This is a genomic window from Sphingorhabdus contaminans, from assembly GCF_007280415.1.
In the GTDB taxonomy this organism is placed as follows: Bacteria; Pseudomonadota; Alphaproteobacteria; order Sphingomonadales; family Sphingomonadaceae; genus Sphingorhabdus_B; species Sphingorhabdus_B contaminans.
Genome location: NZ_VKKU01000001.1, coordinates 738,554 through 853,896 on the forward strand (window position 1 = coordinate 738,554; position 115,343 = coordinate 853,896).

The 115,343-nt window shown below is 56.8% G+C and carries 109 protein-coding genes, 3 tRNA genes and 1 other RNA gene (1 of these 113 cut by a window edge); 69 read left to right on the plus strand and 44 right to left on the minus strand.

Annotated elements, in window-relative coordinates; translation table 11 throughout:
* The first annotated feature begins 14 nt into the window (after positions 1–14).
* Positions 15–1,433 carry a helix-turn-helix domain-containing protein gene (locus FOM92_RS03700; protein ID WP_143775423.1) on the plus strand — a complete coding sequence of 473 codons (1,419 nt, stop codon included), beginning with the start codon at positions 15–17 and terminating at the stop codon, positions 1,431–1,433.
* Here the strand turns inward: FOM92_RS03700 and FOM92_RS03705 are convergent.
* A complete protein-coding gene (locus FOM92_RS03705) occupies positions 1,430–2,803 on the minus strand; it encodes a bifunctional AfsR/SARP family transcriptional regulator/alpha/beta hydrolase (protein WP_211347346.1) in 1,374 nt (457 codons plus the stop codon). The genes FOM92_RS03700 and FOM92_RS03705 overlap by 4 nt on opposite strands.
* Before the next feature lie 116 nt (positions 2,804–2,919).
* Between FOM92_RS03705 and FOM92_RS03710 the strand changes: the two genes are divergently transcribed.
* Positions 2,920–3,411 carry a class I SAM-dependent methyltransferase gene (locus FOM92_RS03710; protein ID WP_143775424.1) on the plus strand — a complete coding sequence of 164 codons (492 nt, stop codon included), beginning with the start codon at positions 2,920–2,922 and terminating at the stop codon, positions 3,409–3,411.
* A 38-nt stretch (positions 3,412–3,449) separates the two neighbouring features.
* Here the strand turns inward: FOM92_RS03710 and FOM92_RS03715 are convergent, their stop codons facing one another.
* Complete coding sequence (locus FOM92_RS03715) at positions 3,450–4,277, minus strand: LytTR family DNA-binding domain-containing protein (RefSeq protein WP_143775425.1); 828 nt, start codon at positions 4,275–4,277, stop codon at positions 3,450–3,452.
* A 104-nt stretch (positions 4,278–4,381) separates the two neighbouring features.
* On the opposite strand from FOM92_RS03715, the gene FOM92_RS03720 reads away from it, so the two are divergent.
* Both FOM92_RS03720 and FOM92_RS03725 read left to right on the plus strand, forming a co-directional pair.
* Complete coding sequence (locus tag FOM92_RS03720) at positions 4,382–4,825, plus strand: DUF2141 domain-containing protein (RefSeq protein WP_211347347.1); 444 nt, start codon at positions 4,382–4,384, stop codon at positions 4,823–4,825.
* Between the two features lie 18 nt (positions 4,826–4,843).
* Positions 4,844–6,295 carry a carotenoid oxygenase family protein gene (locus tag FOM92_RS03725; protein ID WP_143775426.1) on the plus strand — a complete coding sequence of 484 codons (1,452 nt, stop codon included), beginning with the start codon at positions 4,844–4,846 and terminating at the stop codon, positions 6,293–6,295.
* Positions 6,296–6,308: 13 nt separating this feature from the next.
* On the opposite strand, the gene FOM92_RS03730 is transcribed toward FOM92_RS03725, so the two are convergent.
* Complete coding sequence (locus FOM92_RS03730) at positions 6,309–7,346, minus strand: mannose-1-phosphate guanylyltransferase/mannose-6-phosphate isomerase (protein WP_143775427.1); 1,038 nt, start codon at positions 7,344–7,346, stop codon at positions 6,309–6,311.
* Between the two features lie 169 nt (positions 7,347–7,515).
* On the opposite strand from FOM92_RS03730, the gene FOM92_RS03735 reads away from it, so the two are divergent.
* From FOM92_RS03735 to FOM92_RS03750, 4 genes are read left to right on the plus strand one after another with little or no spacing between them, the layout of a single operon-like run.
* The gene (locus FOM92_RS03735; RefSeq protein WP_143775428.1) at positions 7,516–8,904 is read left to right on the plus strand and encodes a TIGR03013 family XrtA/PEP-CTERM system glycosyltransferase; all 1,389 of its coding nucleotides are present in this window, start codon (positions 7,516–7,518) and stop codon (positions 8,902–8,904) included.
* A complete protein-coding gene (prsK, locus tag FOM92_RS03740) occupies positions 8,904–10,997 on the plus strand; it encodes an XrtA/PEP-CTERM system histidine kinase PrsK (protein ID WP_246087137.1) in 2,094 nt (697 codons plus the stop codon). The genes FOM92_RS03735 and prsK overlap by 1 nt, the downstream gene beginning before the upstream one ends.
* A 2-nt stretch (positions 10,998–10,999) precedes the next feature.
* Positions 11,000–12,361 (plus strand): PEP-CTERM-box response regulator transcription factor, encoded by a 1,362-nt coding sequence (gene prsR / locus FOM92_RS03745; protein WP_143775429.1) that lies wholly within the window; start codon positions 11,000–11,002, stop codon positions 12,359–12,361.
* A gap of 13 nt (positions 12,362–12,374) precedes the next feature.
* Positions 12,375–14,339, plus strand: coding sequence for a tetratricopeptide repeat protein (locus tag FOM92_RS03750; RefSeq protein ID WP_143775430.1), 1,965 nt, complete (start codon positions 12,375–12,377; stop codon positions 14,337–14,339).
* Here FOM92_RS03750 and FOM92_RS03755 read toward each other — a convergent pair.
* Complete coding sequence (locus tag FOM92_RS03755; protein ID WP_143775431.1) at positions 14,322–14,663, minus strand: GntR family transcriptional regulator; 342 nt, start codon at positions 14,661–14,663, stop codon at positions 14,322–14,324. The two genes, FOM92_RS03750 and FOM92_RS03755, sit on opposite strands and share 18 nt — an antisense overlap.
* Positions 14,664–14,709: 46 nt before the next feature.
* On the minus strand, positions 14,710–15,279 hold the full coding sequence (locus tag FOM92_RS03760; RefSeq protein WP_143775432.1) for a nitroreductase family protein: 570 nt from the start codon (positions 15,277–15,279) through the stop codon (positions 14,710–14,712).
* Positions 15,280–15,415: 136 nt separating this feature from the next.
* On the opposite strand from FOM92_RS03760, the gene FOM92_RS03765 reads away from it, so the two are divergent.
* From FOM92_RS03765 to FOM92_RS03780, 4 genes are read left to right on the plus strand one after another with little or no spacing between them, the layout of a single operon-like run.
* Positions 15,416–17,035: a peptide MFS transporter gene (locus FOM92_RS03765; RefSeq protein WP_143776306.1), complete on the plus strand. Its 1,620-nt coding sequence runs from the start codon at positions 15,416–15,418 to the stop codon at positions 17,033–17,035.
* 6 nt (positions 17,036–17,041) lie between these two features.
* Positions 17,042–18,433: an amidohydrolase gene (locus FOM92_RS03770; protein WP_143775433.1), complete on the plus strand. Its 1,392-nt coding sequence runs from the start codon at positions 17,042–17,044 to the stop codon at positions 18,431–18,433.
* Positions 18,430–19,722 carry an amidohydrolase family protein gene (locus tag FOM92_RS03775; RefSeq protein WP_143775434.1) on the plus strand — a complete coding sequence of 431 codons (1,293 nt, stop codon included), beginning with the start codon at positions 18,430–18,432 and terminating at the stop codon, positions 19,720–19,722. The genes FOM92_RS03770 and FOM92_RS03775 overlap by 4 nt, the downstream gene beginning before the upstream one ends.
* Before the next feature lie 49 nt (positions 19,723–19,771).
* On the plus strand, positions 19,772–20,449 hold the full coding sequence (locus FOM92_RS03780; RefSeq protein WP_143775435.1) for an NnrU family protein: 678 nt from the start codon (positions 19,772–19,774) through the stop codon (positions 20,447–20,449).
* A gap of 93 nt (positions 20,450–20,542) precedes the next feature.
* Here the strand turns inward: FOM92_RS03780 and FOM92_RS03785 are convergent, their stop codons facing one another.
* Complete coding sequence (locus tag FOM92_RS03785) at positions 20,543–21,538, minus strand: aldo/keto reductase (RefSeq protein WP_143775436.1); 996 nt, start codon at positions 21,536–21,538, stop codon at positions 20,543–20,545.
* Positions 21,516–22,769 (minus strand): dicarboxylate/amino acid:cation symporter, encoded by a 1,254-nt coding sequence (locus FOM92_RS03790; RefSeq protein ID WP_143775437.1) that lies wholly within the window; start codon positions 22,767–22,769, stop codon positions 21,516–21,518. The genes FOM92_RS03785 and FOM92_RS03790 overlap by 23 nt, the downstream gene beginning before the upstream one ends.
* Positions 22,770–22,866: 97 nt before the next feature.
* Here FOM92_RS03790 and glmM point away from each other — a divergent pair, with 97 nt between their 5' ends.
* The 6 genes from glmM to FOM92_RS03820 all read left to right on the plus strand — a co-directional run bounded on the left by glmM (position 22,867) and on the right by FOM92_RS03820 (position 28,838).
* Complete coding sequence (gene glmM / locus FOM92_RS03795; RefSeq protein WP_143775438.1) at positions 22,867–24,207, plus strand: phosphoglucosamine mutase; 1,341 nt, start codon at positions 22,867–22,869, stop codon at positions 24,205–24,207.
* Positions 24,204–25,349, plus strand: a complete 1,146-nt coding sequence (gene thiD / locus FOM92_RS03800; RefSeq protein ID WP_246087138.1) for a bifunctional hydroxymethylpyrimidine kinase/phosphomethylpyrimidine kinase — start codon at positions 24,204–24,206, stop codon at positions 25,347–25,349. The genes glmM and thiD overlap by 4 nt, the downstream gene beginning before the upstream one ends.
* Positions 25,346–25,900, plus strand: coding sequence for a ribonuclease HII (locus FOM92_RS03805; RefSeq protein ID WP_143775440.1), 555 nt, complete (start codon positions 25,346–25,348; stop codon positions 25,898–25,900). Before thiD ends, FOM92_RS03805 begins: the two co-directional genes overlap by 4 nt.
* A gap of 220 nt (positions 25,901–26,120) precedes the next feature.
* Entirely contained in the window at positions 26,121–27,251 is a 1,131-nt protein-coding gene (locus FOM92_RS03810; protein WP_143775441.1) for a site-specific DNA-methyltransferase, read from the plus strand.
* A complete protein-coding gene (gene folP, locus FOM92_RS03815; protein ID WP_342778158.1) occupies positions 27,248–28,339 on the plus strand; it encodes a dihydropteroate synthase in 1,092 nt (363 codons plus the stop codon). Before FOM92_RS03810 ends, folP begins: the two co-directional genes overlap by 4 nt.
* Before the next feature lie 82 nt (positions 28,340–28,421).
* Positions 28,422–28,838 (plus strand): DUF2177 family protein, encoded by a 417-nt coding sequence (locus tag FOM92_RS03820; protein WP_143775442.1) that lies wholly within the window; start codon positions 28,422–28,424, stop codon positions 28,836–28,838.
* 53 nt (positions 28,839–28,891) lie between these two features.
* On the opposite strand, the gene FOM92_RS03825 is transcribed toward FOM92_RS03820, so the two are convergent.
* Complete coding sequence (locus FOM92_RS03825) at positions 28,892–30,319, minus strand: sigma-54-dependent transcriptional regulator (RefSeq protein ID WP_143775443.1); 1,428 nt, start codon at positions 30,317–30,319, stop codon at positions 28,892–28,894.
* A 158-nt stretch (positions 30,320–30,477) separates the two neighbouring features.
* On the opposite strand from FOM92_RS03825, the gene FOM92_RS03830 reads away from it, so the two are divergent.
* The 7 genes from FOM92_RS03830 (at position 30,478) to FOM92_RS03860 (ending at position 36,516) form a co-directional block, all read left to right on the plus strand.
* Entirely contained in the window at positions 30,478–30,612 is a 135-nt protein-coding gene (locus FOM92_RS03830) for an aa3-type cytochrome c oxidase subunit IV (protein ID WP_143775444.1), read from the plus strand.
* A gap of 1 nt (position 30,613) precedes the next feature.
* Positions 30,614–31,744, plus strand: a complete 1,131-nt coding sequence (locus tag FOM92_RS03835; protein WP_143775445.1) for a Re/Si-specific NAD(P)(+) transhydrogenase subunit alpha — start codon at positions 30,614–30,616, stop codon at positions 31,742–31,744.
* 11 nt (positions 31,745–31,755) lie between these two features.
* Positions 31,756–32,037 (plus strand): NAD(P) transhydrogenase subunit alpha part 2, encoded by a 282-nt coding sequence (locus FOM92_RS03840; RefSeq protein WP_143775446.1) that lies wholly within the window; start codon positions 31,756–31,758, stop codon positions 32,035–32,037.
* A 3-nt stretch (positions 32,038–32,040) separates the two neighbouring features.
* Positions 32,041–33,453 carry an NAD(P)(+) transhydrogenase (Re/Si-specific) subunit beta gene (locus FOM92_RS03845; protein WP_143775447.1) on the plus strand — a complete coding sequence of 471 codons (1,413 nt, stop codon included), beginning with the start codon at positions 32,041–32,043 and terminating at the stop codon, positions 33,451–33,453.
* Between the two features lie 82 nt (positions 33,454–33,535).
* Entirely contained in the window at positions 33,536–34,234 is a 699-nt protein-coding gene (locus tag FOM92_RS03850; protein ID WP_143775448.1) for an aspartate/glutamate racemase family protein, read from the plus strand.
* 66 nt (positions 34,235–34,300) lie between these two features.
* Entirely contained in the window at positions 34,301–35,500 is a 1,200-nt protein-coding gene (locus tag FOM92_RS03855; protein WP_143775449.1) for a parallel beta-helix domain-containing protein, read from the plus strand.
* A complete protein-coding gene (locus FOM92_RS03860; RefSeq protein WP_143775450.1) occupies positions 35,500–36,516 on the plus strand; it encodes an SO2930 family diheme c-type cytochrome in 1,017 nt (338 codons plus the stop codon). The genes FOM92_RS03855 and FOM92_RS03860 overlap by 1 nt, the downstream gene beginning before the upstream one ends.
* On the opposite strand, the gene hspQ is transcribed toward FOM92_RS03860, so the two are convergent.
* The gene (hspQ, locus tag FOM92_RS03865) at positions 36,510–36,860 is read right to left on the minus strand and encodes a heat shock protein HspQ (protein ID WP_143775451.1); all 351 of its coding nucleotides are present in this window, start codon (positions 36,858–36,860) and stop codon (positions 36,510–36,512) included. The genes FOM92_RS03860 and hspQ overlap by 7 nt on opposite strands.
* A 132-nt stretch (positions 36,861–36,992) precedes the next feature.
* Between hspQ and FOM92_RS03870 the strand changes: the two genes are divergently transcribed.
* A tRNA-Ser gene (locus FOM92_RS03870) sits at positions 36,993–37,082 on the plus strand.
* A 305-nt stretch (positions 37,083–37,387) separates the two neighbouring features.
* On the opposite strand, the gene FOM92_RS03875 is transcribed toward FOM92_RS03870, so the two are convergent.
* On the minus strand, positions 37,388–37,645 hold the full coding sequence (locus FOM92_RS03875) for a hypothetical protein (protein WP_143775452.1): 258 nt from the start codon (positions 37,643–37,645) through the stop codon (positions 37,388–37,390).
* A 205-nt stretch (positions 37,646–37,850) separates the two neighbouring features.
* Between FOM92_RS03875 and FOM92_RS03880 the strand changes: the two genes are divergently transcribed.
* The gene (locus FOM92_RS03880; RefSeq protein ID WP_143775453.1) at positions 37,851–38,657 is read left to right on the plus strand and encodes a DUF4145 domain-containing protein; all 807 of its coding nucleotides are present in this window, start codon (positions 37,851–37,853) and stop codon (positions 38,655–38,657) included.
* Between the two features lie 30 nt (positions 38,658–38,687).
* On the opposite strand, the gene FOM92_RS16225 is transcribed toward FOM92_RS03880, so the two are convergent.
* A complete protein-coding gene (locus tag FOM92_RS16225) occupies positions 38,688–39,008 on the minus strand; it encodes an HGGxSTG domain-containing protein (RefSeq protein ID WP_143775454.1) in 321 nt (106 codons plus the stop codon).
* Between the two features lie 223 nt (positions 39,009–39,231).
* Between FOM92_RS16225 and FOM92_RS03890 the strand changes: the two genes are divergently transcribed.
* The 3 genes from FOM92_RS03890 (at position 39,232) to FOM92_RS03900 (ending at position 41,365) form a co-directional block, all read left to right on the plus strand.
* On the plus strand, positions 39,232–39,726 hold the full coding sequence (locus FOM92_RS03890; protein WP_143775455.1) for a hypothetical protein: 495 nt from the start codon (positions 39,232–39,234) through the stop codon (positions 39,724–39,726).
* A 486-nt stretch (positions 39,727–40,212) separates the two neighbouring features.
* Positions 40,213–40,683 carry a zinc ribbon domain-containing protein gene (locus tag FOM92_RS03895; RefSeq protein ID WP_143775456.1) on the plus strand — a complete coding sequence of 157 codons (471 nt, stop codon included), beginning with the start codon at positions 40,213–40,215 and terminating at the stop codon, positions 40,681–40,683.
* A gap of 325 nt (positions 40,684–41,008) precedes the next feature.
* Entirely contained in the window at positions 41,009–41,365 is a 357-nt protein-coding gene (locus FOM92_RS03900) for a Rap1a family protein (RefSeq protein ID WP_143775457.1), read from the plus strand.
* 10 nt (positions 41,366–41,375) lie between these two features.
* Here FOM92_RS03900 and FOM92_RS03905 read toward each other — a convergent pair whose 3' ends face one another.
* The 11 genes from FOM92_RS03905 to FOM92_RS03955 all read right to left on the minus strand — a co-directional run bounded on the left by FOM92_RS03905 (position 41,376) and on the right by FOM92_RS03955 (position 51,601).
* On the minus strand, positions 41,376–41,618 hold the full coding sequence (locus tag FOM92_RS03905) for a hypothetical protein (RefSeq protein ID WP_143775458.1): 243 nt from the start codon (positions 41,616–41,618) through the stop codon (positions 41,376–41,378).
* 2 nt (positions 41,619–41,620) lie between these two features.
* A complete protein-coding gene (locus tag FOM92_RS03910) occupies positions 41,621–43,930 on the minus strand; it encodes a phage tail tape measure protein (protein WP_143775459.1) in 2,310 nt (769 codons plus the stop codon).
* 293 nt (positions 43,931–44,223) lie between these two features.
* Positions 44,224–45,099, minus strand: a complete 876-nt coding sequence (locus FOM92_RS03915; RefSeq protein WP_143775460.1) for a hypothetical protein — start codon at positions 45,097–45,099, stop codon at positions 44,224–44,226.
* A 62-nt stretch (positions 45,100–45,161) separates the two neighbouring features.
* A complete protein-coding gene (locus FOM92_RS03920; RefSeq protein WP_143775461.1) occupies positions 45,162–45,881 on the minus strand; it encodes a DUF2213 domain-containing protein in 720 nt (239 codons plus the stop codon).
* A 544-nt stretch (positions 45,882–46,425) separates the two neighbouring features.
* Complete coding sequence (locus FOM92_RS03925) at positions 46,426–47,895, minus strand: YfjI family protein (RefSeq protein ID WP_143775462.1); 1,470 nt, start codon at positions 47,893–47,895, stop codon at positions 46,426–46,428.
* Positions 47,895–48,872: a DUF7146 domain-containing protein gene (locus FOM92_RS03930; RefSeq protein WP_246087139.1), complete on the minus strand. Its 978-nt coding sequence runs from the start codon at positions 48,870–48,872 to the stop codon at positions 47,895–47,897. The genes FOM92_RS03925 and FOM92_RS03930 overlap by 1 nt, the downstream gene beginning before the upstream one ends.
* Positions 48,869–49,186, minus strand: a complete 318-nt coding sequence (locus FOM92_RS15915) for a hypothetical protein (protein ID WP_170226783.1) — start codon at positions 49,184–49,186, stop codon at positions 48,869–48,871. The genes FOM92_RS03930 and FOM92_RS15915 overlap by 4 nt, the downstream gene beginning before the upstream one ends.
* Positions 49,183–49,365, minus strand: coding sequence for a helix-turn-helix domain-containing protein (locus FOM92_RS03940; protein ID WP_143775464.1), 183 nt, complete (start codon positions 49,363–49,365; stop codon positions 49,183–49,185). Before FOM92_RS03940 ends, FOM92_RS15915 begins: the two co-directional genes overlap by 4 nt.
* Positions 49,366–49,444: 79 nt before the next feature.
* On the minus strand, positions 49,445–50,041 hold the full coding sequence (locus FOM92_RS03945) for a hypothetical protein (RefSeq protein ID WP_143775465.1): 597 nt from the start codon (positions 50,039–50,041) through the stop codon (positions 49,445–49,447).
* Between the two features lie 95 nt (positions 50,042–50,136).
* A complete protein-coding gene (locus FOM92_RS03950) occupies positions 50,137–50,331 on the minus strand; it encodes a hypothetical protein (protein ID WP_143775466.1) in 195 nt (64 codons plus the stop codon).
* A gap of 25 nt (positions 50,332–50,356) precedes the next feature.
* A complete protein-coding gene (locus FOM92_RS03955) occupies positions 50,357–51,601 on the minus strand; it encodes a tyrosine-type recombinase/integrase (protein WP_143775467.1) in 1,245 nt (414 codons plus the stop codon).
* A 274-nt stretch (positions 51,602–51,875) separates the two neighbouring features.
* Between FOM92_RS03955 and FOM92_RS03960 the strand changes: the two genes are divergently transcribed.
* Together FOM92_RS03960 and FOM92_RS03965 are read left to right on the plus strand one after the other, a co-directional pair.
* Positions 51,876–52,598 (plus strand): polysaccharide biosynthesis/export family protein, encoded by a 723-nt coding sequence (locus FOM92_RS03960; protein WP_143775468.1) that lies wholly within the window; start codon positions 51,876–51,878, stop codon positions 52,596–52,598.
* A gap of 164 nt (positions 52,599–52,762) precedes the next feature.
* Positions 52,763–53,701 carry a crotonase/enoyl-CoA hydratase family protein gene (locus tag FOM92_RS03965; protein WP_143775469.1) on the plus strand — a complete coding sequence of 313 codons (939 nt, stop codon included), beginning with the start codon at positions 52,763–52,765 and terminating at the stop codon, positions 53,699–53,701.
* On the opposite strand, the gene FOM92_RS03970 is transcribed toward FOM92_RS03965, so the two are convergent.
* The 3 genes from FOM92_RS03970 to FOM92_RS03980 all read right to left on the minus strand — a co-directional run bounded on the left by FOM92_RS03970 (position 53,694) and on the right by FOM92_RS03980 (position 58,505).
* Positions 53,694–56,198, minus strand: coding sequence for an ATP-binding protein (locus FOM92_RS03970; RefSeq protein ID WP_143775470.1), 2,505 nt, complete (start codon positions 56,196–56,198; stop codon positions 53,694–53,696). The two genes, FOM92_RS03965 and FOM92_RS03970, sit on opposite strands and share 8 nt — an antisense overlap.
* Positions 56,195–58,342 (minus strand): EAL domain-containing response regulator, encoded by a 2,148-nt coding sequence (locus FOM92_RS03975; RefSeq protein ID WP_143775471.1) that lies wholly within the window; start codon positions 58,340–58,342, stop codon positions 56,195–56,197. Before FOM92_RS03975 ends, FOM92_RS03970 begins: the two co-directional genes overlap by 4 nt.
* Positions 58,343–58,428: 86 nt before the next feature.
* Positions 58,429–58,505: transfer RNA gene (locus FOM92_RS03980), tRNA-Pro, on the minus strand.
* A 133-nt stretch (positions 58,506–58,638) separates the two neighbouring features.
* Between FOM92_RS03980 and thyA the strand changes: the two genes are divergently transcribed.
* From thyA to FOM92_RS04000, 4 genes are all read left to right on the plus strand, one after another.
* A complete protein-coding gene (gene thyA / locus FOM92_RS03985; RefSeq protein WP_143775472.1) occupies positions 58,639–59,571 on the plus strand; it encodes a thymidylate synthase in 933 nt (310 codons plus the stop codon).
* Positions 59,572–59,682: 111 nt separating this feature from the next.
* A complete protein-coding gene (locus FOM92_RS03990; RefSeq protein WP_143775473.1) occupies positions 59,683–60,969 on the plus strand; it encodes a 3-methyl-2-oxobutanoate dehydrogenase (2-methylpropanoyl-transferring) subunit alpha in 1,287 nt (428 codons plus the stop codon).
* Positions 60,969–61,997, plus strand: coding sequence for an alpha-ketoacid dehydrogenase subunit beta (locus tag FOM92_RS03995; RefSeq protein WP_143775474.1), 1,029 nt, complete (start codon positions 60,969–60,971; stop codon positions 61,995–61,997). Before FOM92_RS03990 ends, FOM92_RS03995 begins: the two co-directional genes overlap by 1 nt.
* Before the next feature lie 4 nt (positions 61,998–62,001).
* Positions 62,002–63,264 carry a dihydrolipoamide acetyltransferase family protein gene (locus FOM92_RS04000; RefSeq protein WP_143775475.1) on the plus strand — a complete coding sequence of 421 codons (1,263 nt, stop codon included), beginning with the start codon at positions 62,002–62,004 and terminating at the stop codon, positions 63,262–63,264.
* Here FOM92_RS04000 and FOM92_RS04005 read toward each other — a convergent pair.
* The 4 genes from FOM92_RS04005 to FOM92_RS04020 form a co-directional block, all read right to left on the minus strand.
* Positions 63,261–68,378, minus strand: coding sequence for a hypothetical protein (locus FOM92_RS04005; protein ID WP_246087140.1), 5,118 nt, complete (start codon positions 68,376–68,378; stop codon positions 63,261–63,263). The two genes, FOM92_RS04000 and FOM92_RS04005, sit on opposite strands and share 4 nt — an antisense overlap.
* A gap of 18 nt (positions 68,379–68,396) precedes the next feature.
* Entirely contained in the window at positions 68,397–69,497 is a 1,101-nt protein-coding gene (locus tag FOM92_RS04010) for a hypothetical protein (protein WP_143775476.1), read from the minus strand.
* Positions 69,498–69,563: 66 nt separating this feature from the next.
* Positions 69,564–70,040, minus strand: coding sequence for a DUF11 domain-containing protein (locus FOM92_RS04015; RefSeq protein WP_143775477.1), 477 nt, complete (start codon positions 70,038–70,040; stop codon positions 69,564–69,566).
* Positions 70,037–71,056, minus strand: a complete 1,020-nt coding sequence (locus tag FOM92_RS04020; protein WP_246087141.1) for a hypothetical protein — start codon at positions 71,054–71,056, stop codon at positions 70,037–70,039. The genes FOM92_RS04015 and FOM92_RS04020 overlap by 4 nt, the downstream gene beginning before the upstream one ends.
* A gap of 371 nt (positions 71,057–71,427) precedes the next feature.
* Here FOM92_RS04020 and FOM92_RS04025 point away from each other — a divergent pair.
* Positions 71,428–71,504 (plus strand) — tRNA-Asp (locus FOM92_RS04025).
* A 13-nt stretch (positions 71,505–71,517) separates the two neighbouring features.
* Here the strand turns inward: FOM92_RS04025 and FOM92_RS04030 are convergent.
* From FOM92_RS04030 to FOM92_RS04045, 5 genes are all read right to left on the minus strand, one after another.
* Positions 71,518–71,754: a DUF2842 domain-containing protein gene (locus FOM92_RS04030; RefSeq protein ID WP_143775478.1), complete on the minus strand. Its 237-nt coding sequence runs from the start codon at positions 71,752–71,754 to the stop codon at positions 71,518–71,520.
* Positions 71,751–72,314, minus strand: a complete 564-nt coding sequence (locus FOM92_RS04035) for a 5-formyltetrahydrofolate cyclo-ligase (RefSeq protein ID WP_143775479.1) — start codon at positions 72,312–72,314, stop codon at positions 71,751–71,753. The genes FOM92_RS04030 and FOM92_RS04035 overlap by 4 nt, the downstream gene beginning before the upstream one ends.
* Positions 72,315–72,346: 32 nt before the next feature.
* A non-coding RNA gene (gene ssrS / locus FOM92_RS16230) (6S RNA) lies at positions 72,347–72,503 on the minus strand.
* A 25-nt stretch (positions 72,504–72,528) separates the two neighbouring features.
* Entirely contained in the window at positions 72,529–72,855 is a 327-nt protein-coding gene (locus FOM92_RS04040) for a cell division protein ZapA (protein ID WP_143775480.1), read from the minus strand.
* Positions 72,855–73,046: a hypothetical protein gene (locus FOM92_RS04045; RefSeq protein WP_143775481.1), complete on the minus strand. Its 192-nt coding sequence runs from the start codon at positions 73,044–73,046 to the stop codon at positions 72,855–72,857. Before FOM92_RS04045 ends, FOM92_RS04040 begins: the two co-directional genes overlap by 1 nt.
* Positions 73,047–73,272: 226 nt before the next feature.
* On the opposite strand from FOM92_RS04045, the gene tkt reads away from it, so the two are divergent.
* The 27 genes from tkt to FOM92_RS04175 all read left to right on the plus strand — a co-directional run bounded on the left by tkt (position 73,273) and on the right by FOM92_RS04175 (position 98,904).
* Positions 73,273–75,240, plus strand: a complete 1,968-nt coding sequence (tkt, locus tag FOM92_RS04050; RefSeq protein WP_143775482.1) for a transketolase — start codon at positions 73,273–73,275, stop codon at positions 75,238–75,240.
* 11 nt (positions 75,241–75,251) lie between these two features.
* A complete protein-coding gene (gene gap / locus FOM92_RS04055; protein ID WP_143775483.1) occupies positions 75,252–76,259 on the plus strand; it encodes a type I glyceraldehyde-3-phosphate dehydrogenase in 1,008 nt (335 codons plus the stop codon).
* Between the two features lie 12 nt (positions 76,260–76,271).
* The gene (locus FOM92_RS04060; RefSeq protein ID WP_143775484.1) at positions 76,272–77,468 is read left to right on the plus strand and encodes a phosphoglycerate kinase; all 1,197 of its coding nucleotides are present in this window, start codon (positions 76,272–76,274) and stop codon (positions 77,466–77,468) included.
* 78 nt (positions 77,469–77,546) lie between these two features.
* Entirely contained in the window at positions 77,547–78,434 is an 888-nt protein-coding gene (locus FOM92_RS04065) for a fructose bisphosphate aldolase (RefSeq protein WP_143775485.1), read from the plus strand.
* 70 nt (positions 78,435–78,504) lie between these two features.
* On the plus strand, positions 78,505–79,128 hold the full coding sequence (gene thiE / locus FOM92_RS04070) for a thiamine phosphate synthase (RefSeq protein ID WP_143775486.1): 624 nt from the start codon (positions 78,505–78,507) through the stop codon (positions 79,126–79,128).
* Positions 79,129–79,208: 80 nt separating this feature from the next.
* A complete protein-coding gene (efp, locus tag FOM92_RS04075) occupies positions 79,209–79,772 on the plus strand; it encodes an elongation factor P (RefSeq protein ID WP_143775487.1) in 564 nt (187 codons plus the stop codon).
* Positions 79,772–80,590: an inositol monophosphatase family protein gene (locus FOM92_RS04080; protein WP_143775488.1), complete on the plus strand. Its 819-nt coding sequence runs from the start codon at positions 79,772–79,774 to the stop codon at positions 80,588–80,590. Before efp ends, FOM92_RS04080 begins: the two co-directional genes overlap by 1 nt.
* Before the next feature lie 98 nt (positions 80,591–80,688).
* Complete coding sequence (gene ndhC / locus FOM92_RS04085; protein ID WP_143775489.1) at positions 80,689–81,063, plus strand: NADH-quinone oxidoreductase subunit A; 375 nt, start codon at positions 80,689–80,691, stop codon at positions 81,061–81,063.
* On the plus strand, positions 81,054–81,590 hold the full coding sequence (locus tag FOM92_RS04090; RefSeq protein WP_143775490.1) for a NuoB/complex I 20 kDa subunit family protein: 537 nt from the start codon (positions 81,054–81,056) through the stop codon (positions 81,588–81,590). Before ndhC ends, FOM92_RS04090 begins: the two co-directional genes overlap by 10 nt.
* Positions 81,587–82,342: an NADH-quinone oxidoreductase subunit C gene (locus tag FOM92_RS04095; RefSeq protein ID WP_143775491.1), complete on the plus strand. Its 756-nt coding sequence runs from the start codon at positions 81,587–81,589 to the stop codon at positions 82,340–82,342. Before FOM92_RS04090 ends, FOM92_RS04095 begins: the two co-directional genes overlap by 4 nt.
* Positions 82,339–83,550, plus strand: coding sequence for an NADH-quinone oxidoreductase subunit D (locus tag FOM92_RS04100; protein WP_143775492.1), 1,212 nt, complete (start codon positions 82,339–82,341; stop codon positions 83,548–83,550). Before FOM92_RS04095 ends, FOM92_RS04100 begins: the two co-directional genes overlap by 4 nt.
* Positions 83,547–83,729 (plus strand): hypothetical protein, encoded by a 183-nt coding sequence (locus tag FOM92_RS04105; protein ID WP_143775493.1) that lies wholly within the window; start codon positions 83,547–83,549, stop codon positions 83,727–83,729. The genes FOM92_RS04100 and FOM92_RS04105 overlap by 4 nt, the downstream gene beginning before the upstream one ends.
* Positions 83,722–84,390 carry a complex I 24 kDa subunit family protein gene (locus tag FOM92_RS04110; RefSeq protein ID WP_143775494.1) on the plus strand — a complete coding sequence of 223 codons (669 nt, stop codon included), beginning with the start codon at positions 83,722–83,724 and terminating at the stop codon, positions 84,388–84,390. Before FOM92_RS04105 ends, FOM92_RS04110 begins: the two co-directional genes overlap by 8 nt.
* Entirely contained in the window at positions 84,390–84,527 is a 138-nt protein-coding gene (locus FOM92_RS15920) for a hypothetical protein (RefSeq protein ID WP_170226784.1), read from the plus strand. Before FOM92_RS04110 ends, FOM92_RS15920 begins: the two co-directional genes overlap by 1 nt.
* Positions 84,527–85,822: an NADH-quinone oxidoreductase subunit NuoF gene (gene nuoF, locus FOM92_RS04115; protein ID WP_143775495.1), complete on the plus strand. Its 1,296-nt coding sequence runs from the start codon at positions 84,527–84,529 to the stop codon at positions 85,820–85,822. Before FOM92_RS15920 ends, nuoF begins: the two co-directional genes overlap by 1 nt.
* 2 nt (positions 85,823–85,824) lie before the next feature.
* Positions 85,825–87,825, plus strand: a complete 2,001-nt coding sequence (gene nuoG, locus FOM92_RS04120) for an NADH-quinone oxidoreductase subunit NuoG (RefSeq protein WP_143775496.1) — start codon at positions 85,825–85,827, stop codon at positions 87,823–87,825.
* Positions 87,822–89,003, plus strand: coding sequence for an NADH-quinone oxidoreductase subunit NuoH (gene nuoH / locus FOM92_RS04125; RefSeq protein ID WP_143775497.1), 1,182 nt, complete (start codon positions 87,822–87,824; stop codon positions 89,001–89,003). Before nuoG ends, nuoH begins: the two co-directional genes overlap by 4 nt.
* Complete coding sequence (gene nuoI, locus FOM92_RS04130) at positions 89,000–89,488, plus strand: NADH-quinone oxidoreductase subunit NuoI (protein ID WP_143775498.1); 489 nt, start codon at positions 89,000–89,002, stop codon at positions 89,486–89,488. Before nuoH ends, nuoI begins: the two co-directional genes overlap by 4 nt.
* A 12-nt stretch (positions 89,489–89,500) precedes the next feature.
* Entirely contained in the window at positions 89,501–90,121 is a 621-nt protein-coding gene (locus FOM92_RS04135; protein WP_143775499.1) for an NADH-quinone oxidoreductase subunit J, read from the plus strand.
* Positions 90,118–90,423, plus strand: a complete 306-nt coding sequence (nuoK, locus tag FOM92_RS04140) for an NADH-quinone oxidoreductase subunit NuoK (protein ID WP_143775500.1) — start codon at positions 90,118–90,120, stop codon at positions 90,421–90,423. The genes FOM92_RS04135 and nuoK overlap by 4 nt, the downstream gene beginning before the upstream one ends.
* 6 nt (positions 90,424–90,429) lie before the next feature.
* Positions 90,430–92,469: an NADH-quinone oxidoreductase subunit L gene (gene nuoL, locus FOM92_RS04145; RefSeq protein ID WP_143775501.1), complete on the plus strand. Its 2,040-nt coding sequence runs from the start codon at positions 90,430–90,432 to the stop codon at positions 92,467–92,469.
* Positions 92,469–94,034: an NADH-quinone oxidoreductase subunit M gene (locus tag FOM92_RS04150; protein ID WP_143775502.1), complete on the plus strand. Its 1,566-nt coding sequence runs from the start codon at positions 92,469–92,471 to the stop codon at positions 94,032–94,034. Before nuoL ends, FOM92_RS04150 begins: the two co-directional genes overlap by 1 nt.
* A complete protein-coding gene (nuoN, locus tag FOM92_RS04155) occupies positions 94,034–95,476 on the plus strand; it encodes an NADH-quinone oxidoreductase subunit NuoN (protein WP_143775503.1) in 1,443 nt (480 codons plus the stop codon). The genes FOM92_RS04150 and nuoN overlap by 1 nt, the downstream gene beginning before the upstream one ends.
* Complete coding sequence (locus tag FOM92_RS04160; RefSeq protein WP_143775504.1) at positions 95,473–96,189, plus strand: biotin--[acetyl-CoA-carboxylase] ligase; 717 nt, start codon at positions 95,473–95,475, stop codon at positions 96,187–96,189. The genes nuoN and FOM92_RS04160 overlap by 4 nt, the downstream gene beginning before the upstream one ends.
* A gap of 14 nt (positions 96,190–96,203) precedes the next feature.
* Entirely contained in the window at positions 96,204–96,983 is a 780-nt protein-coding gene (locus FOM92_RS04165; protein WP_143775505.1) for a type III pantothenate kinase, read from the plus strand.
* Positions 96,984–96,985: 2 nt separating this feature from the next.
* Positions 96,986–98,629, plus strand: a complete 1,644-nt coding sequence (locus FOM92_RS04170; protein ID WP_143775506.1) for a ribonuclease J — start codon at positions 96,986–96,988, stop codon at positions 98,627–98,629.
* The gene (locus FOM92_RS04175; RefSeq protein ID WP_143775507.1) at positions 98,626–98,904 is read left to right on the plus strand and encodes a DUF1467 family protein; all 279 of its coding nucleotides are present in this window, start codon (positions 98,626–98,628) and stop codon (positions 98,902–98,904) included. Before FOM92_RS04170 ends, FOM92_RS04175 begins: the two co-directional genes overlap by 4 nt.
* Here the strand turns inward: FOM92_RS04175 and FOM92_RS04180 are convergent.
* The gene (locus FOM92_RS04180; RefSeq protein ID WP_143775508.1) at positions 98,901–101,213 is read right to left on the minus strand and encodes a coiled-coil domain-containing protein; all 2,313 of its coding nucleotides are present in this window, start codon (positions 101,211–101,213) and stop codon (positions 98,901–98,903) included. The two genes, FOM92_RS04175 and FOM92_RS04180, sit on opposite strands and share 4 nt — an antisense overlap.
* A gap of 71 nt (positions 101,214–101,284) precedes the next feature.
* Here FOM92_RS04180 and FOM92_RS04185 point away from each other — a divergent pair, with 71 nt between their 5' ends.
* From FOM92_RS04185 to FOM92_RS04200, 4 genes are all read left to right on the plus strand, one after another.
* The gene (locus FOM92_RS04185) at positions 101,285–101,596 is read left to right on the plus strand and encodes an Hpt domain-containing protein (protein WP_143775509.1); all 312 of its coding nucleotides are present in this window, start codon (positions 101,285–101,287) and stop codon (positions 101,594–101,596) included.
* 59 nt (positions 101,597–101,655) lie between these two features.
* On the plus strand, positions 101,656–102,876 hold the full coding sequence (locus FOM92_RS04190; RefSeq protein WP_143775510.1) for a hypothetical protein: 1,221 nt from the start codon (positions 101,656–101,658) through the stop codon (positions 102,874–102,876).
* A 62-nt stretch (positions 102,877–102,938) separates the two neighbouring features.
* Positions 102,939–103,898, plus strand: coding sequence for a hypothetical protein (locus tag FOM92_RS04195; RefSeq protein ID WP_143775511.1), 960 nt, complete (start codon positions 102,939–102,941; stop codon positions 103,896–103,898).
* On the plus strand, positions 103,895–105,226 hold the full coding sequence (locus FOM92_RS04200) for a sensor histidine kinase (RefSeq protein ID WP_143775512.1): 1,332 nt from the start codon (positions 103,895–103,897) through the stop codon (positions 105,224–105,226). Before FOM92_RS04195 ends, FOM92_RS04200 begins: the two co-directional genes overlap by 4 nt.
* Before the next feature lie 11 nt (positions 105,227–105,237).
* Here the strand turns inward: FOM92_RS04200 and FOM92_RS04205 are convergent, their stop codons facing one another.
* Entirely contained in the window at positions 105,238–106,524 is a 1,287-nt protein-coding gene (locus FOM92_RS04205; protein ID WP_143775513.1) for a citrate synthase, read from the minus strand.
* A 346-nt stretch (positions 106,525–106,870) separates the two neighbouring features.
* On the opposite strand from FOM92_RS04205, the gene FOM92_RS04210 reads away from it, so the two are divergent.
* Positions 106,871–108,943, plus strand: coding sequence for a ComEC/Rec2 family competence protein (locus FOM92_RS04210; RefSeq protein WP_170226785.1), 2,073 nt, complete (start codon positions 106,871–106,873; stop codon positions 108,941–108,943).
* On the opposite strand, the gene lexA is transcribed toward FOM92_RS04210, so the two are convergent.
* The 8 genes from lexA to trpE all read right to left on the minus strand — a co-directional run.
* Positions 108,937–109,623: a transcriptional repressor LexA gene (lexA, locus tag FOM92_RS04215; RefSeq protein ID WP_143775515.1), complete on the minus strand. Its 687-nt coding sequence runs from the start codon at positions 109,621–109,623 to the stop codon at positions 108,937–108,939. The genes FOM92_RS04210 and lexA overlap by 7 nt on opposite strands.
* An 89-nt stretch (positions 109,624–109,712) precedes the next feature.
* The gene (locus tag FOM92_RS04220; protein ID WP_143775516.1) at positions 109,713–110,891 is read right to left on the minus strand and encodes a molybdopterin molybdotransferase MoeA; all 1,179 of its coding nucleotides are present in this window, start codon (positions 110,889–110,891) and stop codon (positions 109,713–109,715) included.
* A complete protein-coding gene (gene moaC, locus FOM92_RS04225; protein ID WP_143775517.1) occupies positions 110,885–111,361 on the minus strand; it encodes a cyclic pyranopterin monophosphate synthase MoaC in 477 nt (158 codons plus the stop codon). Before moaC ends, FOM92_RS04220 begins: the two co-directional genes overlap by 7 nt.
* Positions 111,358–112,137, minus strand: a complete 780-nt coding sequence (trpC, locus tag FOM92_RS04230) for an indole-3-glycerol phosphate synthase TrpC (RefSeq protein ID WP_143775518.1) — start codon at positions 112,135–112,137, stop codon at positions 111,358–111,360. The genes moaC and trpC overlap by 4 nt, the downstream gene beginning before the upstream one ends.
* On the minus strand, positions 112,137–113,114 hold the full coding sequence (gene trpD / locus FOM92_RS04235) for an anthranilate phosphoribosyltransferase (RefSeq protein WP_143775519.1): 978 nt from the start codon (positions 113,112–113,114) through the stop codon (positions 112,137–112,139). Before trpD ends, trpC begins: the two co-directional genes overlap by 1 nt.
* On the minus strand, positions 113,111–113,695 hold the full coding sequence (locus FOM92_RS04240; RefSeq protein ID WP_143775520.1) for an anthranilate synthase component II: 585 nt from the start codon (positions 113,693–113,695) through the stop codon (positions 113,111–113,113). Before FOM92_RS04240 ends, trpD begins: the two co-directional genes overlap by 4 nt.
* A 42-nt stretch (positions 113,696–113,737) precedes the next feature.
* A complete protein-coding gene (locus FOM92_RS04245; RefSeq protein ID WP_143775521.1) occupies positions 113,738–114,802 on the minus strand; it encodes an alpha/beta fold hydrolase in 1,065 nt (354 codons plus the stop codon).
* A gap of 35 nt (positions 114,803–114,837) precedes the next feature.
* Positions 114,838–115,343 carry the 3' portion of an anthranilate synthase component I gene (gene trpE / locus FOM92_RS04250; RefSeq protein WP_143775522.1) on the minus strand. It continues 970 nt past the right edge of the window, so the window shows 506 of its 1,476 coding nt (coding positions 971–1,476); the start codon falls outside the window, past its right edge; the stop codon is at positions 114,838–114,840.

Consider the following 115,343-nt stretch of genomic DNA (forward strand, 5'->3'; position numbering starts at 1 on the left):
GACAATATCCGCCCATGTCCGAGCAAAAGCTTTTCGCGGGCCATGCTGTCCGCCGTATCCGCAGGGCCAATGGCCTTACGCAGGCGTTGATGGCCGAGGCGCTGGAGGTTTCGCCTTCCTATCTGAACCTGATTGAGCGCAACCAGCGCCCGCTGACCGCGACATTGCTGCTGAAACTTGCGGAACGTTATGATTTCGACCCGCGCACCCTGACCGGATCGACACCCGGCGGCGGCGTGGAGGCGATCCGTCGCCGCCTGTCGGACCCCATGTTTGCCGACCTGTCGATCGAACGTGTTCAGATCGAGGACTGGATCGCCGCCAGCCCCGACGCAGCCGAGGCCTTCGCCCGCGCGTTCGACCGCGTCTCGGGCGGATCGCATGGCAGCAGCGGCGTGGGCGAGGGCGGCCGTCCGGCGACCATCGAGCCTGAATCCATCGCCTCTGCCCGGCGCGAAATCGAACGGTGGCGCAACCATTTTGCCGATCTGGATGCGCAGGCCGAGATCTTGGCCGATGAACTCCGGCTCGCCAATCCCGACCTTTATGGTGCGATGATCGAACGGTTGCGGGTGAAACATCAATTGTCGATCCGCATCCTGCCCTTTGATGTCATGCCCGACAGGCTGCGTCGTCTGGACCTCCATGCCCGCCAGTTGCAGCTTTCCGAATTGCTCGATCCCGCCAGCCGGACATTTGCCGCGGCGTTCCAGCTTGCCATGCTGGAGGCCAAGGCGGAAATTGACGCGCTGGTCGCAGGGGCCAGCTTTACCGAACGGGCAGGGGAGCGGCTGTACCGCCGCCATTTGACCAGCTATTTTGCCGCCGCCGTGATGATGCCCTATGCCCGTTTCCTGCGGGCGTGCGAGACCACGGGCTATGACATATTGCTGCTGCAACGCCGCTTTGGCGCCGGTTTTGAACAGATTGCCCACCGCCTGACGACCTTGCAGCGCGTGGGCCAGCGGGGCTTACCTTTCTTCATGCTGCGGATCGACCGCGCAGGGCAGAGCAGCAAACGCTATGCCGGTGCCAGCGCATCGCCTCTGGTCGAAACCGACCGCCGTTGCCCCTTGTGGCATGTGCATAATGTCTTTGCGCGTCCCGGGACGTTGCTGCCGCAACTGGTGGAGTTGGAGGATGGCAGCCGCTGGTTCACGCTTTCCCGGGCCGTCCATCCGCAAACGGCGGTCAGCGGTGCCATCGAGGCGGAATTTGCCATATGTCTGGGGCTGGATGCGAAACTGGCCGCACCACTTGCCGCCGCGCGCGGGATCGATCTCGAAACCGGTGCGGCGACGGCCATCGGACTTGGTTGTCCTGCATGCACGCGGCCCGACTGCCCCCAACGCAGCGCACCGCCCGCAGGCCGTGTCCTGGTGTTCAACGAACGCGAACGGGGCATGTCGCCCTTCGCATTTGACCGGGATTAGCGCACAAAATCGCGGATACGGTCCAGCACCACTTCCATCGCCGGTTCGCGGGCACGCAAGATGTGGTTGTCGGTGTCGAGGGTGACGAGGGATGCGCCCTTGATATTGGACGCGAGCTCGATTGCCTGTTCCATGCCCACGCGCTTGTCGCCGCGGGCGTGGAAAATCAGCGTGGGGACATTGAGTTCGGACAGCCGGTGACGAACATCGATGCGGCTGAATATTTCCAGAAACGCGACGGCATTGGCGGGCGATACGGTCTGGCGCTGGAAATTATTGAACCATTCCAGCTCCTCAGACGTCGCCGAAGGAGTGAAGGATTCGGAAAATATCTGCCGGTAAAGCGGGGTGTCCTTGCCCCAGCCATTTTTGACGAGCGTGATGACCGCCTCACGCTCCGATGCCTCTTCCGCATCTGCCCAATGCCGCCAGCCACTGCTATAGCCGCCCAGCAGGATAAGATGGGACACACGGTGCGGATGGCGAGCGGCATATTCAATGCTGACGGCGGCACCCTGCGACAGGCCGAACAGCGGAAAGCGTTCCAGACCCAGAGTGTCCACCACCGCTTCCAGATCCGTGACCATGGCCTCGAACGACAGGTCTTTTACGTCCCAGTCCGAAAGGCCATTGGCGCGTTCGTCATAGCGGACAAGGCGGAATTCCTCCGACAGCCCGCCGACCATCCGGCCCCATAAGGGACTGCCCCAGTCCAGTTCCAGATGGTTCAGCCAGTTGGCTGTCTTGACCAGAGGGGGTCCTGCGCCCGTCACCGCATAGGCAATGCGCGCGCCGTCGGGTGCGAAGCAATAATGTATGGCCTGGTCTATGGCGGGGGTGGGCCGGACATCAGCGTCCTCGGCCAGATCCAGTGCCATGGCGGCAAAGCGACGGCGATCGGCCTCCGGATAGGCCTTGTTGCGGGATGCTTCGTCAAGATAGCGGGCGCGCTTGCGGTCTATCGCGGCACGTTCGGACGCGAGCCAGAGGGAATATTCGTCCAGCGCCGGAAGATCGATGCCCGGCAGGGGCAGTTCGAGCGCAAGGAGTGCGTCCAGATGATCAATGTCGAACTGGAATCCCGAAGAATCCAGCGACACCCGTTCGCGGTCGGCGGAAAGCAAGGCCGCTTCCTCCCCCAGCATGACGCGAATCTTGGACAGTGACCAGCGCAGCGCCGCGCGCGGATCGTCGGGAATGTCGAAAAACAATTCGCATAACCGTTCCCGCCGGACCGGCTTGGAGCTGAGCAACAGGAATATGAACAGCGCCCTTGTCTTGCGCGAGGCCGGAAGCTCGATTGCCTGACCCTGCCGGTCAAGCGCAATTTCACCCAGTAATTTGACTTGGATCGGCGCGTGGGGTCGCAAAACAGTCTCCAAACATCACGTTTCCACGCACGACAGGAAAATTCCAACGCTCGTTCAAACGCACAGGCAAACGCAACGCTGCTTACAGCGCAACTTGAATTATAGAGAGCAAAACTATGATTAACAAGCGTAACGAACCCGGACTCGAAACTGTCACCACCGATCCCGTATCCAAAAAGGCGAGCCAGTTCGCCCAAGGCATTGTTTCGGGTGATTTTTCAGGACGAGGCGATCCGTGCGAATTTGCGGCCTTTGAAGAGCATGTTCTGAAAAGCGAGGTTGGCCTTCTGGCGCGACTCGAGTCCGGAATTGACGTTGCCGATATTGGCTGTGGTGCGGGGCAAGCCGTCAATCATCTGGCGAAGCTCTATCCGAACAGCCGCTTTACCGGTTTTGATGAATCGGTACTCGACATTGAAAAGGCAAAGCACATGGCGGCCGAAATGGGTTTGACCAATGTCGATTTCTACGCCGTTGATGTGGGAATGCTCGATTCAAATGTCGTCTTTGACCTGATCCTGCCCTCAACCCGCTACATTACCGGAAGCTATCGCAGGAAATGCGCACAGATGGAAATCTGTCCGGAGAAAACGGTAATCTGCCGATAAGGTCAGTCCACCCAAACTGTCAGGCAATATAGAGACTGTCAGCCAAGCCAGCCCTGATCATTCAGCCGCTTGTAAAAGCTCCGGCTGACGGGGGCAGAGACGCCGGTCGACAATGTGAGTGTGGCACGTCCATCGCCTTTTGCTATCTGGTTTACCGCTCTTTTCGCAACCCACCAGCTACGATGTGTTTGCGCACCGTGCGCAGCGGGCAATTCGGCAATTGCATCGGATAGCCGCATGAGAATGAGCGTCGAGGCGCCATCATCAAAATGCACCCGCAAATAATGGTCTTCTGCCTCCAGCGCGATAATTTCCAGTTGCTGATATTGCAGCGGTAACCGCGCCGCCAATTTGGGCGGGGCGGCGTTGCCAGCCTCAACGTGTGCAGGCGGCGCAACCGTTTCGGGTATCACCTTGCCCGGCCAATGGATGAAATAGTTGAGAGCGGTCATGATCAGGCTGATCGTGAAGGTGATCACAAACATGGTGGCAAACGCGTCAAATGTGGGTTGCCGTGTGTTGAAGAAGATGGAACTCGTGCCGACGACGATCAAAGTGAGGGGCAGGGCTATCAGGGTTGCGATCAGGGGCATTTCCGCCCACTGGCGCGACCGTAGCCGGCCCCATTTTTCGACCATCTCCGATACGCCCAGGCCGATGAGGGCGCCGGACAGCATCAGTATTTCCCAATAGGCCAGCCGGGGCAGAAATCCGATTTGCGATGTTTCGAGCGCGCCCACCATGGTGAGCAGAAAGCCGACGATGGCGGCAATCATGAATCCCCGCCGGTGACGGATGCCGAAGCTGGCTTCTTTTGGCGAATGGGCCATCGCCACTGGCGAAGCGTGAATGGCATTTTCGGTCATGTCGCGCAGAATTCCCGGTCTTTCACGTAAACGGCGTTGAACGATATCCACGGCCCGTCATGTCTTGGCCATCCCTAGCAAACATAACATTCGGAGCAAGCGACATGAACAATCTTCAATCCATTTCTACTGTCATCGCCATGTGCATCGCGTCGATTTCGTCGTCGTCCATCGCCCAAAGTTCCAGCGCCGCGCTAAACGTCAGCTTCACCGGCATAGAGGAAAAAGAAGGCGCGATCCTGGGTGCCGTCTTCAACAGCGAAGATGCCTATAATGGCAAGGGCGCGCCGGTGCGGCAGATCATGATCAGCGCGGACAAGTCCGAGGTGGCCACTGCACTGGAGGGGCTTGAGCCGGGTGTCTACGCGATCAAGGCCTTCCACGATATTGACGGCGATATGAAGATGTCGACCAACCCCTACGGGATGCCGATCGAACCCTTTGCCTTTTCCAACAATGCGGTTGGCAATATGGGGCCGGCAAAATGGGCCGATGCCAAATTCGAAGTGAAGCCGGGTGCGAATGCGCACGCGATAGTCATCAAATAATCAAAAAGGCTATCGACCATGACCCAGCTTGACCGTCGCCATTTCCTTGGAAGCGGACTGTTTGCCGCCGCTGCTGCCACGATCATCACGCCTGAAATGGCTCTGGCGGGGGCAAGCCCTGCCGGATGGAGCCTTGCCGTCGCCGATGTCGATGCGGATGTGCCCGAAGAGATATTGCGTCTGGTGGACGGGAAAGTGCCCGCCGATTGCAATGTCACCCTCTACCGGAACGGTCCGGCAAAATTCCGCCGGGGGACGGGCGCATCGGGGCACTGGTTTGACGGTGACGGACTGGTCCGCAAGTTCCGGATCGGCAATGGCAGGGCCAGCCTGTCGGCACGCTTTGTCGATACGCCCAAGCGCCGTCTAGAAACAAAGCTGGATGCCATTGTGCAGCCAGGCTTCGGATCGTCGCGCCGCGACGGGGCGATCGTGAATGGCCCCGATGATACCAATGCGGCGAACACCAGCGTGCTGATGTCCGGCGGCGAGCTGCTGGCCCTATGGGAAGCGGGGTCGCCAGCAGTGCTTGATCCCGAAACGCTGGAGACCAAGGGCTTCAAAACCTTCCGCCGCGATTTGAAACAGATGCCCTTTCTCGCCCATCCACGGGTTGAGCCGGATGGGACGGTCTGGAATCTGGGTGGCAATGGCAAAAGCACCTTTGTCTGGAAACTGAACCCGGTCGGGTCGCTGGCCAAGGCGCAGATACTCGAAACCGGGCGGGCCAGCTATTTCCACGACTTCACCGCCACGGCACGGCATCTGGTCATCGTTCTGCAACCTTGGGTGCAGGAAGGTTTCAAATTCCCCCTGTCGACGGCGATGGCGTGGAAGCCGGAACTCGGCACACGCATCCTTGTGGTCGACAAGGATGACCTGTCGAAAAAGCGTGTCTTCGAGCTTCCCGCTTTTTCCTTCTTCCATCTGGCCGACGGGTGGGAGGAAAGCGACGGCACAATCCGTTTTGACGGCTGTCTGGAAGAAAATCCGACCTTCGGGCAAATTGCGGCATCGGCCCTTTTGCGTGGGGAATATATCAAGGCACCATCACCGATGCTGACGCAGATCGTTCTTTATCCGGATGGCAGGGCGGATACGAACACCACGCGCATATCCGGCGAGTTTCCGGCGACCGACCGGCGCAGGGCAGGGCAATCGCGGCGCTTTACCACCCATGTCGCAGGGTATCGCCAGACACCTTTTCCCCACGCCATTGCAACATGGGACTGGGATAAGGGCCGCGATGACAAGCATGATTTCGGCAGCCACCAACTGGTGGAAGAATTTCTCTTTGTGCCGACAGGATCGGGCGAACGCGACGGGTGGCTGATCGGCACGACGCTGAACCTGAAAGAGCGCAGGACCGAATTGCACCTGTTGAATGCCGGCCGTATTTCGGATGGCCCTCTGGCAACATGGCGCGCGTCCCTGCCGCTACCGCTGACCTTTCACGGGACGATTGCCTGAACCGGTGCGCGGTTCAGTCCTTGGCGAAGTCGCGCACTTTCTGGCTGGTGCCGCGGGGCATGATCAATATTTCGGTGCCATTGGCGACGACAATCAGATTGTCGATGCCATGCACCGAGATGCGCGCGCCGTCGCTATAGACCAGATTGCCGGTCGAGCCATGGACACGCACTGCGCCGGAAAGGACATTTCCTGCGCTGTCCTTCTCGCCAATTTCGTGCAGCGAATCCCAGCTTCCGACATCCGACCAGCCCATATGGACAGGGGCGACGGCAACGCGATCGGCCTTTTCCATCACGGCATAGTCGATGCTGTCTGACGGGCAGGCGGCAAAGGCGTCGGGGTCAGGGGTGATGCGTGCGTCCAGGCGGGTGGCACCGTTCATCGCCTGCTTGCTTTGGGCCAGCATTTCCGGGGCATGGCCGGACAATATCTGCAGATAGATATCCGCGCGGAACAGGAATATGCCGCCATTCCAGACATGGTCGCCACCGGCGATCATCTGCTGCGCGCGTTCGCTGTCGGGTTTTTCGACGAAGCGGTTCACCTTGCGCACCGCCGCCGCCAGCTCCGCCTCGTCCATCTTGATATAGCCATAACCGGTTTCCGGGCCGGTCGGGCTGATCCCGTAGGTGGCAAGCCAGCCGTCCTCGACCAGAGGCAGAAGCGCCGTTGTCGCCGCGTCAAAGGCAGCCGTGTCCTTGATGACATGATCGCTCGGCATGACGAGCAATGTCGCGTCCGGCTGTTTGACCGCCAGTGCGGCAAGCGCGATGGCGGGCGCCGTGTTGCGGGCGCAGGGTTCGAGGATTAGCGTAGCATCGCTGACGCCAATTGCCGCCAGCTGCTCCTCGACCAGATCGGCATGAGCGGCGTTGGCAACGATGATCGGGGCGTCAAAGCGGCTGCGGTCCAGGACGCGCAGGACGGTCAGCTGGAACATCGTATGGTCGCTCGTCAGCGCCTGAAATTGTTTCGGGCGGTCGGGCGTGGACATCGGCCACAACCGCGTGCCGCCGCCGCCGGACAGGATGACAGGAGTGATCGTCACTTTTACCTCGATTATGCTTGCGCGATACCGATTGCTATCGCTGATGAAAGGTTCATCGTCAAACCGCAAAAAACCGCTTTGTTCCAGAAACTTGGAATAGAGGTGTAAAATTAATCGACACTTTACCTTTGGCCGTTAAAAAATCCGACATGTAAGGTGAACCGGCGGCATGATCAGGCTTTTCAAACATTATATACCCTATGCGGTCCTGTTTCTCGCGCTGATCGACTTTTGCCTTTTGGTTGTCGCAGCGGAAACGGCATGGGTTATCCGGGCGAACCAGATCGGGATGCATGTCGACTATATCGGCAACCGTTTCGGGCAGTTACTGACCTTTGCCGCCTCGGTCCATATCGCCGGCATGGCGGTGGGGGTCTATGGACCCGATGCGTTGCAGTCGCTCCGCTTCGCCATTGCGCGCCTCTTGGTGGCGGTATCACTGGGGGTTATTTTCCAGTCGGTCATGGCCTTCGCCTTTCCCGGGCTGACGCTCTGGCGGTCCAATTCGCTGTACGCGATGATCCTCGCGTTCCTGTTTCTCGCCACCAGCCGCGCCATTCTCGGCAGCCTGATTGGCGGGGAAAGCTTCAAGCGGCGGTTGCTGGTTCTGGGCGCTGGCCGCCGGGCGCAGCGGATCAAGGATCTGGAGGCAAAGCCGGGATCGGGCTTCGTCGTCGTCGGCTTCATCGCCATGGACGAAAACAAGCGCGTCATCCCCGAGGCGATCAACCGCAGTGCGATCTACAATCTGTCGGATTTTGTCGTCAAACTGGGCACCAGCGAAGTCGTTCTGGCGCTGGAAGAGCGGCGCAACGCGCTGCCGCTGGATGACCTGTTGCGGATCAAGACCACCGGCGTGCACGTCAATGACATTTCCACCTTTCTGGAACGCGAAACCGGACGTGTCGATCTGGACAGCGTCAATCCAAGCTGGCTGATTTTCTCGGACGGATTTTCGTCGGGCCGCCGTTTATCGGGCATTGCCAAGCGATTGTTCGACGTCGCGGCGAGCTCGCTTCTGCTGTTTCTGACCGCGCCGATCATCTTTTTGTTCGCCCTGCTGATCAAGCTAGAAAGCAAGGGACCGGCATTTTACCGGCAGGTCCGCGTCGGCCTGTTCGGACAGCCGTATACCGTCCTCAAACTCCGGTCGATGCGCACCGATGCCGAGGCAGAGGGTGTCGCCAAATGGGCCGAAAAAAATGACCCCCGCATCACTAAAGTTGGCCGTTTCATCCGCAAGGTGCGGATCGACGAACTGCCCCAAACCTGGAATGTGCTGAAGGGCGAAATGAGCTTTGTCGGCCCGCGTCCGGAGCGTCCGGAATTTGTCGCCGACCTGGAACAGCAACTATCCTATTATGCCGAACGCCACATGGTGAAGCCGGGCATTACAGGATGGGCACAGATCAACTATCCCTATGGCGCGTCGAAGGCCGATGCGCAGCATAAGCTGGAATATGATCTTTATTATGCGAAAAACTATACGCCCTTCCTTGATCTGCTGATCCTGCTGCAGACCATCCGCGTCGTCATCTGGCCCGAGGGTGCCCGTTGATGGAGACGGTGCTGCCCTTCATCGGATTTTGGGGACATGCGGCGGTTGCCTTTGCCTATGCCGCCCTCGCAATCTGGCTGCTCCACAAATATGGAACCCGCAACCGGCAACAGGTGATGCTGATCGCGGCCATGGCGCTGACCGCACTATGGGGGATTATATCCACGGTAGCCGGGCCGCTCAGCCTCGCGGCGTTGTGCGCGGAAAGCGCGCGTAACCTTGCCTGGCTATGCTTCATGTTTTTCCTGCTGCGCAGTGGTGAGGGACGGGAACAGCCGCGCACCATCAACATGATTTACGGCGTCCTGCTGGTTGTATTGCTGTTCCAGCCTGTCAACGACACGGCCGTCGCGATTTTCGGCAACGCCAGTAACGGGGCCGACCTTGCCACCCAGTCGGCAATGACCATGCGCATGATCTATGCGGTCGGCGCACTGGTGGTCGTGCATAATCTCTATACCGTTTCCGCGCCGGAAGCGCGCTGGGGCATCAGCCTTCCGATGGCGGCGCTTGCGGCCATGTGGACCTATGACCTCAATCTGTACACCATCAGCTATCTGACCTCGGCACCGTCCGACGAACTGGTCCAAACCCGCGGTTTTGCAACCGCCGTGCTCGCCCCTGTGTTCGTCATGGCAGCAAAGCGCAACAGCAACTGGGGCATCCGCCTGTCCCGTTCGGTTGCGTTCCAGTCCGTTTCGCTGGTCGCCATTGGTGTCTACATGCTGGGCATGGTCGTGCTTGCGACGGCGCTGGAGCTTGTGGGCGGCACCTATGTGCGTCTCGCGCAGATATCGCTGATCTTCGGGATGTCGCTGGCCGCGCTGCTGATCCTTCCGTCGGGCCGGTTCAAAAGCTGGCTGCGCGTGGTCATCGCCAAGAATTTCTTCCAGCACCGCTATGACTACCGATCCGAATGGATGCGTTTTGCCGATACAATCGGCTTTCCGTCAAAGGAGGCCGCGCCATTCTACGAGCGTGTCGTCAAATCGCTGGCCGACATTTTTGACAGCCCCGGCGGCTTGCTGCTGGTCCCCGACGATGAAGGACGCCTGACCTTGCAGGCGCGCTGGAACTGGGCGACTGCGGATGTGCCCGCCAATTGCGTCACGTCGCAGACAATGCCTTTTTTCGAATCCACCGGCCATATCGTGTCGATGGACGAGGTGAGGGCGGGGACGGACGAACGTTGCGACCCGCGTGCCGTGCCGCAATGGCTGTATGACGAACCCCATGCATGGGCGGTGGTGCCGCTCGTCCATTTTGGAAAGCTGGCCGGGCTTGTCATACTGGCACGTCCACGCCTGCCGCGTGCATTGGACTGGGAAGACCTGGATATGCTGCGCGTCGTCGGTCGCCAGTTGGCGAGCTATCTGGCGGAAGCGGCAAGCCAGCAGGCCCTCGCTGAAAGCCAGCAATTCGAACAGTTCAACCGCCGCTTTGCGTTTGTCGCGCATGACATCAAAAATCTGGTGAGCCAGTTGAGCATATTGGCGCGCAACGCCGAACGCCATGCCGATAAGCCCGAATTTCGCGCCGATATGATCGACACTCTCCGGTCTTCCGTCGACAAGATGAACGAGCTGCTGGCCCGGCTGTCGCAGCATAACAAATCGCGCCATTCCCTGCCGGTCGTGATCGATATTGGCGAGGCGGTGATGAAGGCGGTTCACGACAAACGCCTGATCTATCCCATCGATGCGCAGTTGAAGCCCGGCCTGTTTGCGACCGCCGACCCGGCGCGGGTGGAAACGATCATCGGGCATCTGGTGCAGAATGCGATCGAAGCTACGCTGGACGGCTCACCCGTCCGGATCAACTGCCGCAAGCAGGGCAATGATGTTGCGGTGAATATCACCGACACCGGCGTCGGCATGACCGAGGCATTTATTTCCAACCATCTGTTCAAGCCGTTCGAATCCACCAAAGAAGGCGGGTTCGGGATCGGGGCCTATGAGGCACGTGCACTGGCCGTCTCGATGGGCGGGCAATTGCGGGTTGAAAGCCGCGTGGGCAAGGGCACGACCTTTACACTGTTGCTGCCAATCGCCGATGAAAAAGACAATCAAATCTCCATGGAAGAGGCCGCCTGAAAATGATGGACGTGCGCCAAAAGCTGCTCATTGTCGAAGATGATCTGGGGCTGCAAAAGCAGTTGAAATGGTCCTATGAAGACTTCGAAGTCTATTGCGCGTCCAACCGTGACGAGGCGATGGCCCTGCTGCGGTCGGAAGAGCCCGATGTCGTGACGCTTGATCTGGGCCTTCCGCCCGATCCCGATGGCGTGACCGAAGGATTTGCGGTGCTCGACGAAATGCTCAAGCTCAAGCCCGATACCAAGGTGATCGTCGCGTCGGGCCATGGCGCAAAGGAAAGCGCGCTGCGGGCGATATCGGCAGGGGCGTGGGATTTCTACCAGAAGCCCGTGGACATTGATGAGCTGCACCTGATCGTCAAACGCGCATTCCATGTGCGCAGTCTGGAGTTGCAGAACGAACTGCTGCAGCAACCCGATGCCGATGGCGAGGTTCTGCTGGGCTCCATCATTTCGGGATCGCCCGAGATGGTGAAGGTTGCCCGCACCATTGAACGTGTCGCACCGACGGGCGTTTCGGTCATGCTGCTGGGTGCCAGCGGCACAGGTAAGGAATTGCTCGCCCGCGGTCTGCACAATGCAAGCAACCGTGCGGACAAGCCTTTTGTTGCCATCAACTGCGGTGCGATTCCGGAAAATCTGCTGGAATCCGAATTGTTCGGTCATGAAAAAGGTGCCTTTACCGGCGCTGTAAAAACAACCGAGGGCAAGATTGAAATCGCCAATGGCGGAACGCTTTTCCTGGATGAAGTCGGCGACATCCCTCTGCCGCTTCAGGTCAAGCTGCTCCGCTTTTTGCAGGAACGGACGATTGAGCGGATCGGTGGACGCAAGCCTATTCCGGTCGATGTGCGCGTGGTGTGCGCCACGCACCGCAATCTCAACCAGATGATTGTCGACCAGAGCTTCCGCGAAGATCTCTATTACCGTCTGGCAGAGGTAACGGTCACGATACCGAGCCTGATCGAACGTTCGGGCGATGCAGTGTTGCTGGCAAAATATTTTGTAAGCCGCTTCGCACGTGAAATGAACCCCGCAATCAAGGGGATGTCCGCAAGCGCCCTTGCTGCCATCGATCATTGGTCATGGCCGGGCAATGTCCGCGAACTGGAAAACCGTGTGAAGCGCGCCGTCATCATGGCTGACGGAAAATTTGTCACCGCCGACGATCTCGATTTCGGGGACGAGGATGAAGACGAACTGTTGCTGAACCTGAAGGCGGCACGTGAAGCGGCCGACCGCAAGGCGATCAAGCGCGCCATTGCACGCACGGAAGGGAATATTTCGGGGGCTGCCAAGCTGCTCGGGATCAGTCGTCCGACATTATACGATTTGCTCAAGCAATACGACCTACAGGTCTGACCGGGTCAGGCCGGTGTCCCGCAAACTCCTCTTTTCCCTTGTGGCGGTGGCGGCGCTGGCGGTCCTTGGCGGCTTGCTCTGGATGCAGGGCAGCGGTCCGCAGTCGGGCGCAGGGTACAGGGCAGAGGCGCAGGCCTTTTTGCAGCAGGGTGATTTGCGGTCGGCGCGCGTTGCCCTGATGAACGCCGCAAAGGCGGAACCCGATAATGTCGAAACATATCTGACCCAGGCGAAGGTATCGCTCGACCTGTTTGATTCCGCAGGCGCGCTCGCTGCGCTGAACCGCGCGCAGGCGCTGGGCGCATCAAAGGGCGCCACCGCGCATTTGTGGGGCCATGCCTATTGGCTCGAAGGGGAGCTGGATTCAGCGCAAGCCGCGCTGCAACGTCCCGACATTCCGGACCGCAATCAAGCATATGCCTTGCGCATCGCGGCCCGTGTCGCGATGGACAAGGGCGATCTTGCACAGGCGCAATCCTATTTTGATGCCGGATTGCAGATGGCGCCCAGGGATAGCCAGCTTTGGACCGACCTCGCGCGGCTCCGCTTCGTGCAGGCAGACCAGAAGGGCGCGATTGAAGCCGTTGACTATGCGTTCAAGCTGGATCCCCAAAATGTACGCGCGCTGGAATTTCGTGGGCGGCTGATGCGCTCGCAATTCGGTGTCGTGGCCTCGCTCCCCTGGTTTGAACGCGGGCTGCAACTGAACCCTGTCGATGTACCCTTGCTGGAAGAATATGGCCTCAGCCTCGGCGATGCGGGACGTTATCGGGACATGCTGGCCGTCGCGCGTAAAATCATCAGCCTCGACCGCAACAATTCCAAGGCCTATTATATGCAGGCCGTACTGGCCGCGCGGGCAGGCGAATATGAACTGGCGAGCCGGATATTGCCGAAAGCCGGACCGAATTTCGCCCAGGTCCCCGCCGCCATGCTACTCAATGCGATCTGCGCCTATGAGCTCGGCAATTACAACAAGGCGGTCGACCATTTGCAGGAACTGCTCGGACTGCAACCCCGCAACCGGCGCGTCCGCATGTTGCTGGCGCAGGCGTTGTACCGTGCCGGGGACCCGCTGGGCGCGCTGGATACGATCCGGGAAATCGCATCCCGCCCCGATGCCGATAGCTACAGCCTGATTCTGACCGCGCGCGCATTTGAAGCGAGCGACCAGCCGTTACGGGCATCAGCGCCGTTGGATGACGGGGCATTGGCGACCTTCCGTCCTGCGCTGCCGCTGCCCGAACCCATTTCTTTGGAGGCGGCCGCCTTTGAGGCACAGCGCGACCCGAACAATGCGCGCATTGTCTTGCCCTATATCCGGTTGCTGGCGGCCGAGGGGAATAATGATGCGGCATGGGGCGAAGCCGTGCGCCTGCAAAAGGCCAATCCGGGCGTTGCCGATGCGCATGTCATTGTCGGCGATATCGAAATGGCGCTGGGCAACACAGCGGCCGCCCTGGCTGCCTATGAACAGGCGCGGCAGATCAGCTTTACCGAACCGGTCATGCTGCGCCTTGTCGATGCGCTTGTGCGGCTGGACCGTCAGAAGGATGCCGGCGAAACCCTGTCTGCCTATTTACAGTTTAACCCGACCAACCTGACGGCGCTGCGCCTTTCTGGCTATCGCCACCTAGATACCGGGAACTGGACCGATGCCATTCGCATGCTGGAACGTGTGCGCAAGCGGCTGGGGAATAATGACGCCATCCTGCTCGCCAATCTTGCGCGGTCTTATGCAGGGGCGGGGCAAATGGAACGGGCGATCGGCTATGCCCGGACGGCTTATGATATAGCCCCCGCCAATGCGATGGTGACCAAGATTTACGGACAGCTTGAGCTGAAACGGGGCAAGCGGCCAAAGGCCGCCGTGGAGTTGCTGCAAAAGGCCCGTTCGATGATGCCGGATAATCAGGAAGTCGCCGCGCAGCTCAGGCGCGCGGTCGCAATCTATCAGAAATCAGCAGAGCGCCAATAGTTCGGCAGGATCGACACCGGCGCGCTGCATCTGCGCTTTGACGTCGGGCCATACATTTTTGACGAAATGTTCGCGTTCGAAACTGCGCAATTTGGCAACCGCGCCACCTGCGACAAACAGGCCGACGCCGCGTTTCACGTCGACCAGACCGCTGTCCTGAAACAACTGATAGGCTTTTGCAACGGTCAGGGGGTTCGCACCCTGATCGGCGGCAAAGGCGCGGACGGAAGGCAGCATGTCGCCTTCCTTATACTCGCCGTCGAGGATCGCCGCGGCGATAACGTCGCGTAATTTCAGGTAAACCGGTTTTGCATCGCTTTTCATCGCAACCTTACTGCCATAATACAGTAGGGCGCGTCAAGTTTTGCGTTCAGGGCCAGTGGCGCACGATATCCGAAGCCTCGGGCCGCGGACGTTCCTCGAGCGGCAGGGAAGGCGAGCCCATGAAAAACAGACCGGCAATCTGCTCGTCACCGGTACACAGTGCCGCGCGGACGACGGGATCATAGCTTGCCCATCCGGTAATCCAGCTGGCGACAAAACCGTGGGCATGGGCGGCATGCAACAGGTTCATGCCGACCGCGCCAACACTCATCTGCTGTTCCCACAAGGGTATCTTGGCACTGGGTTGCGGGGCGAACAGCAGCAGCACCAGCGTGGGTGCCATGCGGGCAGGGGCAACCGCTGCCTCGATCTGCGCGCCACGTGCATCGGGATTGGCGGCGGTAAAGGCACGTGCCAGCAACCCTGCAAAGGCATCGCGGTCCTGCACCACGACAAAGCGCCAGGGGAACAGCTTCCCATGGTCGGGGGTGCGCATGGCGAGTTTCAATATCTCGTCCAACTGGACCGCATCGGGACCGGGCGCGACCATATCGCGTGGCTTGCCCGACCGGCGCGTGGCGAGATAGCGGGATACGGCGGAAAGATCGTTGAACATGAAGCGGTCATTCGTCGAATTTTGCCGAACTGCGCAACAAAATTCTTCACAGCCGCAATTTTTTCGTTAGGGTTTGCCCATCTGCTCGGGGAGAGCATTGCAATAATTGACAATCAGAGGGGTTCGCATGACCGATATGAAGCCAATGGGTTTATGGGCTGAGGGGGACTGGATAGCGGCGATCGCTGTCGTCGTTCTGGGCATTTTTCTCGCTTTGGGGGCTAAGGTTGCCATCCAGCGCGAACCGGAGTTTGCAGGCCATCCCAAGGGCCTTTACATGCTGTTTTTTGCCGAAATGTGGGAACGTTTTTCCTATTACGGCATGCGCGCCATTCTCATTTTCTATCTGACGCAGCACTGGCTGTTTTCGGACTCCAAATCGAACCTGATCTACGGTGCCTATACCAGCCTTGTGTACATCACGCCGGTGCTCGGCGGCTATCTGGCCGACCGCTATCTGGGCCAGCGCAAGGCGGTGTTGTTCGGCGGTATCCTGCTTGCCATCGGACACAGCCTTATGGCGGTGGAAGGTACCGGTGGGCAGAATGATCCCACGATCAACGTGTTCTGGGCCGCACTTGCCTTCATCATCGTCGGCTCGGGCTTCCTGAAGGCCAATATTTCGGTGATGGTGGGCCAGCTCTACAAGCTGACCGACATCCGCCGGGATGGTGCGTATACGATCTTCTACATGGGTATTAACGTCGGTGCCGCACTGGGCACCATACTTGTTGCCTATCTTGGCCAGACCATCGGTTGGGGCTGGGGCTTCGGTCTTGCCGGCATCGGGATGCTTGCAGGGCTCGTGGTTTTCGTCCTCGGCAAGGCAGCATTGAACGGTGCGGGCGAAGCGCCCATCGCACTGGCCAAGTCGAAAGAGATTACCCTCTACGGGATCGGTTTCGCCGCCGTCGCCGTGATCTGGGGGCTGGTGCAGTATCAGGATGTTATCCAGACGCTGCTCGTGATCTCGGGCATCACGCTGCTCGGTTATGTGCTTTACGAAAGCTTCAAGCTGCCCAAGGAACCGCGGGAGCGCATGTTCGCAATCCTGTTCCTGATTTCGCTCAACCCCATTTTCTGGGGCCTGTTCGAACAGGCAGGTGGTTCGATGAACCTGTTTACCGATCGTTTTGTGGATCGTGGCGGCGTTCCTGCCGGTATCTTCCAGTCGATCAATCCCATCTACATCATCCTGCTGGCCCCGTTGTTTGCAGGATTGTGGCAGTGGCTTGGACGCAAGGGCAAGGAACCTTCGGCTCCTGCAAAATTCGGCATTGCCGTGATGCAGATGGGCTTTGCAAATCTGGTGCTTGTCTGGGGCGCGGAAGCTTATGGCATTGCGGTAATGACGCCGGTCTATCTGGTATTCCTCTATTATCTGTTCGCAACCACGGCAGAGCTTTGCCTGTCGCCGGTCGGCCTTTCGGCGATGAACCGCCTGGCACCGAAATTCCTCGCTTCGCTGATCATGGGTGCATGGTTCTACATGACCGCGGTCGGCAACTTCGTTGCGGGTAAGATTGGCGAGGCAACGGGCGGACATGATGGTGAAATGAGCAAGCAGGGCTTGCTGGACGTTTACGAACTGTTCGGCTGGATTGCGCTGGGCGTCGGTGTCGCCGTTCTGCTCGTCTCGCCCATCGTGAAGAAATGGATGCACCTCGATACGCTGGAAGATGAAAAGCTCGAAGGTGCGGCCGAAGTGGGTGAGGCACAGGCTGCCGGTACCCATCCTTCAACCAATGGGAACTAAGCGAAGATGAGATTTACCCGGAAGGCAATCGCTGCCTGTTTGTTGCCGCTGACGATTGCGGCGTGCACATCGACCGAGAAACCGCAAACGGTATCCTCGGTAAAGCCGGCGGAAAAGGCCCCTGCGCCTTTCCCGTCGACCTATAAAGCCTATCCGGGTGTCGCCACGGCGATCCGCAACGTCACCATTTACGATGGTGAAGGCGGAAAGATCGACAATGGTGTGGTGTTCATGTCCGGCGGCAAGATCAGCAGTGTCGGCGGGCCGGATACGGCAATCCCCGCGGATATTGCTGTTTTTGACGGCACCGGCAAATTTGTGACGCCCGGCATAATCGATATCCATTCCCATCTGGGGGACTATCCGACCCCTTCAGTGGAGGCGCATAGCGATGGCAACGAAGCGACAGCGCCAACCACACCAGAGGTATGGGCCGAACATAGCGTCTGGCCGCAGGATCCCGGTTTCAGCCGCGCGCTCGCCAATGGGGGCGTGACATCCCTGCAAATCCTGCCCGGCTCTGCCAATCTGATGGGCGGCCGTTCGGTTGTCCTGAAAAATGTCTATTCGCGTACGATACAGGGCATGAAGTTTCCGGGCGCGCCCTATGGCCTGAAAATGGCCTGCGGTGAAAATCCGAAGCGCGTCTATGGCGCAAAAGGCCGGATGCCGTCGACCCGGATGGGCAATCTTGCCGTCAACCGGCAGACATGGATCAAGGCGCAGGAATATCGCAAGAAACGCGACAGCGGCAAGGAATTCACCCGCGATCTGGGCATGGAGACACTGGCCGGGGTTCTGGACGGTGAGATCAGCATCCAGAACCACTGCTACCGCGCCGACGAAATGGCTCTCGTCCTCGATATGGCGAAGGAATTCGGCTATAAGGTATCGACCTTCCATCACGCTGTGGAAAGCTACAAGATTGCCGATCTGCTGCGCGACAATGGCGTATGCTCGGCAGTGTGGGCGGACTGGTGGGGCTTCAAGATGGAGGCTTATGACGCCATTCCGGAAAATGCCGCGATCCTGCAAAACAGCGGTGCCTGCGTCATCATCCATTCGGACGATGAAAACCAGATTCAGCGCCTGAACCAGGAAGCTGCGAAGGCGCAGGCCGATGGCCGCCGCATGGGTATCCGGATTCCCGATGCCGAAGTCATCAAATGGCTGACCTACAATCCTGCCAAGGCCCTGGGCATATCCGACAAGACCGGCAGCCTGAAACCCGGCAAGATGGCGGACGTCGTTTTGTGGAACGGCAATCCGCTCAGCGTCTATTCCCGCCCCGAAATGGTGTGGATTGACGGCGCGTTGATGTATGATGCGAAGGACCCGAAACGGCGACCGGTGAGCGATTTCGAGCTGGGCCAGCCTGGTGAAGGAGATGTGAAATGAAGCATCTCCTCCTTGCAGCAGCCGCTTTGGCGGCTTTGACTTCGCCATCCCATGCCGAAACCATTGCGATTACAGGTGGCAAGCTTGTCATCGGTGACGGAAGCGGACCTGTGGACGGCGGTACCGTCGTCATTCGCGATGGTTCCATCATCGCGGCAGGTGTCGGCGTCGCCATTCCGGCAGGCGCGCGCCAGATTGACGCAAGCGGTAAATGGGTCACGCCGGGCGTATTTGCCGGCTTTACCCGCCTTGGCCTTTCCGAAGTCGACGCCGTCAACGGCACCAACGACAAAAGCGGTGGCAAGAGCGGATTTTCTGCCGCCATCGACATTGCACCTGCCATCGATCCGTTCCGCTCGCCCTTTGCCGTCAACCGGTCGGCGGGGGTCACGCGGGCTGTGGTCGCGCCCGAGGCTGCGGACAATATCTTTGCAGGGCAGGGCGCGATTGCCGATCTGGGTGCGGACAGCGATGCGGTCACCAAGGCCCGCGCGTTCCAGTTCGCCGAATTTGGCGAAGACGGCGCAGCAAATGCCGGTGGCAGCCGTGCAGGAACGCATCTGCATTTCCGCGCAATGCTGCGTGAGGCGCAGGAATATGCGGCAGGCCGCGATACTTTCGACGATGATCTTTTGAAGGCAGAGGACGCGAAGGCGTTGCTGTCGGTGCTGCGCGGTGAAACGCGTCTGCTGATCCATGTCGAGGGTGCGAATGACATGCTGCGCCTGCTCGAACTGAAACGCGACTTTCCGTCCATCAAGATGGTGTTCGTGGGTGCGACCGAAGGTTGGCGCGTTGCCCCGCAACTGGCGCAGGCCGGTGTTCCGGTCATCGCGTCGGCGCTGAACGATTTGCCCGCGACATTTGAGATGCTGGGCGCAACGCAAAGCAATATCGGGCGCATGAAAGATGCAGGCGTCAAAGTGGCGATTGGCATGATCAACGACCGCGATTCCCACCAGTTGCGCTACACCACGCAATATGCGGGCAATCTGGTCAGCCTTGAAAAACTGCCGAATGCGACGGGCTTGTCCTGGGGCGAAGCCTTTGCGGCGATCAGCTCCGTTCCGGCCGATATCATGGGTGTAGGCGACCGTTTCGGCAGTCTGAAGGCCGGCAAGGCCGGGGATGTTGTGGTGTGGGATGGTGACCCGCTGGAACTGTCCAGCGCGCCGACCACGGTCATTATCGATGGTGTCGAACAGCCCCTGGGCAACCGGCAGCAGCGGCTACGCGACCGATATGCGCGCCCGACCGAGGGGGATTTGCCAAAAGCCTATGACCGCTAGGCAACAAAGCTGTTAAGAGCAGCATTTTTAGGGGGCCGGAGAATTTGAGTTGAACGCTTATCTTCCTTTGGCTGCCGCTTGCGCTGCTTTTGTGGGCACCCATTTTCTGATGTCGCATCCATTGCGGGCGACACTGGTATACCGGTTGCGCGGTAACGGCTTTGCCTTGCTTTATTCCGCGGTGTCTCTGGGTTTGTTCTACTGGATGATCACGGCCTTTGCGCAGGCACCCAAGGGGGATTATTTCTGGGCTGTCGGTGATGTGCTGTGGGGCATTACCAGTATCCTCACACTGGTTGCGGCCATTCTCTTTTCCGGCTCATTCATTCGCAATCCGGCGTTGCCCGGGGTGCCGGACGCCCTTGCGGCCCAGGAACCCGCAGGCGTGTTCAATGTAACCCGTCATCCGATGATGTGGGGCTTTGCCCTGTGGGGTATCGGCCACATCCTGATTGCGCCACGGATCGACAGTTTCCTGTTTGCCGGAAGCATCGTGTTTCTGGCCCTTGTCGGGTCGAAAGGGCAGGAAATCAAAAAGCGGAAACTGGCTGGAGTGGAATGGGATGCCTGGCTGCGCCGAACCCAGTTCTGGCCGCGTCTGTCGGCCCTTCCGTCGGTTGGTTTCGGGCCGTGGATTGCCGGTATTGTCTTGTGGCTTGCGGCCACATGGGGCCATGCGTTTCTGGGCGTTGCCGGTGCAGGCATATTCCGCTGGTGGGCGGTCTAGGGTCCGGTTAGGGACTGTCCCACGGGAGGACTGTCCCTAATAGTTGAGTAAGCTCGCGAAACGCCTTAGTTTCGACCCAACTCCCGACTGTATTTACAACCGCACCATCTTCATGCCGCGTTCGCCATAGCGTGGACCCGCGGTGCCGCCGCGCGGGGCTGCTGCTTCCAGCTTTGTGAGATCGTCACCATCCAGCTGGATATCGGCGGCCTTTGCGCTGTCCCCAAGGGTTGCGCGCCGTTTGAAGCCGGGAATGGGCACGATGTCGTCGCCCTGCGCCAACAGCCAGGCGAGCGCAATCTGCGCATTGGAAGCACCATGTTTCGCCGCAACCTCGGCCACCACGTCAACGAGCTTCAGGTTGGCGGCGAAATTTTCGCCCTGATAACGGGGGTCCTGACGCCGCCAGTCGTTTTCGGGCAGATCGTCAAGGCTCCGGATCGAGCCGGTCAGAAACCCACGGCCGAGCGGAGAGTAGGGCACAAAACCGATGCCGAGATCGCGACAGGTGGGCAGGATTTCGTCCTCGATATCCCGTTCCCAAAGCGAATATTCACTTTGCAGGGCCGAAATCGGCGCAACTGCCGCCGCACGGCGCAACGTTTCCGGTCCGGCTTCGGACAGCCCGATATGCTTGATTTTGCCTTCCTTGATGAGGTCGGCCATCGCACCCACCGTTTCCTCAATCGGCACAGCGGGGTCGACGCGGTGTTGGTAATAAAGGTCGAGGCAATCAATCCCCAGACGCTTCAGCGTTCCTTCGACCGCCGATTTGGCGTTTGTGGCCGATCCATCGACGCCGACGATATTGCCGCCGTCAAATTTAAACCCGAATTTGCTGGCGATGACGAGGCCGTCGCGTTTGCCCTTGATCGCTTCGCCCACCAGCTCTTCATTGGAAAACGGGCCATAAATCTGGGCGGTGTCGAAAAAGGTGATGCCAAGATCAATGGCATGGTGGATGGTCTTGATGGCTTCATCGGGGTCGGCATCTTCGCCATAGACGATGTTGCCGCCCTTGATCATGGGCATACAGCCCACGCCGATGGCGCTGACCTTCAGTCCGTTACCGAGATTGCGATACTGCATCCAACTTCTCCTTTTCAGGTGCCTCAATGGCGGTCGCAAGCGCGACGTCCATTTGGACATTGCCGGTTGTTCTGAAAATGTCCGGCAGCGTTTCCACCGCGATCAGCAGGGCCAGCGGTTCGACCGGAATGCCCAGGGCCAGACAGATTGGCGCGATCGAGGTCACAAAGCTGACCGTACCGGGCAGACTGACTGCACCCATGGATGTCAACGCGGCGATGAAAATGGCAAAGGCATAGTCGAAACCGTCCAGTTTCACGCCAAACCAGTTGGCCACATAAAGCGCAACCGCAAGGTTCATGGCGGGTCCCGTGACGCGCAAGAGGGCGACGGCCATGGGAAGAACCAGACCAGCCGTCGATTCCCGCACGCCCAGCGCTTCGGACTTTTGCAGCATCAGCGGCAGGCTTGCGAGCGACGATTGGGTCGATACGGCGAAGGCCTGAACCGGCGCGATTTGGCGGGCATAGTCGGTGAAGCGCACTTTCCCGGCAAAGACGGCCACCGGATAGGCGAAGGCCCCGACGACGATGCCGACCATGGAAACCACGCCGATATAGTGGAGCACCGCGCCCAGCGCGGCAAAGCCGGAACGGGCCCCGACCACATAGGCCAAGGCGAAGACGCCGATGGGCGCCAGTTTCAACACCCATTCAATCACGATCACCATGGCATCGGCCAGCGCGCTGAAAAAACCGGCCATATGCTGGCGCGGTTCGGGGGCGAGACGGGTAATGGCAAAGGCGAAGGTCATGGTGAAGATCAGCAGCTTCAGGATGGAATCGCTGGCCGCGGCTGCAATCACATTGGTCGGAACAAGCGCGACGATAAAGTCCCGCAAGCCGGGCTGCTCGCCAACCGCGGCGGCGGTCGTCAGCGCGGACCTTAGCGCATCGGCGCTTTCCTGCGGCATCGGAACGAGCGCGAGGAAGGTGGGCGTAAGGATCGCGCCCATGCAGGCGGACAGGCCCATCATCACAACGATCCATGCGACCGTCCGCGCGGCCATAGGGCCTGCACGTGCGGCTTCTGCGCTTTTGACGATGCCGGTTATGACCAGTGCGACGATCAACGGCACAACCGTCATCCGCAACGCGTTCAGCCATAATGTCCCGACGATATCGAAGGCGAAATCCAGTTGTTTGGCGACTGCCGGAATCTGGGCCGTCAGGAGGATGCCGAGCAATAGACCGACAACCAAAGCGATAAGAATACGTGTTGCGTTAGACATGACGAGAAGTCTTGCCAGCCTGCCGCCCCCTATGCAAGGGAGAGGCATCGCGGTTGCACTTTTTTGTCGTAATTCCGCACGGATATCAGGAACAGTCATGGCGCGTAAATATTTCGGAACCGACGGGATCAGAGGCCGTACCAATGCCAGCGCGATGACGCCGGAAATGGCGATGAAGGTCGGTCAGGCGGCGGGCGCCCATTTCCTGCGCGGCGCACATAAACATCGTGTCGTGATCGGCAAGGATACACGGCTTTCGGGCTATATGATCGAAAATGCGCTGGTCGCAGGATTTACCAGCGTGGGCATGGATGTGGTGCAATTCGGCCCCATTCCGACGCCGGCAGTGGCGCTGCTCACCCGCTCGATGCGCGCTGATCTGGGCGTGATGATCTCGGCAAGCCATAATCCATATGAGGATAATGGTATAAAGCTGTTCGGGCCGGACGGTTTCAAGCTGTCCGATGCGGATGAAATTGCGATCGAAGCCTTGCTTGATCAGCCCGCCAAGCTGGCCAATGCGCCCGATGTCGGCAGGGCGCGGCGTATCGAGGACAGCCGGGGCCGCTATATCCATGCGATCAAGGCATCGGTGCCGGAACATATCCGCTTTGACGGTCTGCACGTCGTTCTCGATTGCGCGCATGGTGCCGCCTATCAGGTGGCCCCGACGGCGATCTGGGAACTGGGTGCGAAGGTGACGCCTATCGGGGTCAATCCCAATGGCAAGAATATCAACGACAAGGTCGGTTCGACCTATGTTTCGACCTTGCAGGAAACGGTGGTTTCGGCAGGCGCCGATATCGGCATTGCCCTCGACGGCGACGCGGACCGTTTGATCGTTGTCGACGAAAAAGGCCGGGTCGTGGATGGCGACCAGATCATGGCACTGCTCGGCACGGCGATGAGCCGGGCGGGCAAGCTTACAGGGGATGGTATCGTCGCGACGGTCATGTCCAATCTGGGGCTTGAGCGGTATCTGGAAAGCCAGCATCTCAAACTGGTGCGCGCGAAGGTCGGTGACCGCTATGTTCTCGAAGAAATGCGTAACCACGGCATCAATGTGGGCGGCGAGCAATCGGGGCATATGATCCTGCTCGACCATGCGACAACCGGCGACGGCACGATCGCAGCGTTGCAGGTATTGGCGCAACTGGTCGAAAGCGGCAAACCTGCAAGCGAGGTGCTGCATCTATTCGATCCCGTACCGCAGCTATTGAAAAATGTCCGCTTTGCAGGGGGCAAACCGCTCGAAAATTCCATGGTACAGGCTGTCATTGCGGAGGCAGAGGCGGAGCTTGCGGGCAAGGGCCGTCTGGTTATCCGCCCATCGGGAACCGAACCTGTCATCCGCGTCATGGCCGAGGGCGACGATGCCGCGCAGGTCGAAAAGCTCGTTGATGCGATATGCGATGCGGTAAAGGCAGCGGCAGCTTGAACAGCGACGGCAAACCTGTCCGCGTTCTGATCATTGCCGGCTCGGACAGCGGCGGTGGCGCAGGTATTCAGGCGGATATCAAGACGGTCACCATGCTGGGCGGCCATGCCATGACCGCCATTACCGCGATCACCGCGCAAAACACCCTGGGCGTTGATGCGGTTCATATGGTGCCGACCGATATGGTCATTGACCAGATTGCATCGGTGGTCAGCGATATCGGCGTTGATGCGGTGAAAATCGGCATGATCGGCAATGCAGGGACAGCGCATGCGGTGGCCGATAGCCTTGCCGAACTATCCTGTCCCATCGTGTTTGACCCCGTGATGGTTGCAACCAGCGGCGCGGTGCTGGCCGATGCGGACACGATCTCCGCCTTTGAACGGCTGATGCGGCTTGCCACTATAACCACCCCCAATCTGCCGGAGCTGGAGGCGCTGGGCGGCAAGAGCGCGTTGCTCGCCCGCCATATTCCGCTTCTGATCAAGGGTGGCCATTCGGACGACGATCTGATCGTCGACGAACTCCATCTCGCCGAGGAACAATGCGTCAGCTGGTCCGACGAACGGATCGCGACGCGCAGCACACACGGCACGGGATGCACACTTGCCACCGCCATCGCCACCGGCCTTGGGCAGGGGATGGATCTGGTTCCCGCGATCGAACGTGCGCGTCTGTTCGTGCGCCTTGCCTTGCACGATGCGCCGGGGCTGGGGCAGGGGCATGGGCCGATGGGGCACCAGTCGGTGCGTGAGGATGCGATGGTCGCAGGGCCCTCGCTCAATCAGGTCACGGTAGGGTGCCGGGACTATGGTGCATCAGTGGATTTCTACCGCACGCTGGGTTTGCAGCAAATCGTCGACAGCCCGGAAAATGGCTATGCCCGGTTCGAAATGCCCAATGGCGTGACATTCTCGGTCCACCAGCATGATGCCTGCTCGACATCAACCGTGGTCTATTTCGAGAGCAAAAGGCTCGATGCCTGGGTCGGCGAATTGCTGAGCCTTGGCTATCTGTTCGACCAGATGCCGCAGGACGAAAGCTGGGGCTGGCGTGAAGCACGCCTGCTGGACCCTGCGGGTAATATTGTGTGCCTTTATAGCGCAGGCGAAAACAGGCGCTATCCCGCCTGGCGGATATGATTGTCGGTGTGGACGAAGCAGGGCGGGGCCCGCTTGCAGGGCCGGTAGTCGCCGCCGCCGTTGTCCTGTGCGAAGAAGGCATTGCCGGACTGGATGACAGCAAAAAGCTTTCGCCCAAGATGCGGGCGTCCCTGGAAGAGCAGATAAAGGCGAAATGCCGCTGGGCCGTCGGTCTGTGTAGCGTCGAGGAAATCGACCGGATCAACATTTTGCAGGCGACCATGCTGGCCATGACACGTGCGGTCGAGGCGCTCGCGATTACGCCCGCGCTTGTGATGGTCGATGGCAACCGCCTGCCCAAATGGAGCTATAGGGCGCAAGCTGTCATCGGTGGTGACGCCATCCACCCATGCATTTCGGCGGCAAGCATCATCGCCAAGGAGCATCGCGACCGTCTGATGGTCGAGGCCGACAGGCAGTTTCCGGGTTATGGCTGGGCGTCGAACAAGGGCTATGGAGCGGCCACCCATATGGAGGCATTGCGCCGCCTCGGCCCCACGCCTCTGCACCGAAAGAGCTTCGCGCCAGTGGCACAGATGATTTTGGTGTAACGGAATGTAAAATCTTTGCCAGTGAGTCCTTCGCGCAACACCACCACCCGTTGAGTCCCGCATGAATCCTGAGACTCTACATCTTGTGTCGGACTCCTTTCGTTCTTCCCATATAGGGCATTTTTCGGGCTCAATCGGGCGACTCCGCGCCGGTTAACAGCCTTGACGTTAACCATATCGGGACTCACTGCGGGCTAAACAGGGCTCGGGAGTATTGCATATGGGTGTCATTGAAAAAATTCGGCCAGCGACGGTGAAGACCGTAAAGCCGCAGGCTGATTTGCCTTTGAACCAGATTTTGAAAATGGACTGTATCGAAGCGATGCGGTCCTTGCCCGATGCCTGCATCGACATGGTTTTTGCCGACCCGCCTTATAATCTGCAACTTGGCGGTGATTTGCTGCGTCCCGACAACAGCAAGGTGGATGCCGTCGATGACGACTGGGACAAGTTCGACACCTTCGCCGCTTATGATGCCTTTACCCGCGCATGGCTGGCCGAGGCGCGTCGGATTTTGAAACCCAATGGCTCGCTGTGGGTCATTGGCAGCTACCACAATATTTTTCGCGTCGGCACGGCCGTGCAGGACGCTGGATACTGGATTTTGAACGATATCATCTGGCGCAAGGCGAACCCGATGCCCAATTTCAAGGGCACCCGCTTTACCAACGCGCATGAAACGCTGATCTGGGCATCGAAGAGCGAGAAGTCGAAATATACGTTCAACTATCGCGCGATGAAAACGCTGAACGACGAACTTCAGATGCGGTCGGACTGGCTGATCCCGATTTGCGGCGGACAGGAACGGCTGAAGCGGAATGGCACCAAAGCCCATCCGACGCAGAAGCCCGAGGCATTGCTGTACCGGATACTTCTGGCCTGCACGAAACCGGGCGATGTGGTTCTCGATCCCTTTTTCGGAACAGGTACAACAGGGGCGGTCGCCCGCCGTTTGGGACGCGACTGGATCGGGTGCGAACGCGAAGATCTTTATTGTGAAGTGGCCGAAGAACGCATTGCGGCGGCATTGCCGCTTGATGAAAGCGCATTGAAAACGATGCAGTCGCCCAAGGCTGCGCCCAAGGTTGCCTTCGGCCAGCTTGTCGAGGCGGGCTATCTCAACCCCGGCGCGAAACTGTTCGATCGTAAGCGGCAGTTTGAAGCCGTTGTGCGCGCGGACGGGTCGATTGCGTGCGGTGCCGTTGACGGCTCCATTCACAAGGTCGGCTCGACAATCCAGAATGCACCAAGCTGCAATGGCTGGACCTATTGGCATTATGAGGCAACCGATGGCGCGATGAAGCCGATCGATGACCTGCGTCAAACCTATCTTCTTGCAACCGAACCGTGATCGACCTTTACCTTCGCCCCACAGGCTTCCTTGACAGTCCGCAGCGGCATGACGGCGCTGCGGTCCGGCTTGCAGGTTCCATGCTGTGGTTTTCGCAAATCGAGGTCATCGACCGCACAGGCGCCAGCACGGTGCGAAGCCTTGTCGAACTGCAGCGGTGGGAAGAATTTCTCGCCGCGCTTCCTGCCGACAAACAGGCACGGTGCATACAGATCTACACACGCCTGACCGCGCCCCGCGCAGCGCTGCAATTGCGGGAACGTATCATCCGTCTGGACCAGCCGCAGGTCATGGGCATCATCAACATGACGCCCGACAGTTTTTCCGACGGCGGCAAAAATGCGGATATCGAAACAGCAGCAGAGGCCGCCTTTGCGATGACGAGTGCCGGTGCCGCAATCATTGATATTGGTGGCGAATCCACGCGCCCCGGGGCACCTCTGGTCTGGGAAGGGGACGAGATTTCGCGGGTGGAACCCCTTATCCGCCGTCTCGCGCCGTCAGGAACAGCCATGTCGATCGACACACGCAAGGCCGCGGTCATGGACGCCGCCGTGACAGCGGGTGCGGCGATGATAAATGATATATCGGCCCTGCTGTTCGACGACCGTTCGCTGGAGGTCGCAAAGGCCCTGAATGTTCCTGTCGTCCTGATGCACGCACCCAGTCATGGCAGCGATCCGCACAAGGGCGGCGATTATGACGATGTGGTCACCAATGTGTTCGACTGGCTCGAGGAGCGCGTCGAGGCAGTGGAAGCAGCAGGTATTTCGCGCGACAAGATACTGGTCGATCCGGGCATCGGCTTTGGCAAATCGCTGACCGACAATCTGTCGCTGATCAACAATCTGTCCATATTTCACGGCTTGGGCTGCGCGCTGCTGGTCGGGGCCAGCCGGAAACGCATGATTGGTGCATTGTCAAATGAAGCGCCAGTGGAACAACGCCTCGGCGGATCGCTTTTCCTCGCCATGAAAGCGGTGGAGCAGGGCGCGCATATCATCCGCGTCCACGACGCCGCCGAAACCGTACAGGCTGTGCAGGTCTGGCGGGGGCTTCGCGATGCGGCTTTGACGGCACGGGCATAACCCGCCTTACAGGGCTTTGACCGCATTGCTCCCTGGCCGCCTGTGGCCGACAATGCGCCCATAAGTTCGAAAAGGATATGCCATGATTGCCAAATATATTGTCGGTTACATCGCCACCGGAATAGCCTTTGCGGTAATCGACAGCTTTTGGCTGCGCACCATGTATACCCGGCTTTACCAGCCCGAAATTGGCGAGCTGATGATGAAAAGCGGCTTCCGCCTGGGGCCGGCGATTATATTCTATCTGCTCTATATATTGGGGATGATGATCTTCGCCGTTGGCCCTGCGTTGTTGAGCGGCAAATGGCAAACGGCTCTGATCTGGGGCGCGTTGCTCGGTTTCTTTTGCTATATGACCTATGACCTCACCAACCATGCCACGCTGAAGGTGTGGAGCACCAAGGTGACGGTGCTGGACATCATCTGGGGCACCGTGCTGACAGGGTCTGCCTCGGTTGTGGGATATTGGATAACGACCGCTATTCTGGGGAAGAATTGAGGTAATTTGTCGGGGACTGTCTCCACCTTCCGGCGGGAAATCTGCCCGATCCCCTAAGCGACGTCGCTGATCCCCAGATCCGCCAGTTTGCGATACAGCGTCGAGCGTCCGATCCCCAAACGGCGCGCGACTTCGGTCATGCGGCCGCGATAATGCCCGATGGCCAGACGGATAACGTCGGCTTCGATTTCTTCGAGCGGGCGCATATTGCCATCGGCTTCGTACAGGGTGACGCCGATACCGTCATTCGCACCAGCTCCGTTCGAGCCGCCATTGCCGGGCACACCGACAGCAACGGAAATCTGCGGAAATTCTTCAGGGGTCAGCGCGTCGCGTTCGCACAGAACGGCGGCGCGGAAGAGGGCGCTTTGCAACTGCCGCACATTGCCGGGCCAGCTATAGCCCCGCAACATGGTCAATGCTTCGTCAGTGATGCCCAGACTGCGCAGGCCGGGCTGATTTGCCAGGCGGCCCAGGAAATGGCGGGCGAGGGCGGGTATGTCGCTGGTCCGTTCACGAAGTGGCGGTATGGTCAACTGCACCACATTCAAACGGTAATAGAGATCTTCGCGGAATTCGCCTGCGGCCAGTTTGTCGGCAAGGCTGGAATTGCTCGCCGAAATCAGGCGGACATCGATTCGGAAACTGTGCGATGCACCCAACGGTTGGATTTCATTCTGTGTTAACAGTCGGACAAGCCGGACCTGCGTTTCCTGTGGAAGATGGTCAACTTCGTCCAGAAATACTGCGCCGCCTTCGGCCTGCTGCAATATGCCGATGCGACGGTCAAATGCCCCTGCAAAGGCATCCTTTTCATGGCCGAACAGGACCGAATCAAGAAGGGTGGGCGAAATCGCGCCGCAATTCACCTTCAGCAGTGGTAATTTGGAACGGGGGCTGGCGGCGTGGATCGCGTCCGCGACCACTTCCTTGCCGACACCCGATTCGCCTTCGATAAAGATGGGGGCGCGGCTGCGCGCGGCCTTTGCGGCAATAGCAAGAGCTGCGCGAAAGGCAGGGGCCGAACCGATGATTTCTTCGAAAGCCAGCGGCTGCGTGATTTTTTCGGTAAGGGGGTGGAGTTCCCCAAATTCCTTGCTTTTGTCAGAAGCAAGGCTGAGCGCCGCAATCAGGCGTTCGGCCGCGACAGGCTTGATGATGTAATCCGATGCCCCGGCCCGCATGGCCTCAATGGCGGCCTCGTTCGATCCGATGGCCGTCAGCAATAATATAGGAAGTGCAGGGCGCCGCGATTTCAGTTCCGCAATCAGCGATGCCGCGTCCGAACCTGGTACCCATTGGTCCAGAATGATCGCGTCGAGCATCATGCCGTCCTGGGTCCCCAGCATGGCAATGGCGGTTTCGGCGTCGCGCGCAAATACGGTGCGCCAGCCGGCACGCGAGGCGATAGCCGATACCAGCCTGCATTGGGCCGGCTCGTCATCGACAAGCATCAACAATCGGGTCTCTTGTTCTAGCATGCACCATCCATGAACAGGTTCAAGGAAAGTTGTGGTAACGCAAATGAGTAAAGACCCGATTAAGCATGGCGTATATTTTCTTTGGCGCGCCGGGTTGAGCATAAGGATAGGAGCGGTTAAGGCGCAAAAAGGATAAAGTTTCAAAATAGGAGGCAACATTGGCACATAATCAGGATCTGGGACCTGCAAAAGAAACCTATGCGGGCTTTGTGGCTCTGTTCAAATGGGGCACGATAGCAGCCGTCGTTGTTACGGCACTTGTCGTGCTGATCATCGCAAACAGCGCCGCCTGACGTGGTAAAAATCGCGGTATTGAAGGAAACCGCCACTGGCGAAACACGTGTTGCTGCATCACCGGAAACGGTAAAAAAGTATATTGCTTTGGGTGCCAGCGTGTCTGTCGAAAGTGGCGCTGGCCTTCTCGCTTCGGTGAGCGATGCGGAATATGAGGCGATGGGTGCCTCGGTCGGCGCATCGCCAGCGGTCCTGAAAGATGCCGATATCATCCTCGGGGTCCAGGGACCTGATCCAAAAGTCCTGAAGGGGTTTGCGCCGGGCGCCTGGCTTGTTGCCGGCCTTGATCCCTTTGGACAGCGTGCCCGCGTCGATGAATATGCCAAGGCGGGTGTCGAAGCACTGGCAATGGAATTCATGCCGCGCATTACCCGCGCACAGTCGATGGACATATTGTCGTCGCAGTCCAATCTGGCCGGATATAAGGCGGTTATCGAGGCCGCATCGGCCTATGGACGCGCCTTTCCGATGATGATGACCGCCGCTGGTACAGTCAGCGCGGCAAAGGCCTTTATCATGGGTGTGGGCGTCGCCGGTCTGCAGGCAATCGCCACCGCACGCCGTCTGGGCGCACAGGTTTCCGCAACCGACGTCCGTTCGGCGACCAAGGAACAGATCGAATCGCTGGGTGCCAAGGCCATTTTCGTTGAAAATGTTGCCGGTATCGAAGGCGAGGGCGCTGGCGGTTATGCGACCGAAATGTCCGACGAATATAAGGCTGCACAGGCCGAACTGGTGTCGAGCCATATCGCCAAGCAGGATATCGTTATCACCACGGCATTGATTCCGGGCCGTCCGGCACCCCGTCTGATTTCCGATGCACAAATTGCTAGCATGAAGCCCGGTTCGGTCATTTTTGACCTGGCCGTGGCCCAGGGCGGCAATGTCGAAGGCTCCAAACCGGACGAGGTCGTGGTCAAGCATGGTGTAAAGATCATCGGCTATGCCAACACGCCGGCCCATCTGGCAGCGGATGCTTCCGCACTGTTTTCGCGCAACCTTTACAACTTCCTGTCTGCTTTCTGGGACAAGGAAGCCGGTAAGCCGGTTCTGCCCGACGACGATGAAATTACCGCTGCAATCCGTCTGACAAAGGACGGAAAGGTTGTGAATGAACGCCTGCTGGCGTGAGGGGGGACTAAATGGACTTTATTTCAATCTTATCCATCTTCGTGATGGCCTGTTTTGTGGGCTATTATGTTGTGTGGTCCGTCACGCCTGCATTGCATACACCGCTGATGGCGGTCACTAACGCGATTTCATCGGTTATCATCGTAGGCGCGCTCATCGCTTCGGCGGCGGCGGGGTCGCCGAGTGCCAAGTGGCTGGGGCTGATCGCGGTGGCTTTGGCCAGCGTTAACATCTTCGGCGGCTTTGCCGTAACGGCACGTATGCTCGCCATGTACAAGAAAAAGGAGCGCTGATCGATGGAACATGCTGCTCCTCCTGCATGGGTCATGCTCGCCTATCTGATTTCGGGCGTTTTCTTCATTCTTGCATTGCGCGGCCTGTCCTCGCCGGCAACGTCCCAGCGGGGCAACCGCTTCGGCATGGCAGGTATGCTGATTGCCGTGGTGACGACCCTGGTAACGCACGAAGTCGCCTCTCTGCCCGAGATTTTGGGCGCGATCGCCATCGGCGGTGGCATAGGCTGGATTATTGCCCGCCGCATCGCCATGACGGATATGCCGCAACTAGTGGCCGCATTTCACAGCCTTGTCGGCCTTGCCGCCGTTCTGGTTGCCGCGGCTGCCTATCTCAATCCGGTCGCCTTCGGCATCACCGGAGCGGACGGCCTTATCAATCCGGTCAGCCGCGTTGAAATGGGCCTGGGTATCGCCATTGGTGCAATCACCTTTTCAGGTTCGGTCATCGCCTTCCTGAAACTGGCGGGCAAAATGTCGGGCGCGCCGATTTTGCTGCCGCTGCGCCATGTGATCAATCTGGGTACGCTTGCGGCCATTATTGGACTGGTCGGCTATTTCACCATTGACCAGTCGCCCTGGGTTTTCTGGACGATCACGGCGCTCAGCTTCCTCATCGGTTTCCTCCTGATCATCCCGATTGGCGGAGCGGATATGCCTGTCGTGGTGTCGATGCTGAACAGCTATTCGGGCTGGGCCGCCGCTGCCATGGGCTTCACCCTGCATAACACGGCGATGATCATCACCGGTGCGCTGGTGGGCTCGTCAGGTGCAATTCTGTCCTATATCATGTGTAAGGCCATGAACCGCAGCTTCATCAGCGTGATCGCCGGCGGCTTTGGTGCCGAAGCATCTGCAGGAAGCGGCGAAGCCAAGGAACAGCGCCCGTGGAAGCGCGGCTCTGCCGAAGATGCCGCCTATATGATGCAGCAGGCCGAAAATGTCATCATCGTCCCAGGCTATGGTATGGCAGTCGCACAGGCGCAGCATGTGCTGCGGGAAATGTCCGATATCCTGAAAAAGCAGGGCGTATCGGTGAAATATGCGATCCACCCCGTGGCCGGACGTATGCCCGGGCATATGAACGTCCTGCTCGCCGAGGCATCGGTGCCCTATGACGAGGTCTTTGAACTGGAAGATATCAACAGCGAATTTGCGCAAGCCGATGTCGCCTTCATCATCGGGGCCAATGACGTCGTCAATCCGGCAGCAAAAACCGACAAATCGTCGCCCATTTACGGGATGCCGGTATTCGACGTGGACAAGGCGAAGACCGTTTTCTTCGTCAAACGGTCCATGGGCGGTGTGGGCTATGCCGGTGTGGACAACGACGTCTTCTACATGGATCAGACCATGATGCTCCTCGCCGACGCCAAGAAGATGTGCGAAGACATCGTCAAAGCCTTGCAGCACTAGGCCACTTCACGCTAACGAAGGTCAACAGCCGCTCCGATACTGTGTCGGGGCGGCATTTTGATTGGCTTTTGTGAGGTGACCCATGCGTAAACTAGGATTGATCGGGGGGATGAGCTGGTACTCAACCGAGCTCTATTATGCGCGTATCAACAAGCAGGTTCTGAAACGCACCGGGGGCAGTTGCAATGCGCCGCTGGTTCTCGAAAGCCTGAATTTCTGCGATATTGCAAAAGCGACAAGCGATCAGGACTGGGACCATGTCGCCGAGGTGCTGATTGCCGCGGCGCAACGGCTTGAAACCGCTGGCGCAACCGCGATCCTGATCTGCGCGAACAGCATGCACAAGGTGTATGAGCGTGTTGAAAAGGCCGTTTCCATCCCGCTGATCCACATTGCCGATGCCGTCGGCACGAAGATGAAAGCCGACGGCGTGCAGTCCGCTGCATTGCTTGGCACGGCCAATGTCATGGCTGAAAACTGGTATCGCCAGCGTCTGGTGAAGCATGGCGTTACCTTGATGCCTGCCGAAATGGACGATGTGAAGGATCTGGACCGTATCATTTATGACGAACTGATGCTGGGCCAGGTGAAGCGGGAATCGGAACGCACGTTAAAGACGATCATCACGGAAATTGACCAGGAGGGCATAAAGGCCGTGGTCCTTGGCTGCACCGAATTGTGCATGATCGTGGATACCAAAGCCAATGTTCTGCCCATTTACGACAGCACGGAAATTCATGCCGACGCGGGCGTTGAATGGATGCTGGGCGACGGCGCCTGACTTTTCAGGCCCATCTAATTTGGGTTGGCATTTGCGGATAAGTGCGGCATCCTGCGCCCCATGAGGATGAGGAAAATCGCTATCGCCAGCGCTGCAATCTGCGCGCTTATTCAACCGGCATTTGCCAAAACCATAACGGTTGCCGCAGGTGAAGGCGCGCAGGAGCGTCTGCAGGAGGCGCTGATCACGGCGCAGCCCGGTGATACAGTCGAATTGGGGGCAGGGCGTTTTCCCCTGACCGACGGGCTGTCGCTCGACGTCAATGGCGTGACGGTCAAGGGGCAGGGCGCGAAGGAAACCGTGCTCGATTTTTCGAACCAGAAAGGGGCGGGTGAGGGCCTGCTGGTTACTTCGGACGATGTAATATTGCGTGATTTCGGGGTGGAGAACAGCAAAGGCGATGGCATCAAATCAAAAGGTGCCGACCGGATCGTCTATCACAAGCTGCGCGTTGAATGGACGGGTGGTCCCAAAGCCACCAATGGCGCCTACGGCATTTATCCGGTCGAGAGCAAAGATGTGCTGATCGACCGCGTCGTGGTTCGCGGGGCTTCCGATGCAGGTATTTATGTCGGCCAGTCGCGCAATATTGTGGTGCGCGAATCCATCGCTACCGAAAATGTCGCCGGTATCGAAATCGAAAACAGTTTCGATGCCGATGTGCACGACAATATCGCGACCCGAAACACCGGGGGTGTCCTGATTTTCGACCTGCCCAATTTGCCGCAAATGGGTGGGCATAATGTCCGTGTGTTCGACAATATCATCGTCGATAACATGACCCCCAATTTTGCACCCAAGGGCAATATCGTCGCCAATGTTCCGACCGGCACCGGCGTGATGGTCATGGCCAACCGCAATGTCGAGATTTTCGACAATCTGTTGGAAAGCAATGGAACGACCAACATCATGGTTGTCGGCTATCGCTTTCCCTATCAGGACCCCAAATATGATCCCCTGCCACGTGATGTGGTGATCTGGGATAACCAGCATGGTAAAGCGGGCTGGGACCCGCAATTTCGCGGCGGCAAGGAAATCGCCGCAGCCATGGGGGGAAGTTTCCCGGCGATATTCTGGGACGGGGCAGGCGGGCCGGAGCGGGCACCTGTCATTTCCGATTCCGTACCGGCACTTTCCCTGGGCCTGACCGACATTTCCGCCGATCCTGCCACGGCAAAGCCAGTGCCGCTTGCACCATCGGATAAACGTCCGGCGGCGTTGCCCGCGATCGTCCTGCCGGCGGCGATGGAGGCGGCGGTCCGTTAATGCGCCTGTTATTGCCATTCATGGCCTGCTTTGCCGCGGCCGTTGGTCTGGCAACACCGCAGGGACAGGTTTCGGACCAGCAAATTCTGGGGTCCACCTATCCGGCGACGCTGTCGGCCTATGGTTTCTTTGACGGGGCGGCGAACCGTCCGTCACAGCAATTGATACCCTATCAACTGCGAACGCCCCTGTTTTCCGACTATGCGGAGAAACAGCGGTTCATCTATCTGCCGGAAGGGACGCGAATAACATCCGATGCGAGCGGAAAGCTTGCATTTCCTGTGGGCGCCGCGCTCATCAAATCCTTTGGATATCCCGACAAGACCGGCGCGCTGCACATATTGGAAACCCGCCTGTTGCTGCATCAGCGCGATGGCTGGGTCGCCTTGCCCTATATCTGGCGTGATGATGGCAGCGATGCGGACTTGCGCGTTGGCGGTAAACGCATTGCGGTTGACGTTGACCTGCAGGGAACACCGACGTCGATCAGCTACGCAGTCCCGAACAAGAACCAGTGCAAGCAATGCCATTCCTCGGACGGGCAAATCGTACCCATCGGACCATTGTGGCAGAATTTGGAGTTTTCAAAAGGCAGCGACCGGAAAAAGCTGCTCCAGTGGATGCCGCAACTGGCCAAATTGGAGGCATGGGGGAAATGGAATGATCCCTCAGGCGGCACGCTTGACCAACGGGCACGCCATTATCTGAAGGTCAACTGCGGCCATTGCCACGCGCCCAAGGGTTCGGCGAGCAATAGTGGCCTGTTCCTCGACGGATCTGCCGTGGACGGTGCGGCTTATGGCATCGGAAAGCGACCGGTTGCGGCAGGGCGGGCAAGCGGCGATTTCGATTTTGTCATCGAGGCGGGCCGGCCCGAGCGGTCAATATTGATCCACCGCATGAAAAGCACCGATCCGGCTATTGCCATGCCCGAGCTGGGCCGTGCGACGGCACATGCCGAAGGCGTCAAACTGCTGGAAGAATGGGTGGCCGCAATGCCGCCCGCACATCACTGACGCATGGAGCGTTTCAGCTCGTAGCGCGAGCCCGTCCAGCCTTCGAACACCGCGTTGATGCCCGGATGGGTAATGGGACCATGTTCTACATCGGGCAGCAGATTTTGCTGGCTGACATAGGCGATGTAGCTGCTTTCGGCATTTTCGGCGAACAGATGGTAAAATGGCTGGTTCTTCGCAGGCCGTACAGGCTCCGGAATCGACTCATACCATTCTTCGCTATTGGCAAAGACAGGGTCGATGTCGAACACGACGCCCCGGAAATCGAATATCCGGTGACGCACAACATCGCCAATTGCAAATTGGGCTTCAACAACTTCGGGAGCGGGAACTTTTTCGGTCATAGCGGCAATATCATATCAATGTGTCCGCAAATCAACCTTGTCGCTTGGCAAAGCGAAAAACATCGGCTAATGGCCCCGCTCTGTCTTCAGGACGCGCCGGTTTTCCGGCACTGACCAGTCCTAAAGATTTGCGGAGAGATGGCTGAGTGGTCGAAAGCACCGCACTCGAAATGCGGCGTGCTCGTGAGGGTACCTAGGGTTCGAATCCCTATCTCTCCGCCATTATCTATTGAAAAATATAGATAATTAGCGGAAATTTGGAAGCGTTACCAAAATAGTTCCACTATAAGTCGTGCGCTAGGGATTTTCCCCGCATGCTTGCAAGTTTAAATGCTCGATCGCGCGCGTCACCATAAAAGCTAGATATATTAGCTTCTTAGGCATCCTGCTGTGTATTCAGAGCAATGATTGCTAACAATGGGCCTTTGATCCGAGCGCCGAATATTTTTCACTATTATATTCCGAAGGTCATCGGCTCTGACCTCTACTTTTCTAAACCCTACATGGGGTTCCGAGATGGAATTCGTTCATTGCGCGAGCATAATATCCGTTTCGAGCGAGCGAACCTTGCTCTCAAGATCGTCAATCTTTTCTTCGGCTTCTTTGATTTGCTTTTCCGCTTCAGTCACCCGAGCAAACAATCGTCGCTCGTTTTCAAATGAGGCGCCCTCAAAGTTTTTGGTTTCCGCACGGACTATTTCCCGAATTTCGTCTTTGGAGTGCGCCCTGGGAAGGCTGTCACAGCCAGAAAGTACAAGCGCAAAAATTATGATTATTGACCGCATTCGCTAAGTTTATCCTTCAATTATGTGGGATTTTATCAACCGTCTACTGCTATCGCAATCCAGTATTAACATATCATGCGCCTTGCATGTTCAGGGTGCGATTGCAGGATAGTGATCAAGTATTTCTTGCGTGCATGTGCGGCTTAATTCAAAGTCTTGCCTGCAATCTTATTTAATTCTCGAACGAGCAACGATCGGTGTAAAAATGTCATTCAGTTGGAATTGTCCATTTTGTTCAAGTACTCAAACTGTCGTGCCTGATAAGCATACTGTTTATGACCACCATATAAAATTTGAACATCAAGCTGAGGGGCTGATGATGTCGAGAATGTCCGCGACTAGTTGCGCAAATCGAAGCTGTCAGCGAACATCGTTTAGAATTCAAATAGGCGGCGCAACCTATACAGGCTCCAGTTGGACGTTCAAATCCGGTTCGATTTTGTTCAGCCAACAAATAGTTCCGCAAGGAACGGCCAAGCCGCAACCTTCTTATATCCCGTCTGCAATTGTAGAAGATTATACGGAAGCCTGTCTTATTCGAGAACTAAGTCCCAAGGCAGCCGCAACGCTTATTAGGCGGTGCATCCAAGGAATGATCCGAGACTTTGCTGGGATATCAAAGCCACGACTTATCGACGAAATAAAGGCACTTAGGAAAGCTATCGACGACGGATCTGCAGATCGTTCAATATCTATCGAATCAGTAGACGCGATTGATGCTGTCCGAAGTATCGGTAATATTGGAGCGCACATGGAGCGCGATATTAACGAGATTGTAGAGGTCGATCCTGGCGAAGCTCAAGCGCTGATTGAACTAGTCGAAATGCTGTTCGATGAATGGTACAGTGCGCGTGAAAAGCGAAGGAAGCGGCTGAGCAGTGTGCTTAACATTGCAGACGACAAGAAGGCCACAAAAAGCGGAGTCGTTGTAGCTAACGCCTCAGTCGTCAACGCTATGCTCGGAATGCCTCAGGCCTCGGATTCTGATAACGATGTTGCTGGCGCTGATTAGATTAATTTGTCAAATCGCAGTTGCCGTAATCTAGCCGTTCACAAGGGGTTCCGACCATCTGAGTGTAAGATTCGCACGAGCGCGGGCAATGCCCTCAGTTGACGTCGGGCCGGTCGACCGCCCGCCGTGGAACTTGCACCGGCCATTCAATTCCAGATCGACGCGATTGCATGGCTCGCCTTTGCGGTTGCGGGCGCCGCACTTCATTCCAACCAGCACCGAGGGCAAAGGATTGTGAACGGGTTTTGAATTGTGGCGATAACCAGTCGCAGCCCACGCCTTATGGCGATTTGCGCTCTCTTCCCAATGTTCGCGCCAAAGTTTACGCAATTCCCGTGTGCCGTATGTCATGTCGCTTTTATAATTCCGAAAGTTGCCTAGTCCGCCGCCGCTAAATTGTTGATTTTACGATTTGGGGGGGGGCGCTACAGTTGCTACATTGCTACAATTGGCCGATAAATCTAATGGCATTTGGGGGAATCATGACCGCTGTTAAATCGATTTGTTTAGCCGTGAGCGTCTGCTGCGCCGGCAATGGGCCGATGACCGCTTGCCGTGTATTATTGAGGCGATAATGTCCCAGTTTTTGGAATTGCAGGTTGATATAATGATCACGCTTTGGGTGCGCTCCCATGGCTCAGGCAAGGGATATTCAAAACATCAGTTATTAGAGGCTGAGCGCAGATCAAAAAATACGAAAATCGGTCCAGTAAGCAAAGCCAGAGTTGATGCTGCACTAGATGATCTAATTGGAAGGGGCCACGTATGCGAGGATGACCTAGACGAAAATGCTGAAGTGCTTTTTAAAATAACAAAAAAGGGAATTTTCTGGATCGAAGACTGGCATCGAGTTGAAAAGGTGAATGGCGGATTTTTGTTTCACCGCAGAAGGGATGGGCAAATTTTTGTCGATTCGACTTACAATGAAGTCGTCCAAAGAAAGCTGAAATCAGCAGCCGTGCAGGTCGATTCAATCAAGAATGCGGATGCCCATTTTTGGACCAAATGGGGCGCGATACTGACGGGCATTTCGATCTTTGTGGCGATTGTTCTAGCTGCGATTTTTTAGTGTTTGCCATTTTCTTGTTCGCCATGGCTGACTGCGCTGGTCAATTTCTCTAACGGATGACTAAACTCAAAATAGATTTGGGGAGGTTCGATGAGAAATCTATTAAAACTTATGTTTATAGGATTGTTTATCTCGGCAACTCCATCGCATGCAGTTTTGAAAAGAGAGGCCCAGATTAGATATCAGACGCAACAAGGCCCATCGAAGTGGTACAAAGTGCAGGTCAATTTTTTAACAGGGCAAGAGTTGTCGACGGCGACTAGCAGTTTGAGATATTCCATATTTAAGAGTTATGCTGTCGTTTTTTGGGGCGAGAACGAGGCAACTGTTATCGAGTTAGGTGGCTATAATTTCTGCAGTGGCGAATACACTGAATCTTGCTTACCAATTTTAGGCCGGTCGAAGGGCACCGATAACGAGGGGCGTGAATGGGAGATTTGCACCGGAATAATTTGTTGAAGGTCAATCTACCTTAGGATTTCCAAAATGAGCCAAGTTAAGTGTCCCAAGTGCGCAGAATTGATTCAAAAAGACGCGAAAGTTTGCCGGTATTGCGGCGCCAAATTTAACAGTGCAGCGGGTACCGTTATCGGCGCGATTGCCCTTGGCGGACTGATACTTTTGTATTTTGGATCGAGTAGCAGTGACGTGGCTACACCAGCCAGCATTGAGACATTGTCGCCGCAGGTGCGCCAGCAATGCGGTGAACTTATTAGCAATGCCCTTAAATCCGGTGTTATCACTAAGCGCCCGAGCGCAAATCGAATTGAATTCGCCGACGCCACTTGGGCGACGATAGACGCGGATACCAAACGCAGTACAATGGCGGCAGTCTCTTGCGACGCATTTGGCAAGACGTCCGGTGATTTGGATTTCAACCAATATGTAGTGGTCTATGGTTCCACAAGTGGCAAACGATTGGCGATGCTCACATCCGCAGGATTTGATTTCGAATGATTTTCCCGCTCATCTAAAACCGGATGCGGCTTGGCTGGCAATTGATCCATTAGCGTGATGTTTATGACGCCGCGCTCTTTGGGATAGGTATAGCCCGCCAGCCCTCGCCATATAATCCAGGCGAACGAATTGCCCTCTCCCTGCCACGAAAGCTTGTCGATGCGGTCTGGGTCAAATGTGATTATCGCGAATCTTTTGCGGGCCATTGTCACGCAATAGGAACAAAGAACGAACATTAGCAAGATTTTGTAATGCAGCCTTGCCATGCGAGCGATTATCAATCACCAATATAGCAAATTTTTGACAGACATGGCGGGGAGACGCGATGAGGAAGCTGGTCATTCAAATCACGCTGCTGTGGTCCATATTTTTTGCTTCTCCGGTGCATGCCGAACAAACAGCCGAATACTTTATAACGAAAATTGACGGTCCGGATCTGACAACCGCCGTGATGGCCAAGCAGTTGCTTAACGCCTATGCGATAGGAATTACTTGGGCTGAATGGGATGCTGTAAAGAGAGGGGCTTCGCCTGTCATCTGTATGCCCGATAAACTTGCTTTAACGGTCGATCAGACTGTGGACATACTTCGCAGGGCTATGACAAACAATCGATCGATTGCGGAGGCTCCCGCAGGGCTGGCACTGATGGAAAGTTTAAAATCGACTTTTCCATGTAAATAGTCTCTGGAATTCAAAGACCACTCTCAATCCTGTCCGCCGTTCGCCTAAGCATCGCGACAAATGACGGGCGGGCATTGTTCCCCTCCCACAGCCTTTGCATCATCCAAGCCGCGCTAATCAGCGTTCCCGATACGTCGAGCGCCATGTCGCGGGTGGCGCCAAGCGAGTGCATGCGTTCGGTTAGGATCGCGACGATCTCGCCAGCCGCCTTTTGCATGGACTCGGCTGCAGCCATTTCTTGTTCGCTATGCATGACTATCTCCCAAGGCTCGGCCGCTGCCCGCGCCGGAAAGTTTCCGCCACGGCCATACTTGTAAGCTGCGGTTCGGCGGCTCGAACAACTTCAACGGCAACGCCAGCCGAACGGGAATCAATCCGCGCGTCAATGTCACCCGACAATTCGACCCGAAGCGCAACGGCTTGGGCCGTCTGTGTCCCGCTGGGCTGCGTAAGGTTCATCTTCGACAAAGGGACAATGGATCCAGCCACGTCGGGCCGGAAAAACTCTGGGCGCGTGCCTTCATTGACTCGATAAATCTGGCCCGCACTCACAGGCCCGCCGGAAGCGCGGCCAGGTGCACCGAATAGCCCACCTATTGCGTTGCCCACACCGGAAATAAAGCCTCCCAATCCGCCGCCGCCTTCTTTCAAACTTTCAAGCAGGGGCTTGATAAGCAGCAACTGGGCTCCGGTTTCAATCAATTGTGCGGTTAGCCGTTTGAATGCATTTTCAAGCACGTCGCCAACATCGCCCCCAAAGGCGATGGTGCGGGCCAATTCGGAATTGAGATCCTTTAGGGCGTCGACGGCAAATTCCTCGGCCTTGTCGCCAAAGTTCAATTTGCGAAGGTCTGCCAGATAGCTTTGGGCTGGGCCAGCGTTGTCCCGTGCCAAGCCCTCTTCGTCCAGCAGCCTACGACGCTTAAGACGCGCACGGGCCGCGTCGGCGTCGGCTATTTCGCCGGCAGCGATTGCGGCTTCCAATTCCTTTTCGGCAATCTGATATTGCAGATCGAGCGACTTTTCGGCGAGGCGCTGGCGTTCCTTACGATTGTCGGCATAGGCGGCCTCGCGGTCGGCGAGTTCAGTCTGGTCTGCCAGATCGTCCAATTCCAGCCGCGTGCGCTTTTCTTGTGCCTCTCGCGCTATTTGGGCCGCGTTGTTCGTGGCTTCGCGTTCGGCGATGGCTACGGCAATCTGCGCGGTCTCGTCGTTCAGTTTGAGAAGCTGGGCGCGTATTGATTTATTCTTCTGGTCGGAAAGAATATTGGCTTCCTCGGCAATGCGGTTGGCTTCGATGCGCTGCTTTTCCGCCGCCAACAAATCGGCGGGATTGCCTGTCAATTGCGCGCGTGCGACCGCCACGTCGGCAGATACGCGGTCGAGTTCGATTGCCCATTCATCCAGTTTTTTAGCGACTTGCTTGGCAGGCTTGTCGAATAAGTCGATTAGGCTGCCCAACGCTTTGATATCAGCGCCAGTTCCAGCGCCAGGGGTGCCAAGGCCGCCAATGCCCAGAATGTCGTTTAGGCCCGTCCCTGCGAAGTTCTTGCCCGCAACAAAGCCACCGCGTCGACCGGTCGGCGAATATCCACCGCCCCGCACAGCGTTAGCGCGCATTTCTTGCCTGCCGACGTCGGCGTCACGGCTCCGAATGGCTGCGCCGGTGCTAAAATTGGTGCCGGTCACCTTCTCGAATAAGTTACCAGGACGATTGGCGGCCACCTTGTAAAACTCATTCAACCCCGTAATCGCTTTGCCAGCGGCGCCAACAACTGCGGTTAAGGCATCGGCAAGCGCCAAAATGGCGCCGGCGTTGTCTGATACGGTGCCAGCGATTTTAGCCGCCAACACCTGCCGAACGGCGTCTAACTTGTCCGCCGTTTCATCGGCTTTCGCGATCTGCTCACTCGAAAGCACAAGGCCAAGCTTTTGCGCGGCATCGCGCAACTGATTGACGCCCTTCGATCCTTCCGAAAGCAAAGGCAGCAACTTGGCGCCGGATTTACCGAAAAGGTCGAGCAAAAGCGCAGATTGCTCCGCTGGGCTTTTGATTTTCTGCAATCCGTCGGCAATCAACGGGATTGCGTCGCCGGTGGCAATAACATTGCCCTTGGCATCTTTGAGGCTGATTCCAAGCTTTTCGAAGGCTTCGACTTGGGCTTTTGTCCCATTGACCCCCTCGCCAATGCGCCGCGTTAGTTGGCCGAGCGCCATATCCACTTCTTCGGTAGCGAGTCCGGCCTGCGATCCGGCATAGCGGTATTCCTGCAGCGCGCTTGTGGTAACGCCTAACTGTTGCGCGACTTCCCCAAGTGAAGAGGCATAATCCAGCCCAGCTTTGACGGCTTGCACCACCGCATCGACGCCGAGTGTCGCAACGAAGCCAGCGGCTGCACCTTTGGCCAGCGAGAAGCTGGAACGCATGCTTTCGCCCATTTTTAGGCCTCGCTTTTCAATTGCACTAAGGCGCTGATCTGCAATTCGTTCGGTTTGGCGCAAAGCGGCATTATACTCTTTTGCATCAACCGATAGCTTGATCACGAGGGGGTCAAGTTCTGGCATGAATTATTCCTGCTAATTCTAGGGACGCACTAAATTACGCGAACGAAGCCAAAGCCAAAATCGACTGATTTCATGCTTAATAAACGCAGCGCAGATGAAGGGATTTGGGAACATTTTAGGGAACACTTTGGAAATTTCGATGATGATAAGCATTCTAGCGATTTCGCGGCGGATAAAGGTTCCGCCTAAGGGGTGCCTTCGGTCGGAAAATGAAAGAAACCGACCGAAGGCTATCGCCCCGCTATACGCGCCAGCGGAAGGCGCGCAGCAATCAAGACGAGGCGAATTCATGATTAGACTCCAGGGTGCCGAAACGTGGTGACGGGTTCGGGCGCCTTGGCTAACTTGGTGACCGTGATGCCGGCGATGGCGTTAAGGCGCTCGGCCTCTTGTGGCGTAATCTGGATATCGGTTTCGCCGTTCGAGATTTGGCCTTTACCAATCGAACCGTCGCGAAACTGGCCATCAAACTGGTTAGGCTGGCCATTCGATACCTTGGCGCGATGCCAGATATATGGCGAAGGCTGGGCCGCATTTTTCTTTGCCCGTTCCAAGGCAAACAAACGCTGTTGGCGTAACCATTCGCCATGATCCACAGCACGCGTGGGTCGTGGCCATGCCATTTCGAATGATCCAAGCTGCGGCACTTGCATTTCGGTCAAGCGGCGCGCCTGGTTGACGCCATAACGGAACATGCCGTCACAGCCACGCGCCACGGCCTCGGCGCTGCTATCGTAAAGCCCTGCTGCCTTCATACGCGCGTCATTCGATTGGATCGCGTCAAATAGCGCGGTCATTCGGTCGACGATTTGCGGCCACTCGGCTTTGATGCGTTCGGCGAGTGCGTCGCGTTCGGCTAATGCGTCTTTGCGTTCTGCCTCGGCACTTGCCCGCTTGTCGGTTTCCTTGCGGGCCTGCAGCTTGGCTTCTAGGTCGACTATTGCCGCGTCAAGCATTGCCGCATTACGCGCCGCACGTTCCGCACCTCTAGCCGCTTCATCGCGGTCGGCTTGGGCCAGCCGGAAGTTCACTGCGTCGGCGCTCTGGCTTACGTGCAATGCCGCCTGTGCATCGCGCTCGGCTTTCGTGTCTACAATTAGCTGCTCGATATCAGACGTGCGGCTTCGCACGCTGGCGCTGGTCAGGCGTTCAGATAAGGTCTTTGCCATGAGTCGGCTCCCATGATTTTAAGGAAATGTGGCAGACCGCGTTCAACGTGCGGCCCATTCGGTCACTGGTAACGCAGCCTGCGAATTGCAGCCGTCGCGTCGGATCCGTAATGGTCGGCCATGCTGGGCTGAGTCGGATTTTCACTGTCGGCGGCCTCAATCATCGGAGCGCCAGCGTATCGGGCGGCGCTGAATGCCTTTGCGTCGGCCATGCCCTTTGCGCGATAGTCAGCTAGATTCTGTTGCCTTGCGTCACCAATGCGCAGTTCGGGGCCTCCGCGAGCCTCGGCCACTATCGCGATATGGTTGGCCTTTATGCCGACCTGCTTGGCCTGATACGGGGTGCCGTCGGGTGCAACGCCATCGCCCCATTGCAGTTCGCAGCTATATCCAGCGCTTAACTGTTTGGCGGTGCCAGAATCGATTGCGCTAATCGCGCTAGCGTCCGCAACCATCATGGGGATTTCAAGAAACGCGCCATTGCGGGCAACGCGTCCTTCGGTAAAGCCGACGCTTAAGCGCTTCCAGTTATCTGCGGTAACAGGTTCGCTTGGGTGGCCCAGCGTGATTGATTTGTGCGCAAACGACGCCATTGCGTCTTCGTGGAAAACTTCGTCTTCGGACCGGTAAACGGTCACGCTTGAAAGGTCGGGGCGTCCAACTTCGCTGCCTAAATATACTTGGGTGCCTGATCTGGCAAACTTAACGACGGCGGCTAGTCTGCCGTCCGGTAAGCGGCGCACGCTTTCAATGGGTGCGCGGTCGACGAAAGTCATGGTCATTATAATTCTCCAATGGGGCCAGGCGACGAATTCGCGGGGCCGGTCGGTGATGTGCAATTGCACTAAGTGTCGCACGGGTCTTACCCACGGCAGCTATTTCACAGGGTCGATTAGCCAAGCAGGTTCATTTGGTTCGCTGTGGCAATAGGCAGTCATCATCGCCTTCAGCCTGTGTCGCATTGGGTTACGGCGCATTAAAGCGCGCTCGGCCAAAACGGCTTCTTTGCCCGCCTCATTGACCCAGCGCCCAATTACCCGCCACGAACACCGATAGTACCAAGGCGCCTCGCGCCAGCCGAGAATAGAGAATGCTCGGCTAAAGTTCTTTGGCATCGGACGGCGGCAAATGTTGATAATTGATGGGTCCTGCTGTCGCCAATCTGCAATCGTGCATTTGGTTGGTGTAGCACGCCTATTGGGCGGCCATTTCCGCCCATGTAACGATGTAGTGATGTAATGTGGCGGTGAAATTGTTTCATCGATTTGCATTCCCAAGAGATAGAAATTGAGGGCAGCGTCATTACAGACGCTGCGGAACGCCCACTTAGGTTTTCATGATATGCCAACGCCTGTCCGGTTCGATGACGGCCAGCCAGCCATGATCTATCAGTGTTGCAATTGCGTTCAAGCGCAACGGTTTGCTCGACCTTGTGACGTTTGGCCCGCGTTGCTGAATATCCCGCATTGAAACTTCATTTTGCGGCCAGCTATCGCAGAGCCATTCCCGCAGCTTTTCGGCGATCTGGGTCTCTTGCGAAACGGTTGCAATGTTGGCCAGCCGTGCGGCCTCTGAAAGGTAGAAGCGCGCTAGCTTAATCGCGTCGGCCATGAACGATCCGTTGACCTGGGTAGCGGCGATATCATGCCATAACGTAAGCACACCCGCGATCCGCGCTGCCTGCTCGGCTGACTTACTTGCATGGCCACGGATAGGTTCATAAATCCCCCCTTTTGCTTGGGCGATTTCGATTTCGTCACTATAGTCGATTAGCAGCGCCCGCGCATCGGCAGCCAGCAACAGCGTTCGTGGCTCTAACGCCCTTGTTTCTGGGTCCATTGGCAATTTGCGTGCAAGAATGCTGCGCATCCTAAACTCGAAATGCTTGGCGGCAGCACCCAATTCCCTAGCATTATGGTGCAGTCGTTTGCCAATGTTGGAGGGCGGCTTGCATATTAAGCAGCGAGGTAAGAATCCGCTTCCGTCCGCCAAAGGATCGGCCAGTAAGCCGTCGGCGATAACAGGTTGGATCATCAAGTGTAGACTTAGGCGGCGGCCATAAAGTGTTATGCTTCCATCGCCGCTCCGCGTCCGCTTGATCGGCTTTGCCATCCATAGGTTATTCAATGCGGCAAGCGTCTTTTGAGCGTTGTCTTTCGACATTGCGTGGCCGCCCAGAAACTGCCCGCCTTCGTCGGAGAACAGCCCAAGTGATGGCTGGCCGGTCGCGAACAGCTTAGTGAGGCCTTCGAATGTAGGTTCTGTTACCAGCCGATCGGTCGACGGTGGCTCGACAGGCGCCGTGCCCAATGCGTTCAAATCAGCGACGCTAGCTCTGCCCGACTTAATCTTGTTACGAACAGCTTGGAGACTCTCGTCATAAAATACTTTGGCATTAAACCATGCTTGGCGAGTGGGAGCATTTTCGCGGATCTGCTCTTTTTCAAAATCCTCGACCGGCTTCATGACTGGCTCATCGCAACTACTTTTCCGTTCGCCGGATTCAGCGACAGTGAGGCAGAACAGCGAAAGCGGTCGGTTTCCCCCAAGCGTCTCGACGTCTGCAAATCCTTGCACGGCAAGGGCAGCAGCGGCCAAGGCCGATTGAGCGGGCAGGGCGACCGGCGCTTGGGTTTTACCCTGCAATGCCCGCACGATACCGCTGAGGCCCGACGCGTCCAGTGCATCAATCGGATAATCCGCGATTGCTGGATATTCCGGCATGATCGGGATTGGCTGGCGAGGTGCAATTTCCGATGCATCGCTTAAGCGCGATTTTAGATCTGACGTGACCATTATTCACCCGCCCTTGCTGCAACCGACATTGCTTCGGCGTTGAAATCTTTATGGCCTAACGCTGGACGAATGATGCGGACAGAATAACCCTTGGAGGCGAGAGACTCGCCGCATTCTTGCGCAGCCTTCCGGCCAGGTGCGTCGTTGTCGGCGCCGATAATTAACTTGCGAACGCTTTCTGGCAGGGCAAGCGCCGCAAGATTAGACGTGCCAGCGGTCGCCCAAGTAGGCTGCCCTAATTCTTGCGCCAGTGTCAGGCCATCCTCTAAGCCTTCGCAGATCGCGACCGTATCAATCGGATTGCCGATCCTAATTGCACCGCCACGAATGCTGCCTAACGATAACTTTGGCTTTGCGACCGCAGCTTTGCCGATGCCAACGGGGTCGAGATAGGTTCGCTGAATTCCGATAGGTTCACCCGCTACATTTTGCACAAGCGCGACGAGCACCGGATATTGCGGCCCAGATTTGCCGTAATGCAGCCGGGTGAAGCGTATTGTCGGCGGCAGGGGCATGGTGATGGCCCGCAACCGCAGATAGGCCTCCGCTGGCGTGCCCGTGGCGTCCTGTGCGGCTTCCCAGATCGCTAGCGCTTCCGGCGTCCGATCATCCTTCGGCGCGCGGTCTAAAATCGCGGGCGAATAAACAGCCTTTGGCAACATATCGCCGCCCAGCCGGTCGACGGCTTCAGGAAATGTGTATCCATACGCTTTTCGCACAAAATCGATCACATCGCCCTGCCAACCGCAGCCGAAGCATTTCGCGCGCTCATCGCCAGCATAGATCGTAAAGCTTGGAGTGCGTTCGGAGTGGAAAGGGCAAAGGCCTTTCCATTCTCTGCCAACCTTGCGGAGCTTCACCATCGTGCCTGCAATAGTCGACAATGGATTGAGTGCCCTTACGGCGTCAACATCGACTGGATTGCGTAGCAATGTAGCGGTTGTAGCGGGGGGTGTGGAAAATTGCAGCGCGGTCACTTGCTGATCTCGCCACGCAACCAGGCATCGGCTTGCTCGATTGAATATGAGGGGAGGGAAGGCTGGCCATCGCCGATCAAATAGATCGGATAAACTTGGCCACTTTCGCCAGCGCGACGGGCGGCGTTTGCTATCATGAACGGGTGAATCGGCTGGCCGATTTTAAATTCATGATCGCCTGCCAACAATTGCAGCGGCATTGGGTTGTTGGTCCATTTCCAAAGCAGCGGCTGGGCGCATTTAACGCGGCCTCCGGTCGATTTTTGCAGTATTTCACGGCAAAGTAATTCGACACTTTCTTGCTCGCGACTCATGCTGCGCCACCTTCGATCAAACGGCGCAAGCTTTCCGCTTTGACAATTGTGCGTTTGCCTATTTTGACGGTTTCCAAGCGACCGTCTTTAATCAGTTCGTACAGTTTGGTGCGCTTGATAGAAGAAACGGCGCAAGCATCGTTTACGCCGTATCCTAATGGGCTGGGTCTATTGTTCATTTTCGGTTTCCCTTGTGCGTTATTGCACGGGAGACCAATTAGTCAGGCAGCAGACCGCCTTGGGGGATATAAAATTTGGTTAGCGAAAAAATTCTATCAAGGCGTCGCCTGACCCAAAATGATTCAGCTTCCGGTCGCCGTGCAACCTCATATCGTTCGCACGGCTCAGAACCGGATCAATCCATTGAGTTTCAAGCAATAGGTGCTCTAACGGTCTTGACATATTGATAGCATAACGAACCGAGGCTAAATGTCCGTTCATGGCTGCCGCAAGATGCAAAACAGGGCGGAATCGACGCCAATATCGTTTGTAGATTTGCTTTCTGTCATCTTCGCCTGTGGCATAAGTTGCCAGTCGCCGAGCGACGGTTCCCCACGATACCGGCCAAGGGGCGATCTCGATGCCATCTTTCACAATTGATAGTGTTGAAATTTGACCTGCATTGAGTGCCTCAAAGAATAACTGATCAATTCGCCGCATTCGGGATTGCGTAGTTTTATTCTCGACGGCTTTCCCGCTCTCATACCTCGGCGTCTGACCGCAGAGGCGTTGGAGATAGCCATATTGAGTGTGCACGGCCCGCTCCCTTTGCTTTTCATCGTCGGGATAAGCCAACCACGCAACGATTTGCCGCGCGGCTGCATGGTTATCGGTGGAAAGACGAACAATCGGCATTAATACTCCGCCTCCCAAGCGGATCCCAAGTTATGACGGGGAAGCGCGTGGGATGCGCGCTTGTCGGATGGCCTGCCTATCCCCGCCAAAGACGATCAGTGGATCGTGCGCTGCCTATCCGCTGTGATCTGGTTCAACATTTCGAGAGACTCGGCCTGATCGGCTAGCGAGCATCCGATAAATTTACGGACAAATGTGACCGTTTGGCCATCGCTGAGAACAGCGCCGCCCACAGATTCAAACTGTTCAATCCACTCGGCCGCAACTTGCATTTGATCACGATTTGGCATTTCAATTCCCTTCTACAAAAAGATGTTATCCAGCCGATCCGCGAATTGGGCTGACATTGGATTCGGTGCCGGTGCCGGCCTCACAAAAAGCCGCCCAATCTGCCATTAGTCGGCGGCGCTTTTCAAACAGATCCCCACGTCGATAAGCGGCCTCTGATTTGTTGCCTATAGTGTGCGCCAGCGCCATTTCGCAGACTTCGTGAGCGTACGCAGTGCATTCGGCGCTCCAATCCCGAAACGCGGATCGAAAGCCGTGCACGGTGCAGTCGACCTTCATACGGCGCAATAGCATCGACATGGCCATGCCAGACAACGCGCGCCCCTTTTCTGCAGGAAAAAGCCAATCCTTACCCTGTGCCTTAGTGATCTTTAGAATCTCGATCGCACGGGCGGATAGGGGGACTCGATGCTCCTTGCCCGCTTTCATCCGCTCGGCTGGAATAATCCAAATAGCCTTATCCATATCGACTTCGCGCCATGTTGCGCCAAGGGCTTCGCTTGTGCGCGCCGCTGTCAGAATAACGAATTCAAGCGCCAGCGCTGCCATTGCCTCCCGTTCCCGCAATTCGGCGATGAATGCACCGATTTCGGTATAGGTCATCGCCTTGTGATGGCCGCGCTGCAGTTTGGCGCGTTTTGGCAATATCTGGGCAATATGTCCGCGCCAGCGGGCAGGGTTGTCGCCTTCGCGGTATCCCCGCGCCTTAGCTGCATCAAGCACGATTTCAATACGACCGCGTAATCGGCTGGCTGTTTCCGGTTTGTCTTGCCATATCGGTTCCAGAATTTTCAAGACGTGCGGTGTGCCAATGCTTGCGACCGACAAATCACCGATAATAGGGTAAACATAGGTTGATAGAGTGTTGCGCCATTGCTGCCGATGCTTGCCATTGCGCCAGCCACCTTCGTTGGCTTTTATATACGACTCGGCGACTTGCCTGAATGTGATTCGGGAAATCTCTGCAGCCTGCGCGGCGGCGACCGCCTCTTCGGCCTCGCGTTGGCGCTCCGCAAGGGGGTCAATACCTGCTTTCACCTTTAATCGCAGTGCGGCTGCCAGATCGCGCGCCGATGATAACGATATGGCATCATGCCCAGCGGTGCCTAAACCAATATCCCGCGATTTGCCCTTTAGCATAAAGCGGTAGACCCACGACCGAGATCCGCTTTCCTTGACGAGCAAGTAAAGCCCACCACCATCGGCGTGTCTTCCTGGTTTGGCCGACTTCACCGTCATTGCGGTAAGTGCATTGCTCAATTTTCGAGGCATGATTTCAAAATTCCCTAAAAGGTTCCACAATAATACGCCGGTTTTAGGGGAACGCAAGCGGACAATAGCGGATAGCTGTGGAATAACGTACGGCGCTGAAAGTTAAAAAAGTGCCGTAAAATATGGCAATATCGACAATTAACGGACAATAACGAACAAGGTAGTTAGGCGGACTATCTCTCCGCCAATTTTGGTGGTTCAGCTTATGGCAAAAGGGGTGGCTTTACGGTGCCGCCTTCGCTAGCACGCGTGCATTCTTATTTGGGATTTTCATATGCGTAACCGATTCTTGCTTCTCATTCTATCTACCGCGCTTGCCTCTTGCGGCAGCTCGCAACTGGGCGGTGCAGGCAGTGTTTCGGACGTGAAAGTCGTGGAAAGTGATGTGCTTCCCGAGCCTACGCGTCTTGATTTGTTCGAGCAGAATCGCCCCTATCTGATTGGTCCGTTTGACAAATTGACCATCGATGTGTTCGGCATTGAAGAGTTGAGCAAACAGGAAGTCCAGACCGACGCCGGCGGACGTATTTCTTTCCCCTTGGCCGGTATCATTACGGCTGCGGGCAAAACGCCCGGCGAATTGGAAGAAGAGATAGAGAGCCGTTTGCGCGGCCAATATGTTCGCGATCCGCAGGTGACCGTCAATCTGAAAGAGACCGTTAGCCAGGTTGTGACCATTGACGGTCAGGTGCGCGAACCCGGCCTTTATCCCGTTATCGGCCGCATGACGCTGATGCGTGCGGTTGCCGTCGCCAAAGGTACGGCGGAATTTGCAAAGTTGGATGATGTCGTCATTTTCCGCACCGTAAACGGCCAGAAAATGGCCGCGCTCTACAATTTGAAGGCGATCCGCCGGGGTTATTATAACGACCCGGAAGTGTTCGCGAACGATGTCGTCGTCGTCGGGGATTCGCAGGCCCGCCGCCTGTTCAAGGATGCCCTGCAAATTGCACCGACATTGCTGACGCCGCTGGTCTATATTCTCACCAATAACTGATGTTTCATCACGGTCGGGCCTAGCTTTTTTCGGCGATAGGGTCGATTTGCGACGAGTTGAACCGGTGCAGATTGGATTTGATATATTTGATCTTGTTCTTCAAAATAATATGCTATGGTTGAATTCTGGTTGGGGTGGCCAGACACTGATTTATCGGGGGCTTTATGGCGTTCCACTCCCGCGTCGTTGATGGCGCATTAGAAAAACCGGTTCTGGCGATGCAGGAACGCATGCTTGGCGTCCCCATCACCGAACGGAATTTTCGCGAAATATCGCTGCGTCACGACAAGGAAGACCGCATTTTCTGGTGTTTCATGGACCAGACAGGCCGTCCGAGCTATACCTACAGCTTAGGTGCCGAGATTCAGCAGGTTCAGGACTGGATTGCGAACAACTACACCCTGCCGGCCAATGGCGGCCCCGACGATTTGCGCTATTTTGTCTGCGGATCCAAAACACCCGGTATCTACAATCTGGGCGGCGATTTGCGGCATTTTGCGGAATGTATCCGCAACCGCGATCTGGCGGCGATGCGCACATATGCGGAAACCTGTGTTCGCATGCAATTTGCCAACGCAAACGGCTTCGGCGCGCCGATTATCACCATGGCACTTGTTCAGGGCGATGCCCTGGGTGGCGGTTTCGAACATGCGCTTGCATTCGATATTCTGGTCGCGGAACGGAGCGCCCGCATGGGTCTTCCGGAGATTATCTTCAATCTGTTCCCGGGAATGGGCGCCTACAGCTTCCTTCTGCGCAGGGTAGGACGCAAGGTTGCGGAGAACTTCATTCTAGAAGGCAAGATTCACAGTGCGGAAGAACTGCACGAATTAGGCATCGTCGACATCTTGGTCGAGGATGGTCAGGGCGAGGCCGCGATCATCGATTATTGCCAAAAGGGGCAGGCGCGCTTTGCAGCGGAACGGGCGGTCTATCTCTCGCGGCGGGTGACGAGCCCCGTCGAACTTGAAGAATTGCTCCGTATTACAAATATTTGGGCGGAAACCGCCATGACCTTGACCGAGGCCGATGTCCGCAAGATGGAGCGGCTTGCCGATGCCCAGGAACGGCGCATCCAGCGGAGTCTGAAAGCCGTTACTTGACCGCGGCGAGCGGGGCTGGTGCGGCGTAACTGTCCAGCATCGCCTTCAGCGCGTCGAGGACTTTGTCGAGTTCGGATTCTATTTTTGCCAGATAGACAAAGCGGTTTTCGTCAAACTCCGCTTCGGTAACCCGTTCCAGACGGCCACATATCTCACCCAGCGTTTTCGCGCCCATATTGTTGCTCGAACTCTTGAACGCATGGGCGCAGAAGCGGAAATCGCGGACTTTCCCCTGATGAACCGACTGCCGCAACGGTTCCAACGTCTGTGCGGCGTCTTCGAAAAATCCTTCGATCATGCCGCGCACGAACTGGTCGTCACCGATGGACTTCAAATAGCTGAGCTGGCTCGCATCAATCGCATCGGAAACGGCGTGCTGCTGCGGGTTCAGGGGCACGACGACCTGCAACGGGTCGCTGGCATCCGCAATGACAGGCACATTTTCAGGATCACCCCCGCATAGCTGTTCAATTGCCGACAGCAGCAATTTTGCGTCAACGGGCTTGGTAATACGCATATCCATGCCCGCCGATTTGCAGCGTGTTTCGGTTTCGGCGGTCGCGTCCGCAGTCACGCCGATAATCGGCAGATGTTGCCGCCCGCCCTCGATCTGCCGCCACATCATGCAGGCATCGATACCGTTCAGCCGGGGCATGTTGATATCGAGCAGCAATATGTCAAACGATCCGGATTCAAGCGCATCCAGCGCCTCGTCCCCGTCGGTGACCATGACGACTTCATGACCTGCCGAACCTAATATGGCGCCCAAAACATTGCGGTTTGTGCGGTTGTCGTCGGCCACGAGTATCTTGCGGCTGCTATAGCTGACCGGTGCTGCAACCTCTTCGCTGTCGCCGTTGCGGAAATGAGAAGCGAAGGAACAGCCTATACGGATGGCGCTGCGCAATTCCGCAAAATTGGCGGAAGCGGGCAGGATCGAGGCGAATGCGGCGCGCAACGCCACCTCCTGCAGATCGAAATCGCGGTCGTTGGAAATAAGAACCGGTGCAACTTCGGCTGCGGCAAATTGTTGCCAGATCGGGCTGTCGGGGTCGATTTGCCGCGCAAGATCGTGGGAGATAAGCGCGACCTTGAACCGTTGCAGGCCCTGATTGGCGATAATCGACGCGAGTTGCTCCGACGACTGACAGTTCACATGCTGCAGGATGAAATTGTCGGCAGAACGCGCCTCGCTCAGCAATTCGGGCGCAATTTCGCCGAAGGAGACGATGTGGACGATGTCCGTCGTGCTCGACAACCAGTCGGTCTCTTCGGCGGCAACCATCTTTACGGGCACTTCAATGCGGAAGGTGCTGCCCTGGCCAAGGGTACTTTTGGCCGATATCCGACCATTGACCTGCTCAACAAGCTGTTTGCAGATCGCAAGGCCGAGCCCCGTGCCACCAAAGCGGTTCAGCACGGTATCGTCGGCCTGCTGGAAAGGCTGGAAAATCCGTTCGATTGCGGCCTCGGCAATGCCAATTCCGGTGTCCGAAACGGTGAACCAGATAATGTCTTTACCGCCCTCATTCGCAAAGCCGCTGTGCACCGAGATGCTGCCCGCTTCGGTGAATTTCAGCGCATTTCCAACCAGATTGAGCAGAATATTGCGCAAGATATCGGTCGGCCCCTCGACCGGACGATCGGACAGCGGCTCGGCTTGCAAGTGAATGGCGAGCCCTTTGTCCTCGATCCGGACGGCCATGATGTCGCGGATTTCGGTGAGCAGTTCTGTCGGGCGGAATGTCGAGGTTTTGATCTGTGCCGATCCCGTGCCTGTTTTGGCGACTTCAATCAGTTGTTCGATCAGATGCAGCAGATGTTCGCCTGCCAACACGCTGGCCTCGACCATGTCTTTCTGGTTGCGGGGCATATCGGACTGGCGCAGATGATTGCCATATCCGATGATGGCGTTGAGCGGCGTGCGCAGTTCATGGCTGACGCTCGCCAAAAAGTAGCTTTTTGCCTTGCTGGCCAGTTCTGCCTGTTCTTTCGCCAGGGAAATCTTGCGGATGAGCGTCGAACAATAGGCCGGGATGATCAGCAGCGCGAGAGCAAGGGCGCATCCCAGATAGAGATTCTGCTGCCAATAATCTGTCGACAGGACAACCACGCCAAATGTCAGTGTCGACAGCGCAGCCGCGATAAACAGCCATTTTACGCCGTATCGGAAACCATTGCCCAATATCATCCACAAGATGATGGGGTAGAAGATCGACATATGCTCCGGCTCGCGCAGCATCACTGCGAAGGCCATCATCACATCGAGGATGATGGCGGCAAGCCACCGTTCGCCGGGTCGCCAGATTTCCTTCTTCTGCATCGCATACAAGGCGGCATTGAAGGACAGATAGGTAAAGAATGCCGTGAAAATCACGACGTCAAAGGCAAAGAAGTAACAGCCAATCCCGGACGCCCCGCCCATCACGAGCCGGTTGCGCAGGATTTCCTGCTCCGGACTGAGATCGGCCCGGAGTTTTTTCAGATAGGCAATCATTGAACGCCCGTTTCGGGCCGGGATTTGCCCGCCCCGAACAAATCGCGCAATTCAGTGACGGCAAGCGGACGACCGAGGAGATATCCTTGGACTTCGTCACAACCCGAAGCGCGCAGAAGCGCGAACTGCGCCTCATTCTCGACGCCTTCGGCCACCACCCGCATATCGAGCGCATGCGCCAAATGGGCAATGGTCGAAATGATCGCGCGGTCGGCGGAGGAATTTTCGATGCGGGCAATAAAGGTCTGGTCGATCTTCAACCGCGTGGCAGGCAGGTCACGCAGATATTGGAGCGACGAATAGCCCGTTCCGAAATCGTCAATAGAAATGCCGATCCCGCCGGACTGAAGCGTTTCCAGCTGGTCATGCACTTCCTGATTATGGTCGAGCAGAAGTTCTTCGGTGATCTCGATCGAAAGCTTGCCGGGCGCGATATTATATTTGGCCACTTTCTCGAGAATTTCAGCGCTCATATTGCCGAACTGGAATTGCTTGGGCGAGACATTGACCGCCACGGGGGGAAGGGTAATTCCCTGCGCCGCGAACTCGGCAATTTGCGCGCAGGCCCGGTTCACCACCCATTGGCCGATATTGCCGATCAATCCGGAATCATTGGCGACGCGGATGAAATCCTGCGGAACCAGCCGCCCGCGAACGGGATGCTGCCAACGGAGCAGGGCTTCGAGGCCTGCATATTCGCCGCTCGCAATGTCAACAATCGGTTGATATTCCAGAAAAAGCTGGTCGCTGTGCAGGGCATCGCGCAAATCGCTTTCGACGCCGGCATTCAACTGGGCAATCTGGTTCATCCGCGGCGAGAAGAAGCAGAATCGGTTGCGACCGGAGGATTTGGCTTCATACATCGCAAGATCTGCCAGGCGCAGCAGTTCGTCCGATGAATTGCCATCTTCAGGGATCAGGGCGATACCGATACTCGCCCCGATCAATTGTTCTACGCCGCCAACGGAATAGGGTTCACCAATCTGCGTCAGCAATTTCGAACAGATTGCGACGACTTCTTCCTGGCTATCCAGATTTTGCAGGACGATGGCGAATTCGTCCCCGCCGATCCGCGCGGCAAAACCGTTATTGTCGAGGGCATTGCTCAGCCGTTCGGCAACCTGGCGGAGCAGCATGTCGCCCGCCTGGTGGCCGCGCGTATCGTTGATGACCTTGAACCGGTCGAGGTCAAGAAGCAGCAAAGCCGCGCCTTTTCCGGTGGTATTGCAGTTATCGATGGTGATACGCATCCGGTCCGACAACAGGGTGCGGTTAGGCAGGCCCGTCAGCATGTCGTGCAGCGCCAGATGGGTCCGGTGTTCCTCGGCAAATTTGCGCGCGGTGATATCGAGACCGGTGGTCAGGATACCGATGGTCTGATTGTCTTTGTTCAGCAGGGGCGATTTGTTGCAGTGGAAGGTGAGCTCGACATCTTCACTGATGAATTTTTCTTCATAGTTCGGAATCGAAATGCCGGTTTCCAATATGACATTGTTGCGGCGCTTTTCCCGTTCCACCAGATCGGGCGGTAATATTTCCGAAATCGACTGGCCAACCAGTTCCTCCGGATCGCGGCCAAAAAGGGCGGCCTGATAGGAATTTAAGAAAAGGAATTTACCATTGCGGTCGGTGGCATTGATCAGGATCGGCGTGGTATCGATGATCTGTTCGAGCATCGATTTCCCGCTGGGTTCATTGCCTTCCTCATCTTCGTCCGAACTCGCACGGTTATTGGTGGCGAGCGATTTTTTGAGTTCCTGCTGTTTCTGATACTGGCCCAGCAGCAAAATGGCGCGGTCGCGAAACTCGATATGCGACACCGGACTTTGCAGGAAGTCGGTTGCACCGGCATCAAGGGCGCTGATCCGGCACTCACGGTCCTGCCGTGCTGTGATGATGATGGCGGGAATGTGCGCTCCGACCGTGCGTGCGCGAAATTTGGAAATGAACGTGGCGCCGTCCATTTCCGGCATGCGGTAATCGACAATCAGCAAATCCGCATGTTCGGTTTCAAGCCATTTCAGCGCTTCCACGGCGCTGTGGAAGCAGGTCGCGGAGTATTCCGGACCCATCATAGCGACATATTGCGCATAGACACGCAAATTGGTCGAACGATCATCAACTATGACTATGCGCGCCTGCATAATGCTCGCGATAGTCGGAGAACCTCAAGGATTGGTTAAGGACGCGTTTGTAATTTGGTTAAAATCACCTTTTCGCGCCAAAAAATTGGTCGGGAAAAGAGGATTCGAACCTCCGGCCCCTGCCTCCCGAAGGCAGTGCTCTACCAGGCTGAGCTATTTCCCGACCGCGACCAAGAGTGGTTGAACACCACTGACCGCAGGCGGTGCCTATAGTCGTGCGATTTTGGGGTTTCAAGCCGAATATTGAACAGCATGGGGCGGTTGCCAGAATCGTTGCCGCGTTCTAGCGTCGCGCCATGGGAACAACGCCACATTATGAAGACCAATATCTTTCGCTGATGCGGAAGATATGGACCGAAGGCACGATCCAGAGGGACCGGACCGGCGTCGGAACACGCGCCCTTTTCGGCGCAATGATGCGGTTTTCCCTGGCCGACGATGCGATCCCGTTGCTGACAACCAAGCGCGTTTACTGGAAGACCGCGGCGCGTGAAATGCTGTGGTTTTTGACCGGAAACACCAATATCCGGCCGCTGCTGCAGCAAAATGTCCGGATATGGAGCGACTGGCCGCTCGACCGGTACCGGCGTGAGACCGGAAGCGATATCAGCCAGGAAGATTTCGAGGCAAAGATCGTAGAAAGCGCCGAATTTGCGGAGCAATGGGGCGATTTGGGGCCTGTATATGGCGCACAATGGGTGAACTGGCCGGTATATAAACCGGTGGGCGAGGGCCTTTTCCAGAAGATGGACAAGGGAATTGACCAGGTATCTGCTCTTGTCGACAGTCTCAAAAACAATCCGGGGTCGCGGCGCCACATTATCGAGGGCTGGAATGTGGCGGAACTCGAGAAAATGGCGCTGCCACCCTGTCATAAAACCTACCAGTTTCACGTCGCCGATGGGGTTTTGAGCTGCATCCTGTTTCAACGGTCCTGCGACCTCGGATTAGGCTTTGCTTTCAACGCGTTCTCCGCAGCACTTTTGACGCGAATGCTGGCGGCTGTGTGCGGATATCAGGCCGGCGAGCTGATCTGGCAGGGGGGCGATGTGCACCTTTACCTCAACCACAGCGATCTTGTGGAAGAACAATTGTCCCGCACCCCTTCGGGGGCGCCAAAGCTGAAGTTGCTGCGCACGCCGGATTCGATTTTTGATTTCCGGATCGAAGATTTCGAGGTTCTTGATTACACGCCGCAGGCACATATTTCCGCGCCTGTCGCCGTGTAAACAGCGTGATAGGTCAATAGTATTGACCTAAACCAATGCTTGAAATATTATAACAATCACGGACAATAAATTACCTGAGTCGTTCAGGAAGATACTGGCGGAGGAACAAGCATGGGGCAGTATAAACGGGATAATCTTGCGCCCTTGCAACTCCATGTTCCTGAACCGAAATTCCGTCCGGGCGACAAAGCCGATTTCAGTGATATCGTGATCCCGGAGGTCGACGCGATTCCGCGTCCCGACGAACATGCCGCGCCTGCGGATATTCACGGGCTTGCCTATGGGCTGGTGCGGGTGATGGGTGATGATGCCAAAGCGTCGGGTAGCTGGAACCCGGGGCTAAGCGCCGAAACGCTGCGGCTGATGCTGCGCAAGATGCTGACGCTGCGGGCGTTTGACGACCGCATGTTCCGCGCGCAAAGGCAGGGCAAGACCAGCTTTTACATGAAGTCCTACGGGGAAGAGGCAACATCGGTTGCGACCACCATGGCGTTGCACCGCGATGACATGTGTTTTCCGAGCTATCGCCAGCAAGGTATTCTTATTACACGTGATTATCCTCTGGTTGATATGATGAACCAGATTTATTCCAACCGTGGTGACCGGTTGAAGGGACGGCAATTGCCGATCATGTATTCGGCCAAGGATTACGGCTTTTTCAGCATTTCCGGGAATTTGACGACCCAATATCCGCAGGCGGTGGGTTGGGCGATGGCCTCGGCTTCGCGCGCGGACACACGGATCGCTGCGGTCTGGTGCGGAGATGGCTCGACCGCGGAAGGTGACTTCCACAGCGCCATGACCTTTGCGGCGGTCTATAACGCGCCGGTAATCTTCCAGGTCGTGAACAACCAATGGGCGATTTCGTCCTTTTCGGGCTTTGCCGGCAGCGAACGGACAACCTTTGCCGCACGTGCAATCGGCTACGGTATTGCGGGGCTGCGCGTGGACGGAAACGACGCACTGGCGGTTTACGCCGCGATGCAATGGGCGGCCAACCGCGCGCGGACGAACAACGGGCCAACGCTAATTGAATATTTCACCTATCGCGGGGAAGGGCATTCCACTTCCGATGATCCCAGCGCCTATCGCGCCGCGGAGGAATATGCCCTGTGGCCGCTGGGCGATCCGGTAGAACGGTTGAAGGCGCATCTGATCGCGCTGGACGAATGGAGCGATGCGCAGCATGAGGCGCTGGTCGCGGAATTGTCCGATGAAGTGAAGGCAAAGCAAAAGGAAGCCGAGCAGAATGGTATTTTGGGGCATGGCCTCCACCATCCGTTCGAAACCATGTTTGAAGATGTCTTCGAAGAAATGCCCGCCCATCTGAAGGAGCAATGCGCGCAGATGCTGGAAGAACAGCGCGACAAATTCGGCCCTGAATGGGAGGCGCGCTGATGTCCGGGGACTCCGTTAAAACCATGAACATGATCGAGGCGATCAACAGCGCGCTGGACGTGATGTTGGGCAAGGATCCCGATGTCGTCATCATGGGCGAAGATGTCGGCTATTTTGGCGGCGTATTCCGCGCGACGGCAGGATTGCAGAAAAAGCATGGCAAAACCCGGGTGTTCGATACACCAATCAGCGAATGCGGCATTATCGGCGTCGGTGTCGGCATGGCTGCCTATGGCTTGCGCCCCGTGCCGGAAATCCAGTTTGCCGACTATATCTACCCCGGCCTTGACCAGCTGGTCAGCGAGGCGGCACGGATGCGGTACCGTTCGGCCAATGACTTCATCTGTCCCATGACCGTGCGTTCGCCCTTTGGTGGCGGGATTTTCGGTGGCCAGACGCACAGCCAGAGCCCCGAAAGCCTGTTCACGCATGTTTGCGGGATCAAAACCGTCATTCCCGCGACGCCCTATGACGCAAAGGGTTTGCTGATTGCGGCGATCGAGGACAATGATCCGGTTGTCTTCTTTGAACCCAAACGCATCTATAACGGGCCATTCACCGGCTATTATGATCGCCCGGTCGAGCCCTGGTCCAAACATGACGGCAGCGCGGTTCCGGAGGGCTATTACCGCATCGACCTCGGCAAAGCGTCCATTGTGCGCGAAGGTCAGGCGGTTACGGTGCTGACCTACGGTACTATGGTGCACGTCGTAAAAGCCGTGGTCGCCGAACATGGCATTGATGCCGAGATTATCGACCTCAGGACTTTGCTGCCCCTCGACATCGATACGATCGAAGCTTCGGTCAAAAAGACGAGCCGCTGCATGGTCGTGCATGAAGCGACGCGGACCAGCGGTTTTGGGGCCGAGCTTTCGGCGCAGGTTCAGGAACGCTGCTTCTACCATCTGGAAGCTCCGGTCGAACGGGTGACCGGATTTGACACGCCTTATCCCCACAGCCTTGAATGGGCCTATTTCCCCGGACCGGTGCGCCTTGCCCGTGCGTTCGACAAGATCATGAAGGATTGAACTGATGGCCAAATTCACATTCAACCTGCCCGACATTGGCGAAGGCATTGCCGAGGCGGAGATCGTGGCCTGGCACGTCAAGGTGGGTGATCAGATTTCCGAAGACCAGCCGCTTGCCGATATGATGACCGACAAGGCTACCGTTGAAATGGAAAGCCCGGTCGCAGGTGTTGTGACACGGCTTGCGGGCGAGGCGGGCGATGTCATCGCCATTGGCTCCATGCTTGTGGAAATCGAAACGGTGACTGACGTCAGTGACGTCAGTCCGGCAGCAGACGCAAAAGCAGAAGAACCGGCCGCGGTTGCAACGGTCGAAGATGAAGTCCCGCAGGCACCCGAACCAGAGGCCGTTTCTGCTCCTCCTGTCGTGGAAAAGCCTCAAGAAACCTCAGTTTCCGAGCATCGCCCTGTGGTAACTGCATCACCTGCGGTCCGCGCGCGCGCGAAGGATCTCGGGGTTGATTTGACTGACGTCAAGGCGGCAGGCGGGCATGTTCGCCACGCCGATCTCGACGCCTATCTGAACTACGGATCGGGGCAGGGCTATCGTCCTGCACATAGTTCGGCAAAGCGTGATGACGAGGTGATCAAGGTAATCGGCATGCGCCGCCGGATTGCCGACAATATGGCCGCATCCAAGCGCCATATCCCGCACTTTACCTATGTCGAAGAAATCGACGTAACCGCCATCGAGGCCATGCGTGCGGACCTGAATGATAACCGCGGGACGAAGCCGAAGCTGACACTTTTGCCGATGCTGATCGTGGCTATTTGCAAAACAATTCCGCAATTTCCGATGCTTAATGCCCGTTTCGATGATGAGGCCGGCGTTGTTACGCGGCACGGATCGGTGCATCTGGGCATGGCAACGCAAACGCAGGCCGGTCTGATGGTTCCGGTTATCCGTGATGCGCAGGACAAGAATATCTGGCAATTAGCGAGTGAAATCAGTCGTTTGGCGGACGCAGCGCGCAATGGTACTGCAAAAAGCGAGGAGCTTTCCGGTTCCACCTTGACGATCACGTCCCTCGGCCCGCTTGGTGGCATTGCGACAACGCCCGTCATCAACCGTCCGGAAGTGGCCATCATCGGGCCCAACAAGATTGTCGAGCGGCCGATGTTCGTCGGCGACAGCATCGAGGTACGCAAGCTTATGAACCTGTCGATCAGTTGCGATCACCGGGTCGTCGATGGCTGGGATGCGGCAAGCTATGTGCAGGCGCTCAAAAAACTAATCGAAACGCCGGTTCTGCTGTTCGCCGATTAGAATTTGAGACCGGCAAGGCTGGTCTGGTCGAACTTCAGCTTGAAGGTGACGAAAGGTCCGCTGCGTGTGTAGCGGCTTTCTTCAAAATCGCGGTCTTCGAAGCCGACGACATTGTAGCCGAGCGAAATATTGGCGTTCTTGAAGGGTGTGACGGTCAGGACCGGACCACCTGAATAGGCGATATTCTTGCCATTAGTGCCGATGCGGACAGTACCGGCGGCACCGATATCGGCAACGTCGCTCAGGTCGAATTTCAGGTCGGCGCCAAAAACATTGCTCCAACCTTTGACATCATCCAGTCCGAAACGGTCGGTGGCATAGCGCGTACCCCAGAAGAAGGCATATTCACCGCGCTCGATAAAGCTGCCGTCACGTTCGTCGATGGGCGTGTAGTTGATCGACAGGCTGTTGATGACCCGGCGCGATTTGGCATCGCCATCGATGTTGAGCGGTGCGCCGCCAATGGGTCCGGCTTCACCGGCCACGGCATCGCGCACGGCGTCATAACGGAACTCGGTTTTATTCAGGATCGACCACTGGCTTTCGGCGGGACGGTGTGCCCAGCTGATTTCGGCCTGGGCCGTGGTGGTCGAGGCACCGGCCTTTTCATTGGCGCGGAACCAGCTGAAAGCACCGCCGACAGCGCGGCCTTCGCCGATCTGGCGGAGGACAGCCGTCGTGAAGCCATAACGGTTTGTGGTTTCGCCATCGCGATATTCGGCCCGGCCCGTCCAGCTCCAGCGATCGCCGCGATAGGTTGCCCCGGCGGTAATGGCGGTGAAATCTTCCGTCAGGCTGCTGTCGCTGCCCAGGAAGCCGCCCGATGCAACAGGCTGCAGCGGATTGACCACATCGGCACGGCTGAAACCGCCCAGGGTCTTGTTACCGTCCAGCGTCACGTCCGCAGACCATTTCTCGCTGATCCGGAACGATTGGGCGAGGCCATAGGCCGCGAAGGTGCGGGGACCGAATTCGGTAATCTGCTGCTGGTTCGCGCTGGCGAGGATGCGGCCACCCGCCCAGGGGGCAACGTCAAATCCAAGCCGTGCGGTGCGGGCATTGATATTTTCGCCCTTGGCAATTTCATAACCGGCGACAAGTGCGACGTCGGAACGCGCGGCGTAGCGTGCGGACACGCTATGGCGGGCAGGGAAGTCGACGCTTTCGTCCTGATCGCTCAGGGCGAATTCGGTCTGGCCGGAAAGCTCCAGCTTGCCATCCAGCAAACGCTGCGACGCGCCAAGTTTGACCAGGGTCGACACATTGGTTGTACCATCGGCCAGCTTGTCATTGGCATGCGTCAAACCGGCGCGTAGCGTTGTGTCGCCGTCGCGATATTCCAGTTCGCCAATGGCGGCACGGCGGCGGGCGTCGTCCCCGAAAAATTCTTCCTGATAAGCAAGGAGCGAGGCGGAGAGCTTCTCGGTTAGGCGCAAGCGGCCGTCGACACCGAATTTGCGGGTGCCAATTTCCGAGCGGTTGATCTGGCCCACGCCAAAACCTGCCTGCTGTTCGCGGACATAGGCAAGAACATCGAACTTCTCGTCATGATGCTCGGCTTCGATCAGCCATGCGGTCGCGCCGCCCGATGTGGCTTCTGCGGTCTTGGCTTCACCGGAAGAGCCTGCAAATTCGGCGCGGATTTCGGTGCCGGTCGCAGGGCGGTAGATCAGATCCGCGCCAAGCAGGTCGGTCTTGGCGGTATCGCTTTCGTCGTGGATGCCCGTTGCCGCGATCTGCAGCTTTTCATCGGCGCTCTTCCAGCGGACGCGTCCACCAGCGTTGGCGACACGCTTGCCAATGCCGTCGACCTCATATTCGGCGATGATGAACTGGGGATCCAGTCCGCTGCCGCGCGAGAGGATAGGCTCGCGGAAGCGCAGCGTGCCGGCCAGATAGTCAATGTCATAGTCGATATGCCGGAACAAAGATTTGCGGTCGATGATGCGGTCGGAACGCAGGCGGTCGCGTGTTTCCAGCGTGATCCGCTCGCTGTTCGCAACGATATCACGGGCGCCGAGTGCATAGGGGCCCGACAGACCATTGCCCTGTATTTCGTCACGGCGATAGCGTGTGGGCGTATCGGAACCAAAGGCGGTCGCCTGAATGGCATCGTTGCGATATTCGGCCTTCACGCCATTGAAGGCGCGCTGGTACCGTGCAAGCTCGGGCTCGTCGATGCCGGTCTGGTAATCGCCAAACAACGCGTAGAATTGTGGCCGCTCCAGCTTCAGATACAGGCGGCGGACCGACGCGGCATCGTAACGCTGGTCGGTGCGGTCGGCATAGATTGTGTAGTAACGACGCGGATCGATCACACCGGCAAAGCGGGTCTGATCCTCTTTCTTGTCGGTATCATAGGCCATGGTCATCAACCATTTGCCCGTGACGCGGCCCTTCGCATAAAGCGCGATACGGCCGTCGACATTGATGGGATCTTCGTCACCCACCTGTTCTTCAAGACCTTCTTCAAGCTTGTTGAAGCCGATGGTGCCGGCGGCAAAGCCCACGACGGTCCAGGGGCGATCACCCGGATCGAGCCAGGTTTCGACGCGCTGTTCGCGGCGCACTTCGCCATCGACAAAGTTGAAGCTGATGGCCAGCGACCCCGATGCGGTTGTGGGTTCGAGTTCGATATAGGCGATACCGTTGTCGCCATGCACGCGCCATACGGGCGCGGCGCGCTCCAGGCCGGACAATTGGCGTGCCTGTTCGGCATCGACTTCTACGGCAGGGCGATAAGGCTCAGTGACGCTGAAATCGCCGACAGCGCCATGCTGGATCGGTTTGCCCAAACGGTCGGTCAGGCGCACGGCGATGCGGGGACGTGTCACCCCATCGGCGAGCAAGATCGACTGGTCTTTCAGGAACTGCGCGCGCATCGGTGCGTGGGCAAAATAGACGTCACGCTCAAGCGTTTCGACAACCGTGCCGGACGCATCCTTGATTTTCGCGGTCAGTTTCGTGGTGCCGTCCTCGATGCCAACGCCGCGCCAGATGGCAACCTGAACCTGGCCATCGGTGCTTTTCTTCGTTCCATCATAGTTCAGCGCGTCAACCTTTTTGCCATTTGTGTACAGCTCGACGGTCTGGCCCGGGCGGTATTTGACAGCAACGCGGATCGATTTGACGCGAGGATTCTGGTCGGTTGCGGGATACAGGAAACCGGTACCGGGCTCCTGTCCGGCCACCCAGTCGCGGTCTGCGCCCGCAGCTTCGGGATCGCTCAGCACCGGCGGCAGCGGTATGGCATTGATGCGGCTATCCGTACGCGGCGCGGTCTCGACAGCGCGGAAATCAGCGCGTTTCAGGGCGCCGCCGCGTCCTTCGACAAAGCGGGAGATGGCGCTGCCTGCGCTGCGCGTATTCTGCGCGCAATCGACCGGCGCCTGGTTTGGCGGGAAGCTTGTTGGGTCGACTTGAACGACATGAATCCCGGGGATCAGCCCTTCGAAATGGTAACGCCCATCGATGTCGGTGACGGTATAGGTTCCGTCCTGCAGCATCACGCGAACGCCCGCTATCCCCTTGGCTTTGCGGGGGTCTATGGTGCATCCGCCTTCGGTCACGCGGCCAACCAGTGTGAAGCGTTCGCTGATGCCGTCGCGAATGATCCGCACGGCGGCGTCGGCCTGTTCGCTGGCTGCGCCGCGATTGTCGCGCGCGATGGCAAGGTTGATGGCATTTCCGGGCCGTGCATCCTGCCGCACCTCGGCAAGATAGGTCAGCAGACCCGATCCGCCACCGGTCAAAGGCGGGAGTGCGACCGAGAAACTGCTGCCGTCCGGCGCAATAGTTGGCGTTATCGCAACACCCTGATATCGCACGCTATTTTGGCGCAAACGCATTGCGTTCGGCAATTGGTCGGTGATCGTCACCGGCCCTGTGTTCCGGATTCGGTCGGTGTTGCGGACCTCGACACGATATTGCACCACGTCGCCAGGCGTCGCATTTACCGTGGAAGTCGTCTTTCGAAGGGACAACACGCCGCCGGGTCGATCCAGCGGGATGTCAATGCGCACAGGCGCGGGGTCGGACAAGGTGATTGTCCCCCCATAGGAGCCCGGTGCAATGACAAATTGCCCCCCGTCGGGCCGTGTCAGCGTCGCCAGTTCGGGCGGCGTGGCCTGCGACGGGAACGTATAGGGTCCCGGAGGCGTGACAATGAGCCTGTAGGTTCCTTGTCGCAAGAATGGGAAGCGGTAAAATCCTGTTGTAAAAGGATAAATTCTGCCGCTACCGTCGGTTACGGTGCTTCCCGTCACGATTGTGTTGGGGAAGGAGGAGACGCCATCGTCCCCGAAAACAGATGCAGGTGCACCTGTGGCTGCATCGACAATTGTCACTGTCGTGCCATCGACAGGCGCGCCATCGCCACTGTCGAATGTCAATCCAAAGGGATCGACCAGAATTTCCACCTCGGCATCGCCCAAGCGATTGCCGGTCGTCGTATCGTCGAATTCGACGTTGACGGTATCACCCGGATTCACCGAAAGGACGCAATCGCCCTGCACGGGAACCGGCGGGATTGCGCGTGTATTGATGAAACCGAGGAAACGGCCGCTATTTGCAGCCGATTCGGTGAGCGTAATGCGCTCCCGATCGCCCGCAGGCGTCACTACGACCACTTCAAAGCTGTCGATGGCCGCAGCATTCAGATTTTTTGCCGCTGACTCCATCTGTATGACCAGTGGTTCGCCGGCGCGGATCGCCGTTGCGGGCACCAGGCTGGCCGGTGACGTGCTCAAACCTGCATAAACGCCTTCAAAACGGACGGGCGATGGCCCGTTGCTGCCCGTACAGATCGTTGTGGGCAGATTTGCGCTTGATGCGTCGGGCGCATTGGAAAATCGCAACAAAGTGAGCGATGTTGTTGGCACAGGTGCGGGTTCAACCGCAAATTGCACCGTATTTGATGTCCGTGACAGCCGCTGTGCACCTGCATCCCACTCGACAGTGGCGGTGTTGGTGATGATTTGCGGCGTCGTTTGCGCGGACGCGGGTAGGCTGGCGACAGGAAGAGCAAATCCTGTCGCCAGCACACCGGCGGCTTGCATAATGAAGTTGGTTAATGGTCGCATTGGGGAAAAGGGCGACGCCGACAAAAGCCGCACGCCGCCCTCCTCTTTCTCTTAGTTGATGATGGCGCGGAAAATAAGCGCGCTGGAGCTGCCTCCACTGAGGTTATTCAACGTGCCTGCCACTGTCTTGGATACTGAATCAAAGCTGCCCGCATCTGTGTCTACGGCATCGGACACACCGGTTCCCCCAGAACAGGTTTGGTTGATACCAGGGTTTGTCACCGTACCGTTTACGCGCAGCGAACCGGTCTTAAACGCCATAGTGGCCGGGACGACGTCCGAAATATTGATGTTGGTCGCCTGTGCACCGCCAACCGCGTTCGCCACAGAGATACAGTATTCGACCTCTGCTCCGGGAACCGACTTAAAATTGCTGGAGCTGACGCCGTCGTCGACGACCACGCTAGATTTGAAGACGCTGAGGACGGCAGCAGAAACAGTGTAATCGTCCGTTGCGACGTCGATACCATCACGAGCAATCGAAGTGCCGCCGTTTCCAGTTTTTGCGGTGTCGGCGAAGATGGTTTCCATCGTCAACGCAGCGTTTACCGTCGCGTCGGTTGCCGGAGTTATTAATGTTGTGCCAACGGATTCACGTACTTCTGCGGACAATGATATGCCAGCGACTTGACCGTTCGTAGCGGTCAACGGTATGTCACCAACAACCAAAATCGTCGTCGATTGGTCCACCCCGAGATCGTCGATAGTTAGCGTTCCCGTTGCGGCGCTATCACAGACGTTGTCGGTGTTGTTGTCGCGGCATACTAATAAGTTGGTCACATCGAATGCATCCGTCCCACCATGAGCTGCAGTGCCGCCAGCCAACTGCGATGGTGTAACAACAAAATCAAACACGGCGTTTGAGTTATTGGTCAAAATAAAGGTTGTATTTCTAGCGGTTTGTCCAGGACTCACCGTTGTCGTTCCAGTCGGCGCCTTTTCTTCGAGCGTGAATAGGACTTTACGGTCTACTCGAAACTCGTCGAAAGCGGTCTGCTGCGATTGCGACACGCCGCCGACTTGGAAATTGACGTTTACTGTATTGGTAATCAAGGTATTTGATGCCGTACCACCAGCAAATGCGGGTGCAGCGCACAGCATTGCCAAAGATACGCCAGATGATGTGACGAGCAGTTTAAGCTTACTGGTCATGGCTTTTACTCCTGTTGCAATTTATGGACCGCGCCCACTCCGCCGCGGTCGAAACGGTTTCGGGTGTCACTTGACGACTCCCCGAAATATCAATTTGCCTTCCGCCCCAACGGTCAGCGGTTGATTCAGATTCCACTTCAAGTGGGTGACATCGCTGCGCAGCGCGGGACGGGTCGTTCCGTCCGCCTTCGCCACGCGCAGATTGCCGAGAATTCCCCAGTTCTTGCCGCCGTCGACCGAAACAATTTCCAGTCCGTCCGACGTGCCATCAAATTTGACGGCAGCGGGCAGGGGGTTGGTGACCACAAAATTGCTCGCGGTCTCGGTACCGACATTTTTATACTTTACGACAAACACCAGACTATCGCCCGGTGTGACGAGGGTCGGCTTTTCCAGCGTTACTTTCTTGGTCCCGTCCGCACGCTCGGTCTGGCGTTCGACATAAACGTCGCTCGTCAGTTGAAGGGGCGTTGCCGCAAATGCAGAACTCGCGCCGGTAAGCGCGAGCAATGCAGTGAAGTTGGTTTTGAGAGATTTCATCATGGAATCAGAACCCTGAAGGTGACTGTGCGTGTCTGGCCCGCCGGGACATTGCCCGCCGCGACCGTAATGCTTGTGCCGGTAAAGGCGCCTGCGTCGGCGTCGGCGGCGTCAGTCAATGCTGCCGCCTCCAACGTGATCGTGCCGGTCTGGTATTGCGATCCGACCGGAATGGGGTCGGTGATGACCAGATTGTTCATGGTACCCGTGCCCGATACCGTTGCGACCAGGCTGTAGGTGACAACAGCGCCTGGAACAGGACGGTTGCCACCAAAGGGATCCAGGATCGTTGCGGATTTCAGCAATACAACCGAGGTGGCGCGCACTGCGAGGAAACCGTTGGCCGTGGCTTGTGCGGTGGTCGAACCTACAACGGCATTGCCGCCGCCCTGACCTGCACCTGCAAAGCTGGTGCCGGGGGTGCCGGTACCGGTGCGTGCAACGGCATTCAGGCTGACATTGGCGCGGTTGGTGTCAACAACGCCCGCAGGGGTCGTCGTGATCACGAATACCGTCACGCTCTGGTCCGGAGCGATGACGGGATCGTTGACGCCAGAGGTATAGACCGTGTCCACACCTGCATCGAAGACACCGTTATTGTTCGTATCGATAACGATCTGCTGCAATGTGGGGTCAAAGTCATCGCCGCCATTTGCAACATTGGCGGTCAGGCCAAATGCTTCATCGCCATTGCCGGTATTGGTGATCCGGAATGTCTGCACATTTCCGGTTGCACCAGGTGACGTGGTGACGTCGCCGGGGTCGGTCGAGGCAACCGTGACGTCAAGCAGTTCGTCGACCTTGATCACGACCGTGTTCGACTGGATCGTGACAGGTCCACCTGCTGTATCGAATGTTGCCGAAGCAATATTCTGGATGTCGGTTCCAGCCAACGTACCTGCCGCATGGGCAGGGTTGGCCGACAAAGTGGCGGCGAGGATGCATGACGTCAGCAGCGCGGTTGCGATGCTGTGACGTCCCGTATCAAGGCGATGCCGAAGGAGTTTTCTGGTCTTCATCGCGCACCTTATGCCGCAATAACGTCAAGAAACCGTTAATTGCGAGTCCCTCGGTTAACCACCTTAATATATTGAAAAACATAGATAAACGCTTGCTGCAAACGGTAACAATTTGTAAAATCGTAAAAAACTATAACTATAGTTATAGCACAGGACGTCGTGACGTCAAATACCCTTGCAAAGGGGCGGTAATCTCAGGTTTCAGGACGTTGCGGGCAGGGGTGTTTTGACCGGAAATAGGGTGTCAAAATTTTGACATCTGGCCCGCGATCAAAGCCATTTTTGTTTCAATCGGCAGCAATTTTCAGAATAGCTACAAAGGGCGTTGACAGAATCTGTCCCCGCTTCTAGTGCGCCTCCACCGCAAGTTAGCGGGTGTAGCTCAGTTGGTTAGAGCGCCGGCCTGTCACGCCGGAGGTCGCGGGTTCGAGCCCCGTCACTCGCGCCACTTCCCTTGTTTGTTAAACCTCGGGAGGTGCGCTGAACGACCCTGTCTCGATCCAGATGAGCAGCGGCCTTAGCGGCGCAATCCACACAATTCCCGCAATCAGATAGATGATCGCCTGCGCCAATATGTGCAATTGGCCGATATATTCCGACGCGCTGACGACAAGCACGGCCCAGATCAGTATGATTGCCAATATGGCGAACATTCCGACAGGTTTGCGCCACGATGGCGGGTTTGCGGGCTTGGTCATGCGCTTATCCAGGATTTTTCGGTCAAAACGGCGTTCAGCGGCATGTCCCACGGATCGTGAGGCAGGGCCGGTGCATGTTGTATGGACCATGCCAGGCCGACGGCAAAGCTGTTTTCGAGCAGGCTCAGCGCGCGGTCATAATGGCCGGCACCCTGTCCCAGCCGCATCAGATGGTCGTCAAACGCCACCAAGGGGACCAGCAAGACATCCGGCCGAAGCGATTCCGCCTCGGCAACCGGTTGCATCAGGCCAAAAGGTCCTTCGATCAGCGGATCGCCCGGCGCCCAGCGTAAAAAGCGCATAGGCGCGGCTTTGGAAACAATATGGGGCAGGGCGATGATGCATCCCTGTTCATGCGCCTGCACGAGCAAACGTGACGGATCGGCTTCCGAGCCCAGGGCGACATAGCCCGCCAGAATCACATTCGGCTTTAAATGTGCATTCAAAAGGCCGGGGATACGGGAAAAGGACAGGTCACGGTCATTATCGGTCAGCTGCCCGACATAATCGTCCCTCAATTTCCGGAAATGTGCGCGCTGTGTCTTTTTGCCGTCTACCATGTCCACAGCATCATTGTCCCTTCAAAGGGGTTAGCGGAACCACAATGGGTCGTTTCCCGGAATATCCTCTGACGCCAAAACGTCAGGTGGGCGCCGTTTAGTCCGGACCAGGGCCCGGACAGGGACAGCTCCCTTAGATAATGAATCGCCTCAGGGATGTTCTCATCAGTTCGTGCCGTGCAGTCCCGCCACGACCCATATAGGCGCTGTGCACCTATACCTCAAGCCTATCCGCAAGCGCCTCAAGCCGGTCGGCAAGTTTATCCAGCGTGGCAAGCGCCTGTTCATAGCTGTTGCTGTCATTGGCGTCGGCATGTGATGCGCCGCCAGATCCCGCGGCCCTGCTGTCCTGCAGCTTATCGGCGAGCAGCAAGGCGGAAAATAAAAGCAGCCGGCTTTCGTTCAGGCCGCCCGAAGCGCCGCCCGCCTCGCGCGCCATTTCATCGACCATATTACCCAATGTCTGCAGGCGCGGTTCTTCGCCATCTTTACAGGTTACGATATATTCGCGGCCAGCGACCATCAAACGTACGTCGGCCATCAGCTCGTGCGCCCTGCAAGAATATCTTCGATCGCGCCAATTGCGGCGCGTGTCTCTGCTTTCAGCTTCTCATGCCGTTCCAGCAAGTCGGAATCGGGTGCCGCGGACGGACCGCCGGACGGAATCCGTTCCAGCCGCGAAAGAGCCCGCTCAATCCGGCCTATGGTCAAAATTAGTTGTTGCTGGGGCATATGTTACTCCCGTTACCTACTGCAATTTAGCAAATTAAAACTATTTGGCAAATGCGCTTCCAATTGAGACAACCTGCTTATGCGAGTGCAAATCAGCCGCCAATGGCTTGACGCCTGCACCTTCGCTCCGCAAAGGGTGCCCACGAGCGACTCGGAACAGCACGGCCTGCTTCAATATCCGTCGATTTTTTGGAGGCAATCAGGTCGTTAAAGGGGAATGAGATAGATGACTGTCAACCAACGGCAGATGGCCAATGCAATTCGCGCACTGGCTATGGATGCTATTCAGGCCGCCAACAGCGGGCATCCCGGAATGCCGATGGGCATGGCAGATGTTGCGACAGTTCTTTATACCGATTTTCTGAAATTTGATCCCAGTGATCCCAAATGGCATGACCGTGACCGCTTTGTCCTGTCTGCCGGACATGGTTCGATGCTGGCTTATGCCACGCTGCACCTGACAGGTTATGCGCGGCCCACAATGGATAATATCCGCAATTTCCGCCAGTTACACAGCCCTTGCGCCGGCCATCCCGAAAATTTCGAGCTGGAAGGTGTGGAGGCAACGACGGGTCCCCTTGGCCAAGGCCTGGCGATGGCCGTCGGCATGGCGATTGCCGAGCGCCATTTGAACGCTGTCTTCGGGGACGAACTGGTCGACCATAAGACCTGGGTCATTGCCGGTGACGGATGCCTGATGGAAGGCATTAATCACGAAGCCATCGGCCTTGCCGGGCATCTTGGCCTTGGTCGTTTAAACGTACTTTGGGACGACAACCGCATTACGATCGATGGCGCGGTAGATTTGTCATCAAGTGAAGATATCGCGGCCCGCTATGCCGCCACAGGATGGCATGTGGTCAAATGTGACGGGCATGATTTCGACGATATCAGGCGGGCCATGGCCGAAGCCGTCGCGGACCCGCGGCCTTCGTTGATCGCTTGCCACACCATTATCGGCTATGGAGCCCCCAACAAGCAGGGCAGTTCAAAAGTGCACGGTTCGCCGCTGGGTGACGAGGAAATCGCCGCCACGCGCCAGCAACTTGGCTGGGATAGCGCACCTTTTGAAGTCCCCGGAGATATTCTCGATGCCTGGCGCGCACTGGGCGGCAAGGGTGCATCTGCAAAGACCGCTTGGCAGGAACGGCTTGCAAATAGTTTACATAAAACAGAATTTTTACGTCGTATGGCGGGCGATATCGATGCGACAGCGGCGATGTCGGCCTATAAGGCGCAACTGGCTACCGACTTGCCAAAGGCGGCAACCCGCAAGTCATCCGAAATGGCTTTGGGTCCATTGACAGAGGCGTTTCCGGAATTGCTGGGCGGATCGGCCGACCTGACCGGTTCAAACAATACCAAAACATCGTTCACCAAACCCCTGAATAAAGACGATTATTCGGGTCGTTACATTTATTACGGCATCCGCGAGTTTGGAATGGCCGCGGCCATGAATGGCATGGCGTTGCACGGGGGCGTTGTGCCCTTTGGTGGCACCTTCCTGATCTTTTCGGACTATGCCCGTCCCGCAATCCGCCTTTCGGCACTGCAGGGTTTGCGTGTGGTCTACGTGTTGACCCATGACAGTATCGGGCAGGGCGAAGACGGCCCAACGCACCAGCCGATCGAGCAGCTTCAGAGCCTGCGGATGATCCCGAATCTGGAGCTTTTCCGCCCGTGCGATGCGATTGAGGTTGCCGAATGCTGGCAACTGGCGCTGGAACGCAAGGAAGGGCCATCGGTACTCGCATTGTCCCGTCAGGATCTGGCGATGGTGCGTACTTCGGTGGACAGCAATCTGTCCGCCAAAGGCGCGTACCGCATTCAATCTGCGGCAAACGCGCGGAAAGTTGTCCTCATCGCCACAGGATCGGAAGTTGCCCTCGCAACCGAGGTTGCGGCGCAGCTGGAAGCAAAGGGTATCGGCGCGGATGTCATCTCCATGCCCAGCATGACCCGTTTTCTTGCGCAGGACGCCGCCTACCGGGACGAATTGCTGCCCGACGACGGCACATTGCGTGTCTCGATTGAGGCCGGCACTACCTTTGGATGGAGCGATGTGACCGGCGCCAATGGCCTTCACATTGGTCTGGACCGCTTCGGCGCATCGGCCCCGGGCAAGGTTCTTATGGAATATTTTGGTTTCTCTGCCGACAAAATCACCCCTCAAATCATCGCCAAATTAGGCTGATAGGAGCATATATGACTGTCAAAGTAGCTATTAACGGATTTGGCCGCATCGGCCGTCTCGTCGCCCGCGCCATTTTGGAGCGTGACGATCATGATCTGGAACTGGTCGCGATCAACGATCTGGCACCGGCAAAGGCCAACGCGCTGCTGTTCAAGCGCGACAGCGTACATGGCGCGTTCCCCGGTTCTGTCGAGGCGGATGGCAACGACATCATCGTCAATGGCAAGCGTATCCATGTGACGGCCGAGCGTGACCCTGCGAACCTGCCGCATGCCGCCAATGGGGTGGATATCGCGCTGGAATGCACCGGTTTCTTCACCGATCGCGCAAGCGCTGAAAAGCATCTGGCCGCCGGCGCCAAGCGCGTGCTGATTTCGGCACCGGGCAAAAATGTCGACAAGACGGTGGTGTATGGCGTCAACCATGACGTGCTGACCGCAGCCGATGTGATCGTATCCAACGCAAGCTGCACCACCAACTGCCTTGCACCGTTGGCCAAGGTTCTGCACGATGCAATCGGCATCGAGCGTGGCCTGATGACCACCATCCACAGCTACACCAATGACCAGAAAATTCTGGACCAGATCCATGACGATATGCGCCGCGCACGTGCAGCCGCTATGTCGATGATCCCGACGACCACCGGTGCCGCGCGCGCTGTGGGCGAGGTTTTGCCCGAGTTGAAGGGCAAGCTGGACGGTTCGGCAATCCGCGTGCCGACTCCCAATGTCAGCATTGTTGACCTGACCTTCACGCCCAAGCGTGACACGACAAAGGAAGAGGTCAATGATCTGCTCAAGGCGGCTTCGGAAGGCGCTTTGAAGGGCGTTTTGGCCTATTCCGACGAACCATTGGTATCGATCGACTATAACCACTGCCCGGCCAGCTCGACCATCGACAGCTTGGAAACCGCGGTTATCGACGGTAAACTGGTCCGCGTTCTCAGCTGGTACGACAATGAATGGGGTTTCTCCAACCGCATGGTCGACACCGCCGGCGTCATCGGCAAGCTGATCTAAGGGCTGAAAAACATGGCATTTCGCACTCTCGACGATCTGGGTGATATTAAGGGGAAGCGCGCTTTGGTGCGCGTGGATTTGAATGTCCCCATGGCCGACGGGCGTGTGACCGACGATATGCGCCTGCGCGCCCTTTTACCGACAGTTTTGGAACTGAGCGACAAGGGCGCAAAGGTGTTGTTGCTGGCGCATTATGGCCGTCCAAAGGGCGCCAAGCATAGCGAAATGTCGGTATCCATGGTGCTTGATGCGCTGCAAGAAGTTGTCGGTCGCGAGATCATGTTCGTTCCGGAAATTGCGGGCGATGTGGTAACCCAGTCGGTGGGGATATTGGCAGACGGCGATATCGCCCTGCTTGAAAATACCCGCTTCTGGCCGGGCGAAGAGAAAAATGATCCCGAACTTGCCAAGGCCGTTGCGGCCAATGGAGATTTCTACGTCAACGACGCCTTTTCAGCCGCGCACCGTGCGCATATGTCGACAGAAGGTCTTGCCCATCTGCTTCCCGCCTATGCCGGTCGTTCGATGGAGGCCGAGCTTAAGGCACTGGAAGCGGCGCTGGGTAATCCGCAGCACCCTGTCGCTGCGGTTGTCGGTGGCGCGAAGGTTTCTACGAAACTCGATGTTCTCAACAATCTGGTGAAACAGGTGGACCATCTGATCATCGGGGGCGGCATGGCCAATACCTTTTTGGCGGCGCGCGGGATCGATGTGGGCAAGTCGCTCTGCGAACATGACCTTGCGGACACGGCCAATGCCATATTGGAGACCGCCGATGCGTCCGGTTGCACGGTCCATCTGCCATATGACGTCGTGACGTCAGTCGAATTCCGCAGTAATCCGCCAATCCGGACGGTCAACGTGCACGAAGTTGCAAAAGACGAGATGATCCTGGATGTCGGCCCTGCGGCTGTTGAAGCGTTGGGCGATGTATTGAAAACCTGCCGTACGCTCGTCTGGAACGGCCCGTTGGGCGCGTTCGAGATCGAACCGTTCGATGCCGCGACTGTGGCATTGGCACGGACGGCGGCTGCGCTGACCAAAGAGGGTTCTCTTGTATCGGTCGCTGGCGGCGGTGACACCGTGGCGGCACTGGCCCATGCGGGTGTAACCGACGACTTCTCCTTCATCTCGACCGCCGGTGGCGCGTTTCTCGAATGGATGGAAGGCAAGCCCTTGCCAGGCGTCGATGCGCTTCAAACGGATTAACCCCACGGGGCGCATTGCCCCGTTTTTTTTAATGTGCTTTTGCATACGTATGCAAAATGGATAGATTAGGAATTGAATATGCACGATCCCAAAATGCTCGAAAAGATCGCGACAGGCGCGGGCTTCATTGCCGCACTTGACCAGAGCGGTGGCTCCACCCCCAAGGCACTTCGCGGCTATGGCATTATGGAAGACGCCTACAGCAATGACGAGGAAATGTTTGGCCTTATCCACGATATGCGTACCCGCATCATCACATCGCCAAGCTTTTCGAACGGCAAGGTCATCGGGGCGATTTTGTTTGAACGGACCATGGACGGCACTGCAGACGGCAAGCCTGTACCGACGGCATTGTGGGAACGCGGCGTTGTGCCGTTCCTGAAAGTCGACAAGGGACTGGAGGATGAAGCCGACGGCGTGCAGATGATGAAGCCGATGCCCGATCTTGATGCGCTGCTGACCCGCGCAAGGGAAAAGGGCGTGTTCGGAACCAAGAAACGTTCGGTGATCAACAGCGCGTCGCCATCGGGTATCGCCGCGATCGTCAAGCAGCAGTTTGAAGTTGCCGAACAGATTTTGGCGCATGGCCTGATGCCAATCATCGAACCCGAGGTGAACATCAAAAGCGCCGACCGCGCCCAGAGCGATGCAATCCTTCGCGACGAAATCCTGAAGGCGCTGGATACCGTTTCGGGTGACCACAAGGTTATGTTGAAACTGTCGATCCCGGCGGAAGCCGGACTTTTCGATCCGCTGGTGCAGCACCCCCGGGTATTGCGGGTGGTCGCCCTTTCGGGTGGATTTGCCCGTCCCGAGGCTTGTGTAGAACTTGCAAAGAACAAGGGCATGATCGCAAGCTTCTCCCGCGCCTTGCTGGAGGACCTGCGGCACCAGATGACCGATGCCGAATTTGACGCGTCGCTGGGCAGTGCCATTGACGAAATTGCCGCTGCTTCGGCAACCTGAGGTTGGAGAGGGGCTGGCGGCGATGCGCAAGACATTTGCCGCCAGCCTAAACCCCCGCTAAAGGCGCGGCATGACCGATATTGGATGCCAGCTTTATCTCATCTCCCCGCTCGACGTAGGTGGGGCTTTTCCCGAAAAACTCGAACAGGCCTTGTCCGCTGGACCCGTCGCGGCGTTCCAGTTCCGCGTGAAAGGCATGGATCAGCACGAGGCGGCGTCTCTGGCTGTCCCCTTGCAGGAAATATGTGCGCGGCATGATGTCGCCTTCATCGTCAACGACAGCATATCCCTTGCAAAAAGACTGAAGGCCGATGGTGTGCATTTGGGGCAGGGCGATGGCGATGTGCGCGATGCCCGGGCACAACTTGGCCGTGACGCGCAGATTGGCGTCACCTGTCACAACAGCCGTCATCTGGCGATGGAAGCGGCCGAGGCGGGTGCAGACTATGTTGCCTTTGGCGCTTTTTTTTCCACCAGTACAAAAGAGGTCGAGCATATTGCCGAACTGGATACCGTGGAAAAATGGGTGCTGGTGACCGAAATCCCCTGTGTCGCGATTGGCGGCATCACCCCCGATAATGCAAAGCCCCTGATTGATGCGGGCGCGGATTTCCTCGCCGTGTCCGGCGCTGTGTGGAATCATCCCCAGGGTCCGGCTGAAGCGGTAAAAGCGTTTAACGCCCTGCTTGCCTAATTCGGTCGCGCCCGTTAAAGGCCGCGACCAACGGCACGCAGCGCGTGTCTGCTCTTTCCATTTGTTAGCGAGTTCGTTCCATGAAAATCAACGCGGTTGAAATCAAGCCGGGTAACATCCTTGAATATGAAAACGGTCTGTGGCGCACGGTAAAGACCGCGCATACCCAACCAGGCAAGGGCGGTGCCTATATGCAGGTCGAACTCAAAAACCTGCGTGATGGTCGCAAGAACAATGTCCGTTTCCGTTCGGCGGAAAGCGTGGAGCGTGTTCGTCTTGACCAGAAGGATTTCCAGTTCCTCTATGCCGAAGGCGAGAATCTCGTTTTCATGGACAAGGAAACCTATGACCAGGTGACCCTGCCGGTTGATTTGCTGGGCGATGCCGCTGCCTTTTTACAGGACGGCATGGACGTCGTTATGGAGATGTATGAAGACGAGGCGCTTTCGGTAGCCTTGCCCGACCAGATTGAAGCCACTGTGGTTGAGGCCGATGCCGTGGTCAAAGGCCAGACTGCTTCGTCCAGCTATAAACCTGCCATTCTCGACAATGGTGTGCGCGTCATGGTGCCTCCCTTTATCAGCTCGGGCACGCGGATCGTCGTTGACGTTTACGAACGGGAATATGTCCGGAAGGCCGATTAATGCCAGCACTGACCGGTCTTTTAACCATCATGGAGAAGGCGGCCCGTAAGGCGGGTGGCAAGCTCCGTCGCGATTTCGGTGAGATTGAGCATCTGCAGGTCTCGCAAAAGGGACCGGCCGACTTTGTTTCAAAGGCTGATGAGCGCGCCGAAGATACTATCTTCCGCGAGCTTGAAGCGGCCCGTCCCGATTGGGGCTTCCTTCTGGAAGAAGGCGGCGAGATTGCGGGCGCTGAAGGTAAACCGCGTTTCATCGTCGATCCGCTCGACGGGACGAGCAACTTTTTGCACGGCATTCCGCATTTCGCGATTTCGATTGCGGTGCAGGATCCCAAACCCGATCGTTCGGGATGGGGCGATATTTTTGCAGGGCTGGTTTACAACCCGATTACCGATGAAAGCTTTTGGGCAGAGCGAGGCAAGGGCGCCTGGCTTGGCCACCGTCGTCTGCGCGTTTCGGCACGCCGGCAATTGAACGAAGCCCTGATTGCCACCGGCACGCCCTATAAGGGCCATGGCGATTTTGACGAGTGGGGCAAGATTTACGCCGCAGTCGGACCGCAAGTTGCGGGGATCCGCCGCTTTGGTGCCGCCAGTCTGGATCTCGCCTGGCTCGCCGCCGGCCGTTATGACGGCTTCTGGGAAAGCGGACTTTCGGCGTGGGATACGGCTGCGGGTTGCCTGCTGGTGCGCGAAGCGGGAGGCTTTGTTACCGACTATCGCGGACGTAGCCCGCATATTGCGGACACACAGGTTCTGGCCGCAAATGACATTTTGCACAGCAAGCTTCACAAACTGCTTGTAGGTGCTTTGAAATAAACACCTAAAATGGCTTTAAAAGCGGGTTGCAGGCCTTGCAGGCGGGGATACTTCTGCCTAAAAGCGCGGCACGTTTACGGGGCCAAAGCGAGTCTGTTATGACTGATTTATCGCAGTATCTGCCGATCTTACTATTCCTGTTTGTGGCGCTTGCCCTGTCGTCGGCCTTTGTGTTTTTACCCATGGGGGTGTCGCGCCTGACCGGGGCGCACCAGCCGACCGAGGCAAAGCTGGCGGAATATGAATGCGGATTTCCCGCATTCGAAGATTCGCGCAGCCAGTTTGACGTACGCTTTTACCTTGTCGCCATCCTGTTCATCATCTTCGATCTCGAAGCAGCATTTCTGTTTCCATGGGCAGTAAGCCTGGGTGAAACAGGCTGGGTAGGTTGGGGCACCATGATGCTGTTCCTTTTCGAACTGGTCATTGGCTTTATTTATGCGTGGAAAGTGGGAGCCCTCGAATGGGAGTAATCACACAGACACCGGCGGACGCGTCCGTTCCCGATTCCGGTTTCTTTAAGGATATTGAAAGCGAAGTGAGCGACAAGGGTTTTGTCGTCACCTCGACCGAGGATCTGTTCAACTGGGCACGTACGGGTTCGTTGTGGCCGATGACCTTTGGTCTTGCCTGCTGCGCGGTCGAGATGATCCACGGCTATATGCCGCGTTACGACTTTGAACGTTTCGGCATCGCCCCGCGCGCATCCCCGCGCCAGTCGGACGTGATGATCGTCGCCGGGACATTGTGCAACAAAATGGCACCCGCGCTGCGCAAGGTGTACGACCAGATGTCCGAACCCAAATATGTCATCTCCATGGGAAGCTGCGCCAATGGTGGTGGCTATTATCATTACAGCTATAGCGTCGTGCGCGGTTGCGACCGGATTGTTCCTGTCGACATTTATGTCCCGGGCTGCCCGCCGACCGCCGAGGCGCTGCTTTATGGCATCATGCAATTGCAACGGAAAATCCGTCGGACAGGGACGTTGGAACGGTGACACATCCAGCCCCCCATATTGAAAAGCCCAAGGGCACGGTTGCCGCAATCAAAAAGCTGCTGGGCAAGGACTTGCTTGGCGTCGATGAAGCCAATGGCGAACTCGCGCTGCATGTGAAGCGGGATGCGCTCGTCAGTGTTTTGACGCGGTTGCGTGATGAGTGCGAATATCAGCAGCTCATGGAAATCGCCGGTGTCGATTGGCCCGACCGCGACCCGCGTTTTGAAGTTGTGTATTTCCTGCTCAGCCTGACCAAGAACCATCGTATCCGCGTACATGTGACAACCAATGAGGACGTTGCTGTACCATCGGTGACCGGTATCTGGCCTGTCGCAGGCTGGTTGGAACGCGAAGTGTTCGACATGTATGGCGTCCTGTTCTCGGGCAACGACGATTTGCGGCGTATCCTAACGGACTATGGCTTTACCGGCCATCCGCAGCGCAAGGATTTCCCGCTGACCGGTTATGTCGAGCTTCGTTATTCCGAAGAGGAAAAGCGCGTGAAATATGAGCCGGTGCAACTGGCACAGGATTTCCGCAGCTTCGATTTCCTGTCGCCATGGGAAGGTGCCGATTATGTGCTGCCCGGCGATGAGAAGGTGATCAAGTCCAACGAACCGCCCCGTGGCACGCCGCCGCGGGTAAATGATCCCAAGACGACGGAAAAACCGTCGCAGACCGGCGCGGGTGCGGCGGCCAATGCGGAAGCCAAAAAGCGCACGGTGCGGAAACCGAAGGCGGTGAAAGAATGAACCTTCAGCAGGACCTGGCCCCCACCACCGGTGATGAGGTCATCGAAAATTACACGATCAACTTTGGTCCGCAGCATCCGGCGGCGCACGGCGTTTTGCGTCTGGTCATGGAACTGGACGGTGAAATCGTGGAGCGGCTCGATCCGCATATCGGCCTGCTGCACCGCGGCACGGAAAAGCTGATCGAGTATAAAACCTATTTGCAGGCGCTGCCTTATTTCGACCGTCTCGATTATGCTTCACCGCTGGCGATGGAGCATAGCTATGTGCTGGCGATCGAAAAGCTTCTGAACCTCGATGTTCCATTGCGGGCGCAATATCTTCGCGTGTTGTTCGCGGAAATGACCCGCATTTCGAACCATTTGCTCAACATCGCGCACCATGCGCTCGACGTAGGTGCGATGACCCCCGGCCTGTGGCTGTATGAAGCGCGCGAAGATTGCATGGGCTTTTTTGAACGGGCCAGCGGTGCACGTATGCACACCGCCTGGTTCCGCCCCGGCGGCGTGCATCAGGATGTACCGTTGAAGCTGCTGACCGATATCGGCGAATGGCTCGACGACCGTCTGCCGCGCTTGTTCGAAGACGCGATGAAGCTTGTCGTCGACAACCGCATCTTCAAACAGCGCAATGTCGATATCGCGATTGTTTCCAGAGAAGACTCGATCAAATGGGGCTTTTCCGGTCCGATGATCCGTGCAGCGGGCATCCCGTGGGATATCCGCAAAAGCCAGCCTTATGACGTCTATGCCAAGATGGACTTCGACATTCCTGTCGGCACGCGCGGCGATTGCTACGACCGGTTCATGGTCCGTGTTGAAGAGGTGCGCCAGTCGATCCGCATCATGAAGCAATGCCTCAGCCAGATGCCTGAAGGCCCTGTGTGCAGCGACGACCGTAAAGTGGTTCCGCCCAAACGCGCCGAAATGAAGCAGAGTATGGAAGCGCTGATCCACCATTTCAAACTCTACACCGAAGGCTTCAAGGTGCCCGCGGGCAGCGTCTATGTCGCGACCGAAAGCCCTAAGGGCGAGTTTGGCGTTTATCTGGTGTCGGATGGCACCAACAAACCCTATCGCTGCAAAATCCGTCCGACAGCCTTCTCCCATCTGCAGGCCATGGACTTCATGTCGCGCGGCCACATGCTTGCCGACACGACCGCCATTCTGGGCGCACTCGACATTGTGTTCGGGGAGTGTGACCGGTGATTTTGAGGGAAGCCCTATTCCTGGCGGCGGCCCTTTTCGGGTCATTTGCCTTGGTGGCGACCTATCTCTGGCTGTTTCACAGCCACGTAAATGTGAAAGAACTCGGTTCGACCGGGGCGGCAATGGCCTTTGGCGCTTATGCCGGACGAATTTGGGGACGTAAGGAACGACATGGCTGACGCAGCACATATCCCTGACGAAGCAGAAACCCGCGCAAAGTGGGGCAATTTTGCCTTTTCGCCGGAATATAAGAAAAAGGCTGATATCTATATCGGCCGCTACCCAGCCGGACGTCAGCAATCGGCGGTGATGGCGCTGCTCGACCTTGCTCAGCGGCAGGTCGGGGAAGAAACGAAGACGCAGGGCTGGCTGCCGGTCCCGGTCATCGAATATGTCGCCCAATATCTCGGCATGCCCTATATGCGCGCCTATGAGGTTGCGACCTTTTACACCATGTACAACCTCGCGCCCGTCGGCCGCTATCATGTGCAGGTGTGCGGAACGACGCCATGCATGCTGCGCGGTTCGGACGATATCATGGCGGCATGCAAAAACCGTGGCCTTTTCAAAGGTGCGACCACGCCGGACGGTTTGTTCACGCTGACCGAAGTCGAGTGCATGGGCAATTGTTCCTCTGCACCGATGGTCCAGATCAACGACGATAATTATGAAGATCTGGACTATGACAGCATGACCGCAATCCTCGGCGATCTGGCCGACGGAAAGCAGCCCAAGATCGGCACGCAATTACCCGGGCGGCACACGGTGGAGCCTTATGGTGGGCCGACAACATTGAAGGCCATGGTCGACAAGAACCATGATTATCGGGGTGAGTGGTAATGGAATGGCTCCCCTTGGCCGGCGTTCTGGTCGCCGCATTTGTCGCTTGGAAATTGCTGACCGGCATTATTAAGCTCGCGGTAATCGGAATGATTATCGCAGGCGGTGCCTGGTTCATGCTGGGAGGATTGGGTTGATGCTCCAGGATAAAGACCGTATTTTTACCAACCTTTATGGCTATCAGGATTTCGGCCTGAAAGCCGCGCAGAAGCGTGGGGATTGGGACAAGACAGCGGCCCTGATGAAAGTCGGGCAGGATGCTATTATCGAGGAAGTGAAAGCTTCCGGCCTGCGCGGGCGCGGCGGGGCAGGGTTCCCGACTGGGATGAAGTGGAGCTTCATGCCCAAAAATCCGACGCCCGAACGGCCCAACTTCCTTGTCATCAATGCCGACGAATCCGAACCCGGTTCGTGCAAGGACCGCGAGATTATCCGCCATGATCCGCACAAGCTGATCGAAGGTGCGCTGATCGCCGGTTTCGCCATGCGCGCCCGGGCCGCTTATATCTATATCCGCGGCGAGTATATCTTTGAGGCCAAGGTCCTCGAAAAAGCTGTTGCCGAAGCTTATGCCGCCGGTCTTCTTGGCAAGAATGCCGCGAAATCGGGCTATGATTTCGACGTCTTCGTCCATCGCGGTGCAGGGGCCTATATTTGCGGCGAAGAAACCGCGATGATCGAAAGCCTGGAAGGCAAAAAGGGACAGCCGCGCCTGAAACCGCCATTCCCGGCGGGCGCTGGCCTTTATGGCTGCCCGACGACCGTCAACAATGTCGAAAGTATCGCCGTTGTTCCGACGATCCTGCGGCGTGGTGCCGCATGGTTCAAAAGCTTCGGCCGGGAAAACAACCATGGCACAAAGTTGTTCCAGATCTCCGGTCATGTCGAAAAACCCTGCGTTGTCGAGGAATCGATGAGCATTCCGTTCCGCGAGCTGATCGAAAAGCATTGCGGCGGTGTGCGTGGCGGGTGGGACAATCTGCTTGCCGTCATTCCCGGCGGTTCGTCGGTCCCGCTGGTCCCGGCGGCCATGATGATGGACGTTCCCATGGACTTCGACGGCTGCAAGGAAGTGGGCTCCGGCCTGGGCACCGCAGCGGTGATCGTGATGGACAAGTCCACCGACATCGTCCGCGCCATTTCGCGCTTGTCCTATTTTTACAAGCATGAAAGCTGCGGCCAGTGTACGCCTTGCCGTGAAGGCACGGGCTGGATGTGGCGCGTGATGGAGCGCATGCGCACCGGTGATGCCGCCGCGTCCGAGATCGACATGCTGTTCGAGGTTACCAAACAGGTTGAAGGCCACACAATCTGCGCGCTCGGCGATGCCGCAGCCTGGCCGATCCAGGGCCTCATCAAGCATTTCCGTCCAGAGATGGAGCGCCGGATCGCGGAGAAGCATGGGGACAATATGTTGGAGGCGGCGGAATAATTATGCCTAAAGTCACTGTAGACGGCCTCGAAATCGAAGTTCCCGCCGGCGCAACCGTGCTGCAGGCCTGTGAGCTTGCAGGTAAGGAAATACCGCGCTTTTGCTATCATGAGCGGCTGTCCATTGCGGGCAATTGCCGTATGTGCCTTGTAGAGGTTGCCCCTGGGCCACCCAAGCCGCAGGCGAGCTGCGCACTGCCCGCGACCGAGGGACAGATCATCAAGACCGACAGCCCGATGGTCAAAAAGGCACGGGAAGGGGTGATGGAGTTCCTCCTGATCAACCACCCGCTTGATTGCCCCATCTGCGACCAGGGCGGCGAATGCGATCTGCAGGACCAGTCCGTAGCCTATGGCCGGGGCGCGTCGCGCTATGATGAAAACAAGCGGGCTGTGACCGAGAAATATATGGGTCCCATCGTCAAAACGGTGATGACCCGCTGCATCCAGTGCACGCGCTGTGTCCGTTTTGCGGAAGAAGTTGCAGGCATCGAAGAAATCGGCGCGATTGGCCGTGGCGAGAATATGCAGATCACCAGCTATCTGGAACGTGCGGTGACCAGCGAATTGTCCGGCAATGTGGTCGACCTGTGCCCCGTGGGCGCGCTGACGTCGAAACCCTATGCTTTTGAAGCCCGTCCCTGGGAACTCAAGAAGACCCCAAGCATCGACGTTATGGATGCCGTTGGCACCAACATCCGTCTCGACAGCCGCGGCCGTGCCGTGTTGCGCGCTTTGCCGCGGATCAACGATGATGTGAACGAAGAATGGGCGTCGGATAAAACCCGTCACGCTGTTGATGGCCTGACCCATCGTCGGCTCGACAAGCCTTATGTCCGCAAGGACGGCAAGCTGGTTGCCGTAAGCTGGGCCGAGGCGTTTGACGCCGTGAAGGCACATTGGACGGGCGAAGCCGCGGTACTTGCCGGTGATCAGGTTGATTGCGAAACCATGTTCGCCGCGCGCGAACTTGCCGGTTCGGCGATGCTGGAAGGACGCCAGACAGGTCTCGCGTATGACACATCGTCGCTGAGCGCGGTCAATTTCAACACCACCATCGCCGGCATCGAAAACGCCGATGTCATCCTGCTCGTCGGCAGCGATCTGCGCCGCGAGGCTGCGCTGGTGAACACCCGCGTGCAAAAGGCTGTCCGCAAAAAAGGCGCGAAGGTTTTTGCCATCGGTCCTGTGACGGACCTGACTTATAAGGTCGAATGGCTGGGTGATGATCTTTCGGCCCTGACCAAGGCACCCAAGGCGTTGGCAGACGCCCTGAAAACCGCCGAACGTCCTGCAATCATCGTGGGTGGCGGTGCCTTGCGTTATGAAGGTGTGCACGGCGCAGCGCTCGCCTTTGCGAAGAAGTACAAGCTGGTGCGCGATGGCTGGAATGGCTTCAATATTCTCCATTTCGCGGCAGCCCGTATGGGTGGCCTGATGCTGGGTTATGCCTATGACGGCGGTATCAAGGCGCTGGCCGCTAAAAAGCCGAAGCTGGCCTTCTTCCTCGGTGCGGACGAGGTCGATTACGGTCTCTTTGCCAAAACGTTCAAAGTCTATGTGGGCCATCATGGTGACCAGGGCGCGCGGCATGCCGACGTTATCCTGCCGGGTGCAGCCTATAGCGAAAAATCCGGCACCTATGTAAATCTCGAAGGCCGCGTCCAGCGTGGCGAACGCGCGGTGTTCCCGCCCGGGGACGCACGGGAGGATTGGGCAATTTTCCGGGCACTATCGGATGTGCTCGGTAAACGTCTGCCATTTGACAGCCTTGATGCATTGCGCGCCGAAATGGCGAAGGCTGTACCTGCGTTAGGGGTTGAAGGTCTGGCCAATTATGGCTGGAGCGAACCCAAGCTGTCTGCGACGGTCAGCGGCAAGATCGCCGACTATCCGATCAAGGATTTCTACCTGACCAACGCCATCTGCCGCGCGTCGGAGACGATGCAACGCTGCTCGGCCGAACTGGTGCATGGTGAAGAGTTTCTGGAGGCAGCGGAATGACCTCATTCTTCCAATCGCTCGGCATGACCTATGAAGCCGCATGGTTCACCGCAACCATTGCGGGAATTCTGCTGATTGCCTTTCCGCTCATGCTGGCGGTTGCCCTTATCATTTACGCCGAGCGTAAATTGTGGGCGGCTTTTGCGCTGCGTAAGGGACCCAATGTGGTTGGTCCCTTCGGTGTCCTGCAGTCCTTTGCGGATGGTTTGAAGGTTTTCCTTCAGGAAACCATCATTCCCAGCGCCTCGAACCGCGGTCTGTTCCTTATTGCGCCGATTATCACCTTCACTGTGGCGTTAATGGCCTGGGCGGTTATTCCCTTTGGCGATGGCATGGTGCTTGCCGATATCAATGTCGGTCTGCTCTACATCCTCGCGATCAGCAGCCTTGGCGTCTACGGCGTTGTTATTTCGGGTTGGGCATCCAACTCTAAATATCCGTTCTATTCCGCCATGCGCGCCGCCGCGCAGATGATTTCCTATGAAGTCTCCATCGGTTTCATCCTGATCTGCGTCGTCCTGTGGGCGGGCACATTCAACATGGGCGGCATCATTGCCGGGCAGAAGGGCCATGTTCTGGGCTTAATCAACGCTTATGCGCTGAACCCGCTCCTGTTCCCGATTGCGGTCATGTTCCTCATCAGCGCGATGGCCGAAACAGCACGCGCGCCGTTCGACCTGACCGAGGCGGAAAGCGAATTGGTCGCGGGTTACCAGACCGAATATTCGTCCATGGCGTTCGCACTTTTCTGGCTCGGCGAATATGCCAATGTGCTGTTGATGTGCGCGCTGAACGCGATCCTTTTCTGGGGCGGATGGCTGCCACCGGTGGATTGGGCACCGCTCTATATGGTCCCGGGAATCTTCTGGCTCTTTGCCAAGATCCTCGTGATGTTCTTCATCTTCGCCTGGGTAAAGGCCACCGTGCCGCGTTACCGTTATGACCAGTTGATGCGTCTGGGTTGGAAGGTCTTCCTGCCAATCTCGCTTTTCTGGGTGTTTCTGGTGAGCGGATACCTGATGCTGACGCGCTACGAATGCAAAAACAGTGAACGGATGTATATTAGCCAAGTCACAGACGTGGAACGAGGTAAAACCTTCACTGCAGACAAGCCTACAAACAATTGGGATGGCATCTGCAGAAGTGACCTGAATGTGGCTGGAAAGGCCAGCAAATGACCACCATCGCCCATCTCATCAAATCCTTCACCCTGTGGGAATTCGTCAAGGCGCACTGGCTGACCTTGCAATATTTCTTCAAGCCCAAGGCGACGGTGAACTATCCGTTTGAAAAGAATCCGCTTAGCCCACGTTTCCGGGGCGAACATGCATTGCGGCGTTATCCCAATGGCGAGGAACGCTGCATTGCGTGCAAATTGTGCGAGGCCGTTTGCCCAGCGCAAGCGATCACGATCGAGGCGGAACCGCGCGAGGACGGCAGCCGTCGGACCACCCGCTACGACATCGACATGACGAAGTGCATCTATTGCGGTTTCTGTCAGGAAGCCTGTCCGGTGGATGCCATCGTCGAAGGGCCGAATTTCGAATATGCAACCGAAACGCGGGAAGAGCTTCTTTATGACAAGAACAAGCTGCTCGCCAATGGCGACAAATGGGAACGCGCGATTGCCGCGAACCTTGCCGCCGATGCGGCCTATCGGTAAGGGGCGCGGATTGTGATTCAGGTCATCTCTTTTTACCTTTTCGCCAGCATCCTGATCGCGTCGGCCGCGATGGTGATCTTTGCGCGTAACCCCGTGCACAGCGTGCTTTGGCTGATCGTTGCCTTTTTCAATGCGGCGGGCCTGATGGTCCTCATCGGTGCTGAATTCATCGCGATGTTGCTGGTCATTGTCTATGTCGGTGCGGTTGCGGTGCTTTTCCTCTTTGTCGTGATGATGCTCGACATTGATTTTGCCGAATTGCGTGCCGGCTTCGTCAAGAATGTGCCGCTGGGGCTATTACTGGCGGTCGTGCTTGTGGCGGAACTCATTCTGGGCGTCGGCGCCTATCGCGCCGGTGCCGTGAAACTCGGAACGCCGGAGGCCGGAGCTGCCACGGTTTCCAATACGGTGCCGAATATCGAAGCCATCGGGAACCTGCTCTACAGCAAATATATCTTCCTGTTTGAAAGCGCTGGCCTGATCTTGCTTGTCGCCATGGTTGGCGCGATAGTTCTAACCCACCGCCGCAGCCACGGCAGCAAGGGGCAGAATATCAACAGCCAGAATATGCGCCGTCCGCAGGATGCGACGCGCAATGTGAATCAGCCAGTCGGGCAGGGGGTCGAACTGTGATAGGCATCGAACATTATCTGGTGGTCAGTTCCATCCTGTTTGTGATGGGCGTGCTGGGCATTTTCCTGAACCGCAAGAATGTCATCATTATTCTGATGGCGATCGAGCTGATCCTGCTTGCCGTGAACATCAATCTTGTGGCTTTCAGCGCTTTCCTGGGCGATCTGACCGGGCAGATCTTTGCGATGTTCGTGCTGACCGTCGCAGCCAGTGAGGCAGCCATCGGGCTTGCCATATTGGTTATCTATTTCCGTGGTCGCGGCACCATTGCCGTTGACGATGTCAACCGGATGAAGGGGTAACATCCAGTGACTTCGATACATATCATCGTTTTCCTGCCGCTTCTGGCAGCGTTGATCGCAGGCCTTGGCCAGCGGTTCATCGGTGCGGTTGCGGCCAAGACGATCACGACCGCCGGTCTGTTCACCGCCTGTCTTTTAAGCTGGCCGATCTTCATCAGTTTCCTGACCGGTGATGAAAAGGCTTATGTCCAGCCGGTCATGACATGGGTGCAGTCCGGTGCGCTTTCCTTTAACTGGGAATTGCGCGTCGATGCCCTGACCGCGGTGATGCTGGTGGTTATCACCACCGTCTCGGCGCTCGTCCATCTGTATAGCTGGGGCTATATGGAGGAAGATCCCGACCAGCCCCGCTTTTTCGCCTATCTGTCGCTGTTCACCTTCGCCATGCTGATGCTGGTGACCGCCAACAATCTGGTGCAGATGTTCTTTGGCTGGGAAGGCGTCGGGCTTGCATCCTATCTGTTGATCGGTTTCTGGTACAAAAAGCCCAGCGCAAATGCCGCAGCGATCAAGGCTTTTGTCGTCAACCGCGTCGGCGACCTGGGCTTCATGCTGGGTATCTTTGGCGTATTCTGGCTATTTGGTACCGTTTCAATTCCCGACATCCTTGCCGCTGCGCCGGACAAGGTTGGGTCGAGCATCGGCTTCCTTGGCTATCGTGTCGATACGATGAGCCTGCTTTGCGTCCTTCTCTTCATTGGCGCGATGGGCAAGTCGGCGCAGCTTGGCCTGCACACTTGGCTTCCCGACGCGATGGAAGGCCCGACACCTGTGTCGGCCCTGATCCACGCGGCAACGATGGTGACCGCCGGTGTCTTCATGGTTTGCCGTCTGTCACCGCTGTTCGAAACTAGCCAGTTTGCTCTGGATGTCGTCACCATTGTCGGCGCGACGACCGCAATCTTCGCGGCGACGGTCGGATTGGTGCAGACCGACATCAAGCGCGTCATCGCCTATTCAACCTGCTCGCAACTTGGCTACATGTTCTTCGCCGCCGGAACCGGTGCCTATGGCGCCGCGATGTTCCATCTTTTCACCCATGCCTTCTTCAAGGCGCTGTTGTTCCTTGGCGCTGGTTCGGTGATCCATGCGATGCATCACGAACAGGATATGCGCTATTATGGGGGCTTGCGGAAACATATCCCGCTTACCTTCTGGGCAATGATGGCAGGTACATTGGCCATCACCGGTGTCGGCATCGTCGGTGTCGGTGGTTTTGCGGGCTTCTATTCCAAGGACGCCATTATCGAGGCGGCCTTCGCCAGCAGCTCGACCTACCATATGTACGGTTTTGCCATTGGTGTCGTCGCCGCGTTGCTGACCAGTTTCTACAGTTGGCGCCTGATGTTCCTGACATTCTTTGGAAAGCCCCGCTGGGCCGGTTCGGAGCATATCCAGCACGCTGTTCATGATGACCACCATCATGGTGACGACCACGCTCATCATGGTGGGCATGCTGATCATGGCGACGGTACCGCAGGCTATCATCCTCATGAAAGCCCGCTCCCGATGCTCATTCCGCTTGCGGTGCTTACCTTGGGCGCCGTGTTTGCCGGGTTCCTGTTCCATGGCGCATTTATCGAAGCCGAAACGGGTAAAGAGTTCTGGGCCAACAGCACGCTCTACTTCAACGAGCATCTGATGCATGCCATGCATGAAGTGCCGCTATGGGTGAAATTGTCGTCAACCGTCGCCATGCTGGTTGGCCTCAGCGTAGCTTATCTGATGTACCAGCGTTCGGAAGATGCGCCGCAAAAGCTGGCGACCATGTTCGCACCGCTTTACCGGTTCTTCCTCAACAAATGGTATTTTGATGAGCTTTACAACCTGATTTTCGTCCGTCCGGCCTTTTGGTTCGGTCGCCTTTTCTGGCAGCAGGGGGACATTGGTATCATCGACAGATTTGGTCCCAATGGTTCCGCCGCGGTAGTGAGCTTCACCAGCCGGATGGCTGTGCGGCTGCAGTCGGGATATCTTTACACCTATGCGCTGGTCATGCTTCTCGGCCTGGTCGCGGCGGTTAGCTGGATGATGGTGAAAGCATAATGAACGCCGCAGCACTTCCCATAATTTCGATCATGCTGGCCATCCCGATGGTGGCCGCAATCGCCTGTCTGTTTGTCCGCGCCGAAACAGCACGTGTGCTGGCGCTCGGTGCGACGCTGCTCAATCTTCTGTTGGGGGCCTGGCTGTGGGTCAGCTACGATCCCGCAGGGGCGCAGTGGCAATTTGTGGAAAGCCTCCAGTTGTTTGGCCCCATTGGCTGGAAACTAGGCATTGATGGCATATCCCTGACACTGATCATGCTGTCTGTATTCCTGATGCCGATCTGCATCGGGGCAAGCTGGCACGCCATCGACAAGCGGGTCGGTGAATATATGGCCGCTTTCCTGCTGATGGAAACGCTGATGATCGGTGTTTTTGCCGCGCAGGATCTGCTGTTGTTCTACATCTTCTTCGAAGCCGGCCTGATCCCCATGTATCTGATCATCGGTATCTGGGGCGGGGCAGAGCGGATCTACGCTTCCTACAAATTCTTCCTCTACACGCTGCTTGGCTCGGTCGTAATGCTGATCGCCATGCTGTGGATGATACAGACCGCTGGTACGGCCGATATCCCCACATTGCTCAACACCGACTTCCCAGTCGAGGCGCAGAAATGGCTGTGGCTTGCTTTCTTCGCGAGCTTCGCTGTTAAAATGCCGATGTGGCCGGTCCACACCTGGTTACCGGATGCCCACGTTCAGGCTCCTACTGCCGGTTCGGTCATATTGGCGGGCGTGCTGTTGAAAATGGGCGGATACGGCTTCCTGCGCTTCTCGCTGCCGATGTTCCCTGAAGCCAGCGCGGATTTCATCCCTCTGGTATTTGGCCTGTCGATGGTCGCCGTTGTCTATACCTCGCTCGTCGCGCTGGTGCAGAGCGATATGAAAAAGCTGATCGCTTATTCGTCGGTGGCGCATATGGCGATTGTCACCGTCGGCCTGTTCACCTTCAACCAGCAGGGGATCGAAGGCGCAATCATCGTGATGCTTAGCCATGGTCTGGTTTCAGGCGCGCTGTTCCTATGCGTAGGCGTAATCTACGATCGGCTGCATACCCGCGAGATCAGCCGCTATGGCGGATTGAGCATTAACATGCCCAAATATGCGCTGTTGTTCATGCTCTTTACCATGGCGAGCGTCGGGCTTCCCGGGACCAGCGGTTTTGTCGGCGAATTCCTGTCGTTGGCAGGGGCGTATAAGGTTTCGACCTGGGCTACCCTGATCGCAACCACCGGCATCATTTTGGGCGCAGGCTATATGCTTTATCTCTATCTCCGCATCGCCTTTGGCGAACAAAAAAATGCCGATGCGGCCGCTATGTCGGATATAGATGGCCGTGAAATGTGGCTACTCGCTCCGATTGCGGCGGCGGTGCTCTGGATGGGTGTCTATCCGGAAAGCTTCCTCGCGCCGATCCGTCGTGACGTTGCTACCATCGTCGAACGTATTGAACGTGCTGCACCTGCAGGGGACAGCAAATTAAAGGCCAATGATCCCACCACCGCCAAATATCGGGTTGGGGGACATGGCGAAGAAAAGAACAAGGCTGAGGGGAGCCACCACTAATGGACCTTAATGCTTCACTTTTCCTCGTTCGTCCCGAGGTTATTCTCAGCTTTTCCGCGCTCGCTCTGCTGCTGCTCGCAGCATGGCGGAGTGATTCAGGGCGTCTGGCAAGCATATTGGCGGTAACTGCGCTATTCGGCGCAGGCGCCTTTGTGGTGGATTTCATGGCGACGGGCACCGATGCAACCGCGTTTGACGGCCTGATCGGCAACGATGCATTCGGCAATTTTGCAAAGCTGTTGATCTATTTCGCTGCCGCCATTTCGTTGATGATTGCCCCGCGCTTCCTTGAAAATGCGGGCGCCATGCGCGCCGAATATCCAGTTCTTATCCTGCTTGCCGCCATCGGCATGGGAATCATGGTATCGGCAACGGATCTGGTAACGCTTTATATCGGCCTCGAACTGAACAGTTTGGCGGCTTATGTCTTGGCAAGCTTTGCGCGCTACGACGGACGCTCTGCGGAAGCTGGTCTGAAATATTTCGTGCTGGGTGCCCTTGCGAGCGGAATTCTGCTTTTTGGTATGTCGCTGCTGTACGGTTTTGCCGGTTCCACCAGCTTTAGTGCGATTGGTACGGCCTTGAACGGTGACATTAGTCTTGGGATGATATTCGGCATTGTCTTCGTTCTGTCGGGTCTTGCGTTTAAGATCAGCGCCGCGCCTTTCCATATGTGGACGCCGGACGTATATGAAGGTGCGCCTACTCCGGTAACGGCCTTTTTCGCCAGCGCCCCAAAGGTGGCAGCCAGCGTTTTGCTGATACGTGTGGTCATCGAGGCTTTTGGAAACGAAGCCATGGTCTGGCAGCAAATTGTCATCGTTGTCGCACTGATGTCGATTATCATCGGCGCCGTGGGTGCCATCGGGCAGCAGAATTTGAAACGTCTGCTGGCATATAGCTCGATCAACAATATCGGCTTCATTCTGATAGGCCTTGCCGCAGGGACTGAGCAGGGCGTTGCGGCGATGCTGGTCTATCTTGCCATTTATGTCGCCATGACGCTGGGCAGCTTCATCGTATTGATGCAGCTGAAGGCACGTGATGGCTCCTATCGCGAGACATTTGCCGACATTGCCGGCTTGTCGAAAACCCGTCCTGCACTGGCGGCGATCTTTGCGATCTTCATGTTCAGCCTCGCCGGTATCCCGCCCTTGTTCGGTTTCTGGGGCAAATTGGTGGTATTCCAGGCTGCTGTAGCTGCAAATCTGCTTCCGCTGGCCGTCATCGGGATTGCGGCGTCGGTAATCGGGGCCTTCTATTATCTGAAGGTTGTCAAGGTCATGTACTTCGACGAACCGGCAGATGTGATTGCGCCTGCCGATGATGCGGTCCTAAGCTGGACCGGCGGTATATTGGCAATTACCCAGTCACCGCTGGGTTATCTTGCCATACCGGTTCTGGCCGCACTTTCTGCACAAGCGGCAAGGGCGCTGTTCTGAACCCTGTTTTTGAAGAAGTTGCATTAACAGGGTCGACCAACGCCGACCTGCTGCAACGCGCGGCTGTTGGCGCGCCGGAAGGACTCTGGCTTCGCGCCGATGCGCAGGACGGCGGCCGCGGCCGCTTGGGGCGCAGTTGGGAAAGCCCGGGCGGCAATCTTTTTGCAAGCACCATTGTGCGTTTGCAGCCGTCCGATCCACAAGCGCCAACGCTTGCATTCGTCGCGGCTTTGGCCGTGCGCGATACGCTGCATCAAATCGCGCCGGAATGTGCCGTCCAGATCAAATGGCCCAATGACATCCTGTCTGCCGATGGGTCCAAAATCTGTGGTATCCTGCTGGAACGGACCGGCGAGGCGGTCGTCATCGGGATCGGTATCAATCTGACATCGTCGCCCGACATTCCCGGGCGTGCGACAACCGATCTGCATAAGCTCGGCATTCTCCCGCCGCATCCACAGGCAGTTACAGAAATTCTCGCTGCCAATATGGCAAGCTGGTTGATGCGTTGGCGCCAATATGGATTGCAGGCGTTGACGAGCGAATGGCAAAAGTTTGCCCATCCGGTCGGTACTGCATTATCGGTGCAGTTGCCCGACGGCACGCGGGAAGATGGACTTTACGCCGGACTGACTGCAGAGGGCGCACTTCAGCTTCGCTTGGCGGATGGGACGATCCATGCCATTCATGCCGCCGATGTTTTTCTCGTTTAGGCAGAGGACCGACTATGCTGCTCGCAATTGATACCGGCAACACCAACGTTAAATTTGCGCTGGTCGATGACAGCGGGGAAATCGTTAAACGCTGGCGCATTGCCACCGATGCACGCCGCACGGCCGATGAATATGCGGTATGGCTGGACCAGCTTATACAGATGGCAGGATTCCGCCGGAGTGATGTCAAAGCCGTCATAATCGCAACCGTTGTTCCCCGGGCGCTGCACAATCTGCAATTGCTTGCCTCGCACTATTTCGATTGCGAAGCACTTGTTGCCGGTCGGGGGAGCGTGGGCTGGGGCATCCAACTCAAGGTCGATGAGCCCCAATCGGTCGGCGCCGACCGCGCTGTAAATGCGATTGCTGCCCAATCCATGGCCGATGGTGACAAGCTTGTGATCAGTTTCGGCACGGCAACGACATTCGACTATATCGGCCCGGACGGATCCTATCGGGGCGGCAGTATTGCCCCTGGCGTGAACCTCAGTCTGGATGCGCTCTACGCTGCGGCTGCGATGCTGCCGCGAATTGCAATCGAGCCACCGCCAAATGAAAGCGTAATTGGTACGACAACAGTTGGACAAATGCAGATAGGTATCTATTGGGGCTATGTGGCGATGATCGAAGGGATGATCGCGCGAATGAAAGCTGAAATCGGCAAGCCAGTCACGGTTATCGCGACCGGCGGTCTCGCCATCCTGTTTCAGCAACATGGCCATTTATTTGACCGGGTAGAACCGGATTTGACGCTGCGGGGGCTGGCGCATTTGTACAGGAATCGAGAAACATAATCATGACTACCCCAAAGAATGAGTTACTTTTCCTCGCGCTGGGCGGGTCGAACGAGATTGGCATGAACGTCAATCTTTACGGCTGCCAGGGCAAATGGGTCATGGTGGATCTCGGACTGACATTCGCGAATGCCGAATATCCCGGGGTCGAATTGATCCTGCCGGATTTGGAATTTATCGAACAGCGCAAGGATGACCTGCTGGGTATCGTGCTGACCCATGGTCATGAGGATCATATCGGCGCGGTCGCCTATTTCGCCGCTGATCTTGGCGTGCCACTCTATGCGACACCTTTTACAGCGACCCTGATACGCGGAAAGCTGGAAGAAGAAGGCATTGCCGATAGCGTCGAGCTGAACATTATTCCGATGGAGGGGCGCTTTGATCTGGGGCCATTCGGTTTCCAGCTCGTGACGCTTGCCCACTCTATTCTTGAAATGAGCGCCTGCCTTATCTCAACCCCCTATGGCAAGATTTTCCACACCGGTGACTGGAAGCTGGATGAACGTCCCGTAATCGGCTCACCATCTACGGCCGAGCAGTTAAAGGCTATAGGCGATGAGGGCGTGCTGGCTCTGGTGTGTGATTCCACCAACGCCTTCAATCCCGATGATAGCGGTAGCGAGGGCAGCGTGAAGGCTGACCTTCTGAAATCCGTCAAGGAAGCAAAGGGCAGGGTGCTCCTGACAACTTTCGCCTCCAATGCTGCCCGTCTGCAGACAATGGGTGAAGTCGCCCGGGAAACCGGCCGCACGCTTTGTTTTGCCGGCCGCTCGCTGCACCGGATTATCGAGGCAGCGCAGGCTAATGGCTATTTGAAAGATATGCCGAAGACGGTCGATATGGAGGCCGTAGACGGCCTTCCGCGTCATGAGGTTATGGTCGTTGCAACCGGTGGCCAGGGTGAGGCGCGGGCTGCTCTCGCACGGATTGCCGAGGGTAACCATCCGGTAAAGCTGGAGGAAGGCGATACGGTCATCTTCTCGTCAAAGCAGATCCCGGGGAACGAGATTGCAATCGGCGTCATCATGAACAAGCTTGCGGAGCGCAATATCCTGACCGTCACCGAAAAGCAGGCGCATGTCCATGTATCTGGGCATCCCGGTCAGCCGGAGCTGGCCTTGCTGTATGACTGGATCAGACCTGACGTACTCGTGCCTGTTCACGGTGAACGGCGGCATATGGCGGAGCAGGCGCGATTTGCTTTAGCGCACGGCGTGAAAAACGCTCTCGTTCAGTCCAATGGGGATGTGGTGCGCTTGGCACCGGGGCAGCCGGAAATAATCGGTCAGGAACGAACAGGCCGCTTAATTCTGGATGGCGACACTATCATTTCCGCAGATGGGGCCACAATGAACGAGCGCCGCCGTTTGTCCTGGTACGGTCTGATTAGCGTTGCCTTCGCTCTCGATGAGCGTGACCATCTTCTCGGCGAGCCCCAAATCCGACTGCATGGTGTGCCCATCGAAGAAGATCTGGAAGAATTTCTGGAAGAGGCAACGCAAGCCGCCGTAAAGGCGATTCGCGAAAATAAAGGTGATTTTGAAAAACTGAGGGAGTCAGTTCGCCTCGCCGTTCGGCGCGTTGCGACCAGTTGGACAGGCAAGAAACCAATTGTAGACGTCATGATAGTGGAAACCGCATGAACTGGACATCAATTATCGCGATTTACGTGCTGTTCTGGGTCCTTTGCGCCTTTGTCATTTTGCCCATCGGCGTAAAGACACATGAAGAACTGGGGCTAGAGAAAACGCTTGGTCAAGCCGATAGCGCGCCAGGTAACTTTCGGCCCGGAATCATCATATTGCGGACGACATTGCTGTCTGCTGCATTATTCGGACTCTATTATGTCAACTACACCCAAGGGTGGATCGACCGGCACAGCTTCGATTTTCTGGTGACGCCACCAACGTCCAATTAGTTGCGCAGACGCTCAATCGCCTGCGCCAGCGCGACGTACAATTTGCCGACGTCGGAAGAGAGCAGCGTAACGCATATTGCGTTGCCGTCCCGCGTGGACAGAAGAACCCGCATCATCGCTTCGAAATCGTGGATGTAGCGGTTTACATGCTCCCGGAATTCGGGATCCTGCGCGTAATGCGTCGCGATTGCGCGGGACTCTCCTGCATCGAGCAGGCGTACAGCACGGCGGGTGAAGACGCCGCGGTCGCCTTTCAAATAGGCGGCCCAGGCTGTGTCGGTGACTTCGTTCGACAGAATCTTTGCCACATCGATCGACGTTGAATTCAAAGATTCGGTGAGCAGGACCATGCGCCGTGCAAAGCTGTCGTCGTCGATGCCGTCGAAGCTGTTCCGGCTTTCGGCGATCCGCTTTTCGAGATTGTCGGCGAGTTCGTCCAACTCCTTCAATTGGTTCTTTAACTGCGCAGTAGAATTTTCGGACAGGCTGATATTCCGTTCGATCGCATTCTGGACCTGTTCGTTCATTGCCTTTAGCTGGTTCTCGACGGCACCTTCCAAGGCCAGCCGGTTCTGGTCGGCAAGCCGGTCTGCAACATGCGTCAATTCGTCCTCAACAATTTTCCGGCTGTCCTGAACGGCGCCTTCGGTAACTTCACGAACACGCAAAAGGGACGATACAAGCGCGCCTTCGGTCACGTGCGTAATTGATTCAATCAATGCGCGGGTTTCATTCAAAGTTGCGGACAAGGCATCGGCCTGCTCATGGCGCGCGGCGAAATGTTCGTCGCTATCCGTCATGATCTTGTCGATCTTGGCGCTTTGCTCGTCAATCAACGCGCTAAGCGACGACGCAACCTTCAGCAATTCGGCGCTTTGTGCGTTCAGGTCGCGGGCATTCACGGTCGCAGCCGATAGCTGTTGTGCTGTGCCCGAAATCTGTGAGTCGATCTGGCCAATGGATGCCGGGATATTTTCGGCAATCTCGCCATTGATCCTGTTGAGAGCAGCCAAAAGTCCGTCCGCTTTCTCAAGCAATTGCTCTGTCCGGTTATGGCTTCCATCCAGTTCGGTGTTCACATCCTTCGCACTCACGCCCAGTGCGGACACAGCAAAGGCAAGCTTCGCTGTCTGGTCGGTTGCTGCCTTGTCTATCTCGGAAATTGTGGCAGCACTGGCGCTCAAATGGTTCTCTATGTCGGCAATGATCGACGCAATGCGGCTCTTTTCCTCCTGCGATTGCAAGGCGATTTCGCCCATGGCCTGTTTCAGAAGGCCAACATTTTCTTCAATTTTCGCCCGATTATCGGAAAGAAGCTGACTCAGCTCTGATGTCACATTGCCGACCTGCGAGGACATATTCTGGGCCGCTACGTCCAGCAGTTTCGCGGCTGCCGCTGCACGCTTCTCGGCGAGCAAGCTCGCCTCGTTCAACGAATCTGCGGTTTCACGCGAAATGCTGCCCAGTTGTTCCGACACCGCCTCGGCACGGCTTCCGACTTCGTCGATATAGGTGCGGGTCGAGGTGCCGACTTCGCCAATGCGCGCAAGACCGGCAATCAGCGACTTGATCTGCAGCTGCGCGTTGTTTCCGGCGCTGCCGATCTGGTTGGTCACATCCTTGGCTGCGCTTGTCACAACAGGCAGATGCTTGCGCAATTGCTCAAGATTGCTGGTCGCGGCATTGCTGACGGTCTCGAGCGTCTTTGCCTTTTCGTCGCTATCGATCAACGCGGCTGTCAGAACCTGTGCAGCTTCCATTAAATGTTGCGATGATTGCTTGCCTACCGTTTCCAGTTCGCGTGCATTCTCTGCGAGAAAGCTGCGTGCCATCGATATTTCTTCGTTGACCGTGCGCATTCTGGCTTCAAGCGCTTCGCTTTCTTTGCGCAAAGACAGAGCTACATCACGAAAACGCAAGGCTTCTGCGCGAGAGGAACGCATGGCGAGCAGCCACAATATGGCCAAAAACATCGCGGGCGTTGCCCAGATGCTGATTAATGTGATCAGATATTCGCCCTTAAGCCCGTCCTTGATGAGCGGCAGATAGGTCCAGATAAAATATCCGGTCCAGCCTAGCGTCAGCATGACGATGATGACCGGCGTTATGTAGCTTTTCCACTTGCCCGAAGTGGCAGACGAATCCTCGTCGGTATAGTCGGACTCGGCGTAGTCAAACACTTCGGTCTCGGCCGTGAACTGTTCAACACCGGCGTCCAGATCGTGATCCCGGATATGGTTGTCCATATCCTCAACCGAGCCGTTTTCTATATGCCGTGTCAGGCCAACAATTTTCGAGCGTGCAGTCATAGCACTTTGTTAACCATATTTTATCCACAGGGGAAACGCAAACTTAACACTAAATGGCGTATGCATGTGGAATGTCTATGGATTATGGCTCTTTTGACACAGCGATAAAGGCTGCTTCGGGCGAAGATTACGCCCTGATGGCCGAATTGCGCCATTCTTTCGTCGAAAGTGCACGTCGCCAGCTAAGCTTGCTGTCCCGGTCACGTTGTGACGCCAATTGGCAGTATACAAGCTGGCGATTAAAGGGACTCGCCGCAAGTTTTGGCGCGACCCGCCTTATGGAATTGGCGGATATGGCAAGTGTAGGCGCGCCAGGAGACCCTGTGGTTATTCGCGATATTGAGGCCGCAATCCTTGAAATAGAGGCGCACGAAATCAGTTAGAGACCGATTTCGGCCAATAAAAGTGTTGGAAATGAGGTAATATCGTCCATATCGGGCGCATGTTATCCGTCGAGAATGTTCAAGAACCACCTGCGGCGCTTCTCTCGGTTGTTTCGACAGCCGATGCGCCCCACTTTCCCGGCCCTGCGTCTTCGCCGCTGACGATAGCGGGACAGTCTGTTCTCGAATGGCAATTACGGGCGTTGCAAAAGTCGGGAATCACGACCTGTTTTATCGAAGTCGACAATGTTTCCGGCGCCTTGCTCAAATTGTCTGATGCGGGTGAACACTACGGGTTGAAGATCCATTTTGTGCGGACGTTGGAAGATCTTCAAAACTCTGCCGACTTAAAATCCCGTCTCGTCATTTTGGCAGAGGGGCAGTATTTCGCCGAAGATGTTGTGCATCGCCTGATAGGGGCAGGGACGCCCTGCGTCGCCACCTGTGAAATTGGAAACGAGAGTGCCGCATTTGAACGCATAGATTTAACCCGTTGCTGGGCCGGATTTACCTTGCTGGATACAGAAAAGCTGGGCTCGATTCAGGATATTCCGGAAGGCTGGAGTATTGCATCGACCTTGCTGCGGTTTGCGATCCAGATTGGCACGCCGTTCCATCCTTTGCCGCAAACCATTATTCAAAATGCTGAAATAGCAAAGATTTCGGTTCCCGCGGACGCTGCGGCGATCGGTCAGAAAAAGATGCAGGCACGGGTCGATGGCGTTAAGGGGTGGATAGAACGAAATATATTCGGCGCAATCGCGGAACGCCTCGCCCCGGTGGCTTGGTCGCATGAAGGCCATGCGAAATATGCGCAACTGCCGCCGGCGCTGGCCCTTATTCTGAGCCTCGCTTTAACAGCGATGAACCAACCCATCTTTGCGTTGTTGTTCCTTTTTCTCGGAATGATGTCCAACCAGATCCAGGCATTAATTGATGTGAAGTCGCCTGCACGCCGCAGCCGGGCGCATGTTGCGATTTTCTGGGTTATTTCAGCGATATCGGTCCTGTACATTGCTATTGACCAGTCCGATGTTGCCTCAAATACGGTGGAGTTCACCGTCATCATGCTGGCATTGGTGGCATTGGCCTCCAAAATTCCCGCGACGCGCTGGACATCGAACTTATTATGCTCGCCCGCATTGCTTGTTCTCGCGTTGTGCGCTTCTGCCTATTTTTCGGGTTATGCATTCGGCCTAAAAATTATTGTTTTTGCGCAACTTGCGCTTCTTCTGACGGAACAGTATCTTGCCAGGCGCGGGGTTGGTGCTCAGAAATAGCCTTAAAGCCGTGTAAACCTTTTTTTGTTAGGCTAATCGCTGTTCTCAGCATGGAATTTCCGTTGGATCACGGTGTCGACGATAATAATGTTTTGATGAAAGTCGGCGCCGAGCATGCGCACGATATCGATGCGCTGTGCACGGATATCGCTTCGGTCATTTTCCCGTCGGCCATCAACCCGCCAACCGAAGCCATGATAAGTGCGGTATCGGCAAAGCTTATCCAACTCGTTTCCGATCTTGAAGCGCGGCTTCTTTCGAAAAGAAACCCCCATTTCCCGCTAACTTGGGAAACATTGTCGAAATCGGGATTTCTGCGTGAACCCGACCTGATCGACTTTGCACTGGCGCGCGTGGCAGAAGACCGGCTTGGCTCTTGCATTGCTCAGGACAAGGTGAAGTCCGCTTCGGCCTATCTGGACCATCAGAACGGGACGCTGGCCGATGCGGCGCAGACATTGTTGGCTGCGGAAAGTCTGCACCGTAGCGGTGCTGGCAGCACCTATTTGGGGCTGACTTCCGAACTGCTGTACAAGCTAACATGGCAGATTGTTGCCGCCATCGAGATATGTGAAGGCGCCCGCCAGCCTGAGGTAATCGCGGCGGCGAAGTCCCTTTTATCCAGTTTCTGTGAAGCCGATCGCGCCCAGGATGCGGCACGGAAAATCGTCCACTTTTCCGATGATCCAACACAGACATTGGTCGGTAATCCCGAGATTTACGGGCTGCATTTGCATGTGGCGGCGTTATCGGCCGATCTTGAGCTTGACCACGACCATATCTTGCGGCTGATCGATGCATCTTCTTCGGCACCTTATGCCGTCATGCTGGCGGCGTGCGGAGTATCCAAGACACATGCACTCAAGAATATCTTCCTGTTTCGCGGTGATCTGATTACCCCGAGAGAAGCAGGCATTTTCGAGTCCGGATATGCAAGCATATCGCCCGATGAAGCGCTTGTCCAAATCGGTTATTGGGCATCTGCGCGGGCGCAGTTCCTTTCCGGCGGTAAACTGCCATGACCGGAACACAACTTCTCAACCCCATTTCGGGTGAAGTGGATGCCGATGGCCGTCTTGTTTCCGCCGATGATGCGCTCGCGCGGCTCCATGAACGCGCTGGCGGCCGCAAGGACGAATTGCTGGCGGTTCCGGCTATCAAAACCTTGGCGTTGCTATCGATTAAACTTCAGATGAAGCTATCACGCGCCGTTCGGGTCGCCGATGATAACGAAAATCTCGAGCTGTGGATCGAAATCGATCCAACACCCGACAAAGCAAAATTATCAATCATCAGCTGGCGCGTCCTGCCCGATGTCAGGCGTGCGGGATATGCCGATAATCCGGTTCAAATTGCGCATGATAATGTGATGAAATTTGACCCGGTCGGCCGTTTGGTCCGGGCCACCGGCGATGCCGCCCACGGATTGGTCCCGCCCGACTTTGGCCGGGATGGCAGAGCACTTCTTGCAACCTTGTTTGAGGCTGGCGAGGGCTTGGATATGCTGCTTTCGTCGTTGTCTGCGCGAAAAGCGACATCGGCATGTACTTTGAAGCGGATAAGTGATGCAGGGCTTTTCCATGTCCGCGGGCGGTCTGTTGCCAATGGCTATGAACTTTTGTTCGAACGGTTGGAAACACCCGGCCATCCGGCCGAACCACCGAAAGAAAGCCCGGCTGCAGGCGCTTTGTTCGGGAAAAATCTCGCCCCTGTTTTGCGGCAACCCTTGGGCCGTATCATTGCCAATGCGGAGACAATTGGAAGTGAGTTGCAGGGGCCGATCCGCGAAAATTACGCGCTCTATGCACGCGATATCGCCAATGCGGCCCGCCATTTGTCCGCTTTGGTCGATGATCTGGGCGATCTGGAAGCTGTGGAACGTCCTGACTTCAAGGCGGCAAGGGACAATATCGAACTGGGCGATGTTGCGAGGCGCGTAGCGGGCCTTCTTGCGTTGAAAGCGGCCGACCACCGCATAACGGTTCATACGCCTTCCGAGGACATATTGGTGCCCGCCGTGGCGGAGTTTCGCCGCACCCTCCAGATAATTCTAAACCTGGTCAACAATGCCATCCGCTACTCACCCGACGGCACGCATATTTTTATAGATATCGCGACAGTCGATTCCGAAGCCGTCATTACGGTGCGGGACCAGGGGAAGGGCATTGACCCTGCAGACCAGGAAAAGATTTTTGAAAAGTTCGAACGTCTTGGACGTTCAGGCGATGGAGGTAGCGGCCTTGGCCTTTACATTTCCCGCCGTCTTGCCCGTGCTATGGGCGGAGAGTTACACGTCGAAAACGCGGAAGACGGAGGGGCAGTTTTCACCCTCCGCCTTCCCAATAACTGAACGAGCCGCGATTAACGCTGATCGAGGCTGGGGTAGGGCCGGTGCTTCGGTCCGGTGTAAAGTTGACGCGGGCGGCCGATTTTCTGGCCGGGATCCGAAATCATTTCGTTCCATTGCGCTACCCAACCTACGGTACGGGACAGGGCAAACAATACGGTGAACATTTCGGTCGGGAAGCCGATGGCCGACAAAATGATACCTGAATAGAAGTCAACGTTGGGGAAGAGCTTCTTTTCAATGAAATAAGGATCGTTCAGCGCCATATCCTCCAACTGGAGGGCAACGTCGAAAATGGGGTCGTTGACCTTCAGTTCGCTCAGAACTTCACGGACGGTTTTCTGCATAACCGTGGCGCGTGGGTCGTAATTTTTATAAACACGGTGGCCGAAGCCCATCAGGCGGAAAGGATCGTTCTTGTCCTTTGCACGCTCGATATAGTGCGGAATTTTATCGGGTGTGCCGATTTCCCGAAGCATGTTGAGTGCCGCTTCATTGGCACCGCCATGGGCCGGACCCCACAAGCAAGCGATGCCTGCCGCGATACATGCAAAGGGATTGGCACCCGACGAACCGGCAAGGCGTACTGTCGATGTCGATGCATTTTGCTCGTGATCCGCATGCAGGATAAAAATGCGATCCATCGCCCGTTCGATTACGGGGTTAACGACATAGGGTTCGGCGGGCACGCCGAAGGTCATGCGCAGGAAGTTGCCGGTGTAGGACAGGCTGTTGTCCGGATACAGGAAAGGCTGACCGATTGAATATTTGTAGGCCATTGCTGCAATGGTCGGCATCTTTGCAATCAGCCTGTGGCTGGAAATCATGCGATGGGTCGGATCGCTGATATCGGTGGAGTCATGGTAAAATGCCGACAGGGCACCAACGACGCCGCACATGATTGCCATGGGATGCGCATCCCGGCGGAAACCGCGGTAAAAAGTGGCCAGTTGTTCGTGCAACATGGTGTGTCGCGAAATCGTCTGGCTGAATTCGGCCAATTGGGTTTTGGATGGCAATTCGCCGTTCAAAAGCAAATAGGACACTTCCATAAAGCTCGATTTTTCAGAGAGCTCTTCAATGGAATAGCCACGGTGCAACAGGATCCCTTCATCACCGTCAATGAAGGTCAGGGCCGACTCGCAACTGGCGGTGGAAGTAAAGCCCGGATCGAATGTGAAATGGTCGGATGCGCCATAAAGTTTACGGATATCCAAAACATCGGGACCTTCATTGCCCTTCATGATTGGCAAATCGTAGCTGGTATCTCCGATTGTCAGCGTTGCATTATTTTCTGCCATTTTTACACTCCATCACTTCGAACCCTATAAATGGGCGCCCCTTTTTCAGGCTATGTTCCATGTCCGACAAAAGGCGCCAAAACGCCAGATGCGTTTGCTTTAGGCTCCTCAACTGCCACTATTTCTTGGGGAGAAGTTGGCATTATCGTTTTGTCGGCAATGGTGCGAAAATACACGGTCGTCAAGGCAAAGCATTTAGATTGAACGATGATATAATTGTTATTTGTGGCAAAGATGCTACACCACTGACATGATTGGTTTTTTTGGAAGTTTGCTGCGGCGGAACGTGCGGCCAAATTTCCGGCCTAATTTCCAGCCAAACTTCCGGAAAGTCCCGATAGCCCCTGTGTTAGACCAATGGCTGGAGCGTGAACGTGAGCAGCTGCCTCTTTGGGTGCCCGTCGGGATCGGCTCAGGCATAGGTGTTTGGCAGGTAGCAGGTGACTCTGCCCTTTTTCCCATGCTCATCATTTCCGCATCCATTGCGCTTCTTGGGTTCGCAATCGGCTTTCACCAACGCATCGCAAGAGTGCTGGGCGTTGCGGCACTGAGCTTATTGTTGGGTTTTGCAGCAATATCGGTGAAGTCTGCAATCGTAGCCGCGCCGGTTTTGCAGAAAGTTTGGACTGGTTCTCTCTACGGTCGCATCGACAAGATCGAATATGTGGGAGCGCGTGATGTGGTCCGCGTCGAACTGGCTACAAAGGAAAGCCAAGGCCTGCCTCCGAAAGTGCGGCTCAATCTGACGCACGATCAGATCGGAAAGCTTTCACTAAATGTTGGAACCATCATACAGGTGCGGGCGCGGTTGATGCCGCCCAATGGTCCGATCTTGCCGGGCAGCTATGATTTCGCGCGTCGTGCATGGTTTCAGCAGATAGGCGCTACAGGACGTGCATTGGGGCCGGTGGTCGTTTATGGGGCCACAGGATCTTCTAGCCGCATGCCCGACATCCGCAATTCCCTTACGCGGCATATCATATCTGCAATGCCTCAGGGAACCGGCGAAATCGGTGCCGCACTGGTTACGGGAGATCAGGCAAATATAGACCCGCAAGATGCGCAGGCAATGCGCGACAGCGGTATGGCGCACCTGCTGTCGATCAGCGGATTGCATGTGACCGCCGTCGTCGGTTTCCTGTTCCTGTTGGCGAGCCGGGCCATAGCATTGTTTCCCGTCGTTGCACTTCGTTATCCGGTGCCCCTGTTGGCCGGAGGTTTCGCGGCGTTGGGGGCAGTTGCCTACACATTATTAGCCGGCGCAGAAGTGCCTACGGTCAGATCCTGCATTGCGGCATTGTTGGTGTTGCTGGCCTTGGCGATCGGCCGTGAAGCCCTGACGTTGCGCCTTGTTGCAGCCGGAGCAATCATTGTTCTGCTGTTCTGGCCGGAAGCGATGGCGGGACCCAGTTTTCAGCTCAGCTTCGCAGCTGTGGCGACCATTGTAATCCTGCATGAATCGCGGTGGATGAAACGCTGGACGGAGCGCAGAGACGAAACATGGATGGCACGCGCTATGCGAGGGGGCGTCGCGCTCATCGTTACGGGGCTGGCGATTGAAGTCATTCTGGCACCGATCACTTTGTACCATTTTCACCGGACCGGAATGTACAGCGCCTTTGCAAATGTTCTGGCAATTCCGCTGACGACCTTTGTCATCATGCCAGCTCAAGCCGCTGCGTTGATGCTGGACATAGTTGGTGTAGGTGGGCCTGCCTGGTGGATAGCGGGTCAGGGGATAAATACCATTCTGGCTCTCGCACACTCGGTCAGTCGGTTGCCGGGCGCCGTCACGATGATGCCAGCCATGCCTGTTTGGGCGTTTGTCATGATGATTTTCGGCGGTTTATGGTTTGGCCTGCTAAAAAGCCGAATATGCATTGCAGGACTTTTGCCAGTCGCGATCGGTTTTGGAGCGATGCTATCCGCTCCCAGGCCGGATATATTGGTAACTGCCGATGGCAAGCATGTGGCATTATCCGGGCAAGATGGCCGCGTTACATTGCTGCGGGGCCGGACGGGCGACTATATCCGGGACATGATGCTTGAAAGCATGGGTGCGCTCGTCGACCCGATCGACATCGAGCAATGGCCGGATGCCAATTGTTCGCCGGATATATGCGTTATACAGATACGCAATGGGAACAGGATTTGGAGCCTTATGGCCACGCGAACGGTCTATCCTATTCCCGAACTCGAAATGGCGGCTGCGTGCCGGAGAGCAGATATTGTGGTCAGTGACCGACGATTGCCCGCGTCCTGCCAGCCGCAATGGCTAAAGGCGGATCGTAATATGCTGTCGGAAAGCGGCGGTCTCGCATTCTATCTTGCAAACGGCGTCGTGCACAGTGTCGAGGACGAAAGCGCCAATCGTCCCTGGGCTAACGCCGCCCGCATCTATCCGCAGGAAAGTCAGTGATAACGGCGTAACAATCCCGCCAGCTTGCCCTGCACCTCGACCTCATGTGACTCAAAATATTGCGGTTCATAAAGCGAGTTTGCCGGATCAAGGCGGATACGCTGTCCTTCACGACGCAGATATTTCAATGTCGCTTCTTCACCACGCACCAGAGCAACGACGATTTCACCGTCACGCGCCGTGTTAGCCTTTTTGATCAGCGCATAATCGCCATCCAAAATACCGGCTTCGACCATGGAATCCCCGGATACCTCCAGCGCATAATGTTCGCCGCTTCCGAGCAAGGCCATTGGAACAGAGAGTGAGCTTTGCCCCTCAAGTGCCTCGATGGGAACACCGGCGGCAATCTTGCCATGCAAAGGAATTTCCAGAACATCATTCGCAGCAACGGGCAAGTTAACCTGGGCCTTGTTCGAAGCGATGGCAGGGGTCAACTTTGTGACGTTGGAAGGACGGCTCGTGCCGCCTTCGGGCATTTTAACAACCTCTAGCGCACGTGCGCGGTTGACGAGGCGGCGAATGAAACCGCGTTCTTCAAGGGCGCCGATCAGCCTGTGCACACCCGATTTGCTTTTCAGATCGAGAGCCTCCTTCATTTCTTCGAATGAAGGCGAAATACCGCTTTCTTCCAGATGTTTATGGATGAAAAGTAGCAACTCATGTTGTTTTGCGGTGAGCATAGGACGTTCCCGATAGGTTGAACATGAAAGGAACGATTAGAGAACAAATGCGGTTAAGTCAACTCCCGCTGCCTTGGTGGCGGGCTTCGTTAGTCGATCCTTAAAAACTGGGCCGGTTCGCCGGCATTGCGTGCGGGCGCGTCGACCGGGTTGACCAGAAGAGCATTCGCCTTTGATAGAGGTGTAAGCATTCCGCTATCTTGCCGCGAAAATATTGAAATGAGGCCATTTTCTTCAAATGCTCGGTAGAATTCGACCCGTTTGCCACCCGCGGCAGTAGCTTGAGCCAAGGTGCCGTTAATGTATCTGGGAAGGGGGTCCGCACAGCCAGCCAAATGCCGCACCAATGGAAGTAAAAACAATGTTGCGGTTACATAGGCGGAGGAGGGGTTTCCGGGCAATCCCACTATGATTGTCTTGCCGATTCGGCCGACGATCAGGGGTTTTCCAGGCCGGATCGCCACTTTCCAGAAATCGATCTGCGCGCCCAATCTGCGCAATACGGGCTCCACAAGATCGTGATCGCCCACCGAAGCGCCGCCTGTCGTCACAATAATGTCAGTGTGCAGGCAATTCCGGATTGCTGTTTCGAGTGAATCCATCTGGTCCTCGACTATACCGCAATCTTCGATGTCGCAGGGCAACGCCGACAGCATGGCAGCCAACATCGGGCTGTTGCTGGAGGGGATATGGGCGTCGTCGCATGCTTCGCCCGGTGCACGCAATTCGTCGCCCGAGGCAAGAATGCTGACCTTTGGGCGTCCGCCCACAGACAAAATGCCATAGCCCGCCATAGCGGCCACCGCGACGGCGCCGGGCGTCAGTTTGATGCCTGATTCCAGCAATGTGGAACCTTTGTTGAAGTCACCCCCGGCGCGTCGGATATGCGCAGATGGGCGAAGTGTTTCCGAACCGTGGAGAGATAAAATGTCGCCATCCCGTGTGGCGTCTTCCTGAATCAGCACAGTGTCGCAACCGTCTGGCACATGGGCGCCGGTGAATATCCGTACGGCTTCGCCGGGGCCGACCGCATTATTGAAAGGTCGTCCTGCCGCACTTTCACCAATGACCCGCCACGGACCGGGTTGTGTCGCACTGTGCAACGCATATCCATCCATGGCCGAAAGATCAGCCGCAGGTTGTGTGCGTTTTGCTACCACAGGCTCCGCCAGATAATGACCAATGCATCTGGACAGCGGATAGTGCTGAGACGGCAGGCGCGGAGCCATTGCGAGTAATTGCGAATGCGCTTCTTCGAGGCTCAGCATTCGGGGCGCACCCAGTCTCCGGACTTGCCTCCACTTTTCGTAAGAAGGCGAATATCGGAAATCGTCATGGCCTTATCCAAGGCCTTTGCCATGTCGTAAATGGTCAAAAGCGCCACAGAAACGGCGGTCATCGCTTCCATTTCCACACCGGTCTGACCGGTCAGACGTATGCGGGCTGTCGCCCGGATGGCGTCTGGTTCGAAACTGAAATCCACTGCAATTTTGGAAAGCAGCAACGGATGGCACAAGGGGATAAGTTCGCTCGTCTTCTTCGCGGCCATGATACCCGCGATGCGTGCCGTAGCGAGGACGTCGCCTTTTTTGGCGCTGCCATCCACGATTGCCTGCAATGCCTCGGCCGACATTTCAATGCGGCCTTCGGCCACAGCCTCACGAACGGTGTCCGTTTTGGCTGAAACATCAACCATATGTGCGGCGCCGCTTTCGTCGAGATGCGTCAGTTTCGTCATGCGCCGGTCAATAGCATATGCGTGGCGCTTTCGACATCCTTCTGCCGCATCAAACTCTCGCCAACCAAGAAGGTTCGAACGCCGACCTGAGACATCCGAGCACAATCGGCATGGGTGGAAATACCACTTTCACAAACCAAGAGCACATCAGACGGAACCATTTTTGCCAAACGTTCCGTGGTTGACAGGTCAACATCGAACGTTTTCAAATTCCGATTGTTCACGCCGATCAGTTTAGACTTCAGATGACGGAGCGCGCGTTCCATTTCGCCTTCGTCATGCACTTCAACCAGAACGTCCAGATTTTGTGCGACAGCTGCCAGTTCGATTTCGCGCATCTGGTTGTCATCCAAGGCAGCAACAATGATCAGAATTGCGTCGGCACCCATCGCTCTTGCTTCATCACATTGCCACGGATCGACCATGAAATCCTTGCGGATGACGGGCAAATCACAAGCGGCCCGTGCCGCGATCAGATAATCTTCATGTCCCTGAAAATAGGGGGCGTCTGTCAAGACCGACAGGCACGCCGCACCGCCCGCTTGATAGGACTTTGCATGGGCCGCCGGATTGAAATCCTCGCGGATCAGGCCTTTGGAGGGACTCGCCTTTTTAATCTCCGCGATCAGGGCAAATCCGGTCTGTGCACGCGCCCGCAACGCTGCTTCAAAACCGCGAACGGGCGAGGGCAAAGGCCAGTGTCCCAATCCCTTGGGCTTCCGCGCGGCGACTTCGCCAACTTTTGTGGCGCAGATTTCGGCAAGTTTATCGGACATCAGTAGGCAATCCAGCAGTCTAAAAGTGCCTTGGCCAGCCCTTTGTCGATGGCCTCGGCCGCTTCTTCGACGCCGGATTGCCAATCATGCGCATGCCCTGCCACCATGAGAGCGGCGGACGCGTTCAACAATACCGCGTCGCGATAGGCACCGGCTTCGCCGTCAAGCAAACGCATCAGTGCAGCAGCATTAAAGGCCGCATCACCGCCACGCAGATCTTCCATAGGATGATATGCCAACCCCGCGCTTTCCGGCGTAATTCGCTCTACATACTGGCCAATCCGATGGACGCTGCTGGGGCCTGAAATGGACAGTTCATCCAAGGGTTCGTCGCCCGCAACCAGCATCGCATCATCATAGTCAAGCAATTCGAGTGCACCGGCATAGACCGGCAAAAAATCGGGCCGGGCCACACCGATCAACTGCCGTTTTACTCTTGCGGGATTCGCCGCAGGGCCGGTCAGATTAAATATGGTGCGCTTACCGATGGCTTTGCGGATTGGCGCAAGGGGCGCGAGCGCAGGATGGTGCTTTTGCGCAAACAGAAAGCAAATACCCAGATCGGCGAGTGTGGCCTCTGCGGTATCGCTCGCCCGGTCGAGATTTAACCCTAAAGCTTCCAATGTATCCGCGGCGCCTGCCTTGGAAGAAGCTGCACGATTGCCATGTTTTGCAACAGGAACCTCGCACGACGCAACCACGATCGCGACAGCGGTTGATATATTCAAACTATGGCTACCATCACCCCCGGTGCCGCATACATCAATGACCCCTTCGGGAGCGGAAATTGCCTTCATTCTTTTGCGCATCTCGCGCACGGCAGCAGCAATTTCGATGCTGGTCTCATCGCGGTCCGACATAATGGTCAGGAAATTCTGGATGTCCGGCGCGGCGACCTCGCCATCCAGGATCGCCGCAAAGGCTTCAGCAGCCAGTTCGGCGGTAAGCGGCCGAGACGCGTCGGGCAGGGTCTTCATACCCGTTCCTTTACCGCAATTCCCGCAATACGCATAAAATTGGACAGCATTGCATGGCCATGCTCCGTTGCTATACTTTCCGGATGGAATTGCACGCCGTGGATCGGCAAGGTTTCGTGCCGGAATCCCATTACATGGCCATCGTCGCTGGTCGCGTTAACGACAAGCTGGGCAGGTATGTTTTCAACAATCAATGAGTGGTACCGCGTCGCGGTGAAGGGTGATGGCAAGCCGGTAAACAAGCCGGAGCCGTCATGGGTAACAGGCGATGTCTTGCCATGCATCAGACCGCCGCGGGAAACAGTGCCGCCAAAGTGCTGGCCGATAGTCTGATGGCCAAGACATACCCCGAGCAAGGGCTTGCCTGCGTCGGCACACGCTGCGACGAGATCCAGACTGACCCCCGCCTCGTTGGGCGTTTTTGGCCCAGGTGAAATAAGAAATGCCTGCGCACCCGATGACAACGCCTGACCTGCCGACATGGCGTCATTACGGACGACCTCAACCTCAGCACCAAGTTCCATTAGATAATGGACGAGATTCCACGTGAAGCTGTCATAATTGTCGATAACAAGGATCATGCGCGTGGCCCTAGCGCCTTTATATCGTGGGTGGAAGAGGCACTATTGCGCTAATAATCGAGCCAAATCGTCTTTCCAGAATTTGGCCCATGTATGGGTGCCATGCCCCTTCGTTTCCGGGCTCGCCGGGATGAGTATGAATTTGGCGGTCGGCATCCTCTTCATCGCCTGTTCGGTGATGCCATAGTTGAAGGGATTAATGAAATCGTCCGCCGAATTGATCCAGAGCATGGGTGTCCGGATCTTTTCCAGATGTGGCCAGGGATTGTAGGTTCGCGAGGAATCGAGCTGGTAAATGATGTCATTGGCATCGTTACGAAAAACGGTTCGTTGAAACGCCTCCTCCAGATATTTCTCTGCTGCGTCGCGGGTCGGATATTGTGCCTGCAAAGCAAGCGGATTTGCACCGGCGATGATCGAAAGCGACGCTGCTGTGCGCAATCCTGCCATGGGAGGAGTCGTATAGTTGCCGCCCTGCCATGCCGGGTCCGTCTTGATCGCTTCCATCGACAATTTGCGCCACATGCGGTTTTGGCCGGCAATTTCCACGGGCAGGCACGCAAATGGTGCCAGTTTTTCAACGGCATCCGGATATCGCGTTGCCCATACAAAGCCGTGCATGCAGCCCATAGAGGTGCCCAATATCAGCTTAAGCTTTTTGATACCGAGATTTTCCGTGACCAGCCTGTACTGGGCAGTGACCATGTCATCATAATCATATTTCGGAAAAGCCATCCGCAATCCGTCACTGGGTTTGGACGATTGGCCATGGCCAATATTGTCGGGCAGGATGATAAAGTAGCGGGCCGTATCAAGCACCTGTCCCGGGCCAAATAATTCATTGGCGAACTGGGGCTGGAAAAACTGCTTTCCCGTGCCTCCGGTACCGTGCAGGATCATCACCGCATTGGTGATATTCCCGTCCTTGTCGCGTTTGGGCGTACCAAGGCTTGTATAATGGATTTTTAGTTCGGACAGCTTTTCCCCGGTGCCGAAGGCGAAATCACTGAAGACCGCATCGTTCTCGGTCGAGGCCGGTATTTGGGCCTGGGCGGGCGAAGAGAGCATTGTAAAAATGCCAAGCGAGGAAAGTAGTAATTTGCGCATCCGGTTATGCTAACGGGCTATCCCGAGAGGTCAAGCTATTGCCCGAACTGGGCTTCTCCTGCGACGCGGATGGCCTCGCGCGCGGCGGCGATCAAGGCGCCTGCCTTCGCTTCACACTCCCGCTGTTCATATTCCGGGTTGCTATCGGCAACGATACCGGCTCCCGCCTGCATATGCATGATGCCGTCTTTGACCACCGCCGTTCGCAGAACGATGCAACTGTCCATATCGCCATTAGGTGAAAAATAGCCAACGCCCCCTGCATAGGCACCGCGCGTTTCGGGTTCCAGTTCGGCGATAATTTCACACGCCCGCACTTTGGGTGCACCACTGACAGTGCCTGCGGGGAAGCCGGCAAACAGTGCGTCGATGGCGTCCTTGTCGTCCGCAAGCTCGCCTACGACATTGGACACGATGTGCATAACATGGCTGTAAAACTCGACCATATAGCTATCGGTGACCGTTACGCTGCCCCCCTTAGTAACGCGGCCGACGTCGTTGCGTCCCAAATCAAGTAACATCAGATGTTCGGCCCGCTCTT

Bases quoted from the DNA above. Each gene is read 5' to 3' on its own strand.
- tkt (WP_143775482.1), top strand. From the start codon at position 73,273: ATGACTGTCAACCAACGGCAGATGGCCAATGCAATTCGCGCACTGGCT.
- prsR (WP_143775429.1), top strand. From the start codon at position 11,000: ATGATGGACGTGCGCCAAAAGCTGCTCATTGTCGAAGATGATCTGGGG.
- FOM92_RS04035 (WP_143775479.1), bottom strand. From the start codon at position 72,314: ATGGTAGACGGCAAAAAGACACAGCGCGCACATTTCCGGAAATTGAGG.
- FOM92_RS04185 (WP_143775509.1), top strand. From the start codon at position 101,285: ATGTCTATGGATTATGGCTCTTTTGACACAGCGATAAAGGCTGCTTCG.
- FOM92_RS03735 (WP_143775428.1), top strand. From the start codon at position 7,516: ATGATCAGGCTTTTCAAACATTATATACCCTATGCGGTCCTGTTTCTC.
- FOM92_RS04245 (WP_143775521.1), bottom strand. From the start codon at position 114,802: ATGCGCAAATTACTACTTTCCTCGCTTGGCATTTTTACAATGCTCTCT.
- FOM92_RS03710 (WP_143775424.1), top strand. From the start codon at position 2,920: ATGATTAACAAGCGTAACGAACCCGGACTCGAAACTGTCACCACCGAT.
- FOM92_RS04175 (WP_143775507.1), top strand. From the start codon at position 98,626: ATGAACTGGACATCAATTATCGCGATTTACGTGCTGTTCTGGGTCCTT.
- FOM92_RS15920 (WP_170226784.1), top strand. From the start codon at position 84,390: ATGGAATGGCTCCCCTTGGCCGGCGTTCTGGTCGCCGCATTTGTCGCT.
- FOM92_RS04190 (WP_143775510.1), top strand. From the start codon at position 101,656: ATGTTATCCGTCGAGAATGTTCAAGAACCACCTGCGGCGCTTCTCTCG.
- FOM92_RS03995 (WP_143775474.1), top strand. From the start codon at position 60,969: ATGTCCGGGGACTCCGTTAAAACCATGAACATGATCGAGGCGATCAAC.
- FOM92_RS03855 (WP_143775449.1), top strand. From the start codon at position 34,301: ATGAGGAAAATCGCTATCGCCAGCGCTGCAATCTGCGCGCTTATTCAA.
- FOM92_RS03900 (WP_143775457.1), top strand. From the start codon at position 41,009: ATGAGGAAGCTGGTCATTCAAATCACGCTGCTGTGGTCCATATTTTTT.
- FOM92_RS04090 (WP_143775490.1), top strand. From the start codon at position 81,054: ATGGGAGTAATCACACAGACACCGGCGGACGCGTCCGTTCCCGATTCC.
- FOM92_RS03805 (WP_143775440.1), top strand. From the start codon at position 25,346: ATGATTGTCGGTGTGGACGAAGCAGGGCGGGGCCCGCTTGCAGGGCCG.
- FOM92_RS03850 (WP_143775448.1), top strand. From the start codon at position 33,536: ATGCGTAAACTAGGATTGATCGGGGGGATGAGCTGGTACTCAACCGAG.
- FOM92_RS04220 (WP_143775516.1), bottom strand. From the start codon at position 110,891: ATGCTGAGCCTCGAAGAAGCGCATTCGCAATTACTCGCAATGGCTCCG.
- FOM92_RS04200 (WP_143775512.1), top strand. From the start codon at position 103,895: ATGACCGGAACACAACTTCTCAACCCCATTTCGGGTGAAGTGGATGCC.
- FOM92_RS03790 (WP_143775437.1), bottom strand. From the start codon at position 22,769: ATGTCTAACGCAACACGTATTCTTATCGCTTTGGTTGTCGGTCTATTG.
- FOM92_RS04020 (WP_246087141.1), bottom strand. From the start codon at position 71,056: ATGAAGACCAGAAAACTCCTTCGGCATCGCCTTGATACGGGACGTCAC.
- FOM92_RS03910 (WP_143775459.1), bottom strand. From the start codon at position 43,930: ATGCCAGAACTTGACCCCCTCGTGATCAAGCTATCGGTTGATGCAAAA.
- FOM92_RS03965 (WP_143775469.1), top strand. From the start codon at position 52,763: ATGGCGTTCCACTCCCGCGTCGTTGATGGCGCATTAGAAAAACCGGTT.
- hspQ (WP_143775451.1), bottom strand. From the start codon at position 36,860: ATGACCGAAAAAGTTCCCGCTCCCGAAGTTGTTGAAGCCCAATTTGCA.
- gap (WP_143775483.1), top strand. From the start codon at position 75,252: ATGACTGTCAAAGTAGCTATTAACGGATTTGGCCGCATCGGCCGTCTC.
- nuoG (WP_143775496.1), top strand. From the start codon at position 85,825: ATGCCTAAAGTCACTGTAGACGGCCTCGAAATCGAAGTTCCCGCCGGC.
- FOM92_RS03785 (WP_143775436.1), bottom strand. From the start codon at position 21,538: ATGCAGTATCGCAATCTCGGTAACGGACTGAAGGTCAGCGCCATCGGC.
- nuoF (WP_143775495.1), top strand. From the start codon at position 84,527: ATGCTCCAGGATAAAGACCGTATTTTTACCAACCTTTATGGCTATCAG.
- thiE (WP_143775486.1), top strand. From the start codon at position 78,505: ATGACCGATATTGGATGCCAGCTTTATCTCATCTCCCCGCTCGACGTA.
- FOM92_RS03860 (WP_143775450.1), top strand. From the start codon at position 35,500: ATGCGCCTGTTATTGCCATTCATGGCCTGCTTTGCCGCGGCCGTTGGT.
- FOM92_RS03820 (WP_143775442.1), top strand. From the start codon at position 28,422: ATGATTGCCAAATATATTGTCGGTTACATCGCCACCGGAATAGCCTTT.
- FOM92_RS03715 (WP_143775425.1), bottom strand. From the start codon at position 4,277: ATGACCGAAAATGCCATTCACGCTTCGCCAGTGGCGATGGCCCATTCG.
- FOM92_RS04065 (WP_143775485.1), top strand. From the start codon at position 77,547: ATGCACGATCCCAAAATGCTCGAAAAGATCGCGACAGGCGCGGGCTTC.
- FOM92_RS03755 (WP_143775431.1), bottom strand. From the start codon at position 14,663: ATGAAAAGCGATGCAAAACCGGTTTACCTGAAATTACGCGACGTTATC.
- FOM92_RS04165 (WP_143775505.1), top strand. From the start codon at position 96,204: ATGCTGCTCGCAATTGATACCGGCAACACCAACGTTAAATTTGCGCTG.
- thyA (WP_143775472.1), top strand. From the start codon at position 58,639: ATGGGAACAACGCCACATTATGAAGACCAATATCTTTCGCTGATGCGG.
- FOM92_RS03725 (WP_143775426.1), top strand. From the start codon at position 4,844: ATGACCCAGCTTGACCGTCGCCATTTCCTTGGAAGCGGACTGTTTGCC.
- FOM92_RS03950 (WP_143775466.1), bottom strand. From the start codon at position 50,331: ATGCCAAATCGTGATCAAATGCAAGTTGCGGCCGAGTGGATTGAACAG.
- FOM92_RS03720 (WP_211347347.1), top strand. From the start codon at position 4,382: ATGAACAATCTTCAATCCATTTCTACTGTCATCGCCATGTGCATCGCG.
- FOM92_RS04110 (WP_143775494.1), top strand. From the start codon at position 83,722: ATGGCTGACGCAGCACATATCCCTGACGAAGCAGAAACCCGCGCAAAG.
- lexA (WP_143775515.1), bottom strand. From the start codon at position 109,623: ATGCTCACCGCAAAACAACATGAGTTGCTACTTTTCATCCATAAACAT.
- FOM92_RS03990 (WP_143775473.1), top strand. From the start codon at position 59,683: ATGGGGCAGTATAAACGGGATAATCTTGCGCCCTTGCAACTCCATGTT.
- FOM92_RS03765 (WP_143776306.1), top strand. From the start codon at position 15,416: ATGAAGCCAATGGGTTTATGGGCTGAGGGGGACTGGATAGCGGCGATC.
- moaC (WP_143775517.1), bottom strand. From the start codon at position 111,361: ATGACGAAACTGACGCATCTCGACGAAAGCGGCGCCGCACATATGGTT.
- nuoH (WP_143775497.1), top strand. From the start codon at position 87,822: ATGACCTCATTCTTCCAATCGCTCGGCATGACCTATGAAGCCGCATGG.
- FOM92_RS03975 (WP_143775471.1), bottom strand. From the start codon at position 58,342: ATGCAGGCGCGCATAGTCATAGTTGATGATCGTTCGACCAATTTGCGT.
- FOM92_RS04015 (WP_143775477.1), bottom strand. From the start codon at position 70,040: ATGATGAAATCTCTCAAAACCAACTTCACTGCATTGCTCGCGCTTACC.
- nuoN (WP_143775503.1), top strand. From the start codon at position 94,034: ATGGACCTTAATGCTTCACTTTTCCTCGTTCGTCCCGAGGTTATTCTC.
- FOM92_RS04010 (WP_143775476.1), bottom strand. From the start codon at position 69,497: ATGACCAGTAAGCTTAAACTGCTCGTCACATCATCTGGCGTATCTTTG.
- FOM92_RS03845 (WP_143775447.1), top strand. From the start codon at position 32,041: ATGGAACATGCTGCTCCTCCTGCATGGGTCATGCTCGCCTATCTGATT.
- FOM92_RS03905 (WP_143775458.1), bottom strand. From the start codon at position 41,618: ATGCATAGCGAACAAGAAATGGCTGCAGCCGAGTCCATGCAAAAGGCG.
- FOM92_RS03770 (WP_143775433.1), top strand. From the start codon at position 17,042: ATGAGATTTACCCGGAAGGCAATCGCTGCCTGTTTGTTGCCGCTGACG.
- nuoI (WP_143775498.1), top strand. From the start codon at position 89,000: ATGACCACCATCGCCCATCTCATCAAATCCTTCACCCTGTGGGAATTC.
- FOM92_RS04150 (WP_143775502.1), top strand. From the start codon at position 92,469: ATGAACGCCGCAGCACTTCCCATAATTTCGATCATGCTGGCCATCCCG.
- FOM92_RS03960 (WP_143775468.1), top strand. From the start codon at position 51,876: ATGCGTAACCGATTCTTGCTTCTCATTCTATCTACCGCGCTTGCCTCT.
- FOM92_RS04030 (WP_143775478.1), bottom strand. From the start codon at position 71,754: ATGACCAAGCCCGCAAACCCGCCATCGTGGCGCAAACCTGTCGGAATG.
- FOM92_RS15915 (WP_170226783.1), bottom strand. From the start codon at position 49,186: ATGAGTCGCGAGCAAGAAAGTGTCGAATTACTTTGCCGTGAAATACTG.
- FOM92_RS03970 (WP_143775470.1), bottom strand. From the start codon at position 56,198: ATGATTGCCTATCTGAAAAAACTCCGGGCCGATCTCAGTCCGGAGCAG.
- FOM92_RS03890 (WP_143775455.1), top strand. From the start codon at position 39,232: ATGTCCCAGTTTTTGGAATTGCAGGTTGATATAATGATCACGCTTTGG.
- FOM92_RS04240 (WP_143775520.1), bottom strand. From the start codon at position 113,695: ATGATCCTTGTTATCGACAATTATGACAGCTTCACGTGGAATCTCGTC.
- FOM92_RS03700 (WP_143775423.1), top strand. From the start codon at position 15: ATGTCCGAGCAAAAGCTTTTCGCGGGCCATGCTGTCCGCCGTATCCGC.
- FOM92_RS03920 (WP_143775461.1), bottom strand. From the start codon at position 45,881: ATGACCATGACTTTCGTCGACCGCGCACCCATTGAAAGCGTGCGCCGC.
- FOM92_RS03945 (WP_143775465.1), bottom strand. From the start codon at position 50,041: ATGCCGATTGTTCGTCTTTCCACCGATAACCATGCAGCCGCGCGGCAA.
- efp (WP_143775487.1), top strand. From the start codon at position 79,209: ATGAAAATCAACGCGGTTGAAATCAAGCCGGGTAACATCCTTGAATAT.
- FOM92_RS03775 (WP_143775434.1), top strand. From the start codon at position 18,430: ATGAAGCATCTCCTCCTTGCAGCAGCCGCTTTGGCGGCTTTGACTTCG.
- FOM92_RS03895 (WP_143775456.1), top strand. From the start codon at position 40,213: ATGAGCCAAGTTAAGTGTCCCAAGTGCGCAGAATTGATTCAAAAAGAC.
- FOM92_RS04205 (WP_143775513.1), bottom strand. From the start codon at position 106,524: ATGGCAGAAAATAATGCAACGCTGACAATCGGAGATACCAGCTACGAT.
- FOM92_RS03880 (WP_143775453.1), top strand. From the start codon at position 37,851: ATGTCATTCAGTTGGAATTGTCCATTTTGTTCAAGTACTCAAACTGTC.
- FOM92_RS03925 (WP_143775462.1), bottom strand. From the start codon at position 47,895: ATGGTCACGTCAGATCTAAAATCGCGCTTAAGCGATGCATCGGAAATT.
- FOM92_RS03940 (WP_143775464.1), bottom strand. From the start codon at position 49,365: ATGAACAATAGACCCAGCCCATTAGGATACGGCGTAAACGATGCTTGC.
- FOM92_RS03915 (WP_143775460.1), bottom strand. From the start codon at position 45,099: ATGGCAAAGACCTTATCTGAACGCCTGACCAGCGCCAGCGTGCGAAGC.
- FOM92_RS04040 (WP_143775480.1), bottom strand. From the start codon at position 72,855: ATGGCCGACGTACGTTTGATGGTCGCTGGCCGCGAATATATCGTAACC.
- FOM92_RS03825 (WP_143775443.1), bottom strand. From the start codon at position 30,319: ATGCTAGAACAAGAGACCCGATTGTTGATGCTTGTCGATGACGAGCCG.
- ndhC (WP_143775489.1), top strand. From the start codon at position 80,689: ATGACTGATTTATCGCAGTATCTGCCGATCTTACTATTCCTGTTTGTG.
- FOM92_RS16225 (WP_143775454.1), bottom strand. From the start codon at position 39,008: ATGACATACGGCACACGGGAATTGCGTAAACTTTGGCGCGAACATTGG.
- FOM92_RS04000 (WP_143775475.1), top strand. From the start codon at position 62,002: ATGGCCAAATTCACATTCAACCTGCCCGACATTGGCGAAGGCATTGCC.
- FOM92_RS04060 (WP_143775484.1), top strand. From the start codon at position 76,272: ATGGCATTTCGCACTCTCGACGATCTGGGTGATATTAAGGGGAAGCGC.
- FOM92_RS03810 (WP_143775441.1), top strand. From the start codon at position 26,121: ATGGGTGTCATTGAAAAAATTCGGCCAGCGACGGTGAAGACCGTAAAG.
- FOM92_RS04080 (WP_143775488.1), top strand. From the start codon at position 79,772: ATGCCAGCACTGACCGGTCTTTTAACCATCATGGAGAAGGCGGCCCGT.
- FOM92_RS04180 (WP_143775508.1), bottom strand. From the start codon at position 101,213: ATGACTGCACGCTCGAAAATTGTTGGCCTGACACGGCATATAGAAAAC.
- trpD (WP_143775519.1), bottom strand. From the start codon at position 113,114: ATGAAGACCCTGCCCGACGCGTCTCGGCCGCTTACCGCCGAACTGGCT.
- FOM92_RS03760 (WP_143775432.1), bottom strand. From the start codon at position 15,279: ATGTTCAACGATCTTTCCGCCGTATCCCGCTATCTCGCCACGCGCCGG.
- glmM (WP_143775438.1), top strand. From the start codon at position 22,867: ATGGCGCGTAAATATTTCGGAACCGACGGGATCAGAGGCCGTACCAAT.
- FOM92_RS03875 (WP_143775452.1), bottom strand. From the start codon at position 37,645: ATGCGGTCAATAATCATAATTTTTGCGCTTGTACTTTCTGGCTGTGAC.
- FOM92_RS04170 (WP_143775506.1), top strand. From the start codon at position 96,986: ATGACTACCCCAAAGAATGAGTTACTTTTCCTCGCGCTGGGCGGGTCG.
- FOM92_RS03840 (WP_143775446.1), top strand. From the start codon at position 31,756: ATGGACTTTATTTCAATCTTATCCATCTTCGTGATGGCCTGTTTTGTG.
- FOM92_RS04045 (WP_143775481.1), bottom strand. From the start codon at position 73,046: ATGCCCCAGCAACAACTAATTTTGACCATAGGCCGGATTGAGCGGGCT.
- trpC (WP_143775518.1), bottom strand. From the start codon at position 112,137: ATGTCCGATAAACTTGCCGAAATCTGCGCCACAAAAGTTGGCGAAGTC.
- FOM92_RS03955 (WP_143775467.1), bottom strand. From the start codon at position 51,601: ATGCCTCGAAAATTGAGCAATGCACTTACCGCAATGACGGTGAAGTCG.
- FOM92_RS04100 (WP_143775492.1), top strand. From the start codon at position 82,339: ATGAACCTTCAGCAGGACCTGGCCCCCACCACCGGTGATGAGGTCATC.
- prsK (WP_246087137.1), top strand. From the start codon at position 8,904: ATGGAGACGGTGCTGCCCTTCATCGGATTTTGGGGACATGCGGCGGTT.